The organism is Halomonas sp. LMYGS-3, assembly GCF_059509875.1.
Genome location: NZ_JCAKFQ010000009.1, coordinates 1 through 115343 on the forward strand (window position 1 = coordinate 1; position 115343 = coordinate 115343).

General features: G+C 67.4%; 89 protein-coding genes (1 of these 89 running past the window's edge). 21 read left to right on the forward strand and 68 right to left on the reverse strand.

Annotated elements, in window-relative coordinates:
* Positions 1–260: 260 nt before the first annotated feature.
* The 18 genes from AC5W54_RS10345 to AC5W54_RS10430 all read right to left on the reverse strand — a co-directional run bounded on the left by AC5W54_RS10345 (position 261) and on the right by AC5W54_RS10430 (position 22993).
* The gene (locus AC5W54_RS10345) at positions 261–1148 is read right to left on the reverse strand and encodes an urease accessory protein UreD (protein WP_495962003.1); all 888 of its coding nucleotides are present in this window, start codon (positions 1146–1148) and stop codon (positions 261–263) included.
* 283 nt (positions 1149–1431) lie between these two features.
* Positions 1432–2130, reverse strand: a complete 699-nt coding sequence (gene urtE / locus AC5W54_RS10350; protein ID WP_495962004.1) for an urea ABC transporter ATP-binding subunit UrtE — start codon at positions 2128–2130, stop codon at positions 1432–1434.
* A complete protein-coding gene (gene urtD / locus AC5W54_RS10355) occupies positions 2130–2969 on the reverse strand; it encodes an urea ABC transporter ATP-binding protein UrtD (protein WP_495962005.1) in 840 nt (279 codons plus the stop codon). Before urtD ends, urtE begins: the two co-directional genes overlap by 1 nt.
* A complete protein-coding gene (gene urtC, locus AC5W54_RS10360) occupies positions 2966–4099 on the reverse strand; it encodes an urea ABC transporter permease subunit UrtC (RefSeq protein WP_495962006.1) in 1134 nt (377 codons plus the stop codon). Before urtC ends, urtD begins: the two co-directional genes overlap by 4 nt.
* Positions 4100–4105: 6 nt before the next feature.
* Complete coding sequence (urtB, locus tag AC5W54_RS10365) at positions 4106–5656, reverse strand: urea ABC transporter permease subunit UrtB (protein ID WP_495962150.1); 1551 nt, start codon at positions 5654–5656, stop codon at positions 4106–4108.
* Between the two features lie 211 nt (positions 5657–5867).
* Positions 5868–7166, reverse strand: a complete 1299-nt coding sequence (gene urtA / locus AC5W54_RS10370; RefSeq protein ID WP_495962151.1) for an urea ABC transporter substrate-binding protein — start codon at positions 7164–7166, stop codon at positions 5868–5870.
* Between the two features lie 458 nt (positions 7167–7624).
* A complete protein-coding gene (locus tag AC5W54_RS10375) occupies positions 7625–10336 on the reverse strand; it encodes a hypothetical protein (RefSeq protein ID WP_495962007.1) in 2712 nt (903 codons plus the stop codon).
* Between the two features lie 13 nt (positions 10337–10349).
* Positions 10350–11702 carry an ATP citrate lyase citrate-binding domain-containing protein gene (locus AC5W54_RS10380; RefSeq protein ID WP_495962008.1) on the reverse strand — a complete coding sequence of 451 codons (1353 nt, stop codon included), beginning with the start codon at positions 11700–11702 and terminating at the stop codon, positions 10350–10352.
* Positions 11703–11949: 247 nt separating this feature from the next.
* Positions 11950–13452 (reverse strand): tripartite tricarboxylate transporter permease, encoded by a 1503-nt coding sequence (locus tag AC5W54_RS10385; RefSeq protein ID WP_495962009.1) that lies wholly within the window; start codon positions 13450–13452, stop codon positions 11950–11952.
* A gap of 40 nt (positions 13453–13492) precedes the next feature.
* Positions 13493–13972 (reverse strand): tripartite tricarboxylate transporter TctB family protein, encoded by a 480-nt coding sequence (locus AC5W54_RS10390; protein WP_495962010.1) that lies wholly within the window; start codon positions 13970–13972, stop codon positions 13493–13495.
* Positions 13973–14089: 117 nt separating this feature from the next.
* Positions 14090–15094 (reverse strand): tripartite tricarboxylate transporter substrate binding protein, encoded by a 1005-nt coding sequence (locus tag AC5W54_RS10395; protein WP_495962011.1) that lies wholly within the window; start codon positions 15092–15094, stop codon positions 14090–14092.
* Between the two features lie 163 nt (positions 15095–15257).
* Positions 15258–16019 carry a response regulator gene (locus AC5W54_RS10400; protein ID WP_495962012.1) on the reverse strand — a complete coding sequence of 254 codons (762 nt, stop codon included), beginning with the start codon at positions 16017–16019 and terminating at the stop codon, positions 15258–15260.
* Positions 16020–16059: 40 nt separating this feature from the next.
* Positions 16060–17754, reverse strand: a complete 1695-nt coding sequence (locus AC5W54_RS10405; protein ID WP_495962013.1) for an ATP-binding protein — start codon at positions 17752–17754, stop codon at positions 16060–16062.
* 71 nt (positions 17755–17825) lie between these two features.
* Positions 17826–18197: a septal ring lytic transglycosylase RlpA family protein gene (locus AC5W54_RS10410; protein WP_495962152.1), complete on the reverse strand. Its 372-nt coding sequence runs from the start codon at positions 18195–18197 to the stop codon at positions 17826–17828.
* A gap of 173 nt (positions 18198–18370) precedes the next feature.
* Positions 18371–19201 (reverse strand): uroporphyrinogen-III C-methyltransferase, encoded by an 831-nt coding sequence (gene cobA, locus AC5W54_RS10415; protein ID WP_495962014.1) that lies wholly within the window; start codon positions 19199–19201, stop codon positions 18371–18373.
* Between the two features lie 100 nt (positions 19202–19301).
* Entirely contained in the window at positions 19302–20762 is a 1461-nt protein-coding gene (locus AC5W54_RS10420) for a sodium-dependent transporter (protein WP_495962015.1), read from the reverse strand.
* A 255-nt stretch (positions 20763–21017) separates the two neighbouring features.
* Positions 21018–22118 carry a 4-hydroxyphenylpyruvate dioxygenase gene (hppD, locus tag AC5W54_RS10425; protein ID WP_495962016.1) on the reverse strand — a complete coding sequence of 367 codons (1101 nt, stop codon included), beginning with the start codon at positions 22116–22118 and terminating at the stop codon, positions 21018–21020.
* Positions 22119–22384: 266 nt separating this feature from the next.
* Complete coding sequence (locus AC5W54_RS10430) at positions 22385–22993, reverse strand: LysE/ArgO family amino acid transporter (protein ID WP_495962017.1); 609 nt, start codon at positions 22991–22993, stop codon at positions 22385–22387.
* 96 nt (positions 22994–23089) lie between these two features.
* Between AC5W54_RS10430 and AC5W54_RS10435 the strand changes: the two genes are divergently transcribed.
* The 3 genes from AC5W54_RS10435 to AC5W54_RS10445 all read left to right on the forward strand — a co-directional run bounded on the left by AC5W54_RS10435 (position 23090) and on the right by AC5W54_RS10445 (position 26656).
* Positions 23090–24025, forward strand: a complete 936-nt coding sequence (locus tag AC5W54_RS10435; protein WP_495962018.1) for a LysR family transcriptional regulator ArgP — start codon at positions 23090–23092, stop codon at positions 24023–24025.
* A gap of 180 nt (positions 24026–24205) precedes the next feature.
* Positions 24206–25360, forward strand: a complete 1155-nt coding sequence (gene cfa, locus AC5W54_RS10440; RefSeq protein WP_495962019.1) for a cyclopropane fatty acyl phospholipid synthase — start codon at positions 24206–24208, stop codon at positions 25358–25360.
* Positions 25361–25741: 381 nt separating this feature from the next.
* On the forward strand, positions 25742–26656 hold the full coding sequence (locus AC5W54_RS10445; protein WP_495962020.1) for a GGDEF domain-containing protein: 915 nt from the start codon (positions 25742–25744) through the stop codon (positions 26654–26656).
* Between the two features lie 54 nt (positions 26657–26710).
* Here the strand turns inward: AC5W54_RS10445 and AC5W54_RS10450 are convergent, their stop codons facing one another.
* From AC5W54_RS10450 to AC5W54_RS10465, 4 genes are all read right to left on the reverse strand, one after another.
* Entirely contained in the window at positions 26711–27361 is a 651-nt protein-coding gene (locus tag AC5W54_RS10450; RefSeq protein WP_495962021.1) for a dienelactone hydrolase family protein, read from the reverse strand.
* 71 nt (positions 27362–27432) lie between these two features.
* Positions 27433–32346, reverse strand: coding sequence for a coiled-coil domain-containing protein (locus tag AC5W54_RS10455; protein WP_495962022.1), 4914 nt, complete (start codon positions 32344–32346; stop codon positions 27433–27435).
* Positions 32343–33179 (reverse strand): hypothetical protein, encoded by an 837-nt coding sequence (locus AC5W54_RS10460; RefSeq protein WP_495962023.1) that lies wholly within the window; start codon positions 33177–33179, stop codon positions 32343–32345. Before AC5W54_RS10460 ends, AC5W54_RS10455 begins: the two co-directional genes overlap by 4 nt.
* Entirely contained in the window at positions 33176–34711 is a 1536-nt protein-coding gene (locus AC5W54_RS10465) for a hypothetical protein (protein WP_495962024.1), read from the reverse strand. Before AC5W54_RS10465 ends, AC5W54_RS10460 begins: the two co-directional genes overlap by 4 nt.
* A gap of 112 nt (positions 34712–34823) precedes the next feature.
* On the opposite strand from AC5W54_RS10465, the gene AC5W54_RS10470 reads away from it, so the two are divergent.
* On the forward strand, positions 34824–36806 hold the full coding sequence (locus tag AC5W54_RS10470; protein WP_495962025.1) for a RecQ family ATP-dependent DNA helicase: 1983 nt from the start codon (positions 34824–34826) through the stop codon (positions 36804–36806).
* On the opposite strand, the gene AC5W54_RS10475 is transcribed toward AC5W54_RS10470, so the two are convergent.
* From AC5W54_RS10475 to AC5W54_RS10490, 4 genes are all read right to left on the reverse strand, one after another.
* Positions 36776–38251 carry a glutamate synthase subunit beta gene (locus tag AC5W54_RS10475; protein ID WP_495962026.1) on the reverse strand — a complete coding sequence of 492 codons (1476 nt, stop codon included), beginning with the start codon at positions 38249–38251 and terminating at the stop codon, positions 36776–36778. The genes AC5W54_RS10470 and AC5W54_RS10475 overlap by 31 nt on opposite strands.
* Positions 38251–42786: a glutamate synthase large subunit gene (gene gltB, locus AC5W54_RS10480; RefSeq protein ID WP_495962027.1), complete on the reverse strand. Its 4536-nt coding sequence runs from the start codon at positions 42784–42786 to the stop codon at positions 38251–38253. The genes AC5W54_RS10475 and gltB overlap by 1 nt, the downstream gene beginning before the upstream one ends.
* A gap of 113 nt (positions 42787–42899) precedes the next feature.
* Entirely contained in the window at positions 42900–43535 is a 636-nt protein-coding gene (locus tag AC5W54_RS10485; protein ID WP_495962028.1) for a hypothetical protein, read from the reverse strand.
* 25 nt (positions 43536–43560) lie between these two features.
* Entirely contained in the window at positions 43561–45132 is a 1572-nt protein-coding gene (locus AC5W54_RS10490) for a sigma-54-dependent transcriptional regulator (RefSeq protein ID WP_495962029.1), read from the reverse strand.
* Positions 45133–45425: 293 nt separating this feature from the next.
* Between AC5W54_RS10490 and phhA the strand changes: the two genes are divergently transcribed.
* From phhA to AC5W54_RS10510, 4 genes are all read left to right on the forward strand, one after another.
* Positions 45426–46262: a phenylalanine 4-monooxygenase gene (phhA, locus tag AC5W54_RS10495; protein ID WP_495962030.1), complete on the forward strand. Its 837-nt coding sequence runs from the start codon at positions 45426–45428 to the stop codon at positions 46260–46262.
* Positions 46263–46316: 54 nt separating this feature from the next.
* The gene (locus AC5W54_RS10500; protein WP_495962031.1) at positions 46317–46655 is read left to right on the forward strand and encodes a 4a-hydroxytetrahydrobiopterin dehydratase; all 339 of its coding nucleotides are present in this window, start codon (positions 46317–46319) and stop codon (positions 46653–46655) included.
* Positions 46656–47843, forward strand: a complete 1188-nt coding sequence (locus AC5W54_RS10505) for an amino acid aminotransferase (protein WP_495962032.1) — start codon at positions 46656–46658, stop codon at positions 47841–47843.
* A 227-nt stretch (positions 47844–48070) separates the two neighbouring features.
* Positions 48071–49603: an NCS2 family permease gene (locus AC5W54_RS10510; protein WP_495962033.1), complete on the forward strand. Its 1533-nt coding sequence runs from the start codon at positions 48071–48073 to the stop codon at positions 49601–49603.
* 96 nt (positions 49604–49699) lie between these two features.
* Here AC5W54_RS10510 and AC5W54_RS10515 read toward each other — a convergent pair whose 3' ends face one another.
* The 4 genes from AC5W54_RS10515 to AC5W54_RS10530 form a co-directional block, all read right to left on the reverse strand.
* Positions 49700–50353: a hypothetical protein gene (locus AC5W54_RS10515; RefSeq protein WP_495962034.1), complete on the reverse strand. Its 654-nt coding sequence runs from the start codon at positions 50351–50353 to the stop codon at positions 49700–49702.
* A gap of 402 nt (positions 50354–50755) precedes the next feature.
* Positions 50756–52015: a D-amino acid dehydrogenase gene (locus AC5W54_RS10520; RefSeq protein ID WP_495962035.1), complete on the reverse strand. Its 1260-nt coding sequence runs from the start codon at positions 52013–52015 to the stop codon at positions 50756–50758.
* 215 nt (positions 52016–52230) lie between these two features.
* On the reverse strand, positions 52231–53520 hold the full coding sequence (locus AC5W54_RS10525) for an MATE family efflux transporter (RefSeq protein ID WP_495962153.1): 1290 nt from the start codon (positions 53518–53520) through the stop codon (positions 52231–52233).
* Positions 53521–53637: 117 nt separating this feature from the next.
* Complete coding sequence (locus AC5W54_RS10530) at positions 53638–55371, reverse strand: putative bifunctional diguanylate cyclase/phosphodiesterase (RefSeq protein WP_495962036.1); 1734 nt, start codon at positions 55369–55371, stop codon at positions 53638–53640.
* Positions 55372–55784: 413 nt separating this feature from the next.
* On the opposite strand from AC5W54_RS10530, the gene AC5W54_RS10535 reads away from it, so the two are divergent.
* Complete coding sequence (locus AC5W54_RS10535) at positions 55785–56579, forward strand: 2OG-Fe dioxygenase family protein (RefSeq protein WP_495962037.1); 795 nt, start codon at positions 55785–55787, stop codon at positions 56577–56579.
* Positions 56580–56710: 131 nt separating this feature from the next.
* Here the strand turns inward: AC5W54_RS10535 and AC5W54_RS10540 are convergent, their stop codons facing one another.
* From AC5W54_RS10540 to leuC, 20 genes are all read right to left on the reverse strand, one after another.
* Entirely contained in the window at positions 56711–57295 is a 585-nt protein-coding gene (locus tag AC5W54_RS10540) for a YceI family protein (protein ID WP_495962038.1), read from the reverse strand.
* Between the two features lie 64 nt (positions 57296–57359).
* The gene (locus AC5W54_RS10545; protein ID WP_495962039.1) at positions 57360–57914 is read right to left on the reverse strand and encodes a cytochrome b; all 555 of its coding nucleotides are present in this window, start codon (positions 57912–57914) and stop codon (positions 57360–57362) included.
* 113 nt (positions 57915–58027) lie between these two features.
* Positions 58028–59224 (reverse strand): O-succinylhomoserine sulfhydrylase, encoded by a 1197-nt coding sequence (locus AC5W54_RS10550; protein ID WP_495962040.1) that lies wholly within the window; start codon positions 59222–59224, stop codon positions 58028–58030.
* Positions 59225–59234: 10 nt separating this feature from the next.
* Positions 59235–60758 (reverse strand): amidophosphoribosyltransferase, encoded by a 1524-nt coding sequence (gene purF / locus AC5W54_RS10555; RefSeq protein ID WP_495962041.1) that lies wholly within the window; start codon positions 60756–60758, stop codon positions 59235–59237.
* A gap of 58 nt (positions 60759–60816) precedes the next feature.
* The gene (locus AC5W54_RS10560) at positions 60817–61413 is read right to left on the reverse strand and encodes a CvpA family protein (protein WP_495962042.1); all 597 of its coding nucleotides are present in this window, start codon (positions 61411–61413) and stop codon (positions 60817–60819) included.
* Between the two features lie 2 nt (positions 61414–61415).
* Positions 61416–62120: an SPOR domain-containing protein gene (locus tag AC5W54_RS10565; protein ID WP_495962043.1), complete on the reverse strand. Its 705-nt coding sequence runs from the start codon at positions 62118–62120 to the stop codon at positions 61416–61418.
* Positions 62117–63661: a bifunctional folylpolyglutamate synthase/dihydrofolate synthase gene (locus tag AC5W54_RS10570; protein ID WP_495962044.1), complete on the reverse strand. Its 1545-nt coding sequence runs from the start codon at positions 63659–63661 to the stop codon at positions 62117–62119. The genes AC5W54_RS10565 and AC5W54_RS10570 overlap by 4 nt, the downstream gene beginning before the upstream one ends.
* 11 nt (positions 63662–63672) lie before the next feature.
* Positions 63673–64695, reverse strand: coding sequence for an acetyl-CoA carboxylase, carboxyltransferase subunit beta (accD, locus tag AC5W54_RS10575; RefSeq protein WP_495962045.1), 1023 nt, complete (start codon positions 64693–64695; stop codon positions 63673–63675).
* Positions 64696–64772: 77 nt separating this feature from the next.
* Positions 64773–65588, reverse strand: coding sequence for a tryptophan synthase subunit alpha (gene trpA, locus AC5W54_RS10580; protein ID WP_495962046.1), 816 nt, complete (start codon positions 65586–65588; stop codon positions 64773–64775).
* A gap of 9 nt (positions 65589–65597) precedes the next feature.
* Complete coding sequence (trpB, locus tag AC5W54_RS10585; RefSeq protein ID WP_495962047.1) at positions 65598–66812, reverse strand: tryptophan synthase subunit beta; 1215 nt, start codon at positions 66810–66812, stop codon at positions 65598–65600.
* Positions 66813–66884: 72 nt separating this feature from the next.
* Positions 66885–67541 (reverse strand): phosphoribosylanthranilate isomerase, encoded by a 657-nt coding sequence (locus AC5W54_RS10590; protein ID WP_495962048.1) that lies wholly within the window; start codon positions 67539–67541, stop codon positions 66885–66887.
* 28 nt (positions 67542–67569) lie between these two features.
* Positions 67570–68583, reverse strand: coding sequence for a hypothetical protein (locus AC5W54_RS10595; protein ID WP_495962049.1), 1014 nt, complete (start codon positions 68581–68583; stop codon positions 67570–67572).
* Between the two features lie 21 nt (positions 68584–68604).
* Positions 68605–69855, reverse strand: a complete 1251-nt coding sequence (locus tag AC5W54_RS10600) for a PqqD family protein (RefSeq protein WP_495962050.1) — start codon at positions 69853–69855, stop codon at positions 68605–68607.
* Positions 69856–70319: 464 nt separating this feature from the next.
* Complete coding sequence (locus AC5W54_RS10605) at positions 70320–72359, reverse strand: asparagine synthetase B family protein (RefSeq protein WP_495962051.1); 2040 nt, start codon at positions 72357–72359, stop codon at positions 70320–70322.
* A gap of 134 nt (positions 72360–72493) precedes the next feature.
* The gene (truA, locus tag AC5W54_RS10610; protein WP_495962052.1) at positions 72494–73426 is read right to left on the reverse strand and encodes a tRNA pseudouridine(38-40) synthase TruA; all 933 of its coding nucleotides are present in this window, start codon (positions 73424–73426) and stop codon (positions 72494–72496) included.
* Positions 73427–73433: 7 nt separating this feature from the next.
* Entirely contained in the window at positions 73434–76127 is a 2694-nt protein-coding gene (locus AC5W54_RS10615) for a type IV pilus assembly protein FimV (RefSeq protein ID WP_495962053.1), read from the reverse strand.
* A 259-nt stretch (positions 76128–76386) separates the two neighbouring features.
* Complete coding sequence (gene asd, locus AC5W54_RS10620) at positions 76387–77499, reverse strand: aspartate-semialdehyde dehydrogenase (RefSeq protein ID WP_495962054.1); 1113 nt, start codon at positions 77497–77499, stop codon at positions 76387–76389.
* Positions 77500–77737: 238 nt separating this feature from the next.
* Positions 77738–78817 (reverse strand): 3-isopropylmalate dehydrogenase, encoded by a 1080-nt coding sequence (gene leuB / locus AC5W54_RS10625; protein WP_495962055.1) that lies wholly within the window; start codon positions 78815–78817, stop codon positions 77738–77740.
* Between the two features lie 221 nt (positions 78818–79038).
* Positions 79039–79692 carry a 3-isopropylmalate dehydratase small subunit gene (leuD, locus tag AC5W54_RS10630; protein WP_495962056.1) on the reverse strand — a complete coding sequence of 218 codons (654 nt, stop codon included), beginning with the start codon at positions 79690–79692 and terminating at the stop codon, positions 79039–79041.
* A gap of 3 nt (positions 79693–79695) precedes the next feature.
* Complete coding sequence (gene leuC / locus AC5W54_RS10635) at positions 79696–81144, reverse strand: 3-isopropylmalate dehydratase large subunit (protein WP_495962057.1); 1449 nt, start codon at positions 81142–81144, stop codon at positions 79696–79698.
* Positions 81145–81550: 406 nt separating this feature from the next.
* Between leuC and AC5W54_RS10640 the strand changes: the two genes are divergently transcribed.
* Positions 81551–82462, forward strand: a complete 912-nt coding sequence (locus tag AC5W54_RS10640; protein ID WP_495962058.1) for a LysR family transcriptional regulator — start codon at positions 81551–81553, stop codon at positions 82460–82462.
* 33 nt (positions 82463–82495) lie between these two features.
* The gene (locus AC5W54_RS10645) at positions 82496–83824 is read left to right on the forward strand and encodes a hypothetical protein (protein ID WP_495962059.1); all 1329 of its coding nucleotides are present in this window, start codon (positions 82496–82498) and stop codon (positions 83822–83824) included.
* 22 nt (positions 83825–83846) lie between these two features.
* Here AC5W54_RS10645 and AC5W54_RS10650 read toward each other — a convergent pair whose 3' ends face one another.
* Positions 83847–84371, reverse strand: a complete 525-nt coding sequence (locus tag AC5W54_RS10650; RefSeq protein ID WP_495962060.1) for a zinc ribbon-containing protein — start codon at positions 84369–84371, stop codon at positions 83847–83849.
* Between the two features lie 212 nt (positions 84372–84583).
* On the opposite strand from AC5W54_RS10650, the gene leuS reads away from it, so the two are divergent.
* The 6 genes from leuS to AC5W54_RS10680 all read left to right on the forward strand — a co-directional run bounded on the left by leuS (position 84584) and on the right by AC5W54_RS10680 (position 90783).
* Entirely contained in the window at positions 84584–87166 is a 2583-nt protein-coding gene (gene leuS / locus AC5W54_RS10655; RefSeq protein ID WP_495962061.1) for a leucine--tRNA ligase, read from the forward strand.
* Between the two features lie 26 nt (positions 87167–87192).
* Positions 87193–87684 (forward strand): LPS-assembly lipoprotein LptE, encoded by a 492-nt coding sequence (locus tag AC5W54_RS10660; RefSeq protein WP_495962062.1) that lies wholly within the window; start codon positions 87193–87195, stop codon positions 87682–87684.
* Positions 87685–87694: 10 nt separating this feature from the next.
* A complete protein-coding gene (gene holA / locus AC5W54_RS10665; protein WP_495962063.1) occupies positions 87695–88753 on the forward strand; it encodes a DNA polymerase III subunit delta in 1059 nt (352 codons plus the stop codon).
* Between the two features lie 198 nt (positions 88754–88951).
* Positions 88952–89350 carry a PA2779 family protein gene (locus AC5W54_RS10670; protein WP_495962154.1) on the forward strand — a complete coding sequence of 133 codons (399 nt, stop codon included), beginning with the start codon at positions 88952–88954 and terminating at the stop codon, positions 89348–89350.
* An 81-nt stretch (positions 89351–89431) separates the two neighbouring features.
* On the forward strand, positions 89432–90346 hold the full coding sequence (locus AC5W54_RS10675; protein WP_495962064.1) for a PA2778 family cysteine peptidase: 915 nt from the start codon (positions 89432–89434) through the stop codon (positions 90344–90346).
* Positions 90343–90783: a DUF488 domain-containing protein gene (locus AC5W54_RS10680; RefSeq protein ID WP_495962065.1), complete on the forward strand. Its 441-nt coding sequence runs from the start codon at positions 90343–90345 to the stop codon at positions 90781–90783. The genes AC5W54_RS10675 and AC5W54_RS10680 overlap by 4 nt, the downstream gene beginning before the upstream one ends.
* Here the strand turns inward: AC5W54_RS10680 and AC5W54_RS10685 are convergent.
* Both AC5W54_RS10685 and AC5W54_RS10690 read right to left on the reverse strand, forming a co-directional pair.
* Positions 90741–92615: an ABC transporter ATP-binding protein gene (locus AC5W54_RS10685; RefSeq protein WP_495962066.1), complete on the reverse strand. Its 1875-nt coding sequence runs from the start codon at positions 92613–92615 to the stop codon at positions 90741–90743. The genes AC5W54_RS10680 and AC5W54_RS10685 overlap by 43 nt on opposite strands.
* Before the next feature lie 22 nt (positions 92616–92637).
* Positions 92638–93834 carry a nucleotidyltransferase family protein gene (locus AC5W54_RS10690; RefSeq protein ID WP_495962067.1) on the reverse strand — a complete coding sequence of 399 codons (1197 nt, stop codon included), beginning with the start codon at positions 93832–93834 and terminating at the stop codon, positions 92638–92640.
* Between the two features lie 321 nt (positions 93835–94155).
* Here AC5W54_RS10690 and AC5W54_RS10695 point away from each other — a divergent pair, with 321 nt between their 5' ends.
* Positions 94156–94578: a lasso peptide biosynthesis B2 protein gene (locus AC5W54_RS10695; protein ID WP_495962155.1), complete on the forward strand. Its 423-nt coding sequence runs from the start codon at positions 94156–94158 to the stop codon at positions 94576–94578.
* A gap of 198 nt (positions 94579–94776) precedes the next feature.
* Positions 94777–95049 (forward strand): PqqD family peptide modification chaperone, encoded by a 273-nt coding sequence (locus tag AC5W54_RS10700; RefSeq protein ID WP_495962068.1) that lies wholly within the window; start codon positions 94777–94779, stop codon positions 95047–95049.
* A gap of 60 nt (positions 95050–95109) precedes the next feature.
* Here the strand turns inward: AC5W54_RS10700 and sthA are convergent, their stop codons facing one another.
* The 10 genes from sthA to AC5W54_RS10750 form a co-directional block, all read right to left on the reverse strand.
* Positions 95110–96501, reverse strand: coding sequence for a Si-specific NAD(P)(+) transhydrogenase (gene sthA, locus AC5W54_RS10705; RefSeq protein ID WP_495962069.1), 1392 nt, complete (start codon positions 96499–96501; stop codon positions 95110–95112).
* A 145-nt stretch (positions 96502–96646) separates the two neighbouring features.
* Entirely contained in the window at positions 96647–96904 is a 258-nt protein-coding gene (gene nqrM / locus AC5W54_RS10710) for a (Na+)-NQR maturation NqrM (protein WP_495962070.1), read from the reverse strand.
* The gene (locus AC5W54_RS10715) at positions 96901–97701 is read right to left on the reverse strand and encodes an FAD:protein FMN transferase (protein WP_495962071.1); all 801 of its coding nucleotides are present in this window, start codon (positions 97699–97701) and stop codon (positions 96901–96903) included. The genes nqrM and AC5W54_RS10715 overlap by 4 nt, the downstream gene beginning before the upstream one ends.
* A complete protein-coding gene (gene nqrF / locus AC5W54_RS10720; protein WP_495962072.1) occupies positions 97698–98930 on the reverse strand; it encodes an NADH:ubiquinone reductase (Na(+)-transporting) subunit F in 1233 nt (410 codons plus the stop codon). The genes AC5W54_RS10715 and nqrF overlap by 4 nt, the downstream gene beginning before the upstream one ends.
* A 72-nt stretch (positions 98931–99002) precedes the next feature.
* Positions 99003–99620: an NADH:ubiquinone reductase (Na(+)-transporting) subunit E gene (gene nqrE, locus AC5W54_RS10725; RefSeq protein ID WP_495962073.1), complete on the reverse strand. Its 618-nt coding sequence runs from the start codon at positions 99618–99620 to the stop codon at positions 99003–99005.
* A gap of 1 nt (position 99621) precedes the next feature.
* Positions 99622–100290 (reverse strand): NADH:ubiquinone reductase (Na(+)-transporting) subunit D, encoded by a 669-nt coding sequence (locus AC5W54_RS10730; RefSeq protein WP_495962074.1) that lies wholly within the window; start codon positions 100288–100290, stop codon positions 99622–99624.
* A 2-nt stretch (positions 100291–100292) separates the two neighbouring features.
* Positions 100293–101111, reverse strand: coding sequence for a Na(+)-translocating NADH-quinone reductase subunit C (locus tag AC5W54_RS10735; protein ID WP_495962075.1), 819 nt, complete (start codon positions 101109–101111; stop codon positions 100293–100295).
* Complete coding sequence (locus AC5W54_RS10740; RefSeq protein WP_495962076.1) at positions 101111–102337, reverse strand: NADH:ubiquinone reductase (Na(+)-transporting) subunit B; 1227 nt, start codon at positions 102335–102337, stop codon at positions 101111–101113. Before AC5W54_RS10740 ends, AC5W54_RS10735 begins: the two co-directional genes overlap by 1 nt.
* Positions 102337–103686: a Na(+)-translocating NADH-quinone reductase subunit A gene (locus AC5W54_RS10745; protein ID WP_495962077.1), complete on the reverse strand. Its 1350-nt coding sequence runs from the start codon at positions 103684–103686 to the stop codon at positions 102337–102339. Before AC5W54_RS10745 ends, AC5W54_RS10740 begins: the two co-directional genes overlap by 1 nt.
* A gap of 315 nt (positions 103687–104001) precedes the next feature.
* The gene (locus AC5W54_RS10750; protein ID WP_495962078.1) at positions 104002–105465 is read right to left on the reverse strand and encodes a glyceraldehyde-3-phosphate dehydrogenase; all 1464 of its coding nucleotides are present in this window, start codon (positions 105463–105465) and stop codon (positions 104002–104004) included.
* 194 nt (positions 105466–105659) lie between these two features.
* Here AC5W54_RS10750 and mfd point away from each other — a divergent pair, with 194 nt between their 5' ends.
* Positions 105660–109109 carry a transcription-repair coupling factor gene (gene mfd / locus AC5W54_RS10755; protein ID WP_495962079.1) on the forward strand — a complete coding sequence of 1150 codons (3450 nt, stop codon included), beginning with the start codon at positions 105660–105662 and terminating at the stop codon, positions 109107–109109.
* Positions 109110–109301: 192 nt separating this feature from the next.
* Entirely contained in the window at positions 109302–110360 is a 1059-nt protein-coding gene (locus AC5W54_RS10760) for a L,D-transpeptidase family protein (RefSeq protein WP_495962080.1), read from the forward strand.
* 139 nt (positions 110361–110499) lie between these two features.
* On the opposite strand, the gene AC5W54_RS10765 is transcribed toward AC5W54_RS10760, so the two are convergent.
* From AC5W54_RS10765 to ctaD, 5 genes are all read right to left on the reverse strand, one after another.
* A complete protein-coding gene (locus AC5W54_RS10765; protein WP_102626103.1) occupies positions 110500–110763 on the reverse strand; it encodes an Lpp/OprI family alanine-zipper lipoprotein in 264 nt (87 codons plus the stop codon).
* Between the two features lie 177 nt (positions 110764–110940).
* Positions 110941–111555 (reverse strand): L,D-transpeptidase family protein, encoded by a 615-nt coding sequence (locus AC5W54_RS10770; RefSeq protein WP_495962081.1) that lies wholly within the window; start codon positions 111553–111555, stop codon positions 110941–110943.
* An 81-nt stretch (positions 111556–111636) separates the two neighbouring features.
* Entirely contained in the window at positions 111637–113880 is a 2244-nt protein-coding gene (locus AC5W54_RS10775; protein ID WP_495962082.1) for a heavy metal translocating P-type ATPase, read from the reverse strand.
* 21 nt (positions 113881–113901) lie between these two features.
* The gene (locus tag AC5W54_RS10780) at positions 113902–114258 is read right to left on the reverse strand and encodes a hypothetical protein (RefSeq protein ID WP_495962083.1); all 357 of its coding nucleotides are present in this window, start codon (positions 114256–114258) and stop codon (positions 113902–113904) included.
* Positions 114255–115343, reverse strand: the 3' portion of a protein-coding gene (gene ctaD, locus AC5W54_RS10785) for a cytochrome c oxidase subunit I (RefSeq protein ID WP_495962084.1). It continues 1446 nt past the right edge of the window; only the last 1089 of its 2535 coding nucleotides appear in the window; its start codon lies beyond the right edge, outside the window — the gene reads right to left on this strand; it ends in the stop codon at positions 114255–114257. Before ctaD ends, AC5W54_RS10780 begins: the two co-directional genes overlap by 4 nt.

Sequence of the window (115343 nt, forward strand, 5' to 3'; positions counted from 1 at the left end):
CCGGTTGCTCCCCACCCCGCCTCGCGGCGACGCAGTTACCTTCGGCTACGGGGTCATGGCTTACCCCGGTGCGGACTCTCACCGCACTGTGTGCACGCCTTCACGGGCGCACTGGGAGCCACGCTTTGCGGGGCGATGCGGCGCGAAGCGGTGCTGGCGGTTGTCTGCCACGTCAGCGGCTACCACCGGGGCGCCTACGGCGCCAATCGCTCGGCGGAGCCAGGCTCCAGCCTTCGCCAAATGCCTTCGCCAACGCCTCCTCATGTCCTCCAGATCCGCGGTACGCAGGCCTCGCGGCCGACCAGCCTCGGCCGCAACACCTTCCAGGCCGCCTCGCACAGCGCCCAGGCCTCGTTGCGTTCGTGCCCCAGGTAGCGCAGCAGCAGCACGCCGTGGCGCACGGTGACCGCCCAGTGCGGGCTCACCTCGATCGCATCACGCAGCGCCTCGATGGCGCCGGCCTCATCGGGCAGACCCACGGCCCATAGCGTCGCCTGAACGGTGGCGCCGCCCTGCCCCCAGCGGCCATGGAAGCGGGGGTGACCCGGATCGAGAGGCTGACGCTCCAGCCACAGCGGCTTGCCGTCGCGCAACAAGCGGAAGCGCTGGGCGATGCGCCCGGAGACATAGGGCAACCGACTCGCCGGCCGCCCCAGCGCCAGCACCTCCCAGCCCAGGCAGCGCGCATCGCCCGCCAGCTCGATGGTGGTGGCCTGCTCGCCCCGCGAGCCATCGAAGGCGATGGTCTCCTGGGGCAGCCACTCCAGCAGGCCGCCATCGGCGACCTCGAGGCGGGTGTCCTGTCGCCAGGCCACGCCCTGGCTGTCGGCGCGGTAGAGCTTGTTGGCGGCCGGGGTGGTAAGCAGGGCATGGGCCTCCGCTTCGACCCGGGCCGAGATGCTCAGCGCATCGCCACTGACCAGGCCACCGGGGGGATGCAGCAGGTAGACGTGGCAGGCGCCCTCGCCCCCTTCGGGATAGAAGGGCCGCTGTACCCGCAGCGGGCCGTGGTGGCGTGCCCTCACCATCCGCGTGGCGCCCAGGCGTGCCAGGAAACCGAGCTCCAGCGACGCTGCCCAGTGGCGGCCGGCATCGAAACGGTGGCCCGACTCGGGGTGATACGGAATGGCGCGCGGGATGGCCGTCATCACAAGGGTCCTGTGCGTCCGGTGGCTGTTGCCTCTTCCTCAGCAAGCTGCGTACCAATCTGGTGAAAACACAAAAGTACTATTTTTTATCAATGTGTTATGTTGTACACAAAGAGGTACCCAGATACCTCCCTGCACCATCGCCGCCGCCGTGCGGAAGGGTCATCGCACCACCCGGGTGCGCGAGAGCGGCGAACGCACCACCATAGGGCAAAGCACCCGCCACGGCCGAAACCGAAACGGGCGCTCGTAGCTCGTAGCTCGTAGCTCGTAGCTCCAGAGCCTAGACCGTCAGGTGCTCCTTGATCAGCGCATCGGTCAGCTCGTCTATCCCGCCTCTGGCCACCGGCCGGCCGCGATCCATGATCGCGAAGCGGTCGGCGTACCGGCGCGCGAAGGGCAGTTTCTGCTCCACCAGCAGCACGGTCAGGACATCTTCCTCGATCAGCCTGCGGATCACCTCGCCGATCAGGGTGACGATATTGGGCTGGATGCCCTCGCCCGGCTCGTCGAGGATCAACAGCCGCGGCTCGATCACCAGGGCCCGGCCGATGGCCAGCTGCTGCTGCTGGCCCCCGGAAAGGTCACCGCCGCGCCGGTGCTTCATCTCCTCGAGCACCGGAAAGAGTTCATGGACGCGCTCCGGGATGGTGCGCCGGCCGTCGCTGCGCGCAGCGAGGCCGGTACGCAGGTTCTCCTCCACGGTCAGCAGCGGGAAGATCTGCCGTCCCTGAGGGACGTAACCGATGCCCAGCCGTGAACGGTCCTCGATGCGCCGCTGGGTCAGCTCCACAGCGTCCGCGTAGCGGAGGCTGCCCGAGGCCACCGCCACCTCGCCCATGATCGCCTTCATCAGGGTGGTCTTGCCCACCCCGTTGCGCCCCATGACGCAGGTGCACTCTCCGGTCGGCACCTCGAGATCGAGGTCCCACAGGGTGTGGCTCTCGCCGTAGTACTGGTTGAGCTTGTCGATCGCCAGCATCAGGCCATCTCCTCTTCCGCTTCGGCGCCCAGGTAGACCTCGATCACCTTCGGGTCGCTGGCGACCTGGTCCATGCTGCCTTCGGCCAGTACGCTGCCCTGGTGCAGCACCGTCACCTTGCGGGCGATGGAGCGCACGAAGCCCATATCGTGCTCGACGACGACGACGGACTGTTTTCCCGCGAGCCCGGTCAGCAGCTCGGCGGTGCGCTCCATCTCCTGCTCGGTCATGCCGGCCACGGGTTCATCCACCAGCAGCAGCCGCGGTCGCTGCATCAACAGCATGCCGATCTCCAGCCACTGTTTCTGGCCGTGGGAGAGGATCCCGGCCGGACGGCTTCGCAGTTCGGCGAGGCCAATGGTCTCGAGCACCTCGTCGATGCGGTCGCGGACCTCGCCGGACAGGCGAGCCGTGAGGGTCGGCAGGATGCGCTTGTCGGCGGCCATGGCCAGCTCCAGGTTCTCGAATACGCTCAGGGCCTCGAACACCGTGGGTTTCTGGAACTTGCGCCCGATGCCGAGGCTGGCGATCTCCGGTTCGTTCATGGTCAGCAGGTCGTGGCGACTGCCGAACCACACCTTTCCGGCATCGGGGCGGGTCTTGCCGGTGATGATGTCCATCATGGTGGTCTTGCCCGCCCCGTTGGGGCCGATGATGCAGCGCAGCTCGCCATCGTCGATGGTCAGGTTCAGGGCGTTGATCGCCTTGAAGCCATCGAAGCTGACGGTCACGTCCTCGAGGTAGAGAATGGGGCCGTGGCGCACGTCCACCGGTGACTCCACCGGCACCAGGAAGTCGAAGACGCGATCGCGGTCGGCCAGCGATTTCAGAAAGTTCATGCGCGAGCCTCCCTGCCGGTGGGCGTGGTGGCAGCCTCATCCTCGGGTCGGCGCTTCAGGCGATAGGACAGGAGTCCCGCCACGCCCTTGGGCAGGAAGACGGTGACCAGCACGAACATCCCCCCCAGGGCGAACAGCCAGGCATCCGGCATCACCCCGGTGAACACCGTCTTGGCGTAGTTGACCAGGATCGCCCCGATCACCGCGCCGTAGAGGGTGGCACGGCCGCCCAGCGCCACCCAGAGCACGATCTCGATGGAGAAGATCGGCGAGAACTCGCTGGGGTTGATGATACCCACCTGGGGGACATAGAGCGCTCCCGCCACGCCGGCGAGCATCGCCGAGACCACGAAGACGAACAGCTGGAAGCGCTCCACCCGGTAGCCGAGAAAGCGCGTGCGCGCCTCGGCATCGCGGGTCGCCACGCAGACCCGCCCCAGCTTGCTGGCCACGATGGCCCGGCACAGCACATAGCCCAGCGCCAGGGCCGCCCCGGTGGCCAGGAAGAGGCCCAGGCGGGTATCGCTGCTGCGCAGGCTGAAGCCGAGGATCTCGCGGAAGTCGGTGAGGCCGTTGTTGCCGCCGAAGCCCATCTCGTTGCGGAAGAAGGCCAGCATCAGGGCGAAGGTGAGCGCCTGGGTGATGATCGAGAGATACACCCCCGTGACCCGCGAGCGGAACGCCAGGAAGCCGAACACCAGGGCCAGGGCGCCCGGCGCCAGCAGCACCATGAGGAAGGCGAACCAGGCCATGTCGGAGCCGGCCCAGTACCAGGGCAGGCTGTCCCAGTCGAGGAAGACCATGAAGTCCGGCAATACCGGGTGCCCGTAGACGCCGCGGTCACCGATCTGGCGCATCAGGTACATGCCCATGGCGTAGCCGCCCAGGGCGAAGAAGGCCCCATGGCCGAGGCTCAGGATGCCGAGATAGCCCCACACCAGGTCCACCGCCACCGCCAGCAGGGCATAACTCAGGTACTTGCCGAACAGGTTGACGGTATACGCATTGACATGCAGCGGGTGGCCCTGGGGCACGGCCAGGTGCAGCACGGTCACCAGACACATGGCCGCCAGCAGCACGCCCAGGAACAGCCGGGTCGAGCGTTCGTTGAAAGGTGTCGTTAACCACATGTCGGTCTAGCCCTCCGCCGCCCGGCCCTTCTGCGGGAAGAGTCCGCGGGGGCGCTTCTGGATGAACAGGATGATGAAGACGAGCACGAGGATCTTGGCCAGCACGGCCCCGGCCCAGGGCTCGAGCACCTGGTTGATCACGCCGAGCGAGAGCCCGGCCACCAGGGTGCCCCAGAGGTTTCCCACGCCGCCGAACACCACCACCATGAAGGAGTCGATGATGTAGTTCTGGCCCAGGTTGGGCCCCACGTTGGTGAGCTGGGAGAGCGCCACGCCGGCGAGCCCGGCGACACCGGAGCCGAGCGCGAAGGTCAGGATGTCGACCCGGGTCGCACGAATGCCCATGGAGCGCGCCATGGCACGGTTCTGGGTCACGGCACGCACCTCCAGGCCGAGTCGGGTACGTCGCATGATCAGCATCAGGCCGGCAAATACCACCAGGGCGAAGCCCAGCACCACCATCCGGTTCAGGGTCAGCGACAGGGCGTCGTTGATCACCAGCGAACCACTCATCCACTCCGGGGTGACCACGGTGCGGTTGAGCGGCGAGATCACGGTACGCACCAGCTGCTGCAAGATCAGGCTGACGCCGAAGGTGGCCAGCAGGGTCTCCAGCGGACGGCCCTTGAGGAACTGGATCACCCCCCGCTCGATGGCGATGCCCGCCAGGGCGGCCACCAGGAAGCCCGCGGGCACCGCCAGGAGCAGGGCCAGCCCCGGCTGGCCGGGCAGCAGTTGCTGCATCGCCCAGGTGGTATAGGCGCCGAGCATGATCAGCTCGCCATGGGCCATGTTGATCACCCCCATCACCCCGAAGGTGATGGCCAGCCCGATGGCGGCGAGCACCAGCACCGAGCCGAGGCTCAGGCCGAAGTAGAGGGTCTCGGCGACGCGATTGAGCTTGAGCTTCTGCTCGATGTTGGTGAGCGCCGTCCGGGCGGCCGACGCGAGCTCGGCATCATCGCCCGCCGCGGCCCGCGACAGGGCGACCCGCGCCCGGGGATGCAGGCTGCCGTCGAGGTGGTCGATGGCCGTCACCTCGCCCTGCTCCAGGCGGTGGATGGCCAGGGCCAGGGTCAGGCGCTCACGGACACGGGCGTCGCTCTCCTGTTCGATGAGCTCCGACAGCGGGCCGGCCAGGTCGGCGTCGACCTCGCCGAGCAACCGCTCGGCGGAGGCCCGGCGCAGCTCGAGATCCGCCGAGTAGAGATCGACAACGGCGATGGCACTGCGCAACTGGTTGCGCAGGGCGTTGTTGATACCGATGCGATCCAGTTCGCGGCGGGACATCTCGCCGAGTGGCTCGCCGCTGAGGGCGTCGGCCACCGGCCAGTGGCGGCCACTGTTGTCGAGCACCACCACGAAGCGGCCCTCGTCGGTTTGCTGCAGGCGGCCGTCGAGCAGTGCCGATAGCCAGTCGCGGGCGCGCTCGTCGTCGCTGCGGACGATGGCCTCGATGGCCTCGCCCTTCTCGGCATAGGAGCTGACGTCCAGAGCCTCGAGCAGCTGGATGGCCGCGGCATCGTCGGGGCCATCGGTCTGGGCCTGGGCGGCCATCGGTATGAACAGCAGGGCCGCCAGCCAGATCAGTCCTATCAGGGGGATGGCGAGGGGGAAGCGGCGCCGCTTACCGGCCACACTGCCGGGCGTCGCCCCGGCCGACACTGGCCGGGACAGCGGGAAGTTCCTCATCGGCTTTCCTCGATTCGAGTTCGATTGTGTCGGGATGGCGTGCTCCCCCGCCGGTAGCCGACGGGGGATGGCGGGATTATTCGGCCAGGGCGGCCTCGGCTTCCTCGGCCGCGGTGCTGCCACCACAGGAGCCGTTGGCGACGTTGAAGTTGCCGCAGCGCATCGGCGCCCGCCAGTCGCTGATCAGGTCGCGGGACCCCGGCAGGTAGTCGGACCAGGCGTCGCCGGCCACGGTGGACGGCGTCTGCCACACCACGTCGAACTGGCCGTTGTCCTGGATCTCGCCGATCAGCACCGGCTTGGTGATGTGGTGATTGGGCATCATCGCCGCATAGCCGCCGGAGAGGTTGGGCACCGCCACGCCGATGATAGCGTCCTTGACCGCGTCGACCTCGGTGGTACCGGCCTTGCGTACCGCCTCCGCCCACATGTTGAAGCCGATGTAGTGGGCCTCCATGGGGTCGTTGGTCACCGACTCCTCGTCGCCGGTGTAGTCGATCCAGGCGTCGATGAAGTCGTAGTTGGCGTCGGTGTCGACGCTCATGAAGTAGTTCCAGGCGGCCAGGTGGCCGACCAGCGGGCCGGTATCGATGCCGGAGAGCTCCTGCTCGCCCACCGAGAAGGCCACCACCGGGATGTCGGCGGCATCGATGCCCTGGTTGGCGAGCTCACGGTAGAAGGGCACGTTGGCGTCGCCGTTGATGGTCGAGACCACCGCGGTCTTCTTGCCCTCGGAACCGAAGCGGCGGATCTCGGCGACGATGTTCTGCCAGTCGGAGTGACCGAAGGGGGTGTAGTTGACCAGGATGTCCTCGTCGGCCACCCCGAACTCCTCCTGCAGGTACGCCTCGAGGATGCGGTTGGTGGTGCGCGGATAGACATAGTCGGTACCGGCCAGCACCCAGCGCTCGACGCCGACCTGGTCGTGCAGGTAGTTGACGGCCGGAATGGCCTGCTGGTTGGGCGCGGCGCCGGTATAGAAGACGTTCTCGGAGGACTCCTCGCCCTCGTACTGCACCGGATAGAAGAGCAGGCCATTGAGCTCCTCGACCACCGGCAGCACCGCCTTGCGCGAGACGGAGGTCCAGTTGCCGAAGATCACATCGACCTCCTCCTGGGCGAGCAGCTCGCGGGCGCGCTCGGCGAACAGCGGCCAGTTGGAGGCCGGGTCGACCACCACCGCCTCGAGCTGGCGGCCGAGCAGGCCGCCCTGCGCGTTCTGCTGCTCGATGAGCATCTCCACGGTGTCCTTGAGGGTCGACTCGCTGATCGCCATGGTGCCGGAGAGCGAGTGCAGGATGCCGACCTTGATCGGCTCCTCGGCCAGGGCCTGGGCGCTGATGCCCAGCGTGGCGGACACCAGGGCGGTCGCCAGCCAGCGTGACGGTTGGGAGACGGGACGTGACAGTGCCTTGCGTCGGAATGCGGTCACTTGAACCTCCTTGCGCCCTCCTGAGAGAGGGACTCGTTGTGGTTGCGTCGCGCCGCCGGGGCAGGAGCCGGCCGGCGCTCGGGACAGCAACCAGAACTTGCAAGGTTTGCGCCACCCGATGGCAGGCACTTCTTTACATCAAACTTTCAATCACTTACCAAAAATGGAACGGAACGACACCGGCGTGATTGCACCACCCGAGTGCGGGCGGCCCTCGCCAGGGTCGTGGCACGCACCTCGATGGATGCACCATGGTCGAGCTCATGCACTCCCATGATAAAAAAAGGGGCGCCGACCGCGTCGGCGCCCCTTCTCTGGCTTATCTCGTTCGTTCCTGGTGACTGCCAGCGAACTAACGGTGTGGTGCCTGCGCTAGCCCTCCCCGAGTCGGCCAGGATCGATCAGACAACATGGAAGCACGCCGAAGCGGGCGTGCGCGTGTCCATGTTGCGCCCCCGATTCAGGTGGTCATCGATCTCGGCCGCGGAGCCGATCATACGGCCGTAGAGGAAGACGCTGAAGGCTGCCGTCTCGAGATCCCGCTCGGTCAGCTCGCCAGACTGGTAATCCCTCCACAGGAGCGCAAGCAGCAGCGCCGCGATCACCGCGTCGACGTTGACGCAGAAGACGTAACGGCTGGCACCCACGTCATACAACGCCTGCACTAGTTCGCGGTAGAAGGCATGGAAGATGTTGTAGTCGCCGCGCTTCGCCATGAACTCCGCGATGAAGCGCTCGCGCGGATCGTAGTTGACCGGCTTGCCCTTGAAGATCGGGTGGTGGACACCGGGCAAGGCGCGGACCTCGGTGCCGATCTCCTTGGCCTCGGCCTTCTCACGCTGGTAGTCACGGGCGAAGTCGGTGGCCATGGCCTTGAGGTCGATGCCGTGGTTCGGGTCGGTGGGGTCGATGAGCCCCTTGTCCTTGAACTGGTCGAGCAGGAAGGCCATCCCCTCGAAGCCGTTGCCGCCGTGGCTGTAGCCGGTGTGGGTGAGAAATCCCACCATGGCCTTGTTGATCTGCACGCGGCCAGGGGTCTGCGGTCCGTCGGCCGCGACCGCCCCCTTGGCGCCTTGTGCCGAGATCGAGCCGGGGCCGTTGGAGATCAGCAGGCCGACGAGGATCTGGAGCGGCAACGCCTCGTCGCGGGTCGGCTTCTTGCCGGTCATGGCGAGGAAGCAGAGGTCCGCCATGGTCCACTGGCCAAAGCGCTCGTCGCGTGGAATGCCACACAGCGAACCGGGCTGGTGGTGGGAACCCGGGATCGTCGCACCGACCATCACGCCGTAGAGGCGTAAGTACCAGGGCAACGTCTCCGCGGTCAGGCGCGAGATGCGTTTGCGCATGAGGGGCCCCCAGGCGATGGTCAGACTGATCGCGGCGAGGATGGCATCCCGGGAGAGACGGCCGTTCAGGGTGGCCAGGTAGGTGAGGAAGACCGACTTGCCACCGCGCGCCTTGACGGCGGCGAGCATCGCCTCGGGGCGGGGGTCGTCGGCCTCGGCCTCGGAGGCGAGAAAGAGCGCGCGGGTGGCGGCGTCCATGGTGATCGCCGAGATGTCGAACTCCTCGCTCCGGCCGTCCCGCAGGCCGGAATGCGCAAAGAGGTCGATCAGCGCGCTGGTGCAGGCCAGCGCGCGTTCGACCCGCTTCGGTCCGACGATCGCGGCGGCGGCCGCCATGATGGCGTTGGGCGCATTGCCCGCGTCCCGCGCGGCGTCGGCAGCCACGAGGATCGGGTCACCGACCAGGTTCACCTCCGCCGCCACGGCCACGTCCAGCATGGCACGGTCGTTCTCGCCGGCGATCTCGTGGACGAGGGGCAGGGCGAAATTGGCCTCCAGCGGATCGAGCGCCAGGTCGAGCACGGAATAGCCGTGCACGCTGGTCACCTGGGTGGTGGGGTCCATCACCGACGCCCCGGACTTGTCCTTCATGGTCTGGCGAGCGATCACCGCCCCCACCTGGCGCTTGAGCACGGCGATCTGGGTCGCATAGGGCTCACTCGGCGTCACCGGGGGCATGGCGAGTTCGGGTGGCGGCGCCAGGCCCTGGTCGTTGGCGATCCAGGGCTTGAGCGCGAGGCTGCCCGTCGAGGCGAAATCGGGCGAAACGCCGTTCAGCTTCATCACCGCGGTCAGTGCCATGGGGATGTCGGCGATATTGGTCACCACCGCGCCCTTGGCCGAGACCACCGGGTTGTCGGGCGTGTAGAGGTCGTCGACGCCGAAGGCCTCCATCAACCAGCCCTCCTTGTCTTCCGCCCGGTCGCCCGAGCCGGCCATCGCACCGGCATGGCCGACGGCACGGGTGAGCTTCGACTTCCAGCGGCCGACGACACAGGCAACCGTCGGCTTGCCGAAATCGACACCGTGCTCGTGATAGCCACCCGGTTCGACATAGAGCACCGCGGCTTTCGAGCGGTCGTCGTTCACCAGCGCATGGGAGAAATCACGGGCGTTGTAATGGATATAGACGTCCTTTCCGCTCGAGACGAGCGTTGTGGTGCCCCAGCCTTCGGTCGCGAGGTACTGCGCGATGGTGGTGGTGAAGCCCCCCGAATTCGAGAAGATCGCGACCGAGCCCTTGCGCAGGGACTCCTCGGGACTGTCGCCGCCGAGCGCGCCGCCAATGCGGACCCGGTTCCAGCTGTCGGCCACACCGAGGCAATTGCCACCGATGATGTCGACGCCATTGGCCTGCCCCATCGCGCGGATCTCGCGCGCATCGTGCACGGCTATCTTTTCGGTAATGATGACGATCTTTTCCAGAGCGTCGTTGACACGAATGAGTTCCGCCACCCCATCGCGCACGCTGGGGGGCGGGAGGTAGACAACGCCTACATTGAAGGTGTGCCCCGCAGCCAGGCCCTCGCGCACATTATTGAACACCGGAATGTCGCCCACGGACGTCTTGAGCGTCTGCCCGGCACGCCCCGGTGAGGTACCGAAGACCACGTTGCCCCCCGAATAGGCATGACTCACCGGGGTCACCGTGCGTGACTCGCCACCCAGAATGTTGAGAACACAGACGCGATCCTCGCGCCTCGCCACATCGGCCAGCGAGTGAATGCCGAGATAGTATGGAAAATCCGCAATACCCTGACGATACATGATGCGTCTCCCCTTAAGCCGCTGTCTTGATGCCGAGATGCCGGGCGATCTCGGCACGGCCTCCGTCACGCATCCACAGATCGAGATTCTTCGCGTAGCTCACCACTTCCGAGATGGCGCTGTCGAAGCCGAAGAAGCGGTAAGGCACGCCAAGGCTGTCCAGCGTGTCGCCGAGGTTGCCCATGCCGCGTACCAGGTTTGGCCCACCGCGCCCGACGACGACATAGAGCGGTGTCGGCCCGTACTCCGCGAAATGCTCGCGCAGCGCGTCGCCCATGCCCCGGAAGGTCTCGAGGATATCCGTGTTGTTCGACTTGCCCCCGATGATGAACAGCACATTGGTCTGGGCAAGGAAATGCCGATAGCAGATCGCGGCGACCGACTTCATCTTTTCATAGGGGGGATTGCCACCGAAATCCGAGGAGATGATCGCGGCATCCCCCAGCACCTCGGTCACCAGGCTATTGGCACCACCGCCGAAGGTTGGCGCCAGGATGGTGCCCTTGTCGTTGACCACAAAGACATCCGACTGGCCCTGGTGGGTACGAAGCCGGTTCACTTCCTGTTCGAAGGCCGAGACGTCGGCGGCGAAGAGCTGTTCGGGCAGGCCCAACCGCCCCACCCGGGGATCATCGCGGTCAAAGCCACACTTGAAGTCGCAGGCAACCGGCATCAGCCGACCGTCGCGCCCGGGGCGCATGCGGATGGGGTTCAGTTCCAGCGTGGTCATGCCATAGTGATGCATCAACTCCCAGAGCTTGGGCAGGTGCTGGACCAGCGGCGAGATGATCTCCTTGGGCGCCCCGATGTCGCTCAGCGCATTGGCCACCACGAAGGCCTTGAGCCCCGTCAGCGCCTCGAACGGCACGGTGGCGATCTCGGATTTGTCCAGCTCCTCGATATCGACGCCGCCGCGGTGGGTCAGCGTCATGCTCGGCGCCCGGAAGCGGCTGTCGTCGGAGATGGCAAAATAGACCTCGTGCTCGGCCGGCACGCCGGCCTCGAATGTCACCCCGTTCGCCTTGGCGTAGGCATTGCCGTGACGATGCTCGGCGAAATAGAGCCGCTCCTTCTCGGCCAGGGCGGTACGTAGATCGCTCGCCTTGCCGATAAGCCCCGCCTTGCCTTTCTTGCCGACGCCACCGCGGAACAGCGGCTTGATGAAGATCAGCCCATGGCGAGCAATCAAATCCTGAATCTGGTCCTCAGTCGCATCGGGCCCAAGTACTTCCGAGGTCGGAAACCCGACATGATTGAGAAGTCTTGCCCCGTGTAGCATTCCGGTAAGCTGCATATTATTTTCTCCAATAGACCGCTGTTTCCCGGTGAAAGATTCAAGCAAGCGGCAGAAAAGATAGAGCCTCAATTACCCCTTTCTTTCCTGGAGCCTTCCTCTTCTATCTACGGCTACTGACGAGGTCGTCAACAGGGGTTCATTCAGCTGTTGTTATGTAAGTCTGCTGAATTTCGCCGAGCTTCCACCTCGAGATCGACCCGCCATCGAGCACGGCGAGCCATGGCTGGCGTAAAAAAGGGGCATCGAAAGAGTTGATACCCCGAAAAATTGGCTGTGTTCTGTAGGCTTGTCGGGATCGACAGGCCACGTCGATGAGTCAGCTAGCGGCGCGGGCACGCGCCATGACCACAGCCTTCTTGACCAGCGGCAGGGCGAGTGACAGCCCGGCGATGAGCAGCAGGGTCAGCGAGATCGGCTTGTCGATGAAGGTCGACCAGTCGCCACCGGAGATCTGCAGCGCACGCCGCATCGACTCTTCCATGATTCCGCCGAGGATCAGCGCCAGGATCAGCGGTGCGGCCGGGAACCCGAACAGGCGCATGCCCAGGCCCAGCACACCGAAGCCGAGCAGCAGGAAGAGGTCGAAGACGCTGAAGCTCATCCCGTAGACGCCGATCATGCAGAAGATCAGGATCAACGACAGCAGCAGCGGCCGCGGCATGTCGAGGATCCTGGCGATGAACGGGATCAGCGGCAGGTTGAGCACCAGCAGGAAGATGTTGCCGATGTACATGCTGGCGATGACGCCCCAGAACACATCGGGCCGATCCACCAGCATCGCCGGTCCCGGGGTCACGCCCATCACCAGCAGGGCGCCGAGCAGCACCGCCGTGGTGCCGGAGCCGGGCACGCCGAGGGTCAGCAGTGGCACGAAGGAGCCGGTGCAGGCGGCGTTGTTGGCCGCCTCGGGCGCCGCTACGCCCTTGATGTTGCCCTTGCCGAAGGTATTGCCGTCCTTGGCGATACGCTTCTCCATGCTGTAACCGAGGAATGACCCGATGGTGGCGCCGGCACCGGGCAGTACCCCGGTGAAGAAGCCGAGCACCGAGCTGCGGCCGATGGGGCCGGCGATCTCCTTCACCTCGCTCTTCGACAACTTCAGCGAACCGATGGCGTTACGGGGCTGCTCCTTGCCGCCACCGCCGCGCAGCAGGATGAAGAAGACCTCGGCCAGGGCGAAGATGCCCAGCGCCACCACCAGGAAGTCGATGCCGTCGAGGAGATGGGCACTGCCGAAGGCGTAACGCACGGTGCCGGTCTGCAGGTCGATGCCGATGATCGAGATCATCACCCCGATCACGGCGGCGATCAGCCCCTTGACCAGCGACTTGTCGGAGAGCGACACCACCGCGGTCAGGCCCAGCACCATCAGGGCGAAGTACTCCGCCGGGCCGAAACTGACCGCGACCTTCGACAGCAGGGGCGCCACCAGCATCAGGAAGACGACGGAGATGGTCCCCCCCACGAAGGAGGCATAGGCGGCGATGGCCAGGGCCTTGCCCGCCAGGCCCTGCTTGGCCATGGGATAGCCGTCGAAGGAGGTGGCCACGGTCCCCGCCACGCCGGGGGCGTTGAGCAGGATCGACGAGGTCGATCCGCCGAAGATGGCACCGTAGTAGACCCCCGCCATCAGGATCAGGCCGGAGGAGGGATCCATGGCGAAGGTGATCGGGATCATCAGCGCCAGGGCACTGATCGGCCCGAGACCGGGCAACATGCCGATGATGGTGCCGGCGAATACCCCGGTGAAGACGTAGACGATATTGATCGGCTCCAGCGCGATGCCGAAGCCATACATCAGGTTATTGAAAGCATCCATTGTCAGGGTCTCTCTCGCTGGCTTAGCGTGTCGGGCGACATCAGATCGGCAGGATCCCGGTCGGCAAGTAGACGTTCATGATCCTGGTCATGGTCAGGTACAACGCCAGCACCACGCCCAGGGAAACGGCCAGGTTGATGCCATGACGCCGATAGCCGTAGTACCAGGTGAGGCCGAACGCCAGCAGCGTGGAGGCGACCACGAAGCCGATCGGAACCAGAACCCCGGCGTAGACGGCGATTGCCAGCGAGGTCACCACTACCCGCGACCAGGGGCGCAGCAGCAGCGGCATGGCCGGCTCGTCATCGACCGGCTCCGGGATATCCCGGGCCTTGGGCTTTTCCAGGAACAGCAGCAACGCCAGGCCCAGCAACACGAAACCCAGCACCTTGGGGAAGAGGTCGGAGTCGACCGGCCGCGGCAGCGGAAAACTCGGAATCTGGAAGGCCATCGCCAGGTAGCCCACGGAGAACAGGGCAATCACCAGCGCCAGCCACTGATTGGTATTGAGTCTTGTCATGAGGCAGTCATCCCGAACCCGAAGCGTGAACGCTGCGATGGGTTCAAGTCATGCATTCGGGGGAATGCGAGCCCCGGTCGATGCAGGGCCCGCGCGAGTCGGTGAGGCGTCGCAGTGTCAGCGGATCAACCCTAGATCGCTCAGCACGCCGCTGAACTCTTCCTTCTGCGCGTCGAGGAAGGCACCGAATTCCTCGCTGTTCTGATAGGCGTCGAGCCAGCCCAATTGATCGCGCGCCTCGGCCCAACTGTCGGTCTCGAGCATCCTGGCGAACAGGTCCTCGTAATAGGCCACGGCCTCCTCCGGCATGTCGGGGGTGCCCATCACGCCACGCCAGATATCGAAGGTGTAGTCGATACCCTGCTCCTGGTAGGTGGGGATATCGGCCAGCGGGCCACCCAGCCGTTCTGGCGCCGACACGCCCAGCGCACGAACCTCGCTGTCCGGGCCTAGTTGGCCCGCGGCCTCGCCGGCACCGGTGATCACCGCCTCGACGTGCCCCCCCATCAGGTTCGTCATCGCCTCGCCGCCTCCCGAGAAGGCGATGTAGTTGACATTGGCCGCCTCGAGCCCGGCTGCCGATGCCACGCCGGCGATGGCGATATGATCCATGGAGCCCGGCGCGCTGCCGCCGCCGACACTCAGGCTGGGGTTCTCGCGTATGGCGTCGAACAGGTCGTTGAGATCCTGATACTCGGAATCCTGCGGCACCAGTACGATCGAGTAATCGGTGATCAGGCGAGCGACCGGCGTGAAGTGGGTGTGATCGTACTGTGAGGTACCGGCCAGGGGCACCAGGATGATCGGCGGGCTGGTGGCGAACAGCTTGTGGGGATTGCCGGCATCCCGGGCAATCTGGGCCCAGGCCACGGCCCCCCCGCCACCCGGCACGTTGATGGCGGCGAAGTTCTGGTCGGCCAGGCCCTCTTCCTGGATGACCCGCGAGGTGGTACGCACCAGAGTATCCCAGCCACCACCCGGGTTGGCCGGAGCGATGAATTCGATGGAACTGGTCGGGGTCCACTCCTGGGCCTGGGCGGCGGCGGTCATGCCGGCCAGGGCGGCGAGGGGCAGGACGAGGGCGGCCAGGCGCTTGGCCGGGTGGGCAGTCTTGACGATCATGGCGTACTCCAGACGTTGGCTGTTGTTCTATCCGCGGATCATCGGAAGTGTCCGCAGGCGTCTGCAACGTTAGAAGAGCCGCGCCCTCCCCTGCAAGCTTCTGAACATAAAAGACAAACTGTCCGTTATGGGCATTCTGTCCATTCTGTTCACACCACGAGGATCAGTTGTCATCCAACCATGGGGCGACGGCACCGACCAGCCGATAGCGACGCTCGGGCCTTCCGACATCACCATAGCCCAGTTCCGCGCCGGCGACCTGCACCGAGACCAGGAACTCCAGGTAGCGGCGCGCCGTGGAGCGGCTGGCCCCGATCGTGCGCGCCGCCTGCATGGCGGTGAGCGGGGCACCCGCACCCTCCAGGGAGCGGATCACGGCGCTCAGCGTCAGCCGGTCGATGCCCTTGGGCAGCGTTCGGGAGCCGCCGGCCGGGACCTGCTGCGGACGCAGCCGGGCCAGGGCCTGGTCCAGCTCCTCCTGATTCATCTCGCCGCGGGACGCCAGGGCGGCGCGTTCGCGGCGGAAGCGGGCCAGCATCTGCGCCATGCGCGACGCCTCGGTGGGCTTGATCAGGTAGTCGAAGACCCCGCCGCGCAGCGCCTCGGCGATGGTCTCCACCTCGCGGGCCGCGGTAACCATGACGATATCCATGTGCAGATGATCGCGACGCAACTCCCAGAGCAGCTCGAGCCCCACCACGTCGGGCAGGTAGGCATCCAGCAGCACCAGCTGGATCTCGTCGGCGTGACGCCCCAGCAGCTCCCTCGCCTCGGCGCCGGAGCGTGCCATACCCACCACCAGGAAGCCCTCGCTCTGCTCGATGAAGGCGCGATGGATCTCGGCGATGCGGAAGTCGTCCTCGACGATCAGGATCCCGTAATCCGGCGAGGCAAGCTCAGAGGATGGCGTATCGGGGTGTGACATCGATTCTCCCCTGTGGTCGTCGTTGTAATTGATCATCGCATCAGTGGTCGGCCGCCACCGAGGCATGGCACAGCGAGCGGTCCAGCACCACCATGAAGCAGGCGCCTCCCAGCTCGCTCTCCTCCAGGGTGATCTCGCCGCCATGCTCGCGGCACAGCCGCGAAATCAGCGCCAGACCGATGCCGCGATGCTTGCCCGGCTTGGTCGAGAAGCCCTCGCGGAAGATCGCCTCGAGGTGCTCGGGCGCCACTCCCGGGCCGTTGTCCTCCACCTCGATCAGCAGCTGCTCGCCCAGGTCGGTGAAGAAGAGGCGCACGCGCGGTCCCTCGCCGCTCCCCCGCTCACCCTGCAGGGCCGCGTGGCAGGCGTTGTCGAGCAGGTTGCCGATCACCGTCATCAACACCTCCTGGCCGGTCGCCGTGAGTGGAACCGACAGTGAGCTCTGGTCGTCGATCTCCAGGGCGACCCCGAGCTCGCGGGCCCGGGTCAGCTTGCCGAGCAGGGTGCCGCTGATCACCGGGTCCGCCACATGGCCCATCAGGAAGCTCATCTGGGCCTGGGCGCGCTCGCTCTCCTGGTGGATCAAGGCCAGGGCGTCCTCGATGCGGCCGAGCTGCAGCAGCCCCGAGATGGTGTAGAGCTTGTTGGAGAACTCGTGGGCCTGGGCACGCAGCATGTCCACGTCGCGGCTGGCGGCGGTCAGGGCATTGGAGAGCTCGACGATCTCGCGACGGCTGCGGAACGTCGCCACCGCGCCCTCGATCTCGCCGGCGTGGATCACCGGCACCCGGTTGACCACCACCGGATGATCGCCGAGCCACATCTGCTGATCGAACTGCTGCTCGCCGCGCTCGAGCACCTCGAGCAACCGCGAATTGGGTACCACTTCCTGGATCGGCCGGCCCAGCACCTCGCACTCCGGCGGCAGGTCGAGGAAGCGCCGGGCCTGCTGGTTGACCAGGGTGATCTGCCCCTCCCGGTTCACCGCCAGGATGCCCTCGTGGATCGACTGCAGGATCGCCTCCTTCTCCATCGCCAGCCGGGCGATCTCATGGGGCTCGAGCCCCAGGATAACCCGCTTGAGATGGCGCGAGAGGCCATAGGCACCGGCGAAGCCGAGCACGATCATCAGCACCACCAGCCACCAGCCGAGGCTGGTGTGCCGGCCCACGTCCATGGCCACCCGGTCGAGCATGAACCCCACCGAGACGATGCCGATGATGTTGCCCGCGTCGTCGAGCACCGGTGTCTTGCCGCGGACCGCCTCACCGAGCGACCCGGTGGCCTCGGAGACATAGGACTCGCCGTGCAGCAGTGCACGATCGTTGTCGCCGCCCACCATGGGCAGGCCGAGGCGCTCGGGCAGCGGATGGGAGTAGCGCAGCCCCTCGGTGTTGCCGACCACCACGTAGCGGGCGCCGGTCTCGCGGCGGATGCGTTCGGCGATGGGCTGGATGGTCGCCGAGGGATCGTCGTCGGAGAAGGCCTCGATCAACTCGGGAATGGCGGCCACGCTCAGCGCCACGGCCAGCGCCCGCTCGCCCATCTGGTCACCGATGATCTCGGCGGTGCGGTGGTTGAGGTAGGCCCCCTGGGCCAGCAGCATGGCGGCCAGCAGCACACCCACCAGCAGCATCACCTGGAGACGGAAGCTACGGATGAGCCGGTGGCGGCGCGCCCGGGGACGGCGCAGGCGCCTGACCTCGGCAATGGCATCGGCACGGCGGGGTGACATGGCGCAGACTCGATGGCGAAGAGTCGTCATTGTCGCACGCCTGCCGGGCACAGGCACCCGGCAGGCGCTTCTCAGCGCGCTGGGGAGATGCGTACCGGCGCCGTGCCGCTGCGCACCATGCCGAGCTCCTCGGCGGCACGGCGCGACAGATCGATGATGCGCCCCCTGACGAAGGGGCCCCGGTCGTTGATCCGCACCACGATCTCGCGACCGTTGTCGAGGCGAGTCACGCGGACCCGGGTGCCGAACGGCAGGGTACGGTGGGCGGCGGTGAGGGCCTGCCGGTCGTGACGCTCGCCGCTGGCGGTGCGCCGGCCATGGTAGCGATCGGCGTAGTAGGAGGCCTGCCCCTGCTCGCCGCTCCACCCCGATGGCGCCTCGCCGCCGGCCTGGTGGCCGCCACGCCCGGCACAGCCGGCCAGCAGAATGACCGCCAGCAACATCGGCAGGAGCCAGAGGGGATGCCGCCGGCGTGGGCTCCTGGCACCACGGGCATCGGCAGCGCTGACATCGGCAGTAATGACACGGTGACGGAATGACATGACGAAGGCTCGGCAAAACGGGCCGCTATTGTCGCATGACCGGCCCGCCATGCAAGGTCGCCGAGGGCGGTCGGCTAACGCCTGCCGGTGTCCCAGCCGAGGCTCTCTGCCCGGTGGCCGTCGAACCAGGCCAGGCGGTCGTGGAGGGCCACCACGCCGCCGACGATGATCAGCGTCGGCGGGCGCAGGACGCCTTCCAGGGAGTCCGGCATCCATCCCAGGGTGCCGCGATGGACCCGCTGGCGAGCCGTGGTGCCCTGTTCGATCAGGGCCAGGGGAGTCTCGGGCGACAGCCCGTGGGCGACCAGCTGGCGTCGGATCTCCGCCAGGCCATGCAACCCCATGTAGAAGACCAGGGTCTGGCCGGGGCTGGCCAGGGCCGGCCAGTCCAGATCCGTGGTGCCGTTCTTGAGATGCCCGGTGACGAAGCGTACCGACTGGGCGTGATCGCGATGGGTCAGCGGGATCCCGGCATAGGCGGCACAGCCCGAGGCCGCCGTGATGCCGGGCACTACCTCCACCTCGACACCCTCGGCCACCAGGGCCTCGAGCTCCTCGCCGCCGCGCCCGAAGATGAAGGGATCGCCGCCCTTAAGGCGCACCACCCGCTTGCCCGAGCGCGCCCAGTCGAGCAGCGCCTGGTTGATGCCCTCCTGGGGCAGGCTGTGCTCCGAGCGCGCCTTGCCCACATAGAGGCGGCGAGCGGCGGGATTCGCCAGCGCCAGGACTTCCTCGCTGACCAGCCGGTCGTGGAGGATCACCTCGGCCGCCTGCAGTCGCTTGAGTGCCTTGAGGGTCAACAGCTCCGGATCTCCCGGGCCCGCTCCCACCAGGCTGACCCGGCCCCGAGGCGGAGCGTCGGGAGGCAATGCGCGATCGTCGCGAGGGTCGTGGTCGGCGCTCATATGCCCTTCACTCCAGTTCCATCCAGTCACATATGCCATAAAGTAATGAATTGGGGATCATGGCGCCACCCGAAAACGCCTCTCCCCCGCAACCCCGACCTCAACCGCCCAGGGCCTTGCGCAGCCGGGGGCTCGCCAGCTCGCCGACCAGGGTCACAGCCAGCAGCACGGCCAGCAGCCAGGGCCAGTGGAGTCCGACCTCCACCCGGGCGATCCCCAGCGCATCGACGAAGATCACCAGGATGCCCAGCGGGCTCACGTAGCGCACCATGAACAGCCAGAGCGCATACCAGTGCGGCGACAGCCCCAGCTCGTCGCGGAAGGCTTCGCTCTTCAGCACGAAGCCCGCCAGCAGCACCATGCCGAGGCCGCCGAGCGGCATCATCCAGCGTGAGGTCAGGTAGTCGAGCCAGTCGAAGAAGTGGCGGCCGGCGAGCGTCCAGTCGGCACCGAGGTTGAACGACAACATCGCCAGGGTGCTCACCAGCCACAGCACGAAGCCGGTGCCCCAGGCCGCAGAGCGGCGCGAGAGGCCCTTGTTGTCGCCTAGCCAGGAGACGGTGGCCTCGACCATGGAGATCGCCGAGGTCAGCGCCGCCATGGAGAGCATCACGAAGAACAGGATACCGAACAGGGTGCCCAGCGGCATCGCCTGGAAAGCCAGCGGCAGGCTCATGAACAGCAACCCCGGGCCGCCCTCGGGGCTCATGCCGTTGGCGAAGATGATGGGGAATATGGCCAGCCCCGCCATCAGCGCCACCAGGGTGTCGGCGAGGGCCACGCTGAAGGTGGTGCGCACGATGGAGGCGCGAGCCGGCAGGTAGCTGCCGTAGGTGAGGATGGCCCCCGAGGCCAGCGACAGGGTGAAGAAGGCATGGCCCAGGGCGGCGAGCATGCCGTCGCTGGAGAGGCTGCCGGCATCGAACGAGAAGAGGAAGCGCCAGGCCTCGCCGAAGCCGCCGGAAAAGACCCCGTAGCCGATCAGGATCAGCAGCATGATCACCATGCCCGGCATCATCCAGCTCACGCTCTTCTCGATGCCGGCCTGCACCCCCTTGCCGACGATCAGCATGGTGGCCAGCGTGACCAGGGTGCTCCAGAAGCCCAGGTTGAGCGGGTTCTCGTTGTTGGCGACGAAGATCGCCACCATGTCGTCGACCCCGGAACCGGCCAGCCCGCCGGTCAGCATCTTCCACAGGTAGGCGAAGGACCAGCCGGCCACCACCACGTAGAACGACAGGATCATGAAGCCGCAGAGCATCGCCATCCAGCCGAGCAATGACCAGGCCGAGGCGCGACCCGACTCGGTGACCACCCGGCGCACCGCGTCGATCGGGCTGCCGCGGCCGCGGCGGCCGAAGGCGATCTCGGTCATCATCACCGGTATCCCCACCGTCAGGATGCAGGCGAGATAGACCAGCACGAAAGCGCCACCGCCGTGCTCACCGGTCATGTAGGGAAACTTCCAGATGTTGCCCAGCCCGACGGCGGAGCCGGTGGCCGCCAGCACGAAGCCCCAGCGGCCGAGCCACTGGGCACGAGGTTGTTGGAAACTTGTCATGTCTCACCAGGGAAGCAGAGGATATTGTTGTCACCCGACGCGACGAATGATCGGCATCGACCACCCATTATGACGGATTTTATTGTCACATGGCAGACGAGCAGGGTTTCATCCTACCCATGCGCCAAAGCTGCAAGCCCCCGCCCGGAAGGGGCGCAGGGCTATCGCAGATAGCAGCATTGCTCGGGGCTGATCCGCCGGCGCCCCTCGCTACAGTCAACTGCGATAGCCCTGCAGAGGCGGGGGCCAGGGGGGTCAGTCGTCCTTGAGGACGCCGCGGCGCATCTGATCCTCCTCGATGGATTCGAACAGCGCCTTGAAGTTGCCCTCGCCGAAGCCGTCGTTGCCCTTGCGCTGGATGATCTCGAAGAAGATCGGGCCGATCACCGTCTCGGTGAAAATCTGCAGCAGCACGCCCTCACCCTCGCCGCCATCGATCAGCAGGCTCAGCTCGCGCAGCTCCTCGACCCTCTCCCGGTGATTGGGCACCCGCCGGTCGACCTTCTCGTAGTAGGTATCCGGCGTGGAGAGGAAGGTGATGCCATTGGCGCGCAACGCCCGGACCGTGGCGTAGATGTCGTCGGTGGCCATGGCCAGGTGCTGGATGCCCTCGCCGTTGTACTCGCGCAGGAATTCGGCGATCTGGGAGCTGTCGTCGGCGGACTCGTTGATCGGGATATGCATCTTGCCGCAGGGCGCGGTCATGGCCCGGGAGTGCAGCCCCGTCTTCTTGCCCTTGATGTCGAAGTAGCGGTTCTCGCGGAAGTTGGCGATGCGGGTGTAGAAATCGGCCCAGACATCCATCTGGCCGCGGTCGACGTTGTGGGTCAGGTGGTCGAGGACCTTGAGGCCGACGCTGTGGTCGTTGGCGCCACGACCGGGAATCGGCTCGAAGTCGATGTCGTAGATGGTCCGCCCCTCGTCGTCGACCTTGGGATCGACGAAATAGAGCAGCGAGCCGCCGATGCCCTTCACCGCGGGGATACCCACCTCGCCGGGGCCGACCGGGCTCTCCACCGGCTCGGCACCGTGCGCCACGGCGTAGTCGAAGGCCTGCCGGGCATCGGCGACCTTCCACGCCATGGCGCAGGCGCAGGGGCCGTGCACCCGGGCGAACTCGGCGGCGTGGCTGCCCGGCTCGGCGTTGAGCACGAAGTTGACGCCCTCCTGCTGGAACAGGAAGACCTGCTTGGAACGATGCTGGCGTGTCTCGGTGAAGCCCAGGCGGTTGAACAGCATGCGCAGTTCCTCGATGCCTTCGGCGGTGGGCGCGCTGTATTCGACGAATTCGAAGCCGTTGGTACCGATGGGGTTGTCCTGAGTGATGGGAGCTACGGTCTTGGCAGGTGCGTTCATTGTTACCTCCAGGGGGTGCAGGCCGTTGTTGTGTCGCGCAGTCATGGCGCCGAGTTGCCGCCGGCACCCTCGCGGTGCCGAGGTGATGCCTCCAGACTAGTGCCCGCCCGCCCCTGTCGAAACGCTCCTTTACGACCTTGGCCGAGGGCAGGAGACACCCGCCCTCGCCCCTTTTGTAAGAAAAACCTTACAGCGCGGAAAAGTCCGTTGCCCCGGACTTCCAGGTGGTTCGTCAGCCTGACACTCAGTAAAGAAAACTTTACACCTCATGGCATCATGGCGCCGCTCGCCAACCGCCACGCCACCCACGCCAGAATGACACCAATCGCCAGATCGATGGCACGCCACATCTGCGGGCTCGCCAGCCGCGGGGCCAGCCAGCCGGCGGCCGCCGCCAGGCCGAAGAACCAGCCGAACGAGGCCATCGCCGAGCCGATGAAGAACCCCAGCGGGCTGGGCTGCACCGCGCCGATGGCCCCCAGCAACACCACGGTTTCGAGATAGACCTGAGGATTGAGCAGGGTCACGGCAAGCGTCGCCGCCAGGGCCGCCTGCCATGACGGTACGCTGCCGCCACCCGCCGTCATCGCCTGGCCGGCCAGGACCCGGCGCAGGGCTAGCCAGGCCTGCCAGGCGAGAAAACCGGTGCCGGCCCAGCGGGCCACCTCCATCAGTGCCTCCTGCTGGGCGATCAACACGCCGAGACCCAGCACGCCCAGCCCCACCAGCAGCCAGTCGCACAGCGCACAGATACCGGCCACCAGCCAGGCGTGCTGGCGCCTCAGTCCCTGCTGCAGCACGAAGGCGTTCTGCGCGCCGATGGCGACGATCAACCCGGCACAGATCAACAGTCCGTTGAGCCACGATAACCACATGCGACGCTTCCTCCCTGGCAGGTGAATGCCGCCCAGACTAAGCTTGACGCATTGATTAGTTAAATGAATATAGACACTAGGGGATAAGTAAATCTGATGCTCGACTACAAGCTGCTCGAGGCGCTGGTGGCAGTGATCGATCAGGGAGGCTTCGAACGCGGCGCCCGCCACCTCGGGCTGACCCAGTCGGCGGTCTCCCAGCGCATCAAGCTGCTCGAGGCACACCTGGGTCAGCCGGTGCTGGTCAGAAGCCCGCGCCTCGCTCCCACTCTGCTGGGACAGCGGCTGCTCAACCATGCCCAGCAGGTGCGCCTGCTGGAGAGCGATCTGCTGGACCAGGTGCCGGCGCTGGGCAGCGGCGAACGGCGTTTGCGCCTGGCGATCAATGCCGACAGCCTCGCCACCTGGTGGCCGGAGGCCATCGGCCGTTTCAGCGAGCGCTACCGGGTGCTGTTCGAGCTGGTGGTGGTGGACCAGGAGGTGGCGCTCAAGCGCATGCGCGACGGTGACGTGGCCGGCTGCATCTGCGACTCGCCACGGCCGGTGCAGGGGGCGCGCAGTCATGCGCTGGGCAGCATGCGCTATCGCGCCCTGGCCAGTCCCGCCTTCATGGCGCGCCATTTTCCCGACGGCGTGACCCCCGGGGCGTTGCGTCGGGCGCCGGCCATCGTCTTCGGCCCCGACGACCGGCTGCAGCACCGCTACCTGGCAATGCATGGCGTGGAGCCGCCCTTCCCCCACCACCTGTGCCCCTCGTCGGAGGGTTTCGTCGGCCTGGCGCTGGCCGGGCTCGGCTACGGCATGGTGCCCGAACGACAGGCCGAGCGGGAACTGCACGAGGGGCGCCTGCAGGAGATCGATCCCGGACCCCACCTGGCCGGCGGCAGCCTGGTCGACCTCTCTCCGGGCTACGTCATCGACGTGCCGCTCTACTGGCACCACTGGCGCCAGGGCGGCGAGGTCCTCGACGCCCTGACCGACCACCTGCTGCGCATCGTTGACGCCTGGTTGAGGCCGCTGCCGGCGACATGACCATGCATCCTGGCGATTGCTCCGCGTCATGAAACGATCCAGCGCTGGATCGTACGGATTTCCCGGTCTTTTCAGGCTGGTCTATGCTCAATGCTAATCGGACTGACCCGATGGTGCACGACACGAGCATTGCCGCCAGCCCTGCGATGACCCTAGATCCTGCTGGACCAGGAGGACTCCATGACCAGTGATCCCCGCATCGGCCCCCTAGCCTTGCCAGACACCCGCGCCCGGCGTGTCGTCGAGAAACTGCTCGACGGCTCGGGCGTCACCCTCAACGGCGATGCCCCTCACGACCTGCGCATCTTTCACCCCGACTTCTTTTCCCGCGTGCTCCACCAGGGCACGCTCGGCCTGGGAGAGGCCTACATGGACGGCTGGTGGGAGTGCGACAGGATCGACGAGCTGGCCTATCGGTTGCTGCGCCACGGCCTCGGCGAGCGCGCGCGCACCCCCTCCGAACGGCTGATGTATCGCCTGCAGTCGGGCTTCTTCAACCTGCAGAGCAAGGCCCGCGCCTATATCGTCGCGGAGGCCCACTACGACCTGGGCAACGACCTGTTCGAGCGCATGCTGGACCCCACCATGTGCTACTCCTGCGGCTACTGGAAGGACGCGGCCACCCTGCACCATGCCCAGCTCGCCAAGCTCGATCTCGCCTGTCGCAAGCTCGAGCTCGCCCCGGGCATGCGGGTGCTCGATATCGGCTGCGGCTGGGGCAGCTTCGCCGAGCATGCCGCCCGCCACCATGGGGTCGAGGTCACCGGCATCACCATCTCCCGCGAGCAGGCGGAACTGGCCCGCCAGCGCTGCGCCGGCCTGCCGGTGGAGATCCTGCTGCAGGACTACCGCGAGTTGGAGGGCCACTACGACCGCATCGTCTCGATCGGCATGTTCGAGCATGTGGGGCATCGCAACTACGAGACCTACTTCCAGACCGTCGAGCGGTTGCTGGCCGAGGACGGCCTCTTCCTGCTCCACACCATCGGCTCCAACCGCTCCGTGGTGAGCGCCGATCCCTGGTTCAACCGCTACATCTTCCCCAACGGGGTGCTTCCCTCGGCCATGCATATCGCCAAGGCCAGTGAACCGGCGCACCTGATGATGGAGGACTGGCAGAACTTCGGCCCGGACTACGACCACACCCTGATGGCGTGGCTCGCGAACTTCGACACCCGCTGGCACGAGATCGCCCACCACTACAACGAGCGCACCCGGCGCATGTTCCGCTACTACCTCTCGGTGTGCGCCGGCGCCTTCCGGGCGCGCCATATGCAGCTGTGGCAGGTGGTCTTCTCCCGGGGACGCCCGGGACGCTACGACGCGCCGCGCTGAGTCCGGGGAACATGCGCCATCGGCGCAAGTTCCGGCTTACCCTAGGGCCTCTCGGTGTGCGCCGGCGTCTTCCGGGCGCGCCATATGCAGCTGTGGCAGGTGGTCTTCTCCCGGGGACGCCCGGGACGCTACGACGCGCCGCGCTAGCGATCTGCGGCGTGGCGCGATGCGCTACTTCCGGAGCCTCCCGGGCGGTATGATGTACCGCGGTGAGTGACGCAGGCCTCGGTCATGCCCATCCCGGGTTGTCGGCAATCTCCTACAACCGTGGCAGGATGCGACGTCCCCCGGCTCGGCGTATCATCTAACGCTTGATTAGAGGCGCCCAGCGCCCGAGAGCAGAACACCACCTGTACGCAGCAGGACTACAAGGACACCCGCATGCCCTCCAGAGACGTCATGCCGGGTGGGGGAAAGACGAACCTTGCAACCATCACCGAGCTGACCGAGCAGTTGCCCGGTGTGATCTTCCAGTTGCAACGTGCGCCGGACGGCCACATGCATTTCCCCTATCTGGCCGGCAGCGGTACCCGCTTGACCGGCATCGATCGTCGCCAGCTGGCCAAGGACGCCAGACCGGCGCTGGCCCGACTCGACGACGCCGACTATCCGCGGTTGATGGCCGCCATCGAGCGTTCGGCGCGCTGGATGACCCCCATCACCACCAAGTTTCGCCTGCGACTGGCGGGTAGTCGGCACAGCTGGATCGCCGTGCGGGCCCAGCCGCGGCGAGTCGACGATACCGTGCTCTGGCACGGCATGATGCTCGATATCTCCGAGCAGGTCGCCGAGGAGGCGCGCCTGCGTCGCCTCTCCGATACCGACGACCTCACCGGCCTCGCCAATCGCCGCAAGCTGATCGATCGGCTCGACGAGGAGATCTCCCTGAGCAATCGTCACGCCACGCCGCTGTCGCTGATGATGCTCGACCTGGATCACTTCAAGTCGATCAACGACACCTGGGGGCACCTGAAGGGAGACCAGGTATTGTGCACCCTGGCCGAGCTATGCCGCGAGACGCTACGCGAGGAGGACCTGGTGGCCCGCCTGGGCGGCGAGGAGTTCGCCCTGCTGCTGCCCCTGACGGCCCTCAGCAGCTGCAAGGCCCTGGCCCAGCGCCTGTGCGAGCGCATCGCGGCGCATGACTTCGGCCTCGACACGGGCAGCGTCACCGTCAGCATCGGTATCGCCGAACACCGCATCGGCGAGGCACGCGATCCCCTGATCGCCCGCGCCGACCGGAACCTCTATGCCGCCAAACACGCCGGACGCAACCGGGTGATGGCCGACTCCTGACCCGGCACGCCTCGTGCCTCGGCCGGGGATCCCTATCGCCTCGACCGGGGATTCCTATCCGAGATAGGCCAGGAACCAGCGGGCGGCACGTGCCTCGACCATCTCGAGGGTGCCGGGCTCCTCGAACAGATGGGTGGCGCCGGGCACGATCAGCAGCTCGCAGGGCGCCGTCATGCGCGCCATGGCGGCCTCGTTCAGCGCGATCACCTGGGTGTCGCGCCCACCGACCAGCAGCAGGGTCGGCGCCTTGACCCGCGGCAGATGATCGCCGGCGAGATCGGGTCGCCCGCCCCGGGAGACCACCGCACTCACCCGGGCGGGGCGCTCGGCGGCGGCGATCAGCGCCGCGGCGGCGCCGGTGCTGGCACCGAACAGGCCGATCGCGAGCCCCCGGGTCTCCGGCGCCTCGGCCACCCAATCCACGGCCCCGCTCATGCGGGAGCCGATCAGGGTGATGTCGAAGCGCAGGGCCCGGGTGCGCTCGTCGATCAGGCTCTCCTCCGGTGTCAGCAGGTCGAACAGCAGGGTGGCGAGCCCCTCCTCGGCCAGGTGACGTGCCACCTGGCGGTTGCGCACGCTGAAGCGGCTGCTGCCGCTGCCGTGGGCGAAGACCACGATGCCCACCGGCTCCGCGGGTAGCAGGAGGTCCCCCTCCAGGGTTACACCCGCCGTCTCGATCTCCAGTGACTGCTGGGTATAGGACATGGCCAGCCCTCCCGGAATACCGCCGGAACAGATGGCGGTTATACCGGAAGTGTAGCGGCCGTCGCCTGTTCCTACGTCACCGGCTCGGTGACATGGATGCCGAACAGGCTCGCCTCGCCCTGGCTGCGGCCCAGCGTCTCCGGTGGCGTGATGCGACCGTCGCGTACCATCACGTGGCCGCTCTGTCCCTGCACCCCGCCGATCACGCTGCCCACCAGGTAGGTGGGGAAGATCTCGGGGTCGTTCTCGTAGTTGGGGTTGTGGATCAGGCCGATCATCTGGAAGCGGCCGCGGGTGTTGCGCAGCGACTCCAGCGAGTCCTGGATCAGGCGGCGATGCGAGAGCTTGGAGAACAGCCCGTCGAGCAGGATCACGCTCTCGCGGCTGGTACGCGCGCGGCGGCGGTGGTGCCCGGGCAGTTCGCGCAGCTCGCGCTCGATGGCGAACTCGGAGAGCTTGACCAGCCACATCAGCGACACCGCCTCGCGCTGGCCCTCCGACATCTCCTCGTTGAGCGAGAACAGCCGCCCGTGGGGGCGAATGGCGTCGTGCTTGAGGCGGATCGCCACGTCGTGGAACAGGCCGCGGTAGATACGCCGGCGAATCTGACGCAGCAGGTCGTCGTCGCGTCGGCGCGCCTCGCCGTCGACCATGCCGCCGTCGCGCTCGGCGCGGCGACGCATGGCCGCCTGGTGCTCGTCGATGTCGGCCAGCAGCGTGGCGATCAGCTCGCGCAGCTGGTCGGGGCCGATCAGCGAGGCCTTGACTTCGAAGAAGGCACCGCCCTCGCCGCTGCTCCTGGCCACGCGCTTGAGGATGTCGAGGTTGCCGGCGGCGTCCGAGATGATCGAGCTGAGCCGCTCGACCAGGGTGCCCTCGATCTGCTCGCGGGAGGCGTGCAGCCGCTCGACCCGCACCCGATGGTCGTCGAGCTGGCCGGCGAGCTGGTCGTGCAGGCGGGAGAGGTCGTCCAGCGCCTCGGCGCTGGCCTGGGTCGAGCCGGAATGACTCAGCCCGGCCAGGCGGGCGCGCTCGGTGTCGCTGAACAGCCGGCTGTGGGCCGCCTCGGCGAGTGCCTCGGCCAGCTTGCGTTCGCCGGCCTCGACCTGCCTGGCCTGGCGTTCGCGGTTGCGCGCCCGCTCACCGAGGTTGAGCTCGCCCAGGGCATCGGCCAGGGTCTGCTGGCATGCCTCCAGCGCCTCGATGTCGAGCTCGCTCTGTTCGCTCTTCTCCCCGGCCATGGCACGCCAGGCCTCGAGGGCGGCGTTGCGTGCCTGGTGCTCGGTATCGTTGCTGGGCCAGCGGCTGGCCTCGTCGAGATCGACCCGCGCCGCCAGGCGCCGCGGCCAGCCCTCGGGCAGCTCGCGCAGCACCCGCAACCACTCCACCGCCAGTTGGTCGACGCAGGCCAGGGCACGGCGCTGCTCGGCCAGGCGCGTCTCCAGCGTGTCGCGCTCCGCCGAGCGCGTCTTGCGCTTGTCGCGCAGTTCGCCGAGCTCGCGCTTGACCCGGGCGATCTCGCGCTCGAGCTTCTGGCCGCCGCCGCCGGCGTCGCGCACTTCCAGATAGGCGCGGATGCGGGTGAAATCGAAGTCGGCGCGCCGGGTCGCCCGAGCCTGCGTCGCCTCCAGCTCGGCCTGCACCTCGGCGGCACTGGCCATGAAGGCGACGCCACCGTCGGCCTCGAAACTCGCCAGGGCGCGCAGGCGGTCGCGCTCGCCGTCGGCGAAGATGCCGCGCAACCGGGCCTCGGTTTCGGCCACACTACGCGCCAGCGCCTCCTTCTCCTCCTCGGCGCTGGCGAGCCTGGCAGCGGCCTCGGCCAGGTGACGCTCGAGTTCGGCGAGGCGCTGTTCCAGCGCCTGCAGCCGCTCGACGCCGCCGGCATCACTGAACTGCTCGGCGGCGAGCCAGGTCGCTCCGTGCGCTTCCAGCTCACGGGTGGCCCGCTCGCGCGCAGGCACGAGTTCGGCCAGCGCCGTCTCGGCCTCGAGGCGCGCCTCGGTGGCCTCCTGCCGGGCGAACTCGCCGCCCTCCTGCAGGTAGCGCTGATAGTCGTCGATGCAGGTGAGCGCGGCGTCGGTGAGCCGTGGGGCCAGCTCGGCCTCGCGCTCGGCCAGCGCCGCCTGCTGTTCGGCCAGCGCCTCCAGCGCCACCTCGACCTGCGCCTCGTCGGCCTCGCGGGCACGCAGCGCCAGAGCAAACGACTCCCCATGGGGGTCGAGCCGCGCACACTCCGCCGCCAGCGCCTTGCGCCGCTCGCGGTCGGCCGCCTGCCGCTTCTCGGTGCTCTCGCGCAGCGCCTCCAGGAAGCGGGGATCCAGCGCGGCCTTCACCGCCAGGGTCTCGATGCCCTGCACCGCGCCCAGCGGCGACTCGCCCCGGGCCAGCAAACCAGCAAGCGCCTCGGCCTCGAACACGGGCACCGCCAGGCCTGCCTCGATCAGCGTGGCGGCGGCCGACTCGGCCGCCGCGGGGCCCGTCACCACCGGGGCGAACAGCACGCCGGCGGCCTGCACCAGCCACTCCCGGCGCTGCTCCTGGGCAACGTCATCGCCGTTGAGCACGGCATGCAACGGCTGCCAGGCGATACCGCTATCGTCCAGATGACGGTGCGCCTCGGCCTCGGCCACGCGCCGTTCCAGCGGGTCGCCAGCGAGGCTCGCCAGGTAGCGTTCGCGGGCGGCGATATCGGCCTCCAGCGTCTCCGCTTCTCGCAACAACCGCGGGTAGCGGCGCCGGGCGTCGGTGAGCCACTTCTCGGGAGCGAGCTCGTTACGCTCGGCGAAGTCGAGCCGCGCCCGGTGCAGCGTGCGCAGGCGACTCTCTTCGTCCGTCAACCGCTGACGCTCGTCGGCCAGTTCGCGCTCACGCTCACGCAGCCGCGCACGCAGGTGCACCGGCTCGTCGTCGCCGTGCAGCTCGCCATAGCGGCGCGCCGCTTCGGCCAGCGGCGCCAGCCGCGCCAGGGTGCGTTCCGCCTCCTGGCGGCGCTGCTCGGCCTCGCGGCAATGGGTTTCCCGTTCGGCGAGCGCCGTCTTGCGCCGCGACCAGAAGCCGCCGACCTCCTCGCCCGGCCAGCCTTCGACGAAGGCACGCCAGGGCGCCTGACCGCGGGCCAGCAGGCCCTGTTCACCGGACAGTCGCTCGCGCTCGCCGTTGAGCCGCTCGCGCTCTGCACGAGCGGTCTCGAAGGCGGCGCCGACCTCGCTGCGGCGACGGGTCAGCGCGTCGAGCGCCGCGGCCAACTCGGCCTCACGCTCGAGCTTCTCCTCCAGCCGCTCGGCCGGCGCGGTGTCGGGGCACTCGCGGCGAAAGGCATCATGCCAGGCGGCGACCTGTTTCAGCTCGCCGACGCGGCCCAGGTGCGCGTTGAGCGCGCTACGCGCGCTTGTCGCCTCGGCCCGGGTCGCCTCGGCGCTGGCCTCGGGGGTTTCCAGCTCGGCTTCGCTGAACAGCCCTTCGGCGAGGGCCTGGGTATAGAAACTCTGGTTGTCGACGAAATCGCGCTGCTGGGATTCGAGCCGCTCGCGCTCCTGCTCCATGGCGTCGCGGCGCTCGTCGAGGGCCGTCAGGTCGCGGGTCAGCTCCTCGAGGTAGATGCCGTCGCCGATCACATCCTCGCGGAAGCGGTTGCCGTCGGCCGCCTCGAAGGCGTCGGCACCCTCGTCCAGCGCGGCGAGGGCCTGATGGCGAGCCGCATCGTCGGCAAAGGCCAGGCTCTCGCCCAGCCACTCACGGGCGGCCTGGAAGCTGACGTGCCCCACGTCGCGACTCGCCGGCCATTCGGCCTCGGGCGGGTGGATCAGGCGCCGGTGCACGTCGACCCGGGCGCCGCGCTCGGAGAGCGCCTGGCGCACGGCGCGTTCGGACATGCCGCTGAGACGCGCCAGCAGCCAGGTGGAGACGCGCGGGCGGCCGGTGTCGCCGGCGGCCCAGGCGAAGCCCGCACCCGCAGCAGCGCCGCTCGCTTCGGGCTCATCCTCCGCGCTGGCAGGCGGCAGCCCGGGCAGGGCCAGCAGCGCCTGGCCGCCCAGCAGGGCTTCGCTGGCCGCCAGGCCCTGGTCGAGTTCCTCCAGGCGGACGCGGGCGTCGCGCAGCGCTTCGCCCTGCTCGCGCAGCTCGGCCAGCCGCACCACCTTGTCGCTGGCGCGGCGCTGGTCGCTCTCGGCCTCCTCCAGGCGATGGCGCAGCTCGGTGATGTTGGTGCCGGAGTTGAGGATCACCTCCTCGATCAGTTCCTCGCTCTCGTCGGTCTCGCCGCGGGTGGCGCCGGAGAGGATCTCGGGCGCCAGCACCTCGAAGAAGAACGCCTGGTCGGCCTTCTCGCCGGCGCGGGGCTTGATGGCGTTGAAGATCTGGCTCTTGTCGGCGCCGCCCTCCTTCTGGAAGGCGGCGAGCTGGGCCAGCTCGCGGCGCGACACATGGGCGCCCACCGCCTCCAGCCACTCCTCGCGGTTATGGGTCAGGCGTACGCCACGCTCGGCCATGACGGCCTTGACGTCGCGGTTGGCGTAGAGCGCCAGCTTGCCGTCGAGGGTGAGGTGATGCACCGGCACGTCCTCGAGGCGCCCGGCGTAGTGGTAGAAGGAGAGCCCGCTGCCATCGCTGTAGCCGTAGAAGCCGAACACGAAGGTCTCGCCGGCGACCTCTTCGCCGGCGACGGCGAGCATGTCGTCCTGGCGCTCGAGCCCGCTGCGCGAGCGGAACTCCACCCGCAGGTGGCTCCAGCTGCGCCCTTCCCCGCTCACCGACGAGGGCGAGCACTTGCGCCGCGTGCGCGAGAGCAGGGTGCGGTCACGCGACAGCAGGCCGATCAGCGCCTCGGCCAGCGTGGTCTTGCCGAAGCCGTTCTCCATGCTGATGGCGCTCGACTGGCCACGCAGGTCGAGCAGCAGGTGGCGCATCTTGGCGTCCCAGGGCGAGGCCACGTCGCCGTGCTTGTTGAGCAGGTTGGCGACCTCGATGCGGTGGATCACGCTCATGCCTGGGTCTCCTCGTGCTCGTCGATGGGCGCTTCATCTTTCTCTTCCGCATGCCCGCTCGCCACACGCCCCTGAGCCAGGGCCCGGAGGTGGCCGAGCTGATGGATGCCGACCTGTTCGCTCTCCAGCGCCCCGAGCAGGGTCTGCTGCCAGACCTCACCGCCACCCTCCTCGGTGGCGGTGCCAACGTCGGCGTCACGCAGGCCTTCGAGCAGCCCAGCGCGCACCTGCAGGTCGATGAAGGCGCGTACTCGGCGACTGATGTCCTCGCCGCGTTCCTCGAGGAGCATACGGCTGGCCTCCGGCGCCTCCTCGCCCAGGGCGCGCAGCGACTCGAGCTGGTCACGCATCAGCTCGACCAGTTCGGAACCGGCGAAGGTGGCCTCCTGGTAACGGCTGACGTCGGAGAGCGCGCGGTTGTAGCGGGTGTAGAGCAGCGTGTGCATCAACAGCCACAGTTGCAGGTACCACTGGGCCAACTCGGCGCGGCTCTCCTGGCGCAGCTTGAGCGCCTCGAACACCGGCTCGCGGGTGTAGAGCGGCGGCTGCTCCAGCTCCGGGTCGGGCAGCAGCGCGTAGTAGCGCGACCCCGGCGCGATGCCGGGGTAGTCGCCGGCCTCGAAGGCCTTGAGCCGCAGGCCCTGGCCGCCCAGAAAATCGCGCAGCGCCTCGCGCTCGGCCTCGCTGGCGTCGTCGATCAGCGCACAGACGTCACGCTCGGAGAGCTGCCCCTCGCGGGCGGCACGGCGCTTGCGGCCGCCGCCCGGGGTGCGTTCGGCGCTGCGGTAGCGCAGCAGGTAGGCGACCACCTCGCCCATCTCGGTCATGTTCATACGGGCTCGTCCTGATCGATTCGCGATGATGTAGCGTTATTGGGGGCGTCGGGCGCCTGGGGAAGCGGCGCGGCGGCGGGCGCCTTGGAGAGCGGCGCGGCCTGGGGCTTCATAGGGAGCGCGGCCTGTAAAAAGAACCCGAGGGACGGGGTCACGGCCCCCTCGATACGGCGGCCGTCGTCGAGCTCGAGCTCGAACGGCGTGGCGTCGATGCCCACCGTCAGCCCCGGGTCGAGCAGCTCTGTGTCGACGAAGGTGTTGATCAGTTGCGCCAGGCAGTCGCCCTCCTCGAAGCGGTGCCAGCCTTCGGCCAGCGACTCGGGCAGCGACAGTGGCGCCTGCTGAATACGCTTCCGCAGTGCCGGGCCTCGGGCCTCGAGGAAGCGCGCCAGCAGCGGATCCTCGGGGGCCGCGTCGCCGGCCTCGTCGAATACCAGCGCCGAGGTGCTGGTTTCGGCACGGCGGCTTTCGAGCAGCGGCACCAGCGGCACCAGGCGCGGGAACGTCGCCTGTACGTGCAGCGGCATCATGCGCCCCACCACGGCATCGCGCAGCGCGGATGCCGGCGGCGCCTCGAGCAACTGGCGCGCCAGGTCCTGGAAATCGATCACGCCCATCGCCTGGATGCGCCCCTCGGCGATGTCGGCGAGCAGCTCCGAGAGCCGCCGCGAGAGGTTCTCGATGGCGTTGAGCACCCGCCCGATGGCGCCGGAGAGCACGCGCAGGTCCCAGTCGTCGGGCTGCGCCTCGCGCCAACTCTCGAAGCGCTCCATCAGCCGCGGCGTGGCGAGCTGGGCGCGGGCGTCGAGCAGCGTCTGCTGAATGTTGGTCAGCGCGTTGTGGTAGTGGCGTTCGTTGTCGAGCAGCGCGGCCAGCTTGCCCTCGCGGGAGGGGTTCTCGCGCACCCGGCGCAACTCCTGGGTCAGGGCGCGGATCGCCAGCAGGATCTGGTTGGTGATGTCGGGGATGCGGGCGAAATCGCCCCGGGCCAGCGCCGCCAGCACCTTGGCGGCGTCGTACTCGGAATAGAGCAAATCCTCGACCTGGCCGGCCAGGGTCACCGCCTGGCGGCCGCTCGAGGTGAGGCGCACCTGGCCGGTCTGGCCCTGCTTCTCGATCAGGGCGGTGCGCTTGGTGCTGCGCCGGGCGCGGCTCTCCCCTATCTCGCTCGCATCCGCGCTCGGAGACGCTTGACGGGCGTCCGGGTCCGGGGACGCCTGACGAAAGTTGAGCTCGCTGGGCGTCGACAACAGGTTGATGACGAAGCTCAGGTCGTCGTGCGGCAGCTGCGGATAAATCTCGCGCAGATGGTTGAGGCAGCGGGTCGGCGAGACGAAGGCACTGTTGGTGGCGAAATCCTCGTCGAGCAGGTAGTCGAGCAGCAAGCAGCCGAGGTCGAGCCAGTAGCCGTCTCGCAGGCCGCGACGCTGTTCCTGGCTCACCTGCACGAAGGGCGAGCCCGGCTCGTGGCCGCTGTCGTGCAGGTCGATCAGCCGCGTGGTAGTGACCAGCAGTTTGCTCCAGGCGGTCATGGGTCTTCCCTGAGGACAAAGGGGGCATTATGCCAAGGCTGGCGGATTGGGTCATGGTCCCCGCGAGGGTGTACCCTGAGACGGACGGGACGACACGACAGGGAGCGTCAGCATGAACGACATCGACCGGACGTTACAGCAGGTCTTCGGCTACGACGACTTCCGCCCCGGCCAGCGGCCGGTGATCGAGGCGGTGGTGACCGGCCGCTCGGCGGCGGCGATCTTCCCCACCGGTTCGGGCAAGTCGCTCTGCTACCAGTTGCCCGCCCTGCACCTGCCCCACCTGACGCTGGTGATCTCGCCGCTGCTGGCGCTGATGCAGGACCAGCTCGCCTTCCTCGAGCGCCACGGCATCCGCGCCGCCAGCATCGACTCCGGCCAGAGCCGCGAGGAGGCCGCGGCGGTGATGGAGGGCGTGACCCGCGGCGAGATCCGCATCCTGATGATCTCGGTGGAGCGGCTCAAGAACGAGCGTTTCCGCGCCTTCATCCGCCGGGTGCCGATCTCGCTGATGGTGGTCGACGAGGCCCACTGCATCTCCGAGTGGGGCCACAACTTCCGCCCCGACTACCTGAAGCTGCCCGACCACCAGCGCGAGTTCGGTATCCCCCAGGTGCTGCTGCTCACCGCCACGGCCACGCCCCGGGTGATCGACGACATGCGCCGCCGCTTCGCCATCGAGGCCTCGGATGTCACCGCTACCGGCTTCTACCGGCCCAACCTCGACCTGACGGTCGCCCCCGCGGTAGCCGGGGTGCGCCCGCGCGCCCTGATCGACTGGCTGCGACCCCGGCTGCAGGGCGGCGCTCCCGCCCCGACCATCGTCTATGTCACCCTGCAGCAGACCGCCGAGCGCCTGGCCGCCTACCTGAACAAGGCCGGCATCGCCGCCACCGCCTACCATGCCGGCCTCGACGGCGAGCGCCGCGAGGCCATCCAGCAGGCCTTCATGGCCGGCCAGGTGAACTGCATCGTTGCCACCATCGCCTTCGGCATGGGCATCGACAAGGCCGACATCCGCAACGTCGTGCACTTCGACCTGCCCAAGTCGATCGAGAACTACAGCCAGGAGATCGGCCGCGCCGGGCGCGACGGCCTGCCCTCGGAGTGCCTGATGCTGGCCGGCCGCGACACCCTGGGGGTGCTGGAGACCTTCGTCTACGGCGACACGCCCGAGCACCACGGCATCCGCCGGGTGATCGACGAGCTGCTGGCGGCTGGCCCACGTTGGGAGCTGCAGATCAACGGCCTCTCGCAGCACGCCAACATCCGGCCGTTACCGCTCAAGACATTGCTGGTACAACTCGAGCTGCGCGGCCTCATCGTCCCCCGCCACGCCTATTTCGCCGATTACCGCTTCAAGCTGCTGTGCGAGCCCGAGGCGCTGGTCGAGCGCTTCCAGGGCGAGCGGCGCGAGTTCGTCCGGGCGATCCTCGATGCCGCGAAGCGCGCCCGCACCTGGCACGAGCTCGACTTCGCCGCCCTGGAGGCGCTCGGCCGCGAGCGCGGGCTGGATACCGCGCGCGGTCGCGTACTCACCGCGCTGGACTACTTCGTCGACAAGGGTTGGCTCGAGCTCCAGAGTCGCCAGTTGACCGAGGTCTACGAGGTGCTGCGTCCCGACCTCGACCCGGCGGCGCTCAGCGACGAGCTGCACGGCTACTTCCGCGAGAAGGAGCAGGCCGAGATCGCCCGGCTGCACGCCATGCTCGCGCTGTTCGAGAGCGACGCCTGCCTGAGCCGGCGGCTCGCCGAGTGGTTCGGCGACGACCGCGCCCCCGAGCGCTGCGGCCACTGTTCGGCCTGCCGCGGGCGCCCGGCCCGGCTACCCGCCGCCGCGCCCCTGCCGCCGCTGGAAAACCAGGACACGGCAACCCTCCTGGGTGATCTGCTCGAGCGCCTCGAGACGGCCGGCGATGATCACCCCGTCACCCCCGACCTGCTGGCGCGCTTCCTGTGCAGCATCACCACGCCGCTGTTCACCCGCCTCAAGGCACGGCAGCTGCCCGGCTTCGCCGCCCTGGAGGGCTACCCCTATGCCGAGGTGCGGGGTTGGCTGGCAGGTCAGTCGTCGGTCGGCGGCGTCAGGGTCTGAAGACTCGGCGGCAGCCACGATGCCCCCCTCAGGTAGGTGTCGATATGACGTGCCGCGTCGCGCCCCTCGCCGATCGCCCATACCACCAGCGACGCCCCGCGGCGGGCATCGCCGCTGGCGAAGACCCCCTCCAGATCGGTCATCATGGTCTCGTCGGTGGCCAGCCCGCCGTTGTCGGCAAGCGTCAGCCCCTGGTCGACGAACGCCTGGGCCTGGGGCCCCCGGAAGCCGATGGCGATCAGCACCAGGTCGGCGGCGATGCGGATATTCTCCTCGAGCACCGTCTTGTCCACGCGCCGTCCCTGGCTATCGAGGGTCCACTTGACGCGTTCGGCGCTCAAGGCATCCACGGCGCCATCACCGTCGTCATCGACGAAGGCGGTGACATTGAGCGCGAACAGCGCCCGGCCGCCCTCCTCCAAGGCATAGGTCTGTTCATAGGTGCGCGGCTGCCACGGCCAGGGGTTGTCGGCCGGGCGCGTCACCGGCGGCTGCTCGCGCACGCTGATCTGCGCCACCGCTGCGGCGCCCTGGCGATGGGCGGTGGCCACGCAATCGGCGCCGGTATCGCCCCCGCCCAGCACCACCACGCGCTTGCCCCGGGCATCGATCGCCAGGCCATCGCGACCCGCCTGACGACGATTCTCGGCGGTCAGGTAGGGCATGCCGAAATGGATTCCCCCCAGCTGGCGTCCCGGTACCGTGACATCGCGGTGTTGCTGGGCCCCGAGCGCCAGACACACCGCATCGAAGCGCTCGCGCAACTGGGCCAATGACATCGCAGGGCCGATCTCGACCCCGGTGCGGAACTCGATGCCCTCCTTGCGCAGTTGGTCGAGACGCCACTCGACCCGGTGCTTGGCGAACTTGAAGTCGGGGATGCCCAGGGTCATCAGCCCACCGAGCACCTCGTCGCGTTCGAATACCGTCACCCAGTGACCGGCGCGGTTGAGCTGCTGGGCGCATGCCAGACCGGCCGGGCCGCTGCCGACCACCGCCACTCGCTTGCCGGAGCGTTGCGCCGGCGGCTCGGGACGTATCCAGCCCCTTTCCCAGCCGCGGTCGACGATCGCCCGCTCGAGGCTCTTGATGGCCACGGCATCGGCGTTATAGGCCAGCGTACAGGCCGGTTCGCAGGGCGCGGGGCAGGTATAACCGGTGAACTCGGGAAAATTGTTGGTGGCATGCAGCCGCGCCAGGGCCTCGCGCCAGCGGCCACGCACCACCAAGTCATTCCACTCCGGGATCAGGTTGCCGATCGGGCAGCCGCCCATGCAGGCCGGCACGCCGCAGTCCATGCAGCGTTCCCCCTGCTGACGCAGGTGATCTTCCCGCCAGCGAGGCGCATAGATCTCGCGGTAGTCGCCGATGCGCTGGCGCGGGTCGCGCTTGCCGATCGGCTCCCGCGGATGTCTTAGGAAACCGTCGGGATGGTTCTCGTCCATCAGGCCACCTCCCGGGCTGCGGCCGGCAGTGCGACACGGATGTCCCGCCCCTCGGCCAACTCACGGGTCACCACCTCGGCATAGGCCTCGGGCACGACCTTGACCAGCCGCGCCAGGGTGGCGGGCCAGTCATCGAGCAGTGTCCGGGCGCGATGGCTGCCGGTGCAGGCATGTTGATTTTCCAGCAGGCGCCTCACCAGAGCCTTGTCGCGCTCGTCTTCCAGGGCCTGCAACCCGACCCGCTCGGCATTGACGCGTTCGGCCAGGTCGCCCTGCTCGTCGAGCAGGTAGGCCTCGCCACCGCTCATGCCGGCAGCGAAATTCTTGCCGCATGGGCCGAGAATCAACGCCACGCCGCCGGTCATGTACTCGCAACCGTGATCGCCGACGCCCTCGACCACGGCCAGCGCCCCGGAATTGCGCACGCAGAAGCGCTCGCCGGCCAGGCCGTTGATGTAGGCCTCGCCGCCGGTGGCACCGAATAGCGCGACATTGCCGATGATGACGTTGTCGGCCGCGGTATAGCCGGCCTCCGGCGGGGTACGTACGCTGATCCGGCCGCCCGAGAGCCCCTTGCCGAGGTAGTCGTTGGCGTCGCCGGTCAGGTGCAGGCTGATGCCCCGGGCGACGAAGGCCCCGAAGCTCTGGCCGGCCGAGCCGCGCAGATCGATGCGCAGGGTATCGTCGGCCGGCATGGTCGGCGCATGGCGCTTGACCAGCGCCGACGACAGCAAGGTGCCGACGCTGCGGTCGCGATTGCACACCCGGGTGTCGATGCGCACCGGCTCACCCCGCTCGAGCGCCGGCGCGGCCTGGGCCATCAGGCGCCGGTCGAGCTTGTCGTCGAGCTGGTGGTTCTGCTCGCGTGTCTTGTAGGGGGTATCGGTCGATTCCACCCGGGCCAGCAACTCACCGGGGTCCAGCGTGATGCCCCGGGGGTGCGTCACCTGCCGCGGGCGTAGCCGGTCGACGCGTCCCACCATCTCGCGGACCGACGCGAAGCCCAGCGCGGCCATGATCTCGCGCAGCTCCTCGGCGACGAAGCGCAGATAATTGATGATGTGCTCGGCCTCGCCATCGAAGCGCTCGCGCAGCCGGGGATCCTGGGTCGCCACGCCGACCGAACAGGTATTGCAGTGGCACTTGCGCAGCAGCAGGCAACCGACGACGACCATCGGCGCGGTACCGAAGCCGAACTCCTCGGCCCCCAGCAGTGCGGCCATCGCCACGTCACGCCCGGTCTTGAGTCCACCATCGGTACGCACGGTGATGCGCGAGCGCAGGTTGTTGGCCATCAGCACCCGATGGGTCTCGGCCAGCCCCAGCTCCCATGGCGTCCCGGTATGCTTGATCGAGGTCTTCTTGGCCGCCCCGGTGCCGCCGGCGTCGCCGGAGATGAGCACCGCATCGGCGCGCGCCTTGGCGACACCGGCGGCGATGGTGCCGACATTGGCCTTGGAGACCAGCTTGACGTGGATCTCGGCCTCGGGATTGGCGCACTTGAGATCATGAATCAACTGCGCCAGGTCCTCGATCGAATAGATATCGTGGTGCGGCGGCGGCGAGATCAGGCCGACCCCGGGCACCGTGAAGCGCACCTCGGCGATCGCCGCATCGACCTTGCCGCCGGGCAACTCGCCGCCCTCGCCCGGCTTGGCGCCCTGGGCCATCTTGATCTCGATCTGGCGGGCACTCGCCAGATAGTGCGCGGTGACCCCGAAGCGCCCCGAGGCACACTGTTTCATCGAGTTCTCGGCCTCGGTACCGAAGCGCTCGACCTGTTCCCCGCCTTCGCCGCTGCCGGCCTTGCCGCCGATGCGGTTCATGGCGATCGCCATGACCTCGTGGGCCTCCCGGGACAGGGCACCGAACGACATCGAACCGGTACCGAAGCGCTTGAGAATCGCCTCGGCCGGCTCGACTCGCTCGAGCGGAATCGAACGCTGCGGCTCGCTATCGAAGTCGAGCAGGCCGCGCAGCGTCTGTAGACGCCGGCTCTGCTCATTGATGAGTTCGGCGAAACGCCGATAACTCTCGGCGTCGTTGTGCCGTGCCGCCTGTTGCAGATGGCCGATGGTCTGCGGATTCCACTGGTGCCATTCCCCGTCGCGCCGCCAATAGAAGTCACCGCCCTGCAACAGTGGCAGGTTGCCGGCGATGCGGTCGCTGTAGGCGACCGCATGGGCCTGCTCGGTCTCGTCCTCGAGGGTAGCCAGTCCGACGCCCGGGATGTGCGCCGGGGTGCCGGTAAAGCAGTCATCGACCAGCGCCTGATCCAGGCCGATACACTCGAAGGTCTGCGCGCCCTTGTAGCTCTCCAGAGTGGAGATGCCCATCTTGGCCATGACCTTGAGCAGGCCGTCCTCGATGGCGAGACGATAGGCATGGCGCGCCGCGGCGCTGCTCTCGACGTCGGTGAGCGCGCCCTCGGCGTGCAGATGCTCGAGGCTGCGATAGGCCAACCAGGGATAGATGGCGTCGGCGCCGTAACCGATCAGGGTGCAGTGATGGTGCACCGCATAGGGCTCGCCGCTGCGCACCACCAGCGACACTCGGCTGCGCTTGCCGGCCCGGATCAGGCCATGGTGGACGGCGCCGACCACCAGCAGCGCGGGCACGGCGACACGGTGTGGTCCCAGCCGATGGTCGTCGAGAACCAACAGCGTGACGCCGGCATCGACGGCGGCTTCGGCGTCGCGTCGGACCCGCTCGATGACCGTCGCCATCCCCTGGCCGGGAGCATAGGTGGTGTCGATCTCGCGCACGCGCAGCCCGTCAAGATCGAGTCCGGCCAGGGTCGCGAACTCCCGGTCATCGAGGAGGGGACTCTCGATCAGCAACTGGCGGCAGTGCTCGGGCGTCGGGTCCAGCAGATTGCGCTGATAGCCGAGGTGGGCGCGCAACGAGGTGACCAGCGCCTCGCGCAGGTAGTCCAGCGGCGGGTTGGTGACCTGCGCAAACAGTTGATGGAAATAGGCGAACAGCGGCTTGCGCTGCGCCGACAGGGCCGCCAGCGGGGTGTCGTTGCCCATCGCCCCCAGCGGGTCCTTGCCGGACTCGGCCATCGGCGCGAGCAGCACGCGCAATCCCTCGAGCGTATAGCCGAGGGCGCATTGGTGCGCGGCGAGCGTGGCCGGATCGAGTGCGTCGATGGCCGGTTCGGCAGTTTCATCGACCAGATCGGCGAGTTTCACCCGCTGCCTGGCGAGCCAGTCGGCATAGGGAGCGGCTCCCGTCAGACGACCGAAGACTTCTGTCTCGGGGACGATGCGCCCCTCGCGGGTGTCGGTGAAAAAGAGCTGGCCCGGGCGCAGTCGGCCCTGCATCACGATCTCGCCAAAGTCGGTGTCCAGGGTGCCGCTCTCGCTGGCCATGATCAGCTTGTCGTCGCGGGTCAGGCAGTACCGGCAGGGGCGCAGGCCGTTACGGTCGATGACCGCTCCCACCGCATCGCCGTCCGTGGCCACGACCAGGGCCGGCCCGTCCCACGGCTCCATGAGGGTGGCATGGTAGTCATAGAAGGCGCGGCGCTCCGGCGCCATCGTCGTGTCCTTTTCCCAGGCCTCGGGAATCAGCATGCGCAACGCATGCGGCAGCGAGCGGCCGGCGACCAGCAGCAAGTCCAGCACATGATCGAAATCGGCGGAATCGCTCTGGTCGTCTTCGGCCAGGACCGGACGAATCCGCTCGATATCGTCACCGAAACGCTCGCCTGCCAGCAGGGCCTCGCGCGCCCGCATCCAGTTGACGTTGCCACGCAGCGTATTGAACTCGCCATTGTGGACCAGGGTGCGATAGGGATGCGCCAACTCCCAGGCGCCCAGGGTGTTGGTAGAGAAACGCGAGTGCACCAGCACCAGCGCACTCTCCACCCGCGCATCGCTCAGGTCCGGGTAGTAGCTGGCCAACTGGGCACAGGTCAACAGGCCCTTGTAGACGAGTCGCCGTCGATCCAGGCTACAGATGTAGAACAGGTTGGCCCCCTCGCCGCCCAGCTTCTGCTCGCGCACGTGATTCTGGATTTCGCAGCGCAACACGTAGAGGCCGATATCGAACGCCACTGGCGACATGGCCTGCCTGGGGACCACGAAGCACTGTTCGACCACGGGTTCGGAATCCAGCGCGGTTCGCCCCAGGCCGCGGTTATCGGTGGGCACGCGACGCCAGGCGAGCAGCCGATAGCCCAGCGTCTCGATGATCGACGTCATCAGCCGCTTGATGGCGGAACGTTGCGCCTTGTCCCGGGGCAGGAAGAGCTGGCCGACGCCGTAGGCCCCGGCACCGGGTAGGCCGGGGATGGCGGCAGCGAAGAAGCGGTGCGGCACCTGCAACAGCATGCCGGCACCGTCACCGGTATTTTCCTCGGCGCCACGGGCCCCGCGGTGGTCGAGGTTGCACAGCATGCGCAGGCCATCCGCGATCAGTCCATGCGTCGCCTCGCCATGTACGTTGATCACCGCACCAACGCCGCAGTTGGCATAACCGGTGCGAGGACCAAGGCGGACCTTGCTGGGTTTGCCTGCCGGGTCTCGCATGGTGTCGTTACCCCTGCCGGGTGGCTTTGCACCTTTCACATACTAGGCACAAACTCAGACGATAGCAGACGGCCCGAGACCGACTCGCGCGTGCCGGGGCGAACGCGGCGGGCTCAATGGCGATGGTGGACGCGCCAATGCTGCAGGCCAATCATCAGCAGATGCACCGGCAGATAGACCGCCACCGGCCACAGCAGCGTCAGGCCAACCAGGTAGAGCAGCGGGTCGAGCGTCTCCTGGGGCTGGCCGAAGGGCCCATGGACCCAGTTGATGTTGCGCTCGGGCTCGGTGACGACGTAGGTCAGCGGCACCACGATCCAGGTCAGCGCGGTCTGCCACGGCAGCGCCCGGCGATCGTAACCCAGCCGGTAGACGGCCAGGCCCGCCACCACCGGCAACACCAGGTGATAGAGCGACAGCAGCCGGGTCACCAGCGGCTGGTGCACGTCGAACATGTACTCGGTACCGCCGATGGGATGCACCCCGGTGAGCCCGGCGGTGCCCACGTCCACCGCCCACAGGCTGCCCACCAGCAGCACCGACAGCAGCTGCATCGAGATCAGCCGGCGGCTCTCGGTCCACAGGCCCGCCAGGATCAGGAAGTTGGCCAGGTTGCACAGCCAGAAGTAGTTCTGCGGCCCCAGCAGCACCCAGTAGGTCGGCGCCCAGCCGAGGATCCAGGCGGTAAACGCGAGTTTCAGCCAGAGGGGCAGGCGCCCCGCCATCGGGCGAGTATGATCGTCAGCCATCACGGCGCTCCTGGCCCGGATGCCTTTACTCTAGCAGCCTGTCACTCGTGCCGATGCCATGGCGCTTGAGCTTGTTGGCGATGGTGGTGTGGGAGACCCCGAGCCGCTTGCCCAGCTGGCGACTGGAGGGGTGCTGCGGGTAGAGCGCCGCCAGCACCCGACGCTCGACCTCGCCGAGGATCTCGGACAGCGACCCCTCCAGGTCAAGGCCGGCCAGTCCCGGCACGTCGCCCACGTCGGGAAGACGCAGGTGCGAGACCTCGATGGTCTCGCCCTCGCACAGCGAGACCGCCTGGAAGAGCACGTTCTCGAGCTGGCGCACGTTGCCCGGCCAGTGGTAGGCGGTCAGCCGCGCCAGGGCCGCCGGCGAGAGGGCCGGCACCCGACAGCCGATCTGCCGTACGGCGCGGTCGATGAAGTGGCCGGCGAGCGCCTCGATGCCGTCGCGGCATTCGCGCAGTGGCGGCACGGTGAGCGAGAGGACATTGAGGCGGTGGTAGAGGTCCTGGCGGAAATGGCCCTCGGCACAGAGCCGTGGCAGATCCTGCTGGGTGGCACAGATCACCCGCACGTCGAGCCAGGTCTCCTCGTCGCTGCCCACCCGGCGGAAGCCGCCATCCTGGAGGAAGCGCAGCAGCTTGACCTGCAGCCGCGGACTCATCTCGCCCACCTCGTCGAGGAAGATGGTGCCGCCGGCGGTCAGCTCCAACAGGCCCAGCTTGCCATCGGGCCGCGCCCCCTCGAAGGCCCCGGGGGCATAGCCGAACAGTTCGGTCTCGGCCATGGACTCGGGCAGACCGGCGCAGTTGAGCGCCATGAACGGCGACTGGCCGCGGGCGCTGGCCAGGTGGCAGGCCCGCGCCAGGAGCTCCTTGCCGGTGCCGGTCTCGCCCTGGATCAGCAGCGGTGCGTCCAGCGGCGCCATGCGACGGGCCTCGCGGATCAACGCCTGGAGCCGGGGACTGGCCTGGAAGATCGCCTCGAAACCGCGCAGCTCCTGGCGCTGCACATGGTAGATGCGCTCGCCGATGCGATCGGCCCGGTGCAGGGTCACCACCGCCCCCGCCAACGAAGCCACGTCGTCCTGATGCTCGCGGTGCAACGGGGCGATATCGGCGAGGAAGGTGGTGTCGCGCAGCTTGATACGCAGGCCGTTGACCCGGGCATTGTTGCGCCGGATCAGCCCCGGCAGGTCGACCTCGGGCAGGTAGCGGTCGAGCGAGAGACCGGGCACCTCGTCGATACGCACGCCGAGCAACTGGCCGGCGGCACGGTTGGCCGCCACCACGTGCCCCTCCATGTCGATGGACATCACCGGCTCGGAGAGCGACGAGAGCAGCGCATCGAGCTCCAGGTGGCGGCGCTCGCTGGGCATCAGGCTGACCCGGCGCACGCCGAACACCCCGGGCACCGCCTCGAGCTCGGGCTTCAGGGTGGCGAGCTGGGCATTGAGCAGGTGGGGCACGTGCAGGTAGATGGCGTTGCCATGCTCGCCCCCCACCTCGCCGCGCGCCACGTTGAGCCCGTAGTCGGCGAAGGGGGCGACGATGTCGCGCAGGATGCCGATCCGGTTCTGGCAGTGAAACCTCAGGCGCATCGAGCAGTCTCTCGCGGTCGGGAAAGTCGTCACGCTGACGTGACTCCTCTGTAAAGATAACGTGACGCTCACCCCGGCTCAATCACCGTGATGACGCGATTGCCGAGCCCGCCCCCCGCATCGGCCGCTACCGTCACGATTCCCTTACGGCCATGCCCGCCCTGGCGATCGTCATGCTCCTCACCTCGCCCCCTAACCCTCCCGGCGGCTTTCTAGACTCCAGAACGATAGAACGATGCCGGGTACTCGACGACTAAAACAGTATCAACGCCGCAGACAACACGGAGCGCCCCATGACGGTAACGACCTCTCCCCGCAGTGAGTGCGTCAGCAAGACCGGCTACCGCGCCCGGCTGCCCGACGCTCGAGGGCACATCACCTACAGCGATGCCGAGAACGCCACCTGGCAAACCCTGATACGGCGCCAGCTACCGGCGATCGAGGGGCGGGTCTGTCAGGCCTACCTGGACGGCCTCGAACGCCTGGCCCTGCCCGAGGACCGCATCCCTCAACTGGCCGAGATCGATCGCGTGCTGCAGGCCACCAGCGGCTGGCGCACCGCCCAGGTGCCCGCGCTGATCCCCTTCGACACCTTCTTCGACCTGCTCGCCAGCCGCCGTTTCCCGGTGGCCACCTTCATCCGTACCCCCGAGGAGCTGGACTACCTCAAGGAGCCAGACATCTTCCACGAGCTCTTCGGCCACTGCCCGATGCTCACCGATGCCTCCTTCGCCGAGTTCACCGCCACTTACGGACGGCTGGGCCAGGCGGCCACGCACAAGGAGCGGGTCTATCTGGCACGGCTCTACTGGATGACCGTGGAGTTCGGCCTGGTCGACACGCCGCAGGGGCGGCGCATCTACGGCGGCGGCATCATCTCCTCGCACAAGGAGACCCTGTACGCCCTCTCCGAGGTGCCCGAGCACCGCCCCTTCGACCCGGTGGAGGCGATGCGTACCCCCTATCGCATCGACATCCTGCAGCCGCTCTACTACGTGCTTGACGACCTCACCACCCTGCACGACCTTTCGAGGCAGGACATCATGGGCCTGGCGCACCGGGCCATGGCACTGGGGCTCCACGAGCCCCTCTTCGAACCGGCTCCGGGCACCGGCAAGGCGAGCGCCTGACACCCGTCCGAGCCACTTCCCGACGACGACCTTTCTCGCAGACAAGGAGATACCATGAACCAGCTTTCCAAACAGCAGTGCGAGGCCTGCAGCGGGGACGCTCCCCATGTGACCGAGGCCGAGATCGAGCAGTACAAGACGCAGATTCCCGAGTGGCAGATCGTCGAGCGCGATGGCATCATGAAGCTCGAGCGGGTCTTCAAGTTCCGCAACTTCAAGCAGGCCCTCGACTTCACCAACCACGTCGGCGAGATCGCCGAGGACGCCGGGCATCACCCGGCCCTGCTGACCGAATGGGGCAAGGTCACCGTGACCTGGTGGTCGCACGAGCTGAGGGGCCTGCACAAGAACGACTTCATTCTTGCCGCCAGAACCGACGAGGTAGCGAATTAAATGTTCGAACACATTGAGCGGGTACCCGGGGACGCCATCCTCGGGCTGATCGAGGCCTTCAAGCAGGACACCAACCCTCAGAAGGTCGATCTCGGCGTCGGCGTCTACCGTGACGACCAGGGCAACACCCCGGTGATGCGCGCCGTCAAGGAAGCCGAGGCCCTGCTGCTCAAGAACGAAACCACCAAGACCTACATCGGTTCCCATGGCGACCCGGGCTACGGCGAAGTCGTCCTGCCCATGGTGCTGGGCGAGGGCTCGCCGGTGCTGGAGGCCGGCCGCGCCAGCGCCACCCAGTCGCCCGGTGGCACCGGCGCCCTGCGCCTGGCGGCGGACTTCATCGCCCACCAGTTGCCCGGCAAGGACATCTGGGTCAGCGACCCGACCTGGCCGAACCACCTGGGCATTTTCCCCGCCGCGGGCCTGAAGCTGCACAAGTACCCCTACGTGGATGCCGAGAACCGCCTGGACTTCGACGGCATGCTGGCGGCACTCGAGGCGATCCCCCACGGCGACGTGGTGCTGCTACACGCCTGCTGCCATAACCCCACCGGCTTCGACCTCTCGCGGGAGCAGTGGCAGCAGGTGCTGGAAGTCGTCCGGGAGCGCAGCCTGCTGCCGCTGGTCGACTTCGCCTACCAGGGCTTCGGTGAAGGCCTCGACGAGGACGCCTATGGCGTGCGCCTGCTGGCCGAGAACCTCGACGAGGTGATCGTCACCAGCTCCTGCTCCAAGAACTTCGGCATCTACTGCGAGCGCACCGGCTGCCTGATCATGGTGGCGAAGAACGTCGAGCAGAAGGAGAACGTGCGCTCCCAGATCGCCATCGTGGCCCGCGAGAACTACTCCAACCCGCCGGCCCACGGCGGCGCCATCGTCAGCGAGATCCTCCACTCGGCCGAACTCGCCGCCATCTGGCGCGAGGAGCTCACCGAGATGCGCGACCGCATCAACACCCTGCGTCGCGACTTCGTCGAGTCCCTCAAGCCCTACGGCCTCGACCAGAAGTATCACTGCGTGGCCGAGCAGCGCGGCATGTTCTCCTACACCGGGCTCCAGCCCGCGCAGGTCGACCGCCTGCGCGACGAGTTCGGCATCTACATGGTGCGCTCCGGCCGCGCCAACGTGGCCGGCTTCTCCCACGACAACCTGCCCTACCTGGCCAAGGCGATCGCTGCGGTCAACTGATCGCCACGTCCCGACCTGCTGAAGCGCCCGGGCCTCCGCCCGGGCGTTTTCGTATATGCCAACTTCACGATTTTTCAGCCCTTTCCGAGTAGAATGCCGCCCTCGCCGCCGCACGGCCCGGGGTGCCGTGCGGCGCTCCCGGCAACGCCAGACTTGACCGATCAGTCAGAATGCGGCCAGACTGTCGACTGCCTTTGTATACAACCCCTATAACGAAGAGGCTTATCATGGCGACTACCCCTGTGCACTCTCCTGTACATTATCCCTGGTACAAGAAGGAGGACACCGATGCCTTCTTCGCCCTGTTCCAGAACAACATCGCCAATTTCGTCATCATCGCCATCACCATGCTCGGCATGGGCTTCCCCTCGTCGATCGTCTTCGGCCAGGTGCTCCCCGGCGCCGCCGTGGCGGTGATGGCGGGCAACTTCTACTACGCCTGGAGCGCGGCGCGCCTGGCGCGCAAGGAGAACCGCGCCGACGTCACCGCGCTCTCCTACGGCATCTCGACCCCGGTGATGTTCGTCTTCCTGTTCGGCGTGCTGCTGCCAGCCAAGCAACTCACCGGTGACGCCGAGCTCGCCTGGAAGGTGGCGGTGGCCGCCTGCTTCATCAGCGGCGCCATCGAGGCCACGATCAGCCTGATCGGCCGCTGGGTGCAGTACCACCTGCCACGAGCCGCCATGCTGGGTGCCGTGGCGGGTGTGGCCCTGACCTTCATCGCCGGCGAGATGCTGTTCAAGACCCTCGAGATGCCGGTGATCGGCCTGCTGGTACTGGCGATCATCATCGTCGGCCTGGTCGCCCGGGTGACCATGCCCTTCCGTCTGCCCACCTCACTGTTCGCCATCGTCGTCGGCACGGCCCTGGCCTACCTGATCGGCGACGCCGGTGGCGAGCGCTTCAGCGACGCCTTCACCCATCTCGGCTTCTACCCCTTGCTGCCCAATCTGGCCTGGTTCGAGGGCCTGGGCCTGCTGTTCACCAGCATGCTCGCGGTGCTCACCGTGGTGCTGCCGATCACGCTGTACAACGCCATCGAGACCATGAACAACGTCGAGGCCATGGAGGCCGCCGGCGACAGGTACGACGTGCGCGAGTGCCAGGCGGTGGACGGTGCCGGCACCATGATCGGTGCGCTGTTCGGCGGAGTCTTCCCGACTACCGTCTATATCGCCACCGTGGGCGCCAAGTGGATGGGCGCGGGCCGCGGCTACAGCCTCCTCAACGGCGCCGTCTACGGCCTGGCCACCATGTTCGGCCTGATCGCGGCGCTGGCGGCGATCATTCCCGTCTCGGTGGTGGCCCCGATCCTGGTGTTCGTCGGCATGTCGATGATCGCCACCGCCTTCCAGAGCAACGACACCCGTTACTACCCGGCGGTGGCCCTGGCGATGCTGCCCTACTTCGCCAACTATGTGATGACGCGCTTCAATCGCGGCGCCGGAGAAGTGGTCGCCGACATCTCCGGCGGCATCGTCGCCATGGGCCAGGGCGCCATGTTCATGGCCATCTTCATCGGCGCCATGACCGTCTCGGTGATCGACCACCAGTTCCGCCGCGCCGCGGTCTTCGCCGCCGTGGCGGCAGGCTTCTCCTTCGTGGGGCTGATGCACGCCCCGGAACTGGCCTTCAATGCCGCCCAGGACTTCTCCCTCGGCTACCTGGTGATGGGGGCGCTGTTCCTCTACTTCGCCTGGCAGCAGGAGCGCCTGGCCGCCCCGCGGCCGCTGCCCACCACGCCGCCGCCGGCCGACTGATCGCTTGACGCAACGAGGCCCTGCCGGTCACCCGGCAGGGCCTCGTTCCCATTGGTGCACCGAGACCGGCGATCGCGGCTTCGGGGCGGGTCTGGCCTATTGGACCTCGGCGTCGGCCTCGGCGTCAGCGTCGGCCTCGGCGTCAGCGTCGGCCTCGGCGTCAGCGTCGGCCTCGGCGTCAGCGTCGGCGTCGACCTCTGCCTCTGCCTCGGCACCACCTTCAAGGTCCTCATCGGTTTGCCCCTCGGTCTCGCCTCTTATGCGATCGCGGTTCGATTCGAGGCGATCCTGGGCGGGCTCGGCGGCACGATCGATGGCGCGATCCAACCCGGGGGCGCGGGTCTTCTCATCCTCCTCGGCCTGCGCATCCGTCTCGGCCTCGGCATCCATCCCTGACTCCATGTCGGTGTCGGCCTCGACATCCGACTCGGCGTCGGCATCGACACCCGCCTCCGCATCAGCGCTGGTTTCGGCATCGGCATCGGTATCAGTACCGTCGGCATCCCCGTCGGTGCCGCCATCGGCCGCCCCGTCGGTACCACCATCGGCGCCACCATCGGCACCCGCATCACCGCCGGCACTGTCCTGAGCCAGCAGCAGCGAATCGCTGGCCGATCCCGTCATGGGCATGGCGGAATAACTGCCGCCTTGAACGTCGTCTTCAAGGCTGGCCGCCTGGACCTGGGCAGTCGCGCCGGCCAGGCCTGAGAAAACCAGTGCCATGCTGGCAGCAAGTGTCTTGAGTTTCATAGCACCTCCTCATGCCCCGTTTTCCCTGGGGCCGGTATCCATCATCCGGGATGGCTCCTCCTTGAGCCGCTCGTCGTGACGAGTCTTGCTCCTGCTCTTACCAAGCGATCACCGTGCCAGAAGATAAGTTAGTAGAGTAGTATCAACAGGATATTAAATAGCAACGTTTTCTTATACAGCCACCACGGATGACAAGCCATCAATATATGTCGCAAAACAGAGACATAAAATAGGGAGGCGAGCCGGACGTGCCCGCCACAGGGAAAGGTATTGGTGTCTGCATAACGCGACATTATCGCGCTCACCTCATTAACAGACACCGCCATCGAGGGAGGGCCGCTACCGAATGCAACGAGGCCCTGCCGGTCACCCGGCAGGGCCTCGCCATGGGGAGGCGGCGTCTCAGGCCGCGTAGCGGGAAACGTCCAGGCCGCTCGGGTCGATGGCCGGTGCCTTGCCGCTCATCAGGTCGGCCAACAACTGGCCGCTGCCGCAGCTCATGGTCCAGCCCAGGGTGCCGTGGCCGGTATTGAGCCACAGGTTGTCGACCCGGGTGGCGCCGATGATCGGCGTGGAGTCCGGGGTCATGGGGCGCAGGCCGGTCCAGAACTCGGCCCTGGCGACGTCGCCGCCCTCGGGGAAGACGTCGCGCACCACCATGGCGATGGTCGCCCGGCGCTTCTCCAGCAGGCGCAGGTCGTAGGAGGCCAGCTCGGCGGTGCCGCCTACCCGAATGCGGTCGTCGAAGCGCGAGATCGCCACCTTGAAGGTCTCGTCCATCACCGTGGACTGGGGGGCCCCCCCGTCGTCCGTCACCGGCACCGTCAGGCTGTAGCCCTTGACCGGATAGATCGGCAACCGGATGCCCAGGTCCTTGACCAGGAAGGGAGAGAAGCTGCCGAGGCAGACCACGTAGGCATCGGCGGTGAGCTCGCCCTCGCTGGTCACCACGCTCTCGATATGCCCGGCCGAGCGCTTGAGGCGCTGGATCTCGACGTTGAAGCGGAACTCGACGCCGAGTCGCTCGCGACAAAGGTCGGCCAGGCGATTGGTGAAGAGGTAGCAGTCGCCGGTCTGGTCGTCGGGCAGATGCAGGCCACCGACGAACTTGCCGGGCACCCGGGCGAGTGCCGGTTCCACCGCGGCGAGCTCGTCGGCCCCCAGCAGCCGGTGCCGTACGCCGCACTGCTCGAGTACCTTCATGTCCTTGCCCACGGCCTCCACCTGCGCCTCGCTCCTGAACAGCTGCAGCAGGCCGCACTGGCGATCCTCGTAGCGGATACCGGTCTCCTCGCGCAGGGCATTGATGCAGGCGCGACTGTGCTCGGCCACCCGCACCATGCGCTCCTTGTTCAGCGCATAGCGCTCGGGGTTGCAGTTGCCCAGCATCTGCACCATGAAGCGCGCCATGGTCGGGTCCATCCTGGGCTGGATCTTCAGCGGAGCGTGCTCTTGGAACATCCACTTGACCGCCTTCTGAGGAATGCCGGGTGCCGCCCAGGGGGAGGAGAAACCGAAGGAGACCTGGCCGGCGTTGCCGTAGCTGGTCTCCAGTGCCGGCGACGGCTGGCGGTCCACCACCGTAACCTCATGGCCCTGGCGGGCCAGGTAATAGGCGCTGGTGACGCCGACGACGCCGCTGCCGAGAATCAGTACCTTCATGGGTCTCCTCCCTTGGCTTCCGTTGTTGGATGGCCTTGTGCTTGTGATCGATGCCGCAACGCAGGTCGCCCGGCCGGAAGCCGGGCGACGAGGAGAGTATAGGGAGCCCTTGATAGTGAATGATGCTATTTTTTTATATAAAAATAGATTTTAGTGATGTTTTTATGCATAAAGTCAGGATAATTATAAATATAATCGAACATAAAAAGATGTTATCACTCCGCCAAGCGAGTCTGGCGACGCCGCGGGGTGGTGAGGATCCGCCTGAGCACCATCCAGGCCGCCAGGCCAGCCAGCAGATTGCCCAGCGCCGCGCCCATGGCGAGCCCCGCGAGGCCTCCCAGCCGGGCGCCGACCCAGAGGCAGGGAAGATAGAAGAGAAACAGCCGCGCAGAGGACATCAGCATGGACCGAAGCGGCCAGCCCAGGGCATTGCCCGCCGACACTACCAGCATGCAGACGCCGAGGGCGGCATAACTCGGCAGCAGGAAGCGAATCAGCAGCGCCAGGCCATCGCGCACCTCGGGGTTGCCCGAAAGTGCCAGCGCCACCCAGGGGGACATCACCGCCATCACCAGGCCCAGCCCCAGCTGCCAGAGCACCACGACCCGCAGCGCCAGGCGCATCAGTCGGTGTATCTGCGCCCAGTCCCCCGCGCCGTAACAGCGCCCCAGCCAAGGGGGCAGCGACATGGTCATGGCCAGCACCACCATCAGCGACACGGTCTCCAGGCGACTGGCCAGCCCCCAGGCCGCCACTGCGGCCTCGCCCAGGCTCGCCACCACCGAGATCGCCAGCATGGCGGCCAGCGGTGGCATCAGCTGGCCGACCATGGCCGGGGCGGCGATACCGGCGAAGGGCCGCGCCGAACGTCGCAGCTCGGCGGCGAGGCCGGTCCGCCCCAGCCAGTCGGTCCGGCGCAGGCGCCACCCCAGGACCAGCAGGCCGCAGGCGAAGGCGATGGCCGTGGCCCAGGCCGCCCCAGGGAGCCCCAGCCCGGCCCAGGGGCCGAGACCGAAGATCAGCAGCGGATCGAACACCAGGTTGACCAGGCTGGTGACCACCATCATCTGGCCCGGCAGCCGGGTGTCGCCATGGGCCCGGAACAGGCTGTAGCCGAAGTAGAGCGCGGCCCCCAGCCACGCGGCCAGCAGTTGCGGCGCCCAATAGGCCCGGATCAGGGCGAGTGTCGCCGCATCGGCTCCCAGCCGGGTGAACACCAGCACCTGGTACCGCCACAGGAGCAGCGCCAGCAGGGCGATGGTAACCGTGCCGGCCAGCAGCACCAGACTGGCCAACCGTCGGGCGCGGGCCTGCTCCCCGGCTCCCAGGGCGCGGGAGATCAGCGCCGCGATGGCGATACCCAGCCCCACCTGGACACCGATGATCAGGAACGACAGCGGAAAAGTGAACGACTGGGCGGCCAGCGGTGCCGTGCCCAGGCGGGCGATGAAGGCGCTGTCCACCAGCTGGAAGCCGAGCAGCGCCAGCACGCCGATGGCCATCGGCCAGGTCTGGCGCCAGAGGGTGTGCCCGAGCGAGAGCCGGTCGGAATCGGAAGCGGTCACGAGGACTCCAGAATGCGATGCGACCGGGCATTCTACGCCAATGCGTCTTGGGGCTCAGCCCGAGAGTCCCTGATGGCCGGGAACGAGCCCCGCCAGCAACCGCTCGATAGCCTCGGCCGGCATCGGACGATAGAAGAAATAGCCCTGGATGAGATCGCAGCGCATCTCGCGCAGCAGGGTCAGCTGCTCGACATTCTCGACCCCCTCGGCGACGACCTCGAGACCCAGCCGATGGCCGATGAAGATCGCCGCTTCCATGATCGCCCGATCCTCGGGCTGGTGCGGGGCGTCATGCACGAAACTGCGGTCGATCTTCAGCGCCGTGACCGGGAAGTGCTTGAGGTAGCTCAGTGACGAGTAGCCGGTGCCGAAGTCGTCGATGGCGATACGCACCCCGCGGTGGTAGAGCCTTCGGAGCCCATCGAGCACCGACTCGTCCGCCTCGATCAGCACGTTCTCGGTGAGTTCGATGCCGATATCGCGATACCCGAGACCATGCCGCAGGAGGCAAGCCTCGAACCGCTCCAGGGCATCGGGACGAAGCAACTGACGACCGGAAACGTTGATATCGATGCGCTGCTCGCCGAACCCCTTTTCCCGCCACTCCACCTGCTGGCGGCAGGCCTCCTGGATCACCCAATCGCCGAGACGATGGATCAACCCCGAACGCTCGGCCAACGGAATGAATTCGCCCGGCGACACCGGAGGGCCCTCCGCCGGCTGCCAGCGCAGCAGAGCCTCGAGGTTCTCGACCCTGCCGCTGACCGCGGAGACCTGCGGCTGGTAATGCAGGCAGAGTTCCCCGTTTTCCAGGGCCTGCTCCAGTTGCGTGATCAGGTGGTGCTGTCGCACCAGTTCATCATGCAGGTACTGCTCGAAGAACTGCAGCCCGCCGCGACCCTCGAGCTTGGCGCGATTCTTCGCGACATCGGCATTGCGGATCAGCTCACGCGCGGTGGTGCCATTCTCGGGAAAGAGCGCCACCCCGAGACCGGCGGTCACCTGGCGGTCACGGCCATCGAGGAGGAAAGGATCGCGCAGCGCCTGCTGGACATTGCCCACCAGACGCCGCACATCGCCTTCCCGGTGCAGGCCCGGAAAGGCAAGGACGAACTCGTCGCTCGACACCCGCGCGAGCAGGTCCGTCACCCGCTGGCAACCGCGCAGGCGGCGCGTCAGCTCGACCAGCAGTCGATCGCCCTGCTCGTAGCCGAGCGCATCGTTGATGTCGACGAAGTGATCGATGTCCAGGTAGACCAGTGCCAGGACGGTGTCCTGCCGCTGGCAGGAACCGAGCAGGGCGTCGAGCTCGATCTCGAAGGTCCGGCGGTTGGGCAGGTGAGTCAGGCTATCGAAGCGGGTGGCGAAGTCCAGGTCACGCCGCGCCCGCTTCTGGTCGGACAGGTCCACATCGACGCAGAACATCAGCGGCGAGTCGGTATGCTCTCCGAGCATGACATGGTGGGAAAATACCGAGACCAGTTCACCGCTCTTGTGTTTCAGGTCGAGCTCTTCGGCGGGAATCTCGACCCCCTGGTGAACCCAGGCCCGGTGGGCCTGGATGACCCCCTCACGCATGAACTCGGGGATGATCAGGTCCTCGAGCAGGCATCCCTGGGCTTCCTCGGCGGTATATCCATAGAGCCGTGTGCTGGCCTCGTTCCAGTAGATCACGCGACGTTCCCGGTCATACCCCTGCACCGCCACCTTGGGCAGGCTCTCCAGCAAGGCTCGGAATCGCTGCTCGCTCTCCAGGTACTGCCGCCGGACCAGTGCCACCTCTTCCATGCCGGCGCCCTCGGTGCGGCCACCGACAGCGTCGGACTCAGGGGCGTCACAACGATCCTTGTGCCTCTCCTGTGGCAGGCATCCTGGCCCTTTCCGGAGACGGGAATCGCGACCGGTCATGAAGTTCCTCATCGATGCATGACGATGCTCGACATTACCCCGGGGTGGCAACGGCCATCATGCTTTCCTCCTCATCCTACATGCGTTCGTCGGTAATGGCCTAACGAAGCGTTACCAATGATCCCATCCTGGCGACCCAGGCCGGATTAGCCGAGGGCAGATCAGATGGATTGGTAGTTTTTTCGTACATTTCTTTGACATTTAGTTTCAAACCTTTTCATTTTTCTACTGTCGCCGTCGTTTCCTCGCCGGGGACGTCCGGGCAATTCCGCCCACGCAACAGGAGAAAGACCATGAAACTCGACACCCTCAAGCACGGCTTCGATGTCACAACCATGCCCCTGGACCCGCTCGCCGACTACTGGTCGCCGGAGGTCCCCACCACCCTGAGGCAGCACCTCTGGAGCCTCACCGATATCCGCGACCGGATCGACCTCGAGGCCTGGCAAGGCTTCGTCGCCGACCTGCCACGGGATCCCTACGTCAACCGGCGCTGGAAGCGCATGTCCTGGCTGACCCTGGATTCACACGGTGATGTCGAGGTGATGGGAGACTGCCCGATGGCACAGGGCGGGGCCTTCAACGATGCCGAGAGCATGGCGGACCGCCTGCGCTATTACGATCCGCTGACGCCCGACTTCCTCGCGCGCGCCGACGTCAAGGCCTTCGTCCGCGCCTGGGCCCGGCTCTGGGGCATCGGCCCCCGGGAACCGATCCTGATGCAGATCACCGGGGTGCGAGGAGAGGGCCGGGTCGACCCCCTGCAGGGTCAGGGCATCCATGCCGATGGCTGCAAGGCGCTGAGCATCCTGGTTCTGAACCGGGAGAATGTCACCGGCGCCGAGAACCATCTCTATGCCGACAAGGCCGGGACTCGCCCCCTGGCGGATGCCACCCTGGCCCCCGGCGACATCCTGCACCTGTGCGATGACCGTCTCTACCACAGCGTGGATGGCATCGCCCAGCAGGACGCTAACCTGCCGTTCGAGCGGTTCATCATCATCATCAACAGCCGCTTCGTGGACGACTTCCAGAACCGCATCCTGCGGCGGCACTTCCCCGAGGCGGTGCTCAACGAGACCCGCTGATTCCCCGCTCCGGGCAGGGAGCCCCCGGAGCCACGCTTCACAATGCGACACCCCCGGGTGTAAACCCGGGGGTGTCGTCGTCCTGCCCGGCCGTTGCAAGGTTCCGGCAGGGTGCCGTGGTAACTGCCGGCTTACTGGCGAACGCCCTCGAAGGTGACATAGAGCTCGAGGTCGTGCATCACCTCGGGAAAGTCGCTCATGGCGATGCCGAAATCGGCCAGGGTCAGCAGGGTGCTGCCCTCGAAACCGGCACGATAGCTTCCCCAGGGATCCTCGCCCTCCCCCACCAGGGTCACCGGCATCTCGATCTCGCGGGTCTCGCCGTGCAGGGTCAGGTCACCGGTCAGCACGCCCTGGTCGTCGCCATTCGGCACGAAGCCGGTGGAGACGAAGGTCGCGGTCGGGTACTCGCCGGCGTCGAGGAAATCATCGCTCAGGAAGTGGCGATCACGCTCGGCGTGGTTGGTGTTGAGGCTGGTGACGTCGACCTCGATGCGGGCCGAGGAGGCCTCGAGGTCTTCCGGGTCATAGCTGAACTCGCCACTGAAGCGCTCGAAGTTGCCGAGGATATAGGAGTAGCCGAGATGGTTGATCTTGAACTGGATGAAGGCGTGCTGGCCTTCGGTATCGATCACGTAGTCATCGGCCTGCACCTGGGACAACGGTACCAGGGCAGCGGCGGTCAGGGCGGTGGCGAGCACGGTCTTCTTCAGCATCGGTGATGTCTCCTTGGGGATCGGGTCCACCCGAAGGTGGAAGATTGCACGACGGCGTCTCGGCTCATGGCCGCCGAGAATGCGCCGGATCGATCATTCGCATTAGCACGTCGTGGCGATCGACGAAATGGTGCTTGCATGCCGCCAGGGCATGGCCCGCGGCGAGCAGGATCAGTGCCAGGGCGCTGTACCAGTGGATCTCGCCGGCAAGGCTGGCCTGGTTGGGGAGATCGCTGATCAGCGCCGGCACCACGAACCAATCGAATACGCTGATACCGCGGCCGTTGGCGGTGGAGATCAGGTAGCCGCTGACCAGCACCACCAGCATCAAGGCGTAGAGGGCGGTATGACCGAGATGGGCGGCGAGTCGTTCGAGACGGGGACCGCGGGCGGCCGGTGTTGGCTGCATGAAACGCCAGGCCAGCCGCAGCAGGGTGGCGAACAGCAGCAGCATGCCAATGGAACGATGCCACCAGGGAGCCAGGTTGTACCAGGCGTCGAAGTAACCCAGCCCGGTCATCCACCAGCCGAGCACGAAGAGCCCGATCACCGCCATGGCTCCCAGCCAGTGCAGGGCGATGCTGACGATGCCCCAGCCGGAGCGGGTATTGCGCCACATATCGACGGCTCCTCGGTGAACGTCATGACAATGCGGGCGATGATAACGCAGTGCATTATCAGCATCCGCTGAAAAAAGCCGAATGCATCGTTCGGAAAAACCGTATGCCACGCTCAGACCAGGGCGTCGAGCCCCCGGGCCAGGTCGGCGCGGATGTCACCGAGGGACTCGAGCCCCACCGCCACGCGGATCAACCCCTCGGCGATGCCCGCCGCGGCCCGCTGATCGTCGGAGAGTCGACCATGGGTGGTGGTGCCGGGGTGAGTGATGGTGGTCTTGACATCGCCCAGGTTGCCGGTGATCGACAGCATCCGGGTGGCATCGATCACCGACCAGGCCGCCTCGCGACCGCCGCGCACCTCGAAACCGAGCACCGCTCCGAAGCCCTGCTGCTGGCGCGCGGCCAGCGCATGCTGGGGGTGGCTCGTCAGGCCGCTGTAGTGGACCCGCGCCACCGCCGGGTGGGCCTCCAGCCACTCGGCCAGGATCTGGGCACTGTCGCAGTGGGCGCGCATGCGCAGGTTGAGCGTCTCCAGCCCCTTGGTGAAGATCCAGGCATTGAAGGGGCTGAGGCAGGGGCCGCAGGTGCGCACCACGCCGAACAGCTCCTCCAACTCCTTGTCGCGACCGACGACGGCGCCACCGATCGCCCTGCCCTGCCCGTCCAGGTACTTGGTGGCGGAGTGGATCACCAGGTCGGCGCCGAGCGCGATGGGCTTCTGCAGCGCCGGGGTCAAAAAGCAGTTGTCGATGGCCAACAACGCATCATGACGGTGGGCGATCTCGGCGAGTGCCGCGATATCGACCACCTCGGAGAGCGGGTTGGAGGGCGTCTCGGCGAACAGCAGCCGGGTCGCCGGCGTCACCGCCGCCTCCCAGGCCGAGAGGTCCGAGAGTTCGACGTAGCGGGTGGTGATGCCGAACTTGCCCAGGTACTTGTCGAACAGGCTGACGGTGGAGCCGAACAGCGAGCGCGAGGCGACGATCTCGTCACCGGCCGAAAGCAGCGCCAGCGCCGTGGCCAGTATCGCCGCCATGCCGGAACTGGTGGCCACGCAGCGCTCCCCGCCTTCCATCGCCGCCAGGCGCTGCTCGAAGGTGCGCACCGTGGGGTTGGTGAAGCGCGAGTAGACGTTGCCCGGCTCCTCGCCCTTGAACTTGCGTGCCGCCTCGGCCGCGCTGCCGTAGACGAAGCTCGAGGTAGGAAAGATCGGCTCGCCATGCTCCTGCTCGTGGGTACGCTGGTGGCCGGCGCGGATCGCCAGGGTTTCCAGCTCCCACTGCGGTTCTCGTGACTGATCGTGATCCATGACGGGGCCCTTAGTCGTCGATGTCGTCATCCTGATTGTGCATTCCCACCAGGGCATGATCGCCGGCACCCTGTTCCTGCTTGGCGGCGTCGTTGCGTGAGGCCTCCAGGTCGGAGAGATAGGCATCGTCGATGTCGCCGGTGACGTAGTTGCCGTCGAACACCGAGCAGTCGAACTGCTCGAGGGTCGGGTTGACCTCGTGGCAGGCGGCCTTCAGGTCGTCGAGGTCCTGGTAGAAGATGCGATCGGCGCCGATCAGCTCGCCCACCTCGGCCTCGCTGCGCCCATGGGCGATCAGCTCACTCGCCGCCGGCATGTCGATGCCGTAGACGTTGGGGTAGCGCACCGGCGGGGCCGCCGAGGCGAAGTAGACCTTGTTGGCGCCGGCTTCCCGAGCCATCTGGATGATCTGCTTGCAGGTGGTGCCGCGGACGATGGAGTCGTCCACCAGCAGCACGTTCTTGCCCTTGAACTCGATGTCGATAGCGTTGAGCTTCTGGCGCACCGACTTCTTGCGCTGGGTCTGGCCCGGCATGATGAAGGTCCGCCCGATGTAGCGGTTCTTCATGAAGCCTTCACGGTAGGTCACCCGCAGGTGCTGGGCGAGTTCGAGGGCCGAGGTGCGCGAGGTGTCGGGAATCGGGATCACCACGTCGATGTCGTGCTCTGGCCACTCGCTCTGGATGCGATCGCCGAGCTTGCGCCCCATCTGCATGCGGGTGCCATAGACATAGGCGCCATCGAGGATGGAGTCGGGACGCGCCAGGTAGACGTGCTCGAAGATGCAGGGTGCGAGCCTGGGGCGGTCGGCGCACTGCTGGGTGTGGATCGCCCCGCTCATGTCGACGAAGATCGCCTCGCCCGGATCCAGGTCGCGGTGCAGCTCGAAGCCGCCCACGTCCAGCGCCACCGACTCGGAGGCGATCATCACCTCCTGTCCCTGGCCCTCGTCGCGGGTGCCGAACACTACCGGACGGATGCCGTGGGGATCACGGAAGGCCACCAGGCCGACGCCGTTGATGATCGCCACCGCCGCATAGCCCCCCTTGCAACGACGATGCACGCGGCGTACCGCGTCGAAGATGTCGCCGGGGGCCAGGTGAAGGCCCTGCTTGCCCAGTTCGTGGGCGAAGACGTTGAGCAGCACCTCGGAGTCGGAGCTGGTGTTGATGTGACGCAGATCGGAGGAGAACAGCTCCTGCTTGAGCTGCTCGGAGTTGGTCAGGTTCCCGTTGTGAGCCAGTGTGAGGCCGTAGGGTGAGTTGACGTAGAACGGCTGCGACTCCGCCTCGCTGGAGGAGCCGGCGGTGGGATAGCGCACATGGCCGATGCCCACGTTGCCCTTGAGGCGCGCCATGTGGCGCGTGTGGAAGACGTCCCGCACCAGGCCGTTGCTCTTGCGCAACAGGAAACGGCCGTCATGCCAGGTCATCATGCCGGCGGCGTCCTGTCCGCGATGCTGGAGCACCGTCAGGGCATCGTAGATGCCCTGGTTCACCGCCTGCTTGGCCATCAGGCCCACGATACCGCACATTCCACCTTACCTCGCTTGCCTTGGTTCAGGACGGCCATGCCGCACACCGCCCCGGGATTCACATGTCAGGGGTCGTCGTCGCCTCGCCGGCCCGGTCGGCATCCGGTCCGATGCCGGCCTGGCGGTCGTTACCGGGCAGGGACATCTCGCGTAGCGACTCGGGTGCCTCGGGAATGCGCCCCTCCCAGGCCTCGAGCTGGCTCACCGCCCAGTCGCGCAGCTGTTCGAAGGTCGGGCGCAGCTCGGCATCCTGCCACGCCTCGAGCTGGGCGAGCGGCGTGAGGGTGATCAGGATGGTGCCGAGCACCAGGATCGCCGCCCCCTTGGCGGTGCCGAAGGCCGCTCCCATCACGCGATTGAACAGCCCCATGCCCACCCACTCGATGGCGGCATGCACCATGCGGATGACGATACCGCACAGCAGCACCACGGCGAAGATCACCAGGATGAAGGCCAGCACCAGGCGGGCATCGGGGTTGTCGATCAGCCCGGCCATCAGGTCGGCCACCGGCTCGGCCAGCAATCGCGCCGCGAGCAGCGCGATGATCCAGGCCGCCATGCCGAGCGCCTCGCGGATCAGCCCGCGCAGGAAGCCGGTCAGGGTGGTCACGGCCAGCACGGCGAGGAAGATCCAGTCGACCCAGGTCAGTGCCATGCTCACTCCCTCACCCGGACCAGCAGGCCCTGCAGGTTGGCCCGCTCCTTGAGCTCACCCATGGCGCGCTCACCGGCTTCCGAGGAGTCATAGGGGCCCACGTAGACGGTGGTCAGGTTGTTGTCCCGCGGACGGCTGAAGACGGCGAACCCCTGCTCGCCGAGCTGCGCCTCGAGACGCTCGGCATTGGCCGGTTCGCCGAAGCTGCCCACCTGAACCGCCCACTCGCCACCGGAGGCCGCCGGTGTCGGCGCCTCCGCTTCGCTCCCGGAGCGGCTGGCGCTCTCGGCGAGGCGCTGATCGGCGGCCCGGGCCAGCTCGGCGATGGGATCGGCGTCGACGGCGCTCGCCGGCTCGGGTGTCGCCACTGCCTCGGCGGCCTCCGCCAGAACCTCCTCGGGGGACTCGGCCGTCGCTTCCTCGGCCGGGGTCCCGGCACCAACGGGACCGTCGACCGGGGACGCCTCGTCCTGCCCCGCGGTCCGGGGCGTGAGCGCCGTCGGAGACTGGATCTGCCCGAGGCTCGCGGGAGGCTGGGGATCCGGCACGTCCCGGCGCTCGACGTCGACGGGCTGCTCGATGGTCAACACCGGTTGGGGGCGTTCACTGCGCGGGGCCGGCTCGTCGAACAGCATGGGCACGAAGATCACCGCCAGGGCGATCAGGATCACTGCTCCACTGAGGCGTTCTCGCATTCCGTACTTCATGGGGCTCCCTCGCTAGGCGTCTCATCCGCTTCAGTCTGCGCCGACGATTGCCACCACGCCAGTACCTCGCCCACGGTGAAGAAGGAACCGCACACCAGCACCCGGTCCTCGGGGGCGAGACGGGCGACCAACCAGTCGGCGCCTTCGGCGGGCGAGGCGGCGCGACGCCACACGGCGGCGCCTCGGGCGGTCAGCCGTTCGGCGAGGTCGTCGGCCGTGCGGGCCCGCTCGCCGGCCAGGCCGACCGGCACCCAGGCGTCCACCGCCGGGGCCAGGGCCGCGATCACGCCGTCGGCATCCTTGTCGCCGAGCATGCCCAGCAGGGCGATGGTGCGGCCATCACAGGGACGCGCCGCAAGCCGCTCGGCCAGGTAGGTCGCCGCGTGGGGGTTGTGGCCCACGTCGAGGCACCACTGGCCCAGCCACTGCATGCGCCCGGGCAACACCACCCGGGCCAGGGCACGGCGGCAGGCGTCCGCCTCGAGGGGCACGCCGGCCAGTGCCAGGGCCTGCAGGGCCGTGGCGGCGTTGTCCAGCGGCAGGCCGGGGTCGGGCAGGCCGCTCAGGGTGAGAAGCGCACCCGTGCCGGCGTCGTCGCCTTTGGGGTCAGACCCCGGCGGTGTCCGGGAGGCCTCGCCTTTGGGGTCAGACCCCGGCGCTGTCCGGGAGGCCTCGCCTGTGGGGTCAGACCCCGGCGGTGTCGGAGTTGCCGGAGTCGTGGCCTGTGACAGGCCCGATGACTCGGCTGGGGTCTGACCCCACAGGCTGCGCCGGCGCCGGGCGTCGTCCGCCCCCACCGGGAGCGGGCAGCGGAGGCCCTGCCAGGTCCACCCCTCGCCCTCCCCTTCCCGGCGGAACGCTTCGCCCAGGGCGTAGACCCGGGCGCCCAGCTCGCTCGCCACCGCACCGACGCTCGCCGGTAGCGTCGTACTGCCCAGCACCGCCGGGCGGCCTGCCCGCAGGATACCGGCCTTCTCGCGGCCGATGCCCTCCAGGTCGTCGCCGAGGAAGGCGGCGTGGTCCTGGGCGATGGTCGTGATCACCGCCACGTCCGGGTCGATGACGTTCACCGCATCGAGCCGCCCGCCGAGTCCCACCTCGAGGATCGCCAGGTCGGGAGGCCGGCGGGCGATGGCCCACAGCGCACCGAGGGTGCCGACCTCGAAGTAGGTCAGGCTGACCGGCTCGCCGGCCAGGCGGGCGGCTTCGACGGCCTCGAAGCCGTCGATCAGGGTGGCATCGTCGGCCTCCACCCCGTCCAGGCGCAGGCGTTCGTTGTAGCGCAGCAGGTGCGGCGAGGTATAGGTGGCCGTGGAGAGGCCATGGGCGCGGGCCAGCGACTCGAGCATGGCCACCGTGGAGCCCTTGCCGTTGGTGCCGGCCACGGTGATCACCCGCCCCGCGGGCGGGGCGTCGAGCAGGCCCAGGCGGCGGGCGACCTCGGCCACGCGCTCAAGGCCGAGGTCGATGCCCACCGGATGGGCCGCTTCCAGCCGGGCCAGCCAGGCGTCGAGGGATGTGGACAGGGCGGTGTCACGCATGGCGGTAGCGGTCAGCGCGGGCCATCGGCGCGGTCATCACGCCCCGCGTCCTCGCCTTCGGCGCGCGCAGGGGCCTCATGCTCGGGAAGGGTCAGGGTATAGTCGGCGTCGGCCTGAGCCTGTTCGGCGGCATCCACCAGGTCGAGTTCGCGCTCCGCCTCGTCGGCCAGGCCGATGGCCGGCTGGTGGGTCAGCTTGCGCAGCACGCCGCCGAGGCGATCGCGCATCTCGCGGCGGTGGACGATCATGTCGACGGTACCGTGCTCGAGCAGGAACTCGCTACGCTGGAAGCCTTCGGGAAGTTTCTCGCGCACGGTCTGCTCGATGACCCGGGGCCCGGCGAAGCCGATCAGGGCATTGGGCTCGGCGACGTTGAGGTCCCCGAGCATGGCCAGCGACGCCGAGACGCCGCCGAACACCGGGTCGGTGAGCACCGAGATGTAAGGCACGCCGGCCAGCTTGAGCTTCTCCAGCGCGGCCGAGGTCTTGGCCATCTGCATCAGCGAGAACAGCGCCTCCTGCATCCGCGCCCCACCCGAGGCGGAGAAGCAGATCAGCGGGATGCCCTCCTCCAGGGCCACGGTGGCGGCACGCACGAACTTCTCGCCCACCACACCGCCCATGGAACCGCCCATGAAGGTGAACTCGAAGGAGACCACTACCACCGGCAGGCCATCCAGGGTGCCCCGCATGGCGATCAAGGCGTCCTTCTCGCCGGTCTCCTTCTGGGCCGCCGCCAGGCGGTCCCGGTACTTCTTGGAGTCGCGGAACTTGAGGCGGTCGACCGGCTCCACCTCGGCGGCCAGTTCCTCGCGTCCCGCCTTGTCGAGGAACCAGTCGAGCCGCTTGCGCGCGGTCAGGCGCAGGTGATGGTCGCACTTGGGGCAGACGTTGTGGTGCTTCTCGAGTTCGGGGAGATAGAGCACCGCCTCGCACTTGGGGCACTTGCGCCACAGGCCGTCGGGCACGCTCGCGCGCCGGTCCTTGCGCTGGATGCGCCCCATGGAGGGCACGATCTTGTCTAGCCAGCTCATGTCAGAAAGGGTTCCGTCATCTGGTCGGCGCCCGGCACCCCGGGCGCGTGAATCGAATCGATCGACGAAGGCCGCCGTCAGGCGCCACTCGTGGCGTCCAGGGCCTCGCGCATCTCGCCCAGCACCGCCTTGAGCTCGGCGGGAATCGCCTCCGGACGCTCGGCGTTGGCGGCGATGCGGCTGACCAGGGCCGAGCCGACGATCACCCCGTCGGCGACCTTGCCCACCTCCGCCGCCGAGGCACCGTCACGGATGCCGAAGCCGACGCACAGCGGCAGGTCGGTCATTTCGCGCAGCGGCGCCAGGTGCGCGGCCACGTCCTCGGCGTTGAGGCTTGCCGCACCGGTCACGCCCTTGAGCGAGACATAGTAGAGATAGCCTTCGCCGTGGGCGCATATTGTAGCGGCCCGGGCGTTGGAAGTGGTAGGGGCCACGAGGAAGATCGAGGCCAGTCCCCGGGCCTTGAGCACGGGACCGAACTCCTCGGCCTCCTCCGGCGGCATGTCGACGGTCAGCACGCCGTCGACGCCGGCTGCCGCGGCCTGCTCGGCGAAGGCCTCGAGGCCGATCCGCTCCACCGGGTTGAGGTAGCCCATCAACACTACCGGGGTGGTGGTGTCGGCCTGGCGGAACTCGCGCACCATCTCGAACAGATGGGAGAGGCGCACGCCGTGCTTCAGGGCCCGCTCGCAGGCCTTCTGGATCACCGGGCCGTCGGCCATGGGGTCGGAGAAGGGTACGCCGAGTTCGATCACGTCGGCCCCCGCTTCCACCAGGGCATGCATGAAGGTCACGGTGTGTTCGGGAGCCGGGTCGCCGGCCGTGATATAGGGAATCAGCGCGCGGCGCCCCTGGGCCTTGAGCTCGGCAAAGCGTTGGTCGATACGATTCATGTCAGCCCCTTAGAATTCGATGCCGTCGAGCTTGGCCACGGTCATGATGTCCTTGTCGCCGCGCCCGGAGAGGTTGACCACGATCTGCTGGTCGGGGCGCATGGTGGGGGCCAGCACCTTGGCATGGGCCAGGGCATGGGCCGACTCGAGGGCCGGCATGATGCCCTCGACATGGGTCAGCTCGCGGAAGGCCTCGAGCACGGCATCGTCGTTGGCGGCCACGTACTGAACCCGCCCCACGTCCTTCCACAGGGCATGCTCGGGACCGACGCCCGGGTAGTCGAGGCCCGCCGAGATCGAGTGGGTATCGGAGACCTGCCCGCCCTCGTCGGACATCAGGTAGGTGCGGTTGCCGTGCAGCACGCCGCGCGGCGCGCCGGACGCCAGCGGGGCGGCATGGCGACCGGTCGCGATGCCGTCGCCACCGGCCTCGACGCCGTACATCGTCACCTCGTCGTCCTCGACGAAGGGATAGAAGAGCCCCATGGCGTTGGAGCCGCCGCCGACGCAGGCGATCAGCGCATCGGGCAGCTTGCCGAACTCCTCGAGCGACTGGCGACGCGCCTCGCGGCCGACCACGGCGTTGAAATCGCGCACCAGCATCGGATAGGGGTGCGGGCCGGCCACGGTGCCGATGATGTAGAAAGTATCGTCGACGTTGGTGACCCAGTCGCGCAGCGCCTCGTTCATGGCATCCTTGAGGGTGCGGGTGCCGGACTCCACCGGGATCACGTTGGCCCCGAGCAGATGCATGCGGTAGACATTGAGCTTCTGGCGCTCGACGTCTTCGGCCCCCATGTAGACGTCGCACGCAAGCCCCAGGCGCGCCGCCACGGTGGCGGTGGCCACACCGTGCTGGCCGGCACCGGTCTCGGCGATCACCCGCGGCTTGCCGCTTCTCTTGGCGAGCAGCGCCTGACCGATGGTGTTGTTCACCTTGTGCGCGCCGGTGTGGTTGAGGTCCTCGCGCTTGAGCCAGATCTGTGCCCCGCCGAGCTGCTTCGACCACCGCTCGGCGTGATAGAGCGGCGAGGGACGACCCACGTAGTGGGCCAGGTCATAGTCGAATTCCGCCTGGAAGGCCGGGTCGTCGCGAAGACTCAGGTAGGTCTTCTCCAGCTCGTCCAGGGCGAAGCTCAGGGTCTCCGAGACGAACCGGCCGCCGTAGGGGCCGAAGTGGCCGCGGGCATCCGGCAGTCGGGTCAGGTCACTGAACTTGCTCACGAAAGACACCTCACAGGTCGCCAGAAAGGGGCTTGTGGTTGAAAGCGGTTGAGTCAGGAGTCGGCGGGCGGATCATCCCGCCGAGCGACCCTCGTCGCCACGGCGGACGGCCTGCAGGAAGGCCGCGATACGCCCGGCATCCTTGACACCGGGGGAGGCCTCCACGCCGCCGGAAACGTCCACCGCAAAGGGCCGCACCCGGGTGATCGCCTCGGCCACGTTGTCGGCCCGCAACCCCCCGGCGAGGATAACAGGTTTTGCCAGGTTTGCGGGGATTCGCGACCAGTCGAAGGTCTCGCCGGTGCCACCCGGCACACCGGGGCGATAGGCGTCGAGCAGCAACGCCTGGGCCACCCGGTAGTCACGGGCGGCAACATGCAGGTCGAGGCCATCGCGCATGCGCAGCGCCTTGATCCAGGGTCGGCTGAAACCGGCACAGAAGTCGGGGGCTTCGCCGCCGTGGAACTGCAGCAGGTCGAGGTGCTCGGCACAGCGGGCGATCAGCTCGGGATCCTGATCGACGAAGAGCCCCACCCGAGTGACGAAGGCCGGCACCCGCGCTGCGAGCGCGGCCAGGCGGGCCTCGTCGATGGCCCGCTTGCTGCCGGGCCAGAGCACGAAGCCCAGGGCATCGGCACCGGCCGCCACGGCGGCGTCCACGTCCTGTTCGCGGGTCAGGCCGCAGATCTTCACCCGAGTACGCCTCGCCACGACCTGTGCGTCAGTCATGCCCATCCTTGCTTATCCCTCGCCTGTGTCATCTTTCGTCGGTCATCTCGCCAGCGAGATCGGCGAGCACCGCCCGGTGTACCTCGGGCAAATGCTCGTAACTGCTAGGATAACATAGGCGTTTGACCACCACGGCCCGGGCAATGGCCGCAAGACGATGGAAGCGTTCTCGGGTCATGTCCGCTTGCGCGGTGTCGCCCTGCCCGCCCGCAACCCCACACCCCTCCAGCTCCTCGGCCAGGAAGGAGTGGCGGACGAGCTGGATCAGCGCTTCGCCCGGGCCAAGCGACTCCAGGCGTATCGCCGTGTTGCCCCTGGTGACGACACGGCGCTCCAGCAGGTAGATCCTCGCCACGGGCAGTGACTCCCTGGCGATGCCTCCCACTCTCTCTGCCGGCACGCTGAGCTTCGGGAAGGAAGGATGGACCGGCTCGAAGCCATCGGCGGTGCCGACGAAGCGCTGCGCCTGCTCCGGGGTCAACTTCAGCTGAGGGAAGGCATGCCGACACCATACCCGCTCGCCCTCTGGCTGCAGTGCCGCGATATCGTCGGCGAGGAGGGAAAAACCCGCCGCGACCAGGGATGTCACCAGGGTGCTCTTGCCACCGGTGCGATCCGCCGCGAACAGCACCGCCTGGCCATCATGGGCCACTGCCCCGGCATGCAGGGCACTCACGCCGCTCATCTCGAGGTAATAGGACAGAACATCCCCGAGCAGATACAGATCCACCATGGAGCCAAACTCGACAGCCTGCAGCCGGCAGTCGATTCGCCCGGGAGCGACCAGGAAATCCGCCACCCGTGCGAAGCGCATCAAGCTGCCACCGGCAACGGGATAGATCTCCAGAACATGCTCGCCGAACCGGTTCCTGGCCGGGCTCAGGTAAAGGGCGCCCCGGGCCGGGGGTGCGAGTCGCTCCCCCCCCAGCTCGCAATGAAAGGTCAGGTCGCACTCCACCGTGGCGGGCGCCACGCTCAGGGGGAAGCGGAAACGATGAGTGGTCTCCAGGCAGAAACCATAGATCCAGTAACGGTATGCCACGCTGACTCCCCTGTCGCTGACTCAGCGACGGACCATGATGCCGTTCTCCTCGAGTTCCACCACCAGCGAGGCCAGATCCCGGCGAAGCGCCTCCGGCGCTACGGCATAGTCGCCCAGCAGCATCGAGATGGCACCCTCCAAGCTGCCGGATTCCAGCAGGGCACGCCACATGTCGGCCGCCGTCGGATCGAGCTGGAAACAGAGCGCGGTCTCCGTGGCCTCGGCCGGGAAGCGTGCCACCGCAACCGATGCGCCGATCGGTGCCCATAGCACGCGGTCGGCGGACCTGAGGGGACCAGGCTCCGCTGCCTGCAGCCTGAGCCCAGTCGGCGCCTTCCTCCCCGCGAGGCCAACCGACTCCGCTTGCAGCCGCGCGGCCAGGACACGACGCTTGAGGCACAGCGACGGCGGCCAGACGTTCCAGCCGGTTTCGAAGCGCCCCGCTTCGGCATCCCAGTACTTTGTCTCGGGCTCGCACCAGGCGAAGGCCACGTATTCGGCGATTCCGTCCCAGTAGCCATTGTCGCCAATCCGCTCCCGGCGCTCCCTGAGCCATAGAGGATAGGCCTCGCCGAACCATTCGGGGGCAACATCGCTGAGGTCTTCGGCATTGAGGCAGGCCACGACCCTGGGCTCGCCCCGTTCGATGGCGCGGCACAGCTCCGGGGGGGCAAACAGTGGGCAGAAGATGACGGCAGGGGCGTCACACCGCTCAAGAAACTGCTGGAAGCGCACCCCGGACAGGGCACAGTCGTCCACCACCAACCAAGGCTCCGACTCCCCGCGGCCGGACATGTCGGGCACACCGATCTGATCGGGGCGCAAATCCAGCAGGTAGGAGAGCATACCAAGAACGATCCATCCCCCGCGGGGGATGGCGGTATAGCGAAAACTCGACAGTGCGTCCTGGCCGAAGCGCCCCCTGAGGACCGTAGCGAGACGCTCCGTCGCCTGCTCCGCGGCGGGGTAATCGATATAGCGAGGGCATTCGAGCACCTTATGGAGTTGGGCCGCCAGGTCCGCCAGCAGGGCCTGCTGCTCCCCCGAGAACTGGCCGAAGACCGCGACCATCAGCTCGGGCCAGGCTCGCGCCACGAGCCTGGCCCCCTTCATTCTGACCCACAGTGGATTGGCTCGAATCCCCTCGCCCAGCGCCCTCAGGGCCGACTCCCGGTCGGGCTGCCGGGTAAAGGCAAGAAGCGGCTCGATGGCCTCTCGGCCATCGAGCAGCAGGACGGCATCGATGCCACTGTCCACTTTTTCCTTGTCCACGGGTCGAGTCAGCGCGATGGCGGTCCGATGCCAGCCCCTTGTCAGGGCCTACCGATTGTGTCCCGGCGGGTTGCGGCTGCCGGGTTCATGCGGCGCACTCCCAGGCCATACATCCGACCCAGGTCTGGTTAACCCCACCAGAGTGATATCCGCCACGGTACCCCACCTGGTCAGCTGCGGACGGCGGTATTCGCGCCGCGCGTCGGGCTTCACTGCTTGATTCTCGTTCATCAGCGTATCCTCCAGCCAATCAACTCGCGGGTGTCGAACACCACCCTGATCACCCAAGATTACATATACCTACATGAACTTACATAAAGCAGGTTAGGCCAGTCCACCTTCGCCAACCATGCGGAGAAAGCGTGGTTTCAGACGAGCAGGAAGCTGATTTTTTTCACACCCTTATTTTCGTAATCTTAGTAGCAGCAAGCACCATCAGACTCCTCGCGGCCGGGCTCGCACGGTCAGGACCAGTAGCGTCGCAACCAGATCTCGAGGGAGAGGGTCGGCCAAAGATCGAAGCTGGGTGCTTCGCCGCGCACGAAGCGCTCGAAACGCTCGCGAAGGGCCGCTTCGTCGATAAAGCCGTAGTCGGCACAGCGGCTTTGGGTCAGCAGATCCAGCACCTTGTCGTGGGCCTTGTCGCGCAGCGCACCGAAGTAGAGGGGTTCGGGGGAGACCTTGCCGACCAACCCGATGGCTTCAGCCGGCATGATGCCCTCCATGGCCCGTCGCGCCAGCCGTTTCACCTCGGTGGCAGTACCGACGCAGTACTGAGGGCAGGTGAGAATAAATTCGGCGATGCGCCTGTCGCTCCAGGGATCGGCAAAGCCCACGCCTTGCGAGGCGGTGATGCGATCGGCGTAGGTTACTCCCCGCAGGACCAGCGGCGAGAAGATATGAATGTAACGGTCCCGTGAGGCGCTGCGTGGCCAGTTCGCTGCCGCGGCTCGCACCGGTTCGATCGCTGGCACCCTGGCCCGGTGCAGGAAGTCCAGGGAGACATAGGACTCCGCCCGTCTTATCGGACCACGCAGCAACGGATGCGACGCCGCGGCGTCCCCCTTGCTGCGCCTGGAACCGAAGCGTCGAGCGGCACGCAGGCCGCGGGCGAGACGGCTTTCTCGCAGAAGATCCGACAGCACGGGGCGCACCAGGTAGCGGGATAGGGTTGAGGAGCGTGGCAGCGAGTATATCTTCGACAGTGCTGCCAGCTCACGACGGACCTCACGGAAATGGCCGGCCAGCAGCATGCCGGGTACGTCGCTAACGTCTCCCCCACACATGACATCACCGCGTGAGCCATAGAACATTACGCTGACCCGATCGACCGCCGCCGCGGACAGGGAGCGTTCCAGGAAGGGTTGGAACATGGAGAAGAAGGGATCGTCCTCGTGGGGCTGGTTGGCGGCCTCTTCGACCAGGGGGTAGGTCTCCTCCGCCGGCACCTCGTGGACCGACATCCCGAAATGATCCGCGATACGGTAGATGTTCTCGCGCTCATCGCACTCGGGAAGTTCAGGGAATACCCAGCTATAGGCACGCATCGAGGGAACGCCTTCACCTTGCATGCGAAGCCAGCCTGCCACCGAGGCGACACTGGCGGAGTCGACCCCGCCGCTCAGGCTCACACCCACCGAACGCCGGGCGCGCAAGCGACAGCGCACCGCCTCCGTCAACAGCTCGCGCAGGTGATCGGCGTATGCCCTCTCGTCACGGTAGCGAAGGCATCGCTCTGGATCGGGAGCCCAGAAGTACCGGCTCCGCTTCCGCCCCACCAGATCGATCACCACCTCCTCGGCGGGCTTGAGCTCCTCGATCCCGGCATAGAACACCTGTCCCGGCGGTGTCTGCATGCCGCAGAGGTGCCAGCCGACGGCTTGCTCGTTCAAGCGACGCGGCACGCCGTTCACCGCCAGAATCTGCCGGACCTCGGTGGCAAACAGCACCCGTCCCGACTCGATCCGGTAGTAGAGGGAGCGCATCCCCATGGCGTCCCTGGCCAAGTGCAGCTGTAGACGATCCGCATCCCAGAGTACGTAGGCAAAGTCCCCGAGCAGTCGGGCAGGGCCCTCTTCGCCGGCATGGAGCAACATGCCGAGCATAAGCTCGGCATCCGTTGACGCCTCGCCACGCAAGTGTGGGCTCACGTCGGCGCACACGTCGCGATTATCGAGTCGCGCATCGGCAGCGAACAGCAAACCATGCTTGTTTTCGATCACCGGGCGACACGCACCGGTACCGTCAGAAGAGGTATCGAGCGACAGGCAGGCAATCCCCACCCGCCCATCGTAGTGGTATTCGATGCCGTCGGGGCCTCGGTACGCCGCCCGTGCCACCATCCGCTCCAGCTCGGCTCGCTCGACCGGGGTGCCATCGAAATGGATGATGCCGCAAATGCCGCTCACAGGGTGTGCACCCTCCCGCAGGAATTTCGGGCCACAGCATCTCGCCCACCCTTGCACAGCCGGCGGATGGCGTACGAAGCTAACCGGGAACCTCATCTGCCACGATCAGACAGATGGATGGTCGCCTGAAAACTGTAGCAGAGAAATCCACGGTCACGCGCATCGACCGCAGCGGGGCCGAGTCATACTTGCCCATGGCCCGGTCATGTCGGAGGAAACGAAACCGGAGATCACTCGGGCGCCCCCTCCCCGGCCACCGTCTCGGCCACCGGCCGACCACGCCGGAATTCGACCATGGGGCAGTCGGGCAGTTCGCGCTCGCCGGTCCACTCCCCGAGGAAGGCCAGCAGGTTGGGCCCCAGAGGCTCCCGTGGCAACCCCCAGGACTCGTCGTAGAGCGAGTCGACGAAGTGCAGGCCACAGGCCGGTGCGGTGACGTCGGCGAGGGTGCGGTCCTTGAGCGCCATCAGGCGCGCCAGGTAGTCGCTGCCCTGCTCGCCGCGCCCCACGGTCACCAGGGCCCCGACGATGTTGCGGATCATGTGGTGCAGGAAGGCATTGCCCTGGACGTCGATCACCACCAGCGGGCCGTGGCGATGCACCTCGATGAAGTGCAGGTGGCGCCAGGCGGTCTTCGATTGACAGCCGGCGGCGCGAAAGCTCGAGAAGTCATGCTCACCGACCAGGGCCTGGGCGGCCCGGTGCATGGCATCGGCATCCAGGGGATCGCGACACCAGGTGGCATTGGCGCGCTCCAGCACCGGGCGGCTCGGCTGGTTGAGGATCACGTAGCGGTAGCGCCGGGCCAGCGCCTTGAAGCGGGCATGGAAGTCGTCGGGGACCGCCTTTATCCAGCGCACCGCGATGTCCCGCGGCAGGTTGGCGTTGACGCCGAACACCCAGGCCTTCTGCGAGCGCGGGGCCACCGGATCGAAGTGCACGATCTGGCGTGTGGCGTGGACGCCGGAGTCGGTGCGGCCACTGGCATGCACCGTCACCGGGTGGCTCGCCACCTTCGCCAGCGCCGTTTCCAGCTCGGCCTGCACCGAGGCGGCATGCTTGAGGCGCTGCCAGCCACAGTAGGCGCTGCCGTCATACTCCACCCCCATGACCAGGCGGCCGGCAAGGGGGGTGCGATCGTCGAGGGGTCGGAACAGGGTCATGCGGCCTTCAGAGATCGTGGCGGGTGATCAGCTCCCGGGCTTCCTCCCGTACCGACGGGTCGTCGGTCAGCTTGCGCAGCAGCGGCCGCGCCCGGTCGACCTCGCCCGCGTCCAGCAAGCGGCGTGCCTCGGCCAGCATCGATGCGGCGGAGGTGCCGGCGGAAAGCCACTCATTATCCCGATCCAGCGGCGGGAATGCTACCTCTTCGACCTCCCAATCGCCGGGCACCTCGGCGGGACCGCGGTCATCGTCCCGAGGCGTCCCGGGCGCGGACTCCCCTACCGCCCCCTCCTCGGGATTGGACGGACGGAACTCCACGCTGGGCTGCATCGGCGTCTCCTCCCGGGGCGACGGGCTCGGATCCAGGGAGGGCGGCCGATAGTCGATGATGTCGCGACCGAGATCGTCGACCCGACGGGACAGCGTCGATGCGGGCGGCGGCTCGGGGGCAGGGGGCGGGTCGTCTTCGCTCGCCTCGGGGCGTGGGGCTTCCGGTGCGGCCCGGGTTGGCCGGACATCGCCTTCGGGCTCGGGCTCCGAGGTGGACTCGGGTTCAGGCTCGGGCTCAAAGGTGGACTCGGACTCGGGCTCCGAGGTGGACTCGGGCTCGGGCTCGGGCTCGGGACGACGATAGCGGGCGCCGGCGTCGTCACTCCCCTGCCCGACGACCGGATCGTCATTGGCTCGCTCCGGCGGAGCGCCACCCATCGATCTCAGCGCCTGGGCCGTCTCATCCTCCTCGCCGGGCTCATCGAAGCGCCGCGGCGGCAGCTCCTCGGGTTCGGCGAAGACGGCCCGGCCGTCATCCGGCGAAGACGGCGAGGGGGCCGGCGCCGGAGGCCGCCGGCCCATCAGTCTATCCACGTCAGCCAGCATCCCCGGGTCGCCACCGGCCCTCAATCGCCCGGCCTCGCGGTCGGCACTCTCGTGGTTGCCCTGCTCCAGGTGAACCATCAGCAGCTTCAGACGCAGATCGTCGCGTTCCGGCTCACGCTCCAGGCTGGTCTCGAGCAGCTCCCGGGCCTGGTCGAAACGCCCGTAGGCGATGAAGATATCGGCCTCGTTGATCGCCTCCGCCTGGGGCATGGAGGCTCGTACCGGGGCCGTCACGGCCTCACCGGCCATCGAGGAGGTACCCGCCACGGGGCCGCCCACGCCGCCACCCGGCGTCACTGACTGTACCTGGCCGAAGGTGGCTACCGTCTCGGCTCGCCGCTGTCGGCGTCGCATCAGGGCCCAGAGTGCCAACAGGGCGGCGAGCGCGCTACCCCCCAGCATCAGGGTGCGATCCTGCGCCCCCTGGTAGAAGGCGCCCCACCAGGGCGCGTCGGACGGCGCCTCCCCATTCGCGGGCGGCACCACGCCCCCCGTCCCGGGACCGTCGACGCCCTGCCCTCCGGCGCCGAGTGCCGCCACCTGGTCGCGCAGGGCGGCGAGTTCCTCGCGCATCCCGTCGAGCTCGCCCTGGAGTGCGTCCCGCTCACTGCGCACCGCCTCCAGGGCCCGCTGGCTCTCGAGCCAGCGGGCCTCGAGACGCAGCAGGCGCTCGTCACTGGTCAGGTCGCCGGCGCCATGGAGGCTCTCGAGCACCGACGGGTCGATGACGACCCGCTCGCCGGCGTCGACCATGCCGCCTCCCTCACCCGCGGCTTCTCGCCCCCCCTCGCCCTCCCCCGTTCCGGCGCTTCGCGTGGCCTCGGCCGCCACCTCGGCATCGGTCAGCAGCGTCAGTCGCGGCCCCTCCTGCTCGCCGGCCACGCTCTCCGGCGAGACTTCGGCGTCCGGCACGACCTCCTCGGATGGCATCGCCGTCGAGGAAGCGTCCGTGGACGGCATCTCGGTGGGACCGACCGCCGCCACGGCCGTCTCCGGCGCGGTCGCCTGGTCGCCATCGAGCGGCACCCGGGCCGGCGCCCCGCTGCCGCGGTTGGCCCAGGCCTGGTTCATGGCCTGGACGATCCGGTCGGCGTCGCCCGACGACCGGGCGGCGATGGCCTCCCGGGCCGGCACCACCAGCGTGAAACCGGCGCGCATGGCGTTGATGTTGCCCGAGGGAAACACCTCGGGGTTGGCTGCCACCAGCGCCACCATCATCTGGTTCATGCTGATGCCGCTGTCCGGCCGCAGGCGGCCGGCCACCGCCCAGAGGGTGTCGCCACTGCGCACCCAGGCCGGGTCACCGCCACCGGCCTCGGCCGATGGGCGGGTGATGGGCCGCGCCGGCGCCGCTGGCTCGTCGCGCGGCGGCGAGCCAACAGTCGTCGCCACGGAGCGGGCAGGCGCCCCGATCAATGCCGGCATCTGGTCGTAGTCGGGCGGGTCGAGCAGCAGGGTCACCTCGCGCAGCTGCTGCCCACCGGGCCAATCGAAGCGCAGCAGCAGATCGAGCCAGGGCTCGCGCACGGGGCGCTCGGTCACCAGTTCCAGTATCAATCGTCCCTCGCGCTGCTCGACGGCGAGGCGCACGCTGGCTGCCAGCGGGGTACGCGTCAGACCGGCGGCCGAGAAGGCGCGCTCGTCGGCCACCGAGACATTGAGCAGGCCCGCCTGCATCCCGCCGGTATCGGTCAGGGGGATGCTGGCGCGCAACGGTGCATTGAGCGTCGAGCGCACGTCGGCCTCGCCCAACCCCAGCGCCAGCGCCAGGGGGCTGGCGGCCGAGAGCGAGAGCAGCATGGCGAGAGTCAGCTTGCGTTTCATGAGGTTCCCTTGCGTCTCCCGGCTGGCCGCCGACCCGGCGGCGGCCAGCCGGCGAAATGATGAGTCTCGTTATGGTCTTTATGTACCACAAACCTGGCCCGGTGCGCCTGCCCCGGATCAGGCTTGATGCCCTGCCTTATCAACGTAAACCAGGACGAGGCGCTCCGCCGGCCCCGGCGGTCCCGCGAACAGTGAAGAACCAAAAAACGGGGCGCCCCCCGCAGGAAGCGCCCCGTCGTGATCAAGCCGGCAGGAGGGCTCAGCGCTCGCGCAGGATCTGCAGCATCCGCTTGAGCGGCTCGGCGGCGCCCCACAGCAGCTGGTCGCCGACGCTGAAGGCGGAGAGGTACTCACCGCCCATGACCAGCTTGCGCAGCCGGCCCACCGGCACGGTCAGGGTGCCGGTGGCGGCCGCCGGCGTCAGACCGGCGATGGTGGCGTCCTTATCGTTGGGGATCACCTTGACCCAGTCGTTGTGCTTGGCCAGACGATCCTCGATCTCGTCGATCGGTACGTCACGCTTGAGCTTGATGGTGAAGGCCTGGCTGTGGGAGCGCATGGCGCCGATGCGCACGCAGAGGCCGTCGATGGGAATCGGGTTGTCCTGCAGGCCGAGGATCTTGTTGGTCTCGACGCTGCCCTTCCACTCCTCCTTGCTCTGGCCGTTGTCGCGCTTGACGTCGATCCAGGGCAGCAGGCTGCCGGCCAGCGGCGCACCGAAGTTGTCGGTGGGAAAGTCGCCCGAACGCATGGCCGCGGTGACCTGACGGTCGATGTCGAGGATCGCGCTTGCCGGGTCGGCCAGCTCGGCGGCGGCGCTGTCGCGCAGCGCGCCCATCTGGTTGAGCAGCTCGCGCATGTGCTTGGCGCCGGAGCCGGAGGCGGCCTGATAGGTCATGGAGGTCATCCACTCGATCAGGTCGGCCTCGAACAGGCCGCCCAGCCCCATCAGCATCAGGCTGACGGTGCAGTTGCCGCCGACGAAGGTCTTGCCGCCGCGGGCCAGCTGCTCATCGATGACATGACGGTTGACCGGGTCGAGGATGATGGTCGCCTCGTCCTCCATGCGCAGAGTGCTGGCGGCGTCGATCCAGTAGCCTTTCCAGCCGCTGCCACGCAGGTCACCGTAGACCTCCTTGGTGTAGTCGCCGCCCTGGCAGGTGATCACCACGTCCAGCGCCTTGAGGGCCGCGAGGTCGAAGGCGTCCTTCAGCGGAGGCACATCGACGCCGATGTCCGGGCCGGGCTTGCCGACCTGGGAGGTGGTAAAGAAGACCGGCTCGATGCCATTGAAATCCCCGTCTTCCACCATGCGCTGCATGAGCACCGAGCCCACCATGCCGCGCCAGCCGACGAAACCGACTTTCAACATGTGAAGTCCTCCAGTAATCGAGTGTGGGACACATTATACAGGAAGCCGGAAGGGATCGCAGGCTCACCCCCGGGCAGGACTAGTGCCGATGGACAGACCGCTCGGGGCTGATCTGGCGGCAAGCCTGCGAGGAGGCGTTGTGAATACCTCCATGTACCGACGCCATCCATGGCGTCGGACCTCCTCTTCGGCTTGCCCCCAGCGCCCCTCGCTCTGCAACATGCGATACCCCTTGAGCCTATTGGGCCTCGAACGCCGCCAGCACGGCGTCGCCCATCTCGGTAGTGGAGACGGTGCGGGTGCCCACCGAGGCAATATCCGCGGTTCTCAGCCCCTCGTCCAGCACCTTGCCCACCGCGGCCTCGATGCGCTCGGCGAGTGCCGGCTCGTCCAGGGAGTAGCGCAGCATCATCGCCACCGACAGGATGGTCGCCAGCGGGTTGGCGACATTCTGGCCGGCGATGTCGGGCGCACTGCCGTGACACGGCTCGTACATGCCCTGACCGCTCTCGTTGAGCGACGCCGAGGGCAGCATGCCGATGGACCCGGTGAGCATCGCCGCGGCGTCCGACAGGATGTCGCCGAACATGTTGCCGGTGACCATGACGTCGAACTGCTTGGGCGCCCGCACCAGCTGCATGGCGGCGTTGTCGACGTACATGTGGGACAGCTCGACGTCCGGGTACTCCGGCGCCAGCCGCTCCATCACCTCGCGCCACAGGATGGTGACCTCGAGCACGTTGGCCTTGTCGACGCTGCACAGCTTCTTGCTACGCTTCTGGGCCATTTCGAAGGCGACCCGGCCGATGCGCTCGATCTCGCTCTCGGAATAGACGTAGGTGTTGAAGCCGACCCGCTCGCCGTCGCGCTCCTCGATGCCGCGCGGCTGACCGAAGTAGATGCCGCCGGTGAGCTCGCGCACGATCATGATGTCGAGCCCTGCAACCAGCTCGGGCTTTAGGCTCGAGGCAGACGCCAGCTGCGGATAGGTGATGGCCGGGCGCAGATTGCCGAACAGGCCGAGGTTCTTGCGCAGGCCGAGCAGGCCCTTCTCGGGACGCTTGGCGAGGTCCTCGAGCTTGTCCCACTTGGGGCCACCCACGGCACCGAGCAGGATGGCGTCGGCGGCCCTGGCCTTCTCCAGCGTTATCGCCGGCAGCGGCTCACCATGGGCGTCGTAGGCGGCTCCGCCGACCAGGGCCTCTTCCACCGCGACGTCGAGGCCACGGGCCTGGCAGGCGGCCAGCACGCGACTGGCCTGGGCAGTGATCTCGGGGCCGATGCCGTCGCCCGGCAGTACCAGAATCTTGCGTGTCATGTGTTTTTCAATCCTTGTCCTTGCCTTTCTTGAGCGAATGGCGGCGGGCTGTACGGCGACAGACCTGCAAGGAGGCGCTGTGAACCCATCCCTGGGCGCTACCGATGCCATCCATGGCATCGGACCTCCTCTTCGGTCTGTCCCCTACGCCCTTCAATTCTCGGTTGGTCAATCCGTTCCCGGATCAGCCCCGCGTCTCCGGCGGATGCAACTTGAGTGTGTCAAGCCCGAGCGGTATCGCGGAACAACCAGGGGCGAGCCTGTCGGTGCTTCTCCTCGAAGGCGCGAATCGCCTCCTCGTCCTGCAGGGTCAGGCCGATGTCGTCGAGCCCCTCGAGCAGGCAGTGCTTGCGGAAGGCATCGACCTCGAACTCGAGGATCTCGCCGGCGGGCGTGATGACCCGCTGGTTCTCGAGGTCCACCTCGAGCCGATAGCCCTCGCTGGCCTCCACCTCGCGGAACAACCGGTCGACCGTTTCCTCCGGAAGGGCGATCAGCAGGATGCCGTTCTTGAAGGCGTTGTTGTAGAAGATGTCGGCGAAGCTCGGGGCGATCACCACCCGGAAGCCGAAGTCCTCCAGCGCCCAGGGCGCGTGCTCCCGCGAGCTGCCGCAGCCGAAGTTGCGCCGGGTCAGCAGCACGCTCGCCCCCTGATAGCGCGGCTGGTTGAGCACGAAGTCCGGGTTGAGCGGGCGCTGCGCGCAGTCCTGGCCGGGGTAGCCCTCGTCGAGATAGCGCAGCTCATCGAACAGGTTGACGCCGAAGCCGGTACGCTTGATCGACTTCAGGAACTGCTTGGGGATGATCAGGTCGGTGTCGACGTTGGCGCGGTCGAGCGGTGCGACGAGGCCTTCGAGGCGTTCGAACTTCTGCATGGCTCAGGCCTCCTGAACGGACGGTTGAGAGTCTTCGATGCTGCGGACATCGACGAAATGGCCGGCGATGGCCGCCGCCGCGGCCATCGCCGGGCTGACCAGGTGGGTGCGCCCCCCATAGCCCTGGCGCCCCTCGAAGTTGCGGTTCGAGGTGGAGGCGCAGTGCTCGCCCGCCCCGAGCTTGTCGGCGTTCATCGCCAGGCACATGGAGCAGCCCGGCTCGCGCCATTCGAAGCCCGCTTCGACGAAGACCCTGTCGAGCCCTTCGGCCTCGGCCTGGCGCTTCACCAGGCCGGAGCCCGGCACCACCATGGCGAGCTTGATGGAGTCGGCGACCTTCTTGCCACGGGCGACCTTCGCCGCCTCGCGCAGATCCTCGATGCGCGAGTTGGTGCAGGAGCCGATAAACACCTTGTCGAGCCTGATGTCGGTGATCTTCTGCTTCGGTGCCAGCCCCATGTACTCCAGGGCGCGGGTGTAGCCGCGCCGCACGGTCTCGTCCGCCTGGCTCGCCGGGTCGGGCACCTCACCGGAGATACCGGTGACCATCTCGGGACTGGTGCCCCAGCTGACCTGTGGCTCGATCTCGCCGGCGTCGAGCGTCACCACCTTGTCGAAGGCGGCGTCGTCATCGGACACCAGCTGGCGCCAGTCGGCAACGGCCGCCTTCCACTGCTCGCCGGTCGGGGCGAAGGGGCGCTCGGCGAGGTAGTCGATGGTGGTGTCGTCGACGGCGATCAGGCCAACCCGGGCACCGGCCTCGATGGCCATGTTGCACACCGTCATGCGCCCCTCCATGGAGAGATCGCGGATCGCGCTGCCGGCGAACTCGATGGCATAGCCGGTGCCGCCGGCGGTGCCGATCCGGCCGATGACCGCGAGCACGATGTCCTTGGCGGTGACGCCGAGGCCGAGCTTGCCCTCGACGCGCACCTGCATGTTCTTCATCTTCTGCGCCAACAGGCACTGGGTGGCCAGCACATGCTCGACCTCGGAGGTGCCGATACCATGAGCGAGCGCGGCGAAGGCGCCGTGGGTGGCGGTATGCGAATCGCCACACACCACGGTCATGCCCGGCAGGGTCGCGCCCTGCTCCGGGCCGACCACATGCACGATCCCCTGGCGCGGGTCGTTGATGCGGAACTCCTCGATGCCGAACTCGACACAGTTGTCGTCCAGGGTCTGCACCTGGATCAACGACACTGGGTCCTTGATCCCGGCATTGCCTTCGGCGCGCTCGATCACGGTGGTCGGCACGTTGTGGTCCGGGGTCGCCAGATTGGCGTCGAGCCGCCACGGCTTGCGGCTGGCCAGGCGCAGGCCCTCGAAGGCCTGGGGCGAGGTCACCTCGTGGAGCAGCTGACGGTCGATGTAGATCAGCGCTGTACCGTCGTCGCGCTCCTTGACGAGGTGCTGCGACCACAGCTTGTCGTAGAGTGTCTGGCCTGCCATATCGTTCTCCCGGGCCTTCGCGGCCCTCTTAGCTGAATCCGGTCGTGTGCTGCCTTTCGCGGCTCTTCCGTCTGCGGCTCTTCCGTCGACAGGGCGTCGCGGAGGCGCTGTGAACCCCTCCCTGGGCGCTACATTCTTCATCCATGAAGAATGACCTCCGCTTCTCCCTGTCCCCGGCGCCGCTCGGCCTTGGCCCGCGGGTCCCTATGGGGTCAGACCCCGGCGGTGTCGTGTTCGCTCGAAACCTGCATCATGGCAGGCTTCGTGACTCGGCTGGGGTCTGACCCCATAGGGGCAGCCTCGGCGCTATGCATGCAGTGTCCTGCGACTCGTCCATAAAAGCAATTCATGTTATTTATTGATTGGATTCCATCCTGGAATCTGAGCACAGTGCCGGAGCCGAACCATGGATACCCAGAGCCTTCAGGCCTTTCTCGCCGTGGCCGATAGCGGCAGCTTCTCCCGCGCCGCCGAACAGCTGCACCTTACCCAACCGGCGGTGAGCAAGCGCATCGCCGTGCTCGAGGGCCAGATCGATGCCCGGCTGTTCGACCGCATCGGCCGGCGCGTCACCCTCACCGAGGCCGGGCGGACACTGCTGCCCCGAGCCAGGCAGATCCTGGTGATGGTGGACGACAGCCGCCGGGCCCTGGGCAATCTCACCGGCGACGTGGGCGGCAGCCTGACGCTCGCCACCAGCCACCATATCGGGTTGCACCGCCTGCCACCGCTGCTCAAGGCCTACACCGGCCGCCATCCCGGGGTACGCCTGGACCTGCACTTCCTGGATTCCGAGCAGGCCTATCAGGGGGTACTCGATGGCGAATTGGAGATCGCCGTGGTGACCCTCGCCCCCCACCCCGACGAACGCCTCGAGGTGGTGCCGATATGGATCGATCGGCTCCGCTTCGTCTGTGCGCCCGACCACCCCCTGGTCGGCCGTGGGCGCCTGACGCTGGGCGAGCTCTGCGAGTTCGACGCGGTGCTGCCCGGCCCGCTGACCTTCACCCGCACCCTGATCGAGGCACGCTTCGCGGCTGCCGGCCTGACCCTGCCCGTGGCCCTTTCCACCAACTACCTGGAGACCCTGCGGATGATGAGCGCCATCGGCCTGGGATGGAGCCTGCTGCCCGAGGGTCTGGTGACCCGCGAACTCCGGGTGCTGAAGGTCGACCACCCCCCGATCCATCGCCCCCTGGGCTATTTGGTGCACCGGAGCCGCACCCTCTCCAACGCGGCCCAGGCCATGATCGACGAGCTGGAGGCGGCCCGAGAAGCGGGCGCGAGGGAGTGGCGGGAGCCCCGCTCAATTGTTTAGTCTGCTCAGGATATCCTCCGGAGCCCTGCCAACGTGACCGACAGCGCCACCCACGCCCCCTCGCCCCGCCATGCGCTCGCCGGCGGCCTCATCCTCGCCGGTCTGGCGCTGCAAGTGCTGCGTTTCGCCGGGGCACCGGTCATTCCCCAACTGGTAAGCTACGGGTTCTGGCTGGCGGTGCTGCTGCTGTGGCCCGACCTGCCGCGGCGCACACGCCGCCAGTCCGGAGTCCTGGGGGGCATCGGGCTGGGGCTGCTGCTCGCGGCCCGGTGGCACCATGGCGTCGAGGTCGCCTGGCCGCGCATGCTCGACGGCAACAGCTATGTGGTCGCGATGCTGGTGGGGGTGAGCTTCATCGGGCTGATCGGCAACCGTCGCGGCGACGCCCGCCCCCTGGGGCACCCGGTGACCGGCCGGCGCGGGATCGCCGGCACCTGGCTGGGGGTGCACCTGCTCGGGGCGATCCTCAATCTCTCCACGGTGTTCATGATCGGCGACCGGCTGCAGCGCAACGGCCCGCTGACCACCCCGCAGCTGCTGGCGCTGAATCGCGGGCTGTCGAGTGCCGCGCTCTGGTCGCCGTTCTTCGCCTCCATGGGGGTGGTGATGACCCTGGCCCCCGAGATGCGCTTCACGACCGTGATCGCCTTCGGCCTCCCCCTGGCGCTGTGCGCCGGTCTGCTCAGCCTGCTGGACCTGTCGCGCCGCTTCGATCTCGCCGACACCGCGGGCTTCTCGCTGTCGACGTCGAGCCTGCTGATGCCGGTGTCGATGGCCGCCCTGGCGATGCTGTTTTATTACGGGCTGACGCCGAGGCTCAGCATCGTCAGCATCATCACCTTCCTGCTGCCCGCCGTGGCGCTCGCCTCCAACCTGCCCCAGGGGCCGCGCTGGACGCTGCGACGGGTGCGCCGGCATAGCATCGATCGACTGCCGGCGATGCGCGGGGAGATCTCGCTGTTCCTCTGCGCGGGGCTGCTGACCCAGGGCCTCTCGACCTACATCGCCGCCGCCACCGGCAGCGAGTGGACGCTCTTCGCCCGCTTCGGCCCCCTCGAGGCGATGGCGAGCTTCCTGGCCATCGTGACCAGTGCCGTCGCCGGCCTGCACCCCATCATCGGCGTCTCGGTGCTGGCCTCGGTGCTCGACCTCGACGCCGGTCGCCAGACCCTGTTCGCCTTTGTCGCCCTGGCCTCCTGGGCGGTGGGCACCAGCGTCGGGCCGCTGTCGGGCATCAACCTCTCCCTGCAGGGGCGCTATGGCGTCAGCGGCTCGCGGATGATGCGCCAGAACCTGGGCTATGCCGCCGCCATGACCGTCCTGGTGGTCGTTGCGATCCTGGGGCTGGACGCCTGGCTGTAGAAGGCCTGCCGGCGACGTCTCGCTACGCTCCGTCCCGCGGCGCGCGCGCGAAGTAGCGATGCCCGCACTGGTGGCAGGGCTCGATGCGCGCCACCCCCTCCAGCGTGACCTCGGCGCCGCAGTGCACGCAGGCCATGCGCCCGGGAGCGGCCATCTCGCCCTCGCAATAGTCGGCACGTGCGGCCTCCAGGTCCTCCTCGAACTGCTCACGCTCGATCTTGCTGCGATCGGCGATGGAGAACAGCGAGTCCACCACCTTGCGCGACAGCATCGAAAGATCGATCCCCAGCCAGGTCGCCACGCTCTCGCCGCCGGCCCCGAGGTAGCGGCGCATCTCCTTGAGGTCGCGCTCGACCCAGGCCCTCAGCAGCGACAGCTCATCCTTGGTGAATTCCTCCAGCTCGGCCTCGAACTCCACCGCATCGTCGAGCTCCTGCTGCAGGTTCTCCCAGGTCAGCTCGTGGGCGCCTTCCTTGAGGCGAGCCAGCATGCGCTCGTAGCCCTCGCGCAGACGGCGGTCGTGACGGGGATCCTTCTGCTCGCTCATGATCTGCTCCTTCCGTATCTCGAGGCAATGAGCCCGGGCATAGCCGGGCCCTGCCGTGCTGGGGTATCCTTGCCTACCATTTAGACGACATCCTGCCGGCAGTTCAATGCATTGACGCATCCTGGCGCCGAGTTCATGACACCGGACACCCCCATTGACCCGCGCAACGCCGCGAGCGGTGCGCCCGACTTGCAAGGTACCCGTAGACAGCGATGGACGCACAGTACAAGCCCTTCGAGATCGAACGCGACGCCCAGCAGTTCTGGGACCGGAACCAGTGCTTCAAGGCGGTGGAAGATGCCAGCCGCGAGAAGTTCTACTGCCTGTCGATGTTCCCTTACCCCAGCGGCAAGCTGCACATGGGGCATGTGCGCAACTACACCATCGGCGACGTGGTCTCGCGCTTCCAGCGCATGAAGGGTCGCAACGTCATGCAACCCATGGGCTGGGACGCCTTCGGCATGCCGGCCGAGAACGCCGCGATCCAGAACCGCGTGCCGCCGGCCAAGTGGACCTACGACAACATCGACTACATGCGCCGCCAGCTCAAGGCGCTGGGCTTCGCCTACGACTGGAGCCGCGAGTTCGCCACCTGCGACAGCGACTACTACCGCTGGGAGCAGTGGTTCTTCACCAAGCTGGTCGACAAGGGGCTGGTCTACAAGAAGATGTCCACCGTCAACTGGGACCCGGTGGACCAGACGGTACTGGCCAACGAGCAGGTGATCGACGGTCGCGGCTGGCGCTCCGGCGCGCTGGTCGAGCGCAAGGAGATCCCGCTGTGGTTCCTCAAGATCACCGATTACGCCGAGGAACTGCTGGCCGACCTCGACAAGGTCGAGTGGCCCGAGCAGGTCAAGACCATGCAGCGCAACTGGATCGGCAAGTCCAGGGGCGTGGAGATGGACTTCGCGATCGCCGACCATAACGGCGAGGCCTTCGAGCCGCTGCGCATCTACACCACGCGCCCGGACACCCTCATGGGGGTAACCTACATGGCCGTGGCCGCCGGCCACCCGCTGGCGAAGGCGGCCGCCGAGGGCAACGCCGAGCTCACGGCCTTTCTCGAGGAGTGCAACCGGGTCGGCACCTCCGAGGCCGAGCTCGCGGTGATGGAGAAGAAGGGCCTGGATACCGGCTATCAGGCCATCCACCCCCTCAGCGGACGTCGGGTGCCGGTTTACGTCGCCAACTTCGTGCTCATGGAATACGGCACCGGGGCAGTGATGGCGGTGCCCGGTCATGATCAGCGCGACTGGGAATTCGCCACCCGATACGGCCTGCCGATCGAGGCGGTGATCGCCGACGAGCGGGGCCAGGCCCCGAATCTCTCCGAGGGCGCTTATGTCGAGTACGGCCCCCTGATCAACTCCGGCGAATTCGACGGTCTCGACTTCCAGGCGGCCTTCGACGCCATCGCCGCGCGTCTCGAGCAGCAGGGCCACGGCGAGGTCAAGACCAACTTCCGCCTGCGCGACTGGGGCGTGGCCCGCCAGCGCTACTGGGGTGCGCCGATCCCAGTCAAGTACGGCCCCGAGGGGCAGACCGTGCCGCTCGGCGACGACGAACTGCCGGTGGCGCTGCCGATGGAGGTCACCGTCGATGCCTCCGGCTCGCCGCTGAAGAAGATGCCCGAGTTCTCCGACCTCGGCGACGGCTGGGTGCGCGAGACCGACACCTTCGATACCTTCATGGAGTCGTCCTGGTACTACGCACGCTTCGCCTGCGCCGACAACCAGGAGGCGATGCTCGACGAGCGCGCCGATTACTGGCTGCCGGTGGACCTCTACATCGGCGGCATCGAGCACGCCATCCTGCACCTGCTCTACGCGCGCTTCTTCCACAAGCTGATGCGCGACTTCGGCCTGGTCAACTCCGACGAGCCCTTCCAGCAACTGCTGACCCAGGGCATGGTGATCGCCGAGACCTTCTACCGCCCCACCGCCAATGGCGGCAAGGAGTGGTTCAACCCGGCCGACGTCGAGGTCAAGCGCGACGACAAGGGGCGCCCGATCAGCGCGGTGCTGATCGGCGACGGCCAGCCGGTGGAGATGGGCGGCATAGAGAAGATGTCCAAGTCGAAGAACAACGGGGTCGATCCGCAGGCGATGATCGACCGCTTCGGCGCCGACACCGTACGCCTGTTCATGATGTTCGCCGCTCCACCGGAGCAGTCTCTGGAGTGGTCCGACTCCGGTGTCGAGGGTGCCCACCGTTTCCTCAAGCGCCTGTGGCGCCTTGTCTTTGAACACCTCGAGGCCGGGACACCCGGCGAACTGGATGTCGGCGCCCTGAACGACGCCCAGCGCGAGCTGCGGCGCAAGACCCACGAGACGATCAGGAAGGCGAGCGACGACATCGGCCGGCGCACCACCTTCAATACCGCCATCGCCGCGGTGATGGAGCTCAGCAACGCCCTCGCCCGCTTCGACGATACCAGCCCGCTGGGCCTGGCCGTGGCCCGCGAGGCCGTCGAGGCCTGCGTCTTGCTGCTGGCACCGATCACCCCCCACGCCTGTCACGCCCTGTGGCTGGCGCTTGGCCATGACGAACCGGCGATCGACGCCGCCTGGCCGACGGTCGACGAGTCGGCGCTGGCCCGCGACAGCATCGAACTAGTGGTGCAGGTCAACGGCAAGCTGCGCGCGCGCATCGAGGCAGCTACGGATGCCGACAAGGCGACCCTCGAGGCCCAGGCGCTCGCCGCCGAGAATGTCCAGCGCCACACCGAGGGCAAGACGATCCGCAAGGTGATCGTGGTGCCCGGCAAGCTGGTCAATATCGTCGTCGGCTGACACCCATCACGGCACGGAGAGTTCGCATGCAGCGCCGTACCTTCCTGCACCTCGGCCTGGCCGCCGGCGCCTCACTGGCACTGGCCGGCTGTGGCTTTCGCCTGCGCGGCCTGGCCAATGACGAGGCGGTACTCCCCGAGCTGGCCCTCGCCGGCCCCGACAGCGACCTCGCACGCCTCACGGCCGAGCGGCTCGAGTCCGCCGGCACACGGCTCCACGCCGACGCCCCTCTCGTCCTCAACCTGCCCGGCGAGGACTTCCGTGAGCGGCGCCTCAGCGTCCTCGACACCGGCCCGCGGGAGGTCGAGATGCTGCTCGCGGTGCCCTTCTCGGTGCAACGGCGCGCCGACGGCGCCTACCTGCTCGACCAGCAGCGTATCGAGGTCTCCACTCGCTTCACGGTAAGCGACGACAACCTGCTGGCCCAGGACGACATCCGCGAGGAGACGCGCGAACAGCTGCGCCAGCAAGCCGTCAGACGCCTGCTCGACCGGTTGCGGAGCCTGCCCGACGCATGAAGGTGCCCTCGTGAAGATCTACGCCGACAAGCTCGCCGAAGCGCTGACCAAGAAGCTGCCACCGGTGGTGATCGTCGCCGGCGACGAGCCCCTGCAGCACATGGAGGCGTGCGACGCCGTTCGGCAGGCGGCCCGGCAGGCGGGCATCGAGGAGCGGGAGATCCTGCACGTGGAGGCCAACTTCGCCTGGGGCCGGCTGCGGGAGGCCTCGGCCAGCCTGTCGCTGTTCGCCTCGCGCAAGCTGATCGAGCTGCGCCTGGCCGGCAGCAACCTGGGCCAGGAAGGCAGCAAGGCATTGAAGGAGTACGCCGACGAGCTCAAGGGCAGCGACAACGTGCTGTTGATCGCCATGGGCAAGCTCGACTTCCGCCAGCAGAAGAGCGCCTGGTTCCAGGCCCTCGACAAGGCCGGCCTGTTCGTGCCGGTGTGGCCGGTGGACGCCTCGCGGCTGGGCTTCTGGCTGCGCGACCGGGCCGAACGCCATGGCCTCACCCTCGAGCTGGACGCCGCCCGCCTGCTCGGGGAGCGTACCGAGGGCAACCTCCTGGCCGCCGACCAGGAGCTGCAGAAGCTGGCACTGCTGGTCCCGCCCGGCAAGCGCATCTCGCCCCGCGAGATCGCCGGCGCGGTAGAGGACAGCGCCCGCTACGACGTCTTCACCCTGGCCGATGCCTGCCTCAAGGGAGAGCGAGCGAGGGTCTCGCGCATCATGGCCGGTCTGCGCGGCGAGGGCGTCGAGGCCCCCATCGTGCTCTGGGCCCTGACCCGCGAACTGCGCACCCTGCTCTCCCTGCACCAGCACCTGGACCAGGGGCAGAGCTTCGAGCACGCCTGCAAGTCGCAGAAGCCGGCGATCTTCGACAAGCGCCGCCCCGCCTACCAGCAGGCCCTGGCCCGCCTGCCCGTGAAACGTCTGCACAAGCTGCTGCTGTTCGCCCAGCGCCTCGATCTCGCCATCAAGGGCGCCTCGCCACTGCCGGTGCAGGATGGCCTTCACGACCTCGCCCTGACCCTCGCCGGTGGACGCGGGCTGCTCGCCGAGTTGCCCTCGTCCTACCGGATCGCCTGACGATTCGAACGACGGGATCGTACCACTCTCGCCACAAGCGCCTGCCGTTGATGCCAAGGGCATGAAACTTCAGGCCATTTTTGCCTATACTGGTAGCGCATCGCTGCAAGCACGTCTCGACCGCTGCCTCGCCTGGACGCGACGCGTGGATCATCAAGGAGCCGGAAGCCAAACCCAAGAAGAAGGAACACCACGATGATGAAGAAGATCTGCCGTTACCTCAGCCCCCTGCTCATCGCCGCCCTGGTGCTGGGCAGCCTCCCCGTTGCCGCGGCCCCTCACGCCACGCCGGGCAGCGACCTGATCACCACCCAGGCGGCCCTGACCGCCGAGCGAGCCCAGACCGACCGCGAGCGGATCCACGAGATCCTCGCCCGCGAGGACGTCCAGCAACAGCTCGCCGCCCAGGGCGTGGATCTCGCGGAAGTGGAAGCGCGCGTCGCCGCCCTCTCCGACGAGGAGGCCGCCCAGATGGCCGAACAGCTCGACCAGCTGCCCGCCGGCGCCAGTGTCGTCGGTGCATTGGTGCTGATATTCCTCGTGCTGCTGGTCACCGATATCCTCGGCCTGACCAACGTCTTCCCCTTCACGCGCTGACCGGGGAATCGCATGACACCACGCCGTTCACGGCAGCACTCGCGTGACGCCATATGGAACGCCCGCCCCGCGGGCGTTCTCATGCTCATGCTGCTGATCGTCATGATTGCCGGCTGTGCCGCCACTCCCCGGCTGGCCGACACCACCCGGGAACGCCTGCCCCGCCAGGCGTTGATCGACGACGTACCCTTTCATGCCCAGCGCGACTACCAGTGTGGCCCCGCCTCCCTGGCCATGGCGCTCAACGCCGAGGGCGTGGACGTGGATGTCGACACCCTGATTCCCCAGGTCTTCCTGCCCGGCCGGGAAGGCAGCGTCCAGCCGGAGATGCTCGCCACGGCGCGTCGCCATGGCCGCATCCCCTTCGTCATCGACAACCGCCTCGATGCGCTCCTGACCGAGGTCGACGCCGGTCACCCGGTCGTGGTGATGCAGAACCTCGCCCTGCCCGTCTGGCCGATGTGGCACTATGCGGTGGCCATCGGCTACGACCTCGACGCCGGCGAGCTGATCCTGCACAGTGGCGAGGAGCCCGAGCGGATCGAATCCTTCCGCCGCTTCGATGCCACCTGGGCGCGCAGTGACCGCTGGGCCTTCGTCGCCCTGCCGCCCGGCGAGCTCCCCGAGGGAATCGCCGAGTACCGTGCCCTGGAGGCGATCTCCGCCTTCGAGCGGGTCCAGGGCGCAAAGACCACTCTGCCCGCCTGGGAGGCGCTGGTCGCGCGCTTCCCCCGGGCCGCCATGGGCCACTTCGCCCTGGGTAACGCCCGGCATGGCGCCGGCGATCCGCAAGGCGCCATCGCGGCCTTCCAGCGAGCCGTGGCGGTCGACCCGGAGCTGGCCGTGGCCTGGCTCAACCTGGGACTGGTCCTGCGTGACCAGGGCGACAACGACGCCGCGCGTCACGCACTGCGCCGCGCCGCCGAGCAGCCCGGCCACTGGCAGCCCCGTGCGCGGGAAGCGCTGGCCGCTCTCGAAGAGGAACCCCTGTCATGAGTTACGATATCGTCCTCAAGCGCATCTACCGCCCCGCCGACCCCGAAGACGGCACCAGGGTACTCGTGGACCGCCTCTGGCCGCGCGGCCAGCGACGCGAGAGCCTGGCACTGACCGACTGGTACCGGGACGCCTCGCCGTCGACGCTGCTGCGCCGTCAGTACCATCAGGGTGAAATCAGTGCTGCCGTCTTCGCCGCCCGCTATCGCGGCGAGTTGCGTGACGACCCTGACTGCCTGCTGCCGCTGATGCGCCACGCGCGGCGCGGACGGCTGACCCTGCTCTCGGCCGCCCGCGAGCTCGACGACTCCCACCTGCCCATCCTGCGCGAGGCGCTGCTTGCCGCTCTGCAGAACGAGGATGCCGAGGATCGACCACCGGCGTCCCCGCCGTGTTACGCCCACCTTCCCCCGGAACCGTCGCCCGACGAGCGCTGAGCCACGGGCTCCTGCCCCCCCACCTCGCGATAGTGATGCGCCTGCCGGCTGAACAGATCGCAGTATATGCCTCGCTGGCGCATCAACTCGTCATGCGTACCCGCCTCGCGAATTTCGCCCCGATCCAGGACATAGATATAATCTGCCATTCGCACGGTCGACAGCCGATGGCTGATGACCAAGGCGGCCCGGTGATCGATTCGTTCACGAAAGTTATCGAACAGTTCGGATTCCGCGCCGGGATCCAGGGCGCTGGTTGGCTCATCGAGAATGATCACGCTGGAACCATGCATGAAGGCCCTCGCGAGGGCGACCTTCTGCCATTGACCGATGCTGAGCTCCTGCCCATCGTCGAACATGCGGGTCAGGGGAGTATCATAATCGTCCTTGAGCATCCGGATGAAGGGATCGGCACCGGCCTTGATCGCGGCGGATTCGACCGCGGGAGTGTCCATGGGTTGGCGAATGTCGCCATAGCGAATATTTTCCCGCACGGTGGTCGCATAGTGGGCATAATCCTGGAAAATCACGCTGAAAAGGCGGCGGTATTCTTCAAGGTCGTACTCGCGGATGTCCACCCCGTCCAGGGTGATCCGTCCCGCCGTCGGGTCGTACAGGCGGCAGAGCAGCTTAATCAGCGAGGTTTTGCCAGAACCATTGGCACCGACCAGTGCGACGATCTGCCCCGGACGAATACTCAGCTCGATACCGCTCAACACGGGGGCATCGGTATCGGGATAATGGAATCCAACTTGCTCGAAGCGAATCCCTTCACGTGGCGTTACCGGCACCGCCAGGGGGTGATCCGGTTCGCCGATCACCGGCCGGATGTCGAGAAACTCGAACAGAAGGCCGAGGAAAAGGTGATCCTCGTAGAGCTGGGCGAGCTGGTGCACCAGTTCCTGCCCCATCGACTGGGCCCGCTGGAAGATCAGCAGAAACAGCACCAGATCGCCGAGGCTGTTGTGTCCCTCGGCGGTTTGCCAGGCGAGAAACCCCAAGGCGCCGAAGAAAGCCAGGGTGGCAATGCTCGCAACAGCCAGCTCGACCCGGGTCCGCCGCTGGGTGATCCGCATCCGCTCGCGACGAATCCGACCCCGCAGGTCGGAATGCTGGTCACGCAGAAAATTTCCCAGTTGGTTGAGGCGCAACTCCTTGGCATTGATATCGGAAGTCATCAACCAATCCAGATAGTAGGCGCGCCGCTCCATCTGGGTACGCCGGCGCTGCCATTCGTACAGGTGATGGGTGAAATGGATCTTGACCAGCAGGGCCGGCACGATGGCGATCAGCAGCACCGGCAGCATCAACCAATTGATGGTGACCATCAGTACCACGATCGCTACCAGCATCAGGCTGTTCCTGGTCAGCATCATCAGGTTGGAGACCACCTGCACGGGGCGCTGGTTACCGGCCTCGCGGGCTCGCTGCAGCGTATCGAAATAGCGAGGGCTTTCGTAGAAGGCCAGGTCCGCGCGTACCGCACGGGCATGGATCTCCCGGTCGATATGATCAGCCACCAACAGCCCCTGGGCCTCCCTGGCCAGGCCCGCCATCGACCGGGATGCCAGGAATGCCAGCGTGCAACCGCCAGTCAGCGCCACGAACAAGAGCACCCGCCATACCCCGCCCTCGGCCGTTTCACTGGCGAGCATCCCGGTGACCACATCGACTAGTTGCTTGAACAGGTACAGGACGGCCAGCCCGGAGGCTACCTCCAACGCCATCAACGCCGTCCCCAGCAGCGTCCATTTGCGGCTGCTATGCCACAGCATCGGCAGGATGCGGCGCAACGAGAACAGGGGGACGAAGACTCGAGTGATGAGCGTCATGGGAGCCGACAGGAGAGCATCATCATGACCGCCACCGCCCGGTCGTGATCCGTGAATGGAGTTTCTGGAACGGGCACGTCAATCGGTAAAGCCACTGCCACCGTGGCGGCAACGGCCAAAGATGATAGTCGGCATAGGTAGGACGCAACAGCTTGGCCACGTTCTGCACTCGACCATAGAGCCAATGTTCGACGGAGGCCTGCCAGGCGAAGGCAAAATCCGGCGAGGTTCTCGTCCTCCCCATCGCCAGTTCCACCTCCGGCCCACCCTGAAGCGCCATCAGGCATGCACCGAGTATCTCCCTCCCATGCCCGGAGATGGAGGCATTCCAGGGTTCAGGGGCCGCCAGGGCCCGGTGCATCGCCAGGCAAGCTTCGAGGGTCGTCGTGAGGTTGCGCCGTGCGGCAAGGTCGCGACTCGCCGCCAGCGAAAAGCTCGGGTGACGCTGGATCGCATCGAGGTCGACCAGCCAGTGCAGGTGAGACCAGTGGTGCTTGGAATGATGCAGGCAGATGTAGACAAACAGTTCCTCCGTGGACATGACCTGGATCTCGGCATCACCCATCCCGAACGGTTCCGCACCGTCGAGCAATGCCTGTGTCGCATAGATCATTCCGGATTTGTCGATCCGCTGGTGAAGATCGATCGCCACCCCCTCGGGCGACAGGAGCGAGAAGACATGGTGCGCGCCGGCCGCATAGACGAGACCTTCCCGTTTCGAGGTCAGGCCCTTCGGCATGAGCGACACGTACCCCTTGCGCAGAGCTGTCTCGAGCAGCGGAACGATCCGCACAGGCGGTACGAGCAGGTCGATGTCCCGCGAAAACCGCAACGCCGGATCGTCATAGTAGCGTGCCGCCAGGCTGGGACCCTTGAAGAAAACGTGGGGGATCTCCAGGGGGAGCAGCAGCTCATCCCGAAGGCGGCGCTGAGCGGCCACCACCCAGAGGTTGAGCTGGACCACGGCCAGGCTCCACTGCCTTATGGCGTCCAGTTGTGTCGACGACAGGTTATCGGGCGCAAGCCTCCGCAGATGCCGATAGACCAGCGGGAGCACGAACCGTTGATTGGCCTCTCGTGCCAACCGGGACCAGTCATCGACCCGAGCGCATAGTGCCAGGGCAGCCGCTTGCTGCTCCTCCGTGAGCTCGAGACGTGCAAGCAGCAGCAACAGCTGCAGCGTGGAGTCCAGGGAAGAAAGAGTAGTTCGTGCGGGCATGATGGGACCTTCCCCGATCGCTGACACTCTCCCGGATGGCCGATCCGGCGCCTGGAGCAGCGCCTGGCCGACCGTTTCTGTTACATCATGTTAGTCAACTTGGTCCGGCGCCACCATGGCGATCGTCGGCAACGAAGACGTAAGTCGCTGGACAACCCGTTGGCCGTGACTCTACAGTCGGCGTGAAAGCATGGTCGGAGTCCGCCTGGCTCAGGCAGAATTTCCAGTCGGCGGCTTCGGTCCGTTTACTTCTCACCAGGGGGTCGAGAGGCCGTGAAACGACTTCGCAGGTTCCTCCTGGCTCCCCTGCCCCGCCAATGCATGCTGGCGGAAGCCGCCATGCAGCTGCTGTTGGCGTGGCTGATGGTCAGACTCGTCCCGTTTCGCTGGTGGTCACCCTGGCTGGGTGACTCCACCTCGGGGGAGACGGATCCCCAGGACGCCGTCGATGACCAACGAGCGCGCGATGTCAGCTGGGCCGTCATGGCAATCAATCGAGCGGTCGGTGGCCGGCACACCTGTCTGATGCTGGCCGTGGCGGCACAGCAGATGCTCAACCGCCGGCATATCTCCAGCAGCCTCGTCCTCGGAACCTTCACCGAGTACGGCGAGGGTCAACGTCCGGCCATGGCGGCACATGCCTGGCTACGGGTCGGCAGACACGTCGTACTGGGCCAACATGATGGCCGTTACGCGCCCGTTGCGAGCTTCGTACGAACCTATCGGCACCGGGACGCGGAGTGATCGTGACAGCCGCTCGGCAGCGAGCGAAGGCTTAGATCCTTGGCACGGGAGACTGAGTAGAATCAGCGACCTTGCTCCGAGGTCCGCCGGATCGGCTGGGCTAGAATGCACAAGGCATCACGGCAAGCTGTCCTCCATCCAGAGGGTGCAGCAGGTGATCGCAGACAACCGCCACCGCTCGATAACAGGACTTTCCCCATGAACATGCAGAATCAGATACGGCGCAGGGAAGATCCGCTGACATCACACCTCGGCGACGATCTGGTCATCTTCAGCGCCAGGAATGGCAAGTACTACGGGACCCAGGACGCCGGCACCTTCATCTGGTGCCTCCTCGAGCGCGACTCGACCGTGCTCGACGTGTGCGAAGGGCTGATGCAGACCTTCGACGTGGATCGGAGCACCTGCGAGCGGGACGTCATCGCGTTTCTCGAGCAGCTGGAACAGGAAGGCCTCATCACCGTTCATTGACCCTGCCACATAGCGAACGTGGCGCCCTCGGGCGCCATGTTCACACGTCACGGGTCCTTCCTAGAACACCCGATTCAGCCCGTTCTGGGCGGCGACTCGGTAGGCCTCGGCCATGGTGGGGTAGTTGAAGGTGGTGTTGACGAAGTACTTGAGGGTATTCGCCTCGCCCTGCTGCTGCATGATCGCCTGGCCGATGTGGACGATCTCCGAGGCCTGGTCGCCGAAGCAGTGGATGCCGTAGATCTCCAGGCTGTCCTGGTCGAAGAGGATCTTCAGCATGCCCACGGTGTCGCCGGTGATCTGGGCCCGCGCGGTGTCCTTGAAGAAGGCCTGGGCCACCTCGTAGGGCACCTTCGCCTCGGTGAGCTCGCGCTCGTTGCGGCCGAAGGAGCTGATCTCGGGGATGGTGTAGATGCCGGTGGGCACCTCGGTGACGTAGCGGAAGTCGTCATCCACCATCTCGCTGGAGGCGTTGAGCCCCTGGTCGTAGGCGGCGCTGGCCAGGCTCGGCCAGCCAATCACGTCGCCGGCGGCATAGATGTGGGGGATGGCGGTACGGTAGTGCTCGTCGACCGAGAGCTGACCGCGGCCATTGGCCTCCAGGCCGATGTTCTCGAGCCCCAGTTGGTCGGTATTGCCGGTACGGCCGTTGGCCCACAGGAAGGCGTCGGCGCGCAGCCGCTTGCCCGACTTGAGGTGCACGGTGACACCGGACTCGTCGCCCTCGACCCGTTCGTACTCCTCGTGGTGGCGGATCAGCACCCCGTGCTTGCGCAGGTGGTAGGAGAGCGCATCGGAGATCTCGTCGTCGAGAAAGGAGAGCAGGCTGTCGCGGTTGTTGATCAGGTCGACCTTGACGCCGAGCCCCGAGAAGATCGAGGCGTATTCGCAGCCGATCACGCCGGCCCCGAAGATGATCAGGGTGCGTGGCGTATGATTCAGGCTGAGAATGGTATCGGAGCAGTAGATGCGCGGATGGCGGAAGTCGATGTCCGCCGGGCGATAGGGTCGCGACCCGGTGGCGATGATGACCTTCCGGGCGACCAGCTCCTCCAGCCCCTCGTGGTCGTCGCGCACCAGCAGGGTGTGCTCGTCCTTGAAGCGCGCGATGCCACTGAACAGGTCGATACGGTTGCGCGCATAGAAGTTGGTACGCATCGCCACCTGCTGATCGATGGTGACCCGGGAACGCTCCATGACCCGGGGAAAGGAGAACCAGCGCGGCTCGCCGATGTCGCGGAACATGCGGTTGGTATTGAACTGCATGATCTGCTTGACCTGGTGGCGCAACGCCTTGGACGGGATGGTCCCCCAGTGTGTGCAATTGCCGCCCACGGTCGGCTGCTTCTCGACCACCGCCACCCGCTTGCCGTGCTTGGCGGCATTGATCGCGGCGCTTTCTCCCGCGGGCCCGGTTCCGATCACCACCACGTCGTAATTGTGGACTGCCATTGGCTGTTCGATCTCCTTGTTCCCTTGATAGCCGTAAGCCGTAAGCCATAAGCCGTAAGCCGTAAGCCGTAAGCCGGGATGCTGCCACCGAGCTAGCCAGCAACAAAGGTGTTGCTTATCGCTTACAGCTCCGGGCGAAGCCCGGTCAGCGCTTGGTGGCGTCGTAGCCGAGGTCGGCGCCGCGGCTCTCGTCGCTGCGCCGGCGGGCACTGCCCTGGCGCTTGCGGTTCTCCTCCTCGCACACCTCGTCCTTGCCGCCGCAGACCTCACAGCCCTCCTTGAGACCGAGCCGGTTGAGGCCACCGCAGGAGCCGGCGATCGGCTTGCGCCCCAGGATCACGCCGATCGCCATGGCCGCCACGATCAGCAGCATGAAACCCAGAACGATAAGCCAGGTGGTCATTCTTGCCCTCCCCTCGGCGACTCCTCGAGGTACGCCTCGAGCGCCGAACCATGATGAATTTCAATACCTTGTGATGTTAAGACAACGATGCGGACCGCACGATCCGCGGCCAGCGTCACCGCCTCGGGCCCAGCCGCCATCAGCTCGCGGGCCTGTCGGTCGGCCTCGAGGGCGGAAGGCGCCGCCACGCTGATCGCCAGCAGCCGACTGGTCGCGACGGGGTCGCCAGCCTCGCCGGCTTCCCCGGAGTCGAGATGAACCAGGGCGACATCGTCGAGCCGTAGCGAGAGCGGCGCCTTTCCCGGCAGACCGGGCCGGTCGAGGGCCAGCCGCCAGGGTTGCCCACCCGCCTGGCCACGTGCACGCACCACCCCACCCAGCTCCAGCATGGCATGCTCGACGCCGAAGCGGCCGAGCAACGCATCGAGCCGATCGATGGCCAGCGCCCAGGTCATCTGCAGCAGCGAATTCGCCAGGGCGTCGTTGTCGATCGCCACTCCCGCCAGCAACGGACGAAGGGCCAGACCCAGCGGCACCAGCAGCCGTGCCAGATCCTGTTCAAGGCTAGCCAGTTCACCTTGTATACCGGCCAGCAGGAGTTCGCGTTCTCCGTCATCGAGGTCGGCATACAGGGTGATGTGGTAACCAGTACCGAGGGCCACACCCTCGACCTGGTGAAACGGTGGCTGGCTGCGGCATCCGGCCAGCAGCGTCACCGGCAGCATCACCAGGGCGAACAGAAAGAGGGCCGGCCGAAAGGCCAGCCCCTTGTATCGCCTCGCGGCGAGGAAGATCATCCGCCGAAGTCGTCCAGCAGGATGTTCTCGGGTTCGACGCCCAGGTCGAGCAGCATCTTGATCACCGAAGCGTTCATCATGGGCGGCCCGCACATGTAGTACTCGCAATCCTCGGGGGCCGGATGATCCTTGAGGTAGTTCTCGTAGAGGACGTTGTGAATGAAACCGGTCGGACCGGTCCAGTTGTCCTCGGGCTGCGGATCGGAGAGGGCGAGGTGCCACTCGAAGTTGTCGAACTCCTCGGCCAGCTGGTCGTACTCGTCGTTGTAGAAGGTCTCGCGCCAGGAGCGCGCGCCGTACCAGAACGAGATCTTGCGCTTGGACTTGAGCCGCTTGAGCTGGTCGAAGATGTGGCTGCGCATCGGCGCCATGCCGGCACCACCGCCGACGAAGACCATCTCGGCATCGGAGTCCTTGGCGAAGAACTCGCCGAAGGGCCCCATCACGGTGACCTTGTCGCCCGGCTTCAGGGCGAAGACGTAGGTCGACATCAGGCCCGGCGGGTGGTTGGTGTTGGGCGGCGGCGTGGCGATGCGGATGTTGAACTTGAGGATGCCCTTCTCTTCCGGGTAGTTCGCCATGGAGTAGGCGCGGATGACTTCCTCGGTGTTCTTGTGGGAGATCTTGAACAGATCGAACTTCTCCCAATCGCCCCGGTACTCCTCCTCGATATCGAAGTCGGAGAACTTGATGTCGTAGGGCGGTGCCACCAACTGCACGTAGCCACCGGCGCGGAAGGCCACTTCCTCGCCCTCGGGCAGCTTGAGGTTGAGCTCCTTGATGAAGGTGGCGACGTTGGGGTTGGCGATGACCTCGCACTCCCACTGCTTGACGCCGAACACCTCCTCGGGCACCTCGATCTTCATGTTCTGCTTCACCGGCACCTGGCACGAGAGACGCCAGCCGTCCTTCTTCTCGCGCAGGGTGAAGTGGGACTCCTCGGTGGGCAGGATGGCCCCACCACCCTCTTCCACCCGGCACTTGCACTGGGCGCAGGAGCCGCCACCGCCACAGGCGGAAGAGAGGAAGATGCCGTTGGCGGCCAGGGTGTTGAGCAGCTTGCCGCCGGCCTGGGTGGTCAGGGTGTGTTCGGGGTCACCATTGACCTCGATGGTCACGTCCCCGGTACTGACGAGCTTGCTGCGTGCCGCCAGGATCACCAGAACCAGGCCGATGACGACCAGGGTGAACATGACCACACCGAGCAAGATGACTGTTGTATCAACCATGTCGGTTTCCTATTGCTTGACGTTGCCTGGTTCCCGGCGGCGCGCCGCGCCGCCGGGAAAACACGACCTGCCTCAGAGCTGAATACCGGAGAAGGACATGAAGCCCAGCGACATCAGGCCCACGGTGATGAAGGTGATGCCCAGCCCCTGCAGGGAGCCGGGAACGTCGCTGTACTTGAGCTTCTCGCGGATACCGGCAAGCGCCGTGATGGCCAGCGCCCAACCGACCCCGGAGCCGAGGCCATAGGTCACGGACTCGCCGAAGTTGTAGTTGCGCTCGACCATGAACAGCACGCCACCGAGGATGGCGCAGTTCACCGTGATCAGCGGCAGGAAAACGCCCAGCGCGTTGTAGAGCACCGGCACGTACTTGTCGAGGAACATCTCGAGGATCTGTACCAGGGCGGCGATCACGCCGATATAGCTGAGCAGCCCCAGGAACGACAGGTCGATGTTCTCGGCACCGCTGATGCCGGTCCAGGTCAGCGCCCCCTCCTGGAGCAGGTAGGTCAGCACCAGGTTGTTGACCGGTACGGCGATGGTCAGCACCACGATGACGGCGATGCCGAGGCCGAAGGCCGCCGAGACCTTCTTGGAGACCGCCAGGAAGGTACACATGCCCAGGAAGAACGCCAGGGCCAGGTTCTCGACGAAGACCGAGGCGACGAACAGGCTGATATAGTGTTCCATGTTACACGGCCTCCTTCGGTTCGGTGTTGTGCTTCATCTTGAACTCGTTCTCCTCGATCTGCTCCGGGTTGAGCGTGCGCAGCACCCAGATGATCAGGCCGATGATGAAGAATGCCGACGGCGGCAACAGCAGCAGGCCGTTGGGCACGTACCAGCCGCCGTCCTGCACGGGGTGCAGCACGGTGAAGCCGAACACACTGCCCGACCCGAACAGCTCCCGGAAGAAGCCCACGGTCATCAGGATGAAGCCGTAACCGAGACCGTTGCCGATGCCGTCCAGGAAGGACATGCCTGGCGTGTTGGTCATGGCGAAGCCTTCGGCGCGCCCCATGACGATGCAGTTGGTGATGATCAGGCCGACGAACACCGAGAGCTGTTTGGACATCTCATAGGCATACGCCTTGAGGATCTGATCGACCACGATCACCAGCGAGGCGATGATGGTCATCTGCACGATGATGCGGATCGACGACGGAATGTGGTGCCGGATCAGCGACACGAACAGGTTCGAGAAGGCCGTGACGAAGATCACCGCCATCGTCATGACCAGCGACACGCTCATGCTGGTCGTCACCGCCAGTGCGGAGCAGATGCCGAGCACCTGCAGGGCAATGGGGTTGTTCTTGAAGACCGGCGTCGTCAGGACGCCCTTGGGAGTAGCGGCTGACATGATCAGGCTCCTTCAGCTTCGAGTTCGACATCGGCATCCTGAGAGTCTTCCTGCTCGATGCCGCTGCGGAATTTCGCCAGGTACTCGCCGAAACCTTCCGGGCTCAGCCAGAACTGCAGCATGTTGGTCACGCCGTTGCTGGTCAGGGTGGCGCCGGAGAGTCCGTCGACCTCATGCTCGCCACTGCCGCTTCCCTTGGCCACACGGATGGCCGGGCTCAGACTCCCCTCGTCGTCGAAGATCTGCTTGCCTTCCCACTGAGCCTGCCAGCGCGGGTTGTTGACCTCGGCACCCAGCCCGGGGGTCTCGCTGTGCTCGTAGTAGGTAATGCCGACGATGGTGTTGCCGTCGCCTTCCACGGACATGAAGCCACGCATCAGGCCCCACAGGCCCTGCCCTCGGATCGGCAGGATGATCTGCTCGGGGTCGTCCGGATCGCCCACCAGGTAGACGGTGGCGAAGTGCTCGACGCGCGTCAGCCCGGCAATATCACGCTCGCCGGAGAGGGTACGCGAGGCGGCCGGGTCGCGGCGCGCCTGGAAGCCCTCATAGGTGGCCGGGTCGAACTCGTCGGTGTACTCGCCGGTACGCATGTCCACTACCCGCGGGGTGACGGCCGACCCGAACACCGCATTCACGTCCATGCCCGACTCGTAGAGGTTGGCCACGCTGAGGATGTTGGTCTTGCGATCGAGTTCCTGGTTGAGCTGCTGCAGGGGGCGCAGCGCCACCGCCGCGGTGGAGACGATGACCGAACACACGATGCAGAGTGCGAACGCCACCGTCAGGATCTTCTTGATGGAGTTATTGCTCTGTGCCATCAGGCAGTCTCCTCGGCCGGCACACCGGTGCGCTGCTTACGGCGCTTGATGTTGGCCTGTACAAAGAAGTGGTCGATGAGCGGGGCGAACAGGTTGGCGAACAGGATCGCCAGCATGATGCCTTCGGGGAACGCCGGGTTGACCACGCGGATCAGCACGGTCATCACACCGATCACCACGCCGAAGATCAGGCGGCCCGGGTTGGTCATCGAGGCGGACACCGGGTCGGTGGCCATGAACACCATGCCGAAGGCGAAGCCGCCGATCACCAGGTGCCAGTACCAGGGCATGGCGAACATCGGGTTGCTGTCGGAGCCGACCAGGTTGAACAGCGCACTGGTCGCCACCATGCCGAGGAAGGTCCCGAGCATGATTCGCCAGGAGGCGATCTTGGTCCACAGCAGCACTACCGCCCCGATCAGGATGGCGAGCGTCGACACCTCGCCCATCGAGCCGGGCACGAAGCCGAGGAAGGCGTCCCACCAGCTGTACTGGCTGGAGAGTGCCGCCATGCCTTCCTGGAAGCCGATGGAGAGCGGCGTGGCGCCGGTGAAGCCGTCGGCCGCCACCCACACCGCATCACCGGAGATCTGCGCCGGATAGGCGAAGTAGAGGAAGGCTCGGCCGGTCAGCGCCGGGTTGAGGAAGTTCTTGCCGGTGCCACCGAAGATCTCCTTGCCGATCACCACCCCGAAGGTGATGCCGAGCGCCACCTGCCACAGCGGAATGGTCGCCGGCAGGATCAGGGCGAAGAGCACGGAGGTGACGAAGAAGCCTTCGTTGACCTCGTGGCCGCGCTTGACGGCGAACAGCACCTCCCAGAAGCCACCCACGGCGAAGGTCACCAGGTAGATGGGCAGGAAGTAGGTCGCACCGAGCACGAAGTTGGCCCACAGGCTGTCGGGGTTGTGGCCGCTGGCGAGGATCATCATGATCGCCTCGCGCCAGCCGTCCATGGAGGCGAAGCCGTCGGCGATGGCCAGGTTGGCCTGCCAGCCGGCGGCCCACATGCCGAACAGCATGGCCGGGAAGGTGCACAGCCACACGGTGATCATGATGCGCTTGAGGTCGACCCCGTCGCGCACGTGGGCGGTGGTCTTGGCCACGCTGGGCGGCGAGTAGAAGATGGTGTCTACCGCTTCGAAGAGCGGGTAATACTTCTCGTACTTGCCACCCTTGTGGAAGTGCGGCTCGAGATTGTCGAGTGTCTGTCGAATCCCCATCATCAGGCCTCTTTCTCGATCATGGTGAGGTTGTCGCGCAGGATGGGACCGTATTCGTACTTGCCGGGGCACACGTAGGTGCACAGGGCCAGGTCCTCCTCATCCAGTTCCAGACAACCGAGCTGCATGGCCGTCTCGATGTCACCGACGATCAGCGAGCGCAGCAGTTGAGTAGGCAGGATGTCCAGCGGCATCACATCCTCGTAGACCCCCACCGGCACCATGGCCCGCTCGGAGCCGTTGGTCGATGTCGTCGGGGCATAGTCCTTGAGACCCATGAACTTCGACAGGTAGATCCCCAGCACCGAGTGACGGTTGGCACCCAGTGACATCCAGCCCATGAAGACGCGCTTGTTACCCTCTTCCAGCAGGCTGATCTGGTTGTGGAAGCGACCCAGGTAGCGCAGGCTCCCCTCGGCGGTAAAGCCGGAGAAGACGGAGCCGGAGATGACCCGGGTGCCGTCGGGATCGATCACCTCGCCGGCCAGCAGCTCGTCGGTGCTGACACCGATCCGGGTACGCAGCAGGCGCGGCGTCTCGGCGCGCGGGCCGCCCACGGCGACGACGCGACTCATGTCCAGCCTGCCTTCGGCGAACAGCGTGCCGAAGGCGATCACGTCCTGGTAGCCGATGTGCCAGACGCGCTTGTGCAGGGCGACCGGCGAGAGGTAGTGGATATGGGTACCGACCAGCCCGGCCGGATGTGGACCGCCGAAGGTCTCGACCTGCACGCCCTCGACGTCACCGCCCGGGATGCGGGCGCCGGGAGCGGTGCAGAGGTAGACCTTGCCCTCGGTGAGACGGGCCAGCACCTTGAGGCCGTCCTCGAAGGCTTGCGGCTGCTCGTTGATGATCTCGGCGGGATCGGCGCACAGCGGATGCGTATCGACGGCAGTGACGAAGATGTCCGCCGGCACGCCATCGACGGCCGGGGTACGCGAATAGGGACGCGTACGCAGCGCGGTCCACAGGCCGGACTCGACCAGCTGGTCGACCACGGCCTGGCGCTCCAGGCCCTCGAGCTTGTCACGCCCATGGGCAGTGAACTCGACCGCCTCCTCGTTCTCGTCGACCTTGATCACCACCGACAACAGCTTGCGTTTCTCGCCGCGATTGATGGCCACGACCTCGCCCGCGGCAGGCGCGGTGAAGCGCACGCCGTCGATCTTCTTGTCGGTGAAGAGCAGCTGGCCCAGCTTGACTCTATCCCCCTCCCGGACCTCCATGGTCGGCTTCATGCCGACGTAGTCGGTACCCAGGATCGCCACGTGGCGTGCCGAGCGCGCATCCTCGATGCGCGACTCGGGCGCCCCCGTGATGGGGAGATCCAGGCCTTTCTTGACTTCGATCATAGTCTCGCCCAGTTGATGGATCGGATATACGAAGGAAAGGGGTTCGAATGGATTCGAATTCTTGTGGTTTCAGCACGTTACCAGTCAGGCCCGAGGCAAGCTCGGACCACCCCGAAAAATCCCCGGTATTATAAAGACAAGCCTGGGTGATGACCACCTGCCTGAAGGTCGCAGACGATGCCCCGAGGCAAGTGAAAAATTGTCGCAGGCTGTGGAAACTGCGTTGAAATCGACGGCGAACAGGCGGTTCGGCGGAAGGAGGGAGCGCCTGGGATGGCATGCCGCCCCTCGCTCGAGGGGCGGCGCGGTCAGGACTTACGTCCGGGAGCGGGGCAGCTTGAGGAATTTCACGTTGGAGACCTGCTGCAGGATGCGCACCACCTGGCAGCTGTAGCCGAACTCGTTGTCGTACCAGACGTAGAGCACGGCGTGCCTGCCGTTGGCGATGGTCGCCTTGGCGTCGACGATGCCGGCATGGCGGTTGCCGACGAAGTCGGAGGAGACCACCTCGGGCGAATCGACGTAGTCGATCTGCTTCTGGTAGGACGAATCGATCGACATGCGGCGCAGGTAGTCGTTGAGCGCCTCGGTATCGGTCTCCTTCGCCAGGGTCAGGTTGAGGATCGCCATGGAGACGTTGGGCGTCGGCACGCGGATGGCATTGCCGGTCAGCTTGCCGGAGAGCTCCGGCAGCGCCTTGGCCACGGCCTTGGCGGCCCCGGTCTCGGTGAGCACCATGTTGAGTGGCGCGCTGCGTCCACGGCGATCGCCCTTGTGGTAGTTGTCGATCAGGTTCTGGTCGTTGGTGTAGGCGTGCACCGTCTCCACATGGCCATGCTCGATGCCGTATTCGTCGTTGAGTACCTTGAGTACCGGCACGATGGCATTGGTGGTACACGACGCCGCGGAGAGGATACGGTCCTCCGGGGTGATGTCGCCGTCGTTGATGCCGAAGACGATGTTCTTGACATCGCCCTTGCCCGGGGCGGTCAGCAGTGCCTTGGCGACGCCCTTGCACTGCAGGTGCTGGCCCAGGCCCTCCTCGTCGCGCCAGATACCGGTGTTGTCCACCACCACGGCGTTGTCGATGCCGTAGGCGGTGTAGTCCACGTCGGCCGGGGAATCGGCATAGATCACCTGGATGACATTGCCGTTGGCGGTGATGGTACGCGCCTCGGCATCGACCTGGATGGTGCCGTCGAAGGGGCCGTGCACGGAGTCGCGGCGCAGCAGGCTGGCCCGCTTCTCGAGGTCCTTGGCGATATCGCCGCGGCCACGCACGACGATGGCCCGCAGGCGCAGCAGGTTGCCGCCGCCGGCCTTCTCGACCAGCACCCGGGCCAGGATGCGACCGATGCGGCCGAAGCCGTAGAGCACCACGTCCTTGGGCTCGCCGTTCCCGCGCCCCGGATCGTGGCCATCGACGATCTCGTCGAGCTCCTCGCGCAGGAAGGCCAGGGCATCACCACCACCACGCTTCTTGAACGCCACGCCCAGCTTGCCCACGTCGACGTGGGCCGGCCCCAGGTTGAGCTGGGTCATGGCCTGAACCAGCGGAAAGGTGTCCTGGACGGTGAGTTCGGTGCCCTCGATCTTGCGAACGTAGCGGTGGTCCTTGAGGATGCGGATCACCGAGCGGTTGAACAGCGAACGCCCGTAGAGGGTGGTGACCACGTTGTTGTGACGGTAGAGGCTGCCGATCAGCGGGATCATCTGTTCGGCGATCGCCTGGTTGTCGTGCCATTCCTGGAAGACGGTATCGAGGGGTTGCTGACTCACGAGAAGCCTCTCCGGTGATGTTTAAGGGTCGTCATCATTATCGAGGGCCTGTCCGGTGGGGGCAATCGCAGTATGGTCGCAGCCGCTGTAGGGGGATTACAGGAAACGGTGCTTGACTACAAGCGCGTCGCGGGGCTGGTATGATGGCCACCGCAACCAAGCTCGTGCCTCCCCGTAACCCAGCCGAAGAGACCATGCCGAACTTCTCGCCGCTCGATCCCCCGATGCCCCAGGGCCAGCGCGACACCCTCTACTGGCAGACGCCCCCCGGCAGTGCCAGCGCCCTGGCGCTGGCACGACTGGCCAGCGACGCGCCGCTGCTGGTGGTCACCGCCGACACCGCCCAGGCCCAGCGCCTGGAGAGCGACCTGCGCTTCTACGCCCGGGTGCCCGTGCTGCCGTTCCCCGACTGGGAGACCCTGCCCTACGACAGCTTCTCCCCCCATCAGGACATCGTCTCGGCACGGTTACGCACCCTGCGCCGGCTGCAGGACGGCGAACACGGCATCGTGCTGGTGCCGATCAATACCCTGATGCAGCGGCTGCCACCGGTGGCGTACATCGCCGGGCGAGTGCTGACGCTGGAGGTCGGCATGCGCCTCGACCGCGAGGGCTTCCGCGAGAGCCTGTCCCGGGCCGGCTATCGCGCCGTGGAGACCGTCTTCGAACCCGGTGAATACGCCTTGCGCGGCGCCCTGATCGACCTCTTCCCCATGGGCAGCGAAGCACCACTGCGCATCGACCTGTTCGACGATGAGATCGACACCTTGCGCCGCTTCGACCCTGACAGCCAGCGCAGCCAGGACAAGGTCGAGCGCGTCGAACTGCTTCCGGCTCACGAATATTCGCTGTCACGCTCGGCCATCGCCCGCTTCCGCGAAGGCTTCGAGACCCTGTTCGATGTCGACCCGCGCCAGTGCCCACTCTACGTCGACGCCCTCAAGGGCATCCCCTCCCCCGGGCTGGAGCAGTACCTGCCGCTGTTCTTCGAACAGACGGCGACGTTGTTCGAGCACCTGGCCACCGGCACGCGGGTGGCCCTGCTGCCAGGCGTCTTCGAGGCCGCCGAGCACCACTGGACCTCCATCGAGAGCCGTTACGAGAACCTCGGCGTCGACCCCACCCGGCCACTGCTGCCGCCGCACCGCGCCTTCGTCCCGGTGGCCGAGGTGTTCGGCGCCATCAAGCGCCATCCACGGGTGGCGCTGACCGACGATGTCGAGCATCGCCATGCCCGCCCCGTGGCGGCCCAGGCACCTCCCGACGTGGCGGTGGATGCCCGGGCCAGACGGCCGCTCGCCGCCCTGGAGGACTTCCTCGCCGCGCACGCCGACAGCCGGGTGCTGTTCGTCGCCGAGTCCCGCGGGCGACGCGAGGCGATGGAGGAGACCCTGGCCCCGCTGCACCTGGCCCTGCCCCATGTAGAGGGCTTCGACGCCTTCCTCGCGGGCGAGACGCGCCTGGCGATCACCGAGGGTGAGATCGATGCCGGCCTGTGGCTGACCGCACCGGATCTCGCCGTGATCAGCGAGACCGAGCTGTTCGGCGAGGTAGTGCGTCAAAGCCGCCGCCGCGAGAAGGCCACCGACGACAACGAACTGGCGATCCGCCACCTCTCCGAACTGCGCCCCGGCGCCCCGGTGGTGCACCAGGCCCACGGTGTGGGACGCTACCGCGGGCTCGAGACCCTGGAGGCCGGCGGTCAGGCCGCCGAGTTCGTGGCCCTCGAGTATGCCGACGGCGCCCGCCTCTATGTCCCCGTCGACAGCCTGCACCTGATCTCGCGCTACGCCGGGGTCGATGACGAGCTGGCTCCGCTGCACCGGTTGGGCTCGGACAGCTGGGAGAAGGCCAAGCGCAAGGCCGCCGAGAAGATCCGCGACACCGCCGCCGAGCTGCTCGATATCTACGCCCGCCGCGAGGCCCGGGAGGGCTTCGCCTGTGACCCGCCGGATGCCGAGTACGCCCGCTTCGCGGCCAACTTCCCCTTCGAGGAGACCCCCGACCAGCGCGGCGCCATCGCCGCCGTGATCGGCGACATGACGGCCCCGCGGCCCATGGACCGGGTGGTCTGCGGCGACGTGGGTTTCGGCAAGACCGAGGTGGCCATGCGGGCCGCCTTCCTCGCCGTGCACTCCGGCCGCCAGGTGGTGGTACTGGTGCCCACCACCCTGCTCGCCCGCCAGCACTACGAGAACTTCCGCGACCGTTTCGCCGACACCGCCGTGCAGATAGAGCTCATCTCGCGCTTTACCGCCGGCAAGGGCCAGGCCGAGTCGCTCAAGCGGATCGAGGGCGGCCAGGCCGATATCGTCATCGGCACCCACAAGTTACTGTCGAAATCGATGCAGCTGCCCAACATGGGACTGCTGATCATCGACGAGGAGCACCGCTTCGGCGTGGCCCAGAAGGAGAGACTCAAGCGCCTGCGTGCCGAGGTCGACATCCTGACCATGACCGCCACGCCGATTCCGCGCACCCTGAACATGGCCATGAGCGGCATCCGCGACCTGTCGATCATCGCCACCCCGCCGGCCCGACGCCTCTCCGTGAAGACCTTTGTCCAGCAGCGCGACGAGGCGGTGATCAAGGAGGCGCTGCTGCGCGAGATCCTGCGCGGCGGCCAGGTCTACTTCCTGCACAACGAGGTCAAGACCATCGAGACCGCTGCCGAGAAGGTGCGCGAGCTGGTGCCCGAGGCCCGGGTCGCGGTCGCCCACGGCCAGCTGCCCGAGCGCTCGCTGGAACGGGTGATGTCGGACTTCTACCACAAGCGCTTCAACGTGCTGGTCTGCTCCACCATCATCGAGACCGGTATCGACGTGCCCAGCGCCAACACCATCGTCATCGAGCGCGCCGACCGCTTCGGCCTGGCCCAGCTGCACCAGTTGCGTGGCCGGGTCGGCCGCAGCCACCATCAGGCCTACGCCTATCTGCTCGCCCCGCACCCCCGGAGCATGACCCGAGACGCCGTCAAGCGCCTGGAGGCGATCGCCGGCGCCGAGGACCTGGGCGCGGGCTTCACCCTGGCCAGCCACGACATGGAGATCCGCGGTGCCGGCGAACTGCTCGGCGAGGAGCAGAGCGGCCAGATGGAGGCGTTGGGCTACGGGCTCTACATGCAGATGCTCGACCGCGCGGTACAGGCCATTCGCGCCGGCAAGACCCCCAATATCGAGGCACCGCTGGACGAGGGCGTGGAAGTGAGCCTCAACCTGCCGGCGCTGATTCCCGACGACTACCTGCACGACGTGCAGCAGCGCCTGGTGATGTACAAGCGCATCGCCAGCGCCGCGGACGAGGCCGAGCTCAAGGAGCTGCAGGTGGAGATGGTCGACCGCTTCGGCCTGCTGCCTGCCCCGGTGAAGACCCTGCTGCGCCAGACGAAGCTGCGCCAGCGTGCCGAGAAGCTCGGCGTCGTGCGTCTCGAGGCGGGGCCGGAGAAGGGGCGGGTGATCTTCGGTCGCCAGACCCGGGTCGACCCCCTGACCCTGGTCGAACTGATCCAGCGCGCCCCCGGGCGCTACCGCCTCGACGGCGCCGACACCCTGCGCTTCGAAGAAGACATGGCGCAGCAAGAAGCGCGCTTCCAGGCCGTGGAGCGCCTGCTCGAAGCGCTCAACCGCAAGGCCGAGGCGGCCTGAGCGAGATTTTGCCACGCGGCACTGGCGCACCGCTGCGCAGCAGGGCAATCTATACTGTCAGTCAAGCGTGACATCGCAGCCTGACCCCCTGACACCGCCGGCAAGGACACCGGCGATGTCGTGAACCGTCAAGTCCGGCGACGGACGCCTGGGCGTCCGGCCGGACGACAGCACTACGAGATGATGACGTCGATGAAGCACTCAAGACTGGCCAGCCGCTCGGCGAAGGGCCTCCTGACCCTGGGACTCACTGCCGTCCTGGCGACTGCCGCGCTCCCCGGGTCCGCCCTGGCCGAGGAGCAGGAGCTCGCACGCGGCCACTACCCGCTGCCCGAAGCCGGCAACGTGATCGGCGAGGTCTACACCGTCACGGTCGAGGAAGGCGACACCCTGATCGACATCGCCCGCCAGCACAACGTGGGGTACGAGGCGATCCGCATGGCCAACCCGGAGGTCAGTCTCTGGGCGCCCTTCGCCGGCACCGAAGTGGTCATCCCGAACCAGCATATCCTGCCCGATGCGCCACGCGAAGGCATCGTGATCAACCTCTCCGAGCTGCGTCTCTACTACTACTCGGAGCCGGGCGTGGTCGAGACCTACCCGATCAGCGTGGGCCGTGACGGCTACGCTACGCCCGTCGGCGTGACGAAGACCACCGTCAAGGTCAAGGACCCGGCCTGGTCGCCGCCGCGCTCGATGCGCGAGGAAGCCGCCGCCCGGGGCGAGCCGGCGCCTGAGGTGGTGCCGCCCGGCCCGGACAACCCGCTCGGCCGCCACGCCATCCTGCTCGGCCTGCCGAGCTACCTGATCCATGGCACCAACATGCCCGACGGCGTCGGCATGCGCGCCAGCCGCGGCTGCATCCGCATGTTCCCCGAGGACATCGAGTCGCTCTACGATCGCGTGCCGAGCGGCACCAAGGTGAACATCGTCGACCAGCCCTTCAAGGCGGGCTGGTCGGAGGACGGCGTGCTCTACGCCCAGTCCTTCCCACAGCTGGAGGAGAACGAGGGCACCTTCGAGCCGATCCTCAACGCCATCGAGGTGGTGACCCGCGCCTTCGGCGAGGAGCAGCCCCCGGTCGACTACGCCATGTTGCGTGGCGTGGTGGAGAGCCCGGACGGCAGCGTGGTCTCCCTGCTGCGCCAGGCCGAGGAAGAGCCCACCCCTGCCGCCCCGCAGCACGAGGAGGCCGACGACGGGCTGTTCCAGGAGCTCGAGCTCAGCGCCCTGGGCGGCCGTCTGAACTGACCCTGCAGGCGCAGGTTTCGCCCGCCGAGACCTGCCCTGGACGAAAGCGACAGAAACGAGAAAACCCCGCCGAAAGCGGGGTTTTCTCGTACTGCAGAACCGCCACCATCCATGGATGATGCCGGCACTCCCGGCAGAATTACTTCTGCATGGAGCGCTGGAACATGCGGTTCATTTCCTCACGGTTCTGCTCGGACATCTGCAGAGCCGCCTGGGCGTCACGCTGTGCCTGGTTGGCGGTGTTCTGGGCCTGGGTGGCGATGCTGCGTGCTTCAGCGGCGTCGGCCTGAGCGGCTTCGGCAGTCTGACGCACTTCTTCCAGAGCGCTGTTGGAAGCACAGCCGGCCAGGATGGCCAGGGAAGCAGCAGCGGCGGTCAGCTTCAGGGTGGTCTTCAGAGTCATGGTGTTCTCCTTGAGTCTTCCTTGGGTAGTGCGTTGGTGATGCCTGACATCAGGCTTCCTGCTCATGCAGGATTTTCTTGCAGCGACTTCTGCTGCGAAGCACAGGAGTCAAACGCTGTTTTATTATACACAACGGCGCTTGTCCATAGCTTTGAACGTCCCTTGCGCAGGTAAAGCCTAGCGGATCACGACGCGGGTGCCAATGCCGATCAGCTCGGCCAGCCGCTCGATCTGCGAATCGGTCACCGCCACGCAGCCCTGGGTCCAGTGGAAACGGCTATGGATATCGGGGTCGCCCTTGCCAATGCCGTGGATGCCGATGAAGCCTCCCAGGACCGTCTGCTGCGGAGGATAGCCGCGACGGCGATAATAGTCGAAATAGTCGTCATAGTCCTGCTGCGTATAGAGCCCCGAGTCCAGCGCCATGCGCGCATGGGCCGGTGTCGGGTAATCGAGCCCGATGAAGATGTGCCAGTCGCTCTCGCGGTTGAAGCGGTTGACGCGGAATTCGCCGAGTGGGGTCACGTTGTCGCCTCTCGTCCGCTGGGTCTTGGCCCCGCCACGCCCCAGGGAGATCGGCGCGAAACGCTCGAGCTGGACATTCCCGCGATAGAGGGTCAGGGTCGCCTCGCGATCATCGACCAGCACCCAGAGTTCGTCGGGATAGCGCGGCAGGTGGGCACGCGACAGCAGGGTCTCGATCAGGTTGGCCCGAGCGGCCTCCGCGCCCAGCAAGGCGAACGGAGCGCTCAATGCCATCAGGGTGAAGCGACGGCGGGACAATGGGGTCATCGGGCGATTCTCGACAGCGGGAACGAAACGGAACTCGATGCCGTTATAACGCACTCCAGAGGCCCCTGCCAGGTGTTTCCCTCAACGCAGCTCCCCCCTGCTCCCGGCCATGGCCAGCCGACCGGCGTTGCCGACCACGCTCAGCGAACTCAGCGCCATGGCCAGCACGGCCACCTGGGGAGGGATCGTCATCCATACCGCCAGGGTCAGGGCCAGGGCATTGTAGGCGGCCGACAGCACCAGATTCTGCCCCATCACCCGCCGGGTCGCCCGGGCGATGTCGATGGCCTCGCGCACGCCTCCCGGCCCCGGGCGCAGCAGCAGGATTCCGGCGGCTTCCTGCGCCGCCGTGCTGGCACCGAGCGGCGCCACCCCCAGGCTGGCCGCGGCCAGCGCCGGGGCGTCGTTGACGCCGTCGCCCACAAAGAGCGACGGCCGCGGCAGCGCCGCCGCCAGGGCGCGCTTCTGCTCGGGGTCCCGGCCGGCGAAGCAGGCAGCCTCGGCCAGGCCGAGTTCACTGCCCAGGCGGCGGACCAGGGGCGCGCGGTCGCCGCTGATCAGCGCCACGGCCAGCCCCTCGTCGTGCAACGACGCCAGCAGCGGCCCGGCGGCAGGGTCGGGAGCATCGGCCAGCCACAGGCTGCCGAGCCAGCGCCGCCCCCGGGCCAGGTCGACCCGGGTACAGGCCGGATCGTCGGCCAGGTCCGCCGGCGGCATGACGCCGAGCCCCTTGAGCCAGGCGGGCGAGCCGATACACAGGGCGGCATCCTCCTCACCCGCCGAGGGCGGTGCCAGCCAGGCGACACGGCCACGGCCGGCCCGCTCCTCGACCCGCGCGGGCGCCTCGTCCGGCAACAGCCCCCTCGCCAGCGCCCGGCGGCGGATCGCACGCCCTACCGGATGCTCGCTGCCCCACTCCAGCCGGGCGGCCAGCCGCAGCAGCTCCGTCTCCGTCATCCCCGGGGCCGGCCGCAGCGCCGTCACCGCCAGCTCGCCCAGGCTCAGGGTACCGGTCTTGTCGAAGGCCACGCTGCGCACGCCACCGGCCAGCTCCAGGGCCACCGGGTCGCGAAACGCCACGCCCCGCTCCAGCCCCCTGGCACTGCCCGCCAGCGTGGCCAGCGGCACGGCCAGGCCGACGGCGCAGGGACAGGCGACCACCAGGACCGAGAGCGCGCGCACCAGTGCCTCCTCCGTCGCCACGCCGAACGCCATCAGCAGCGCCAGGGTCGCCAGCGACAGGCCGATCGCCAGCGGCGAGAGCCAGGCGGCGAAGCGCTCGGCCAGCGCGCGCCGCCGCCCCCTGGCGGCCTGCTGCCGCTGCATGTCGCGATAGAGCCGGTCCAGCCGGCACTCGCCGGCCCGGGCGGTGACCGCCAGGGTGAAGGCAGCGCCGCGGTTGCGACTGCCGGCCGCCACTTGGTCGCCGCGGGTCATCCGGCAGGGCCGGCTCTCGCCGGTGAGCGGCGAGAGATCGAGCCGAGCCCCGGCGTCGAGCAGTTCACCGTCCAGGGGCACGCGCGCCCCGGCCGCCACCCGGACCCGTTCGCCGGTGGCCACCTCCCCGAGCGGCACCCGGAGCGTGCCCGCTTCACGCAGTACCGTGGCCTCCGCCGTGGCCGGCATCAGCCCCTCGAGCGCCCGGAGGCTGCGGTAGCGAACCAGGGTCTCGACCCAGCGTCCGGCCAGCAGCAGCAGGATCAGCATCACCGCCGTATCGAAGTAGACCTCTGCCGAACCACGCCACAGCAGCCAGGCCGACACCGCCAGGGCCGCGGCGACGCCCAGCCCTACCAGGGCGTCCATCCCGGGCCGACCGGCGCGCAGGGTGCGCCAGGCGGCCACGTAGAAGGGCCCCCCGGCGTGCAGTACCACGGGCACGGCGAAGGCACCGGAGACCAGCGCCATCACCCGCTCGAGCCGCGGCTCGGGCAGGGCCCCGACATAGATCAGCAGCGACGCCAGCATCGTCCACATGCCGAACAGCGCCGCCACCGCCAGGCGGCCCGCCAGATGGCGGCTCTCGGCGTCGAGGCGCGCCTCGGCATCCGGGGCCGACTCCGGCGGATGCAGCCGGTAGCCCAGGCGCGCCACCGGCGGCGACAGGGCCGCGTCGCCGATGGCCTCGGGCTCGCCCGCTACCAGCAGGGTCGCGCTGGTGTAATCGACGCCCACCCGGTGCACCCCCGGCAGTCGCCCCAGGCGATGCTCGATGGCCAGGGCGCAGCCATTGCACCACATGCCCGACAGCGAGTAGAGCGCCTCCTCGGTCGGCGAGCCCCGATGGGGGGCAGACGCGGCACGGCTATCGGCAGTCGAGGGCATGGCGATTCACCTGCAGCGGGCTCAGAGACAGGGGGGCAACACCACCAGCGGCAGCCCGACGAAGGCCACCCCGGCGGCCGAGAAGAGGTGCAGCCCGGCACCCAGGGCCGCCATGAAGCGCGCCCTGCCCCGCTCACGCCATGCCGCGGTCAGGCAGGCACGCACCAGCCAGCCCAGCAGCCCGAGGGTAGCGAGCGTCAGCAGGCCCAGCCAGAGGTTGAGGCCGGTCATCGCGCCCTGCCCCGGGGCCGGCGGCGCCACGGCACAGGCCACCGAGAGCCCGCCGTAGAGCGCCACGAACCACAGGCTCCAGATCGTCAGGCCCAGGACCAGCTGCAGCGGATGAGTGGCCGCCAGCCGGGGAAGACGCCGCCTCATGCTCCGCCTCCGATCAGCCTCGGCAGCAGCCCCAGGGCCGCCACCAGGATCCAGTAGACGCCGAGCTGATAGCGCCACAGCAGGGCGACCACCCCGGGCTCGAAGGGCAGGCGCGCACCGACCAGGCCGAGGGCGGCGCGCGCCCCCTGCAGGCCGACCAGTACGCCGGCCAGCAGACCGTGCGCCAGGGCATAGAGCAGCGCCACCAGCAGGACGGCGTCGTGGGCGCTGGCGGTCGGTGCCAGCTCCGCCCGCCACAGCAGCGCCGCCCCCAGCAGCAGGTGCAGCCCGCCCAGGGCGGCGATGGCGAACAGTGCGGCCGCAAGCCCGTCGTCCTCACCGGCGCGCAGGGCCCGCAGGCGCCGCTCCAGCCACAGGGCGCCGAGGGTGAAGGCGCCCCCCGCCCCGACCAGCAACGGAAGCGACAGCGGCGAACGCTCGGGCATCTGCCACTCGGGCGAGACGGTCCAGAGATAGAACCAGCCGAACAGCAGCGAGAGGAAGAAGGCGCCGTCGGCGAGCAGCGCCACCCCCATGGTCCAGCGCCCGGGGCCGTCGTGGGTGCGGGAGTGCAGCGGCGGCGAGCCGGGCTCGTCGTCGCCTGGCGGTGCGGCGACGGGGTGGGCACCGTTCTCCCAGGACCAGCGCAGCAGCAGCAGCGCCGCCACCGCGAAGGCCGCCAGGGCGAGCGGATAGAGGCGCACCAGCAGCGCGATGCAGACCACCGCCAGGCAGGCCGCGGCGGCGAGCGGCCACCAGCTGTTGGTGGGCAGGTGGATCACCTCGCGCACCCGGCCGGTGAGCGCCTCGCCGCCGAGCAGTTCACGGCGACCGTGGGAGGCATCGGCGAGGGCGTGTTCGCCACGCGCGATCTCGCCGGCGAGCCCCGGGTTCTCCCAGAGCGGATGGCGGGTCTCGACCCGCGGCTGGCTGGCGAAGTTGTAGGGCGGCGGTGGCATGCCCAGGCTCCACTCCAGGGTATCGGCCCCCCAGGGATTGGGCGGCGCCGGGCGGCCGAAGCGGAAATGCAGGGCCAGGTCGAGCAGCACCATGGCGATGCCCGCCGCCATCACGAAGCCGCCGAG

What these genes read in the sequence shown, in the direction of transcription:
- AC5W54_RS10345 (WP_495962003.1), bottom strand. Translation starts at nt 1,148, where the DNA reads ATGACGGCCATCCCGCGCGCCATTCCGTATCACCCCGAGTCGGGCCAC.
- urtE (WP_495962004.1), bottom strand. Translation starts at nt 2,130, where the DNA reads ATGCTGGCGATCGACAAGCTCAACCAGTACTACGGCGAGAGCCACACC.
- urtD (WP_495962005.1), bottom strand. Translation starts at nt 2,969, where the DNA reads ATGAACTTTCTGAAATCGCTGGCCGACCGCGATCGCGTCTTCGACTTC.
- urtC (WP_495962006.1), bottom strand. Translation starts at nt 4,099, where the DNA reads ATGTGGTTAACGACACCTTTCAACGAACGCTCGACCCGGCTGTTCCTG.
- urtB (WP_495962150.1), bottom strand. Translation starts at nt 5,656, where the DNA reads ATGGCCGCCCAGGCCCAGACCGATGGCCCCGACGATGCCGCGGCCATC.
- AC5W54_RS10375 (WP_495962007.1), bottom strand. Translation starts at nt 10,336, where the DNA reads ATGTATCGTCAGGGTATTGCGGATTTTCCATACTATCTCGGCATTCAC.
- AC5W54_RS10385 (WP_495962009.1), bottom strand. Translation starts at nt 13,452, where the DNA reads ATGGATGCTTTCAATAACCTGATGTATGGCTTCGGCATCGCGCTGGAG.
- AC5W54_RS10390 (WP_495962010.1), bottom strand. Translation starts at nt 13,972, where the DNA reads ATGACAAGACTCAATACCAATCAGTGGCTGGCGCTGGTGATTGCCCTG.
- AC5W54_RS10395 (WP_495962011.1), bottom strand. Translation starts at nt 15,094, where the DNA reads ATGATCGTCAAGACTGCCCACCCGGCCAAGCGCCTGGCCGCCCTCGTC.
- AC5W54_RS10400 (WP_495962012.1), bottom strand. Translation starts at nt 16,019, where the DNA reads ATGTCACACCCCGATACGCCATCCTCTGAGCTTGCCTCGCCGGATTAC.
- AC5W54_RS10405 (WP_495962013.1), bottom strand. Translation starts at nt 17,754, where the DNA reads ATGTCACCCCGCCGTGCCGATGCCATTGCCGAGGTCAGGCGCCTGCGC.
- AC5W54_RS10410 (WP_495962152.1), bottom strand. Translation starts at nt 18,197, where the DNA reads ATGTTGCTGGCGGTCATTCTGCTGGCCGGCTGTGCCGGGCGTGGCGGC.
- cobA (WP_495962014.1), bottom strand. Translation starts at nt 19,201, where the DNA reads ATGAGCGCCGACCACGACCCTCGCGACGATCGCGCATTGCCTCCCGAC.
- AC5W54_RS10420 (WP_495962015.1), bottom strand. Translation starts at nt 20,762, where the DNA reads ATGACAAGTTTCCAACAACCTCGTGCCCAGTGGCTCGGCCGCTGGGGC.
- hppD (WP_495962016.1), bottom strand. Translation starts at nt 22,118, where the DNA reads ATGAACGCACCTGCCAAGACCGTAGCTCCCATCACTCAGGACAACCCC.
- AC5W54_RS10430 (WP_495962017.1), bottom strand. Translation starts at nt 22,993, where the DNA reads ATGTGGTTATCGTGGCTCAACGGACTGTTGATCTGTGCCGGGTTGATC.
- AC5W54_RS10435 (WP_495962018.1), top strand. Translation starts at nt 23,090, where the DNA reads ATGCTCGACTACAAGCTGCTCGAGGCGCTGGTGGCAGTGATCGATCAG.
- cfa (WP_495962019.1), top strand. Translation starts at nt 24,206, where the DNA reads ATGACCAGTGATCCCCGCATCGGCCCCCTAGCCTTGCCAGACACCCGC.
- AC5W54_RS10445 (WP_495962020.1), top strand. Translation starts at nt 25,742, where the DNA reads ATGCCCTCCAGAGACGTCATGCCGGGTGGGGGAAAGACGAACCTTGCA.
- AC5W54_RS10450 (WP_495962021.1), bottom strand. Translation starts at nt 27,361, where the DNA reads ATGTCCTATACCCAGCAGTCACTGGAGATCGAGACGGCGGGTGTAACC.
- AC5W54_RS10455 (WP_495962022.1), bottom strand. Translation starts at nt 32,346, where the DNA reads ATGAGCGTGATCCACCGCATCGAGGTCGCCAACCTGCTCAACAAGCAC.
- AC5W54_RS10460 (WP_495962023.1), bottom strand. Translation starts at nt 33,179, where the DNA reads ATGAACATGACCGAGATGGGCGAGGTGGTCGCCTACCTGCTGCGCTAC.
- AC5W54_RS10465 (WP_495962024.1), bottom strand. Translation starts at nt 34,711, where the DNA reads ATGACCGCCTGGAGCAAACTGCTGGTCACTACCACGCGGCTGATCGAC.
- AC5W54_RS10470 (WP_495962025.1), top strand. Translation starts at nt 34,824, where the DNA reads ATGAACGACATCGACCGGACGTTACAGCAGGTCTTCGGCTACGACGAC.
- AC5W54_RS10475 (WP_495962026.1), bottom strand. Translation starts at nt 38,251, where the DNA reads ATGGACGAGAACCATCCCGACGGTTTCCTAAGACATCCGCGGGAGCCG.
- gltB (WP_495962027.1), bottom strand. Translation starts at nt 42,786, where the DNA reads ATGCGAGACCCGGCAGGCAAACCCAGCAAGGTCCGCCTTGGTCCTCGC.
- AC5W54_RS10485 (WP_495962028.1), bottom strand. Translation starts at nt 43,535, where the DNA reads ATGGCTGACGATCATACTCGCCCGATGGCGGGGCGCCTGCCCCTCTGG.
- AC5W54_RS10490 (WP_495962029.1), bottom strand. Translation starts at nt 45,132, where the DNA reads ATGCGCCTGAGGTTTCACTGCCAGAACCGGATCGGCATCCTGCGCGAC.
- phhA (WP_495962030.1), top strand. Translation starts at nt 45,426, where the DNA reads ATGACGGTAACGACCTCTCCCCGCAGTGAGTGCGTCAGCAAGACCGGC.
- AC5W54_RS10500 (WP_495962031.1), top strand. Translation starts at nt 46,317, where the DNA reads ATGAACCAGCTTTCCAAACAGCAGTGCGAGGCCTGCAGCGGGGACGCT.
- AC5W54_RS10505 (WP_495962032.1), top strand. Translation starts at nt 46,656, where the DNA reads ATGTTCGAACACATTGAGCGGGTACCCGGGGACGCCATCCTCGGGCTG.
- AC5W54_RS10510 (WP_495962033.1), top strand. Translation starts at nt 48,071, where the DNA reads ATGGCGACTACCCCTGTGCACTCTCCTGTACATTATCCCTGGTACAAG.
- AC5W54_RS10515 (WP_495962034.1), bottom strand. Translation starts at nt 50,353, where the DNA reads ATGAAACTCAAGACACTTGCTGCCAGCATGGCACTGGTTTTCTCAGGC.
- AC5W54_RS10520 (WP_495962035.1), bottom strand. Translation starts at nt 52,015, where the DNA reads ATGAAGGTACTGATTCTCGGCAGCGGCGTCGTCGGCGTCACCAGCGCC.
- AC5W54_RS10525 (WP_495962153.1), bottom strand. Translation starts at nt 53,520, where the DNA reads ATGGCCATCGGCGTGCTGGCGCTGCTCGGCTTCCAGCTGGTGGACAGC.
- AC5W54_RS10530 (WP_495962036.1), bottom strand. Translation starts at nt 55,371, where the DNA reads ATGGAAGAGGTGGCACTGGTCCGGCGGCAGTACCTGGAGAGCGAGCAG.
- AC5W54_RS10535 (WP_495962037.1), top strand. Translation starts at nt 55,785, where the DNA reads ATGAAACTCGACACCCTCAAGCACGGCTTCGATGTCACAACCATGCCC.
- AC5W54_RS10540 (WP_495962038.1), bottom strand. Translation starts at nt 57,295, where the DNA reads ATGCTGAAGAAGACCGTGCTCGCCACCGCCCTGACCGCCGCTGCCCTG.
- AC5W54_RS10545 (WP_495962039.1), bottom strand. Translation starts at nt 57,914, where the DNA reads ATGTGGCGCAATACCCGCTCCGGCTGGGGCATCGTCAGCATCGCCCTG.
- AC5W54_RS10550 (WP_495962040.1), bottom strand. Translation starts at nt 59,224, where the DNA reads ATGGATCACGATCAGTCACGAGAACCGCAGTGGGAGCTGGAAACCCTG.
- purF (WP_495962041.1), bottom strand. Translation starts at nt 60,758, where the DNA reads ATGTGCGGTATCGTGGGCCTGATGGCCAAGCAGGCGGTGAACCAGGGC.
- AC5W54_RS10560 (WP_495962042.1), bottom strand. Translation starts at nt 61,413, where the DNA reads ATGGCACTGACCTGGGTCGACTGGATCTTCCTCGCCGTGCTGGCCGTG.
- AC5W54_RS10565 (WP_495962043.1), bottom strand. Translation starts at nt 62,120, where the DNA reads ATGAAGTACGGAATGCGAGAACGCCTCAGTGGAGCAGTGATCCTGATC.
- AC5W54_RS10570 (WP_495962044.1), bottom strand. Translation starts at nt 63,661, where the DNA reads ATGCGTGACACCGCCCTGTCCACATCCCTCGACGCCTGGCTGGCCCGG.
- accD (WP_495962045.1), bottom strand. Translation starts at nt 64,695, where the DNA reads ATGAGCTGGCTAGACAAGATCGTGCCCTCCATGGGGCGCATCCAGCGC.
- trpA (WP_495962046.1), bottom strand. Translation starts at nt 65,588, where the DNA reads ATGAATCGTATCGACCAACGCTTTGCCGAGCTCAAGGCCCAGGGGCGC.
- AC5W54_RS10590 (WP_495962048.1), bottom strand. Translation starts at nt 67,541, where the DNA reads ATGACTGACGCACAGGTCGTGGCGAGGCGTACTCGGGTGAAGATCTGC.
- AC5W54_RS10605 (WP_495962051.1), bottom strand. Translation starts at nt 72,359, where the DNA reads ATGAGGTTCCCGGTTAGCTTCGTACGCCATCCGCCGGCTGTGCAAGGG.
- truA (WP_495962052.1), bottom strand. Translation starts at nt 73,426, where the DNA reads ATGACCCTGTTCCGACCCCTCGACGATCGCACCCCCCTTGCCGGCCGC.
- AC5W54_RS10615 (WP_495962053.1), bottom strand. Translation starts at nt 76,127, where the DNA reads ATGAAACGCAAGCTGACTCTCGCCATGCTGCTCTCGCTCTCGGCCGCC.
- asd (WP_495962054.1), bottom strand. Translation starts at nt 77,499, where the DNA reads ATGTTGAAAGTCGGTTTCGTCGGCTGGCGCGGCATGGTGGGCTCGGTG.
- leuB (WP_495962055.1), bottom strand. Translation starts at nt 78,817, where the DNA reads ATGACACGCAAGATTCTGGTACTGCCGGGCGACGGCATCGGCCCCGAG.
- leuD (WP_495962056.1), bottom strand. Translation starts at nt 79,692, where the DNA reads ATGCAGAAGTTCGAACGCCTCGAAGGCCTCGTCGCACCGCTCGACCGC.
- leuC (WP_495962057.1), bottom strand. Translation starts at nt 81,144, where the DNA reads ATGGCAGGCCAGACACTCTACGACAAGCTGTGGTCGCAGCACCTCGTC.
- AC5W54_RS10640 (WP_495962058.1), top strand. Translation starts at nt 81,551, where the DNA reads ATGGATACCCAGAGCCTTCAGGCCTTTCTCGCCGTGGCCGATAGCGGC.
- AC5W54_RS10650 (WP_495962060.1), bottom strand. Translation starts at nt 84,371, where the DNA reads ATGAGCGAGCAGAAGGATCCCCGTCACGACCGCCGTCTGCGCGAGGGC.
- leuS (WP_495962061.1), top strand. Translation starts at nt 84,584, where the DNA reads ATGGACGCACAGTACAAGCCCTTCGAGATCGAACGCGACGCCCAGCAG.
- AC5W54_RS10660 (WP_495962062.1), top strand. Translation starts at nt 87,193, where the DNA reads ATGCAGCGCCGTACCTTCCTGCACCTCGGCCTGGCCGCCGGCGCCTCA.
- AC5W54_RS10670 (WP_495962154.1), top strand. Translation starts at nt 88,952, where the DNA reads ATGAAGAAGATCTGCCGTTACCTCAGCCCCCTGCTCATCGCCGCCCTG.
- AC5W54_RS10675 (WP_495962064.1), top strand. Translation starts at nt 89,432, where the DNA reads ATGCTCATGCTGCTGATCGTCATGATTGCCGGCTGTGCCGCCACTCCC.
- AC5W54_RS10680 (WP_495962065.1), top strand. Translation starts at nt 90,343, where the DNA reads ATGAGTTACGATATCGTCCTCAAGCGCATCTACCGCCCCGCCGACCCC.
- AC5W54_RS10685 (WP_495962066.1), bottom strand. Translation starts at nt 92,615, where the DNA reads ATGACGCTCATCACTCGAGTCTTCGTCCCCCTGTTCTCGTTGCGCCGC.
- AC5W54_RS10690 (WP_495962067.1), bottom strand. Translation starts at nt 93,834, where the DNA reads ATGCCCGCACGAACTACTCTTTCTTCCCTGGACTCCACGCTGCAGCTG.
- AC5W54_RS10695 (WP_495962155.1), top strand. Translation starts at nt 94,156, where the DNA reads ATGCTGGCGGAAGCCGCCATGCAGCTGCTGTTGGCGTGGCTGATGGTC.
- AC5W54_RS10700 (WP_495962068.1), top strand. Translation starts at nt 94,777, where the DNA reads ATGAACATGCAGAATCAGATACGGCGCAGGGAAGATCCGCTGACATCA.
- sthA (WP_495962069.1), bottom strand. Translation starts at nt 96,501, where the DNA reads ATGGCAGTCCACAATTACGACGTGGTGGTGATCGGAACCGGGCCCGCG.
- nqrM (WP_495962070.1), bottom strand. Translation starts at nt 96,904, where the DNA reads ATGACCACCTGGCTTATCGTTCTGGGTTTCATGCTGCTGATCGTGGCG.
- AC5W54_RS10715 (WP_495962071.1), bottom strand. Translation starts at nt 97,701, where the DNA reads ATGATCTTCCTCGCCGCGAGGCGATACAAGGGGCTGGCCTTTCGGCCG.
- nqrF (WP_495962072.1), bottom strand. Translation starts at nt 98,930, where the DNA reads ATGGTTGATACAACAGTCATCTTGCTCGGTGTGGTCATGTTCACCCTG.
- nqrE (WP_495962073.1), bottom strand. Translation starts at nt 99,620, where the DNA reads ATGGAACACTATATCAGCCTGTTCGTCGCCTCGGTCTTCGTCGAGAAC.
- AC5W54_RS10730 (WP_495962074.1), bottom strand. Translation starts at nt 100,290, where the DNA reads ATGTCAGCCGCTACTCCCAAGGGCGTCCTGACGACGCCGGTCTTCAAG.
- AC5W54_RS10735 (WP_495962075.1), bottom strand. Translation starts at nt 101,111, where the DNA reads ATGGCACAGAGCAATAACTCCATCAAGAAGATCCTGACGGTGGCGTTC.
- AC5W54_RS10740 (WP_495962076.1), bottom strand. Translation starts at nt 102,337, where the DNA reads ATGATGGGGATTCGACAGACACTCGACAATCTCGAGCCGCACTTCCAC.
- AC5W54_RS10745 (WP_495962077.1), bottom strand. Translation starts at nt 103,686, where the DNA reads ATGATCGAAGTCAAGAAAGGCCTGGATCTCCCCATCACGGGGGCGCCC.
- mfd (WP_495962079.1), top strand. Translation starts at nt 105,660, where the DNA reads ATGCCGAACTTCTCGCCGCTCGATCCCCCGATGCCCCAGGGCCAGCGC.
- AC5W54_RS10760 (WP_495962080.1), top strand. Translation starts at nt 109,302, where the DNA reads ATGAAGCACTCAAGACTGGCCAGCCGCTCGGCGAAGGGCCTCCTGACC.
- AC5W54_RS10765 (WP_102626103.1), bottom strand. Translation starts at nt 110,763, where the DNA reads ATGACTCTGAAGACCACCCTGAAGCTGACCGCCGCTGCTGCTTCCCTG.
- AC5W54_RS10770 (WP_495962081.1), bottom strand. Translation starts at nt 111,555, where the DNA reads ATGACCCCATTGTCCCGCCGTCGCTTCACCCTGATGGCATTGAGCGCT.
- AC5W54_RS10775 (WP_495962082.1), bottom strand. Translation starts at nt 113,880, where the DNA reads ATGCCCTCGACTGCCGATAGCCGTGCCGCGTCTGCCCCCCATCGGGGC.
- AC5W54_RS10780 (WP_495962083.1), bottom strand. Translation starts at nt 114,258, where the DNA reads ATGAGGCGGCGTCTTCCCCGGCTGGCGGCCACTCATCCGCTGCAGCTG.